Source organism: Actinomyces wuliandei, assembly GCF_004010955.1.
Taxonomy (GTDB): Bacteria; Actinomycetota; Actinomycetes; order Actinomycetales; family Actinomycetaceae; genus Actinomyces; species Actinomyces wuliandei.
This window is the reverse complement of sequence record NZ_CP025227.1, coordinates 979,994-1,095,336: the sequence shown is the minus strand read 5'-3', so window position 1 is coordinate 1,095,336 and position 115,343 is coordinate 979,994. Positions and strand designations below refer to the sequence as shown.

At 68.8% G+C, this 115,343-nt stretch carries 93 protein-coding genes and 1 pseudogene (2 of these 94 running past the window's edge); 45 read left to right on the top strand and 49 right to left on the bottom strand.

The features are described from left to right. On the top strand, positions 1-736 hold the end of the coding sequence (locus CWS50_RS04490) for a hypothetical protein (protein ID WP_127841820.1). It extends 968 nt beyond the left edge of the window; only the last 736 of its 1,704 coding nucleotides appear in the window; its start codon lies beyond the left edge, outside the window; it ends in the stop codon at positions 734-736. A 237-nt stretch (positions 737-973) separates the two neighbouring features. On the opposite strand, the gene CWS50_RS04485 is transcribed toward CWS50_RS04490, so the two are convergent. The 3 genes from CWS50_RS04485 to CWS50_RS04475 all read right to left on the bottom strand — a co-directional run bounded on the left by CWS50_RS04485 (position 974) and on the right by CWS50_RS04475 (position 7,485). Beyond that, entirely contained in the window at positions 974-5,170 is a 4,197-nt protein-coding gene (locus CWS50_RS04485) for a DUF5979 domain-containing protein (RefSeq protein ID WP_127841819.1), read from the bottom strand. A 441-nt stretch (positions 5,171-5,611) separates the two neighbouring features. Further along, positions 5,612-6,148, bottom strand: coding sequence for a hypothetical protein (locus CWS50_RS04480; protein WP_127841818.1), 537 nt, complete (start codon positions 6,146-6,148; stop codon positions 5,612-5,614). A gap of 32 nt (positions 6,149-6,180) precedes the next feature. After that, entirely contained in the window at positions 6,181-7,485 is a 1,305-nt protein-coding gene (locus CWS50_RS04475) for a glutamate-5-semialdehyde dehydrogenase (RefSeq protein ID WP_127841817.1), read from the bottom strand. 490 nt (positions 7,486-7,975) lie between these two features. Here CWS50_RS04475 and CWS50_RS13780 point away from each other — a divergent pair, with 490 nt between their 5' ends. Both CWS50_RS13780 and CWS50_RS04470 read left to right on the top strand, forming a co-directional pair. Then, positions 7,976-8,335, top strand: a complete 360-nt coding sequence (locus CWS50_RS13780; protein ID WP_257493081.1) for an AAA family ATPase — start codon at positions 7,976-7,978, stop codon at positions 8,333-8,335. Then, positions 8,223-9,140 (top strand): AAA family ATPase, encoded by a 918-nt coding sequence (locus CWS50_RS04470; RefSeq protein WP_279221965.1) that lies wholly within the window; start codon positions 8,223-8,225, stop codon positions 9,138-9,140. The genes CWS50_RS13780 and CWS50_RS04470 overlap by 113 nt, the downstream gene beginning before the upstream one ends. 87 nt (positions 9,141-9,227) lie before the next feature. On the opposite strand, the gene CWS50_RS04465 is transcribed toward CWS50_RS04470, so the two are convergent. Continuing rightward, positions 9,228-10,295 (bottom strand): LacI family DNA-binding transcriptional regulator, encoded by a 1,068-nt coding sequence (locus CWS50_RS04465; protein ID WP_206610470.1) that lies wholly within the window; start codon positions 10,293-10,295, stop codon positions 9,228-9,230. A 248-nt stretch (positions 10,296-10,543) separates the two neighbouring features. Between CWS50_RS04465 and CWS50_RS04460 the strand changes: the two genes are divergently transcribed. Genes CWS50_RS04460 through CWS50_RS04450 form a run of 3 tightly spaced genes read left to right on the top strand, consistent with a single transcriptional unit; the run spans position 10,544 to position 14,252 of the window. Continuing rightward, positions 10,544-12,073, top strand: a complete 1,530-nt coding sequence (locus CWS50_RS04460) for a sugar ABC transporter ATP-binding protein (protein WP_127841816.1) — start codon at positions 10,544-10,546, stop codon at positions 12,071-12,073. Next, positions 12,070-13,053, top strand: a complete 984-nt coding sequence (locus tag CWS50_RS04455) for an ABC transporter permease (RefSeq protein WP_127841815.1) — start codon at positions 12,070-12,072, stop codon at positions 13,051-13,053. Before CWS50_RS04460 ends, CWS50_RS04455 begins: the two co-directional genes overlap by 4 nt. A 29-nt stretch (positions 13,054-13,082) precedes the next feature. Next, on the top strand, positions 13,083-14,252 hold the full coding sequence (locus tag CWS50_RS04450; RefSeq protein WP_127841814.1) for a substrate-binding domain-containing protein: 1,170 nt from the start codon (positions 13,083-13,085) through the stop codon (positions 14,250-14,252). A 62-nt stretch (positions 14,253-14,314) separates the two neighbouring features. Here the strand turns inward: CWS50_RS04450 and proB are convergent, their stop codons facing one another. The 5 genes from proB to CWS50_RS04425 all read right to left on the bottom strand — a co-directional run bounded on the left by proB (position 14,315) and on the right by CWS50_RS04425 (position 19,024). Next, positions 14,315-15,469, bottom strand: a complete 1,155-nt coding sequence (gene proB, locus CWS50_RS04445; protein WP_479722557.1) for a glutamate 5-kinase — start codon at positions 15,467-15,469, stop codon at positions 14,315-14,317. Then, on the bottom strand, positions 15,466-17,058 hold the full coding sequence (gene obgE, locus CWS50_RS04440; RefSeq protein ID WP_127841813.1) for a GTPase ObgE: 1,593 nt from the start codon (positions 17,056-17,058) through the stop codon (positions 15,466-15,468). The genes proB and obgE overlap by 4 nt, the downstream gene beginning before the upstream one ends. 131 nt (positions 17,059-17,189) lie before the next feature. Next, a complete protein-coding gene (gene rpmA, locus CWS50_RS04435; RefSeq protein WP_119836055.1) occupies positions 17,190-17,447 on the bottom strand; it encodes a 50S ribosomal protein L27 in 258 nt (85 codons plus the stop codon). Positions 17,448-17,509: 62 nt separating this feature from the next. Further along, positions 17,510-17,818, bottom strand: a complete 309-nt coding sequence (gene rplU / locus CWS50_RS04430; protein WP_127841812.1) for a 50S ribosomal protein L21 — start codon at positions 17,816-17,818, stop codon at positions 17,510-17,512. 264 nt (positions 17,819-18,082) lie between these two features. Further along, a complete protein-coding gene (locus tag CWS50_RS04425) occupies positions 18,083-19,024 on the bottom strand; it encodes a sugar-binding transcriptional regulator (RefSeq protein WP_127841811.1) in 942 nt (313 codons plus the stop codon). Between the two features lie 322 nt (positions 19,025-19,346). Here CWS50_RS04425 and CWS50_RS04420 point away from each other — a divergent pair, with 322 nt between their 5' ends. The 5 genes from CWS50_RS04420 (at position 19,347) to CWS50_RS04400 (ending at position 24,618) form a co-directional block, all read left to right on the top strand. Next, the gene (locus CWS50_RS04420; RefSeq protein WP_127841810.1) at positions 19,347-20,357 is read left to right on the top strand and encodes a phosphotriesterase family protein; all 1,011 of its coding nucleotides are present in this window, start codon (positions 19,347-19,349) and stop codon (positions 20,355-20,357) included. Continuing rightward, positions 20,354-21,010 carry an orotidine 5'-phosphate decarboxylase / HUMPS family protein gene (locus tag CWS50_RS04415; protein ID WP_127841809.1) on the top strand — a complete coding sequence of 219 codons (657 nt, stop codon included), beginning with the start codon at positions 20,354-20,356 and terminating at the stop codon, positions 21,008-21,010. The genes CWS50_RS04420 and CWS50_RS04415 overlap by 4 nt, the downstream gene beginning before the upstream one ends. Continuing rightward, positions 21,007-21,969 (top strand): L-ribulose-5-phosphate 3-epimerase, encoded by a 963-nt coding sequence (locus tag CWS50_RS04410; protein WP_206610469.1) that lies wholly within the window; start codon positions 21,007-21,009, stop codon positions 21,967-21,969. The genes CWS50_RS04415 and CWS50_RS04410 overlap by 4 nt, the downstream gene beginning before the upstream one ends. Positions 21,970-22,007: 38 nt before the next feature. Next, positions 22,008-23,117, top strand: coding sequence for a sugar kinase (locus CWS50_RS04405; RefSeq protein WP_180342323.1), 1,110 nt, complete (start codon positions 22,008-22,010; stop codon positions 23,115-23,117). A 112-nt stretch (positions 23,118-23,229) separates the two neighbouring features. Continuing rightward, complete coding sequence (locus CWS50_RS04400; protein WP_127841808.1) at positions 23,230-24,618, top strand: MFS transporter; 1,389 nt, start codon at positions 23,230-23,232, stop codon at positions 24,616-24,618. Positions 24,619-24,796: 178 nt separating this feature from the next. Here CWS50_RS04400 and CWS50_RS13430 read toward each other — a convergent pair whose 3' ends face one another. After that, positions 24,797-27,595: an Rne/Rng family ribonuclease gene (locus tag CWS50_RS13430; protein ID WP_243118462.1), complete on the bottom strand. Its 2,799-nt coding sequence runs from the start codon at positions 27,593-27,595 to the stop codon at positions 24,797-24,799. 481 nt (positions 27,596-28,076) lie between these two features. On the opposite strand from CWS50_RS13430, the gene CWS50_RS04390 reads away from it, so the two are divergent. The 5 genes from CWS50_RS04390 (at position 28,077) to CWS50_RS04370 (ending at position 36,734) form a co-directional block, all read left to right on the top strand. Next, positions 28,077-29,582 (top strand): cytochrome ubiquinol oxidase subunit I, encoded by a 1,506-nt coding sequence (locus tag CWS50_RS04390; protein ID WP_127841807.1) that lies wholly within the window; start codon positions 28,077-28,079, stop codon positions 29,580-29,582. Between the two features lie 18 nt (positions 29,583-29,600). Continuing rightward, the gene (gene cydB / locus CWS50_RS04385) at positions 29,601-30,734 is read left to right on the top strand and encodes a cytochrome d ubiquinol oxidase subunit II (RefSeq protein WP_127841806.1); all 1,134 of its coding nucleotides are present in this window, start codon (positions 29,601-29,603) and stop codon (positions 30,732-30,734) included. A 52-nt stretch (positions 30,735-30,786) separates the two neighbouring features. Next, positions 30,787-32,568 carry a thiol reductant ABC exporter subunit CydD gene (cydD, locus tag CWS50_RS04380; RefSeq protein WP_127841805.1) on the top strand — a complete coding sequence of 594 codons (1,782 nt, stop codon included), beginning with the start codon at positions 30,787-30,789 and terminating at the stop codon, positions 32,566-32,568. Beyond that, positions 32,565-34,487: a thiol reductant ABC exporter subunit CydC gene (gene cydC, locus CWS50_RS04375; RefSeq protein ID WP_127841804.1), complete on the top strand. Its 1,923-nt coding sequence runs from the start codon at positions 32,565-32,567 to the stop codon at positions 34,485-34,487. Before cydD ends, cydC begins: the two co-directional genes overlap by 4 nt. Positions 34,488-34,643: 156 nt before the next feature. Beyond that, positions 34,644-36,734, top strand: a complete 2,091-nt coding sequence (locus CWS50_RS04370) for a GAF domain-containing sensor histidine kinase (protein ID WP_127841803.1) — start codon at positions 34,644-34,646, stop codon at positions 36,732-36,734. 62 nt (positions 36,735-36,796) lie between these two features. Here CWS50_RS04370 and CWS50_RS04365 read toward each other — a convergent pair whose 3' ends face one another. The 6 genes from CWS50_RS04365 to coaD all read right to left on the bottom strand — a co-directional run bounded on the left by CWS50_RS04365 (position 36,797) and on the right by coaD (position 41,341). After that, on the bottom strand, positions 36,797-37,450 hold the full coding sequence (locus CWS50_RS04365; RefSeq protein WP_119836065.1) for a response regulator: 654 nt from the start codon (positions 37,448-37,450) through the stop codon (positions 36,797-36,799). 160 nt (positions 37,451-37,610) lie between these two features. Next, a complete protein-coding gene (mutM, locus tag CWS50_RS04360; protein WP_127841802.1) occupies positions 37,611-38,573 on the bottom strand; it encodes a bifunctional DNA-formamidopyrimidine glycosylase/DNA-(apurinic or apyrimidinic site) lyase in 963 nt (320 codons plus the stop codon). Then, positions 38,566-39,459: a ribonuclease III gene (rnc, locus tag CWS50_RS04355; protein WP_127841801.1), complete on the bottom strand. Its 894-nt coding sequence runs from the start codon at positions 39,457-39,459 to the stop codon at positions 38,566-38,568. The genes mutM and rnc overlap by 8 nt, the downstream gene beginning before the upstream one ends. Continuing rightward, the gene (locus CWS50_RS04350) at positions 39,452-40,081 is read right to left on the bottom strand and encodes a YceD family protein (protein ID WP_127843241.1); all 630 of its coding nucleotides are present in this window, start codon (positions 40,079-40,081) and stop codon (positions 39,452-39,454) included. The genes rnc and CWS50_RS04350 overlap by 8 nt, the downstream gene beginning before the upstream one ends. Positions 40,082-40,280: 199 nt before the next feature. Then, positions 40,281-40,853 carry an ATP synthase subunit B family protein gene (locus tag CWS50_RS04345; protein WP_127841800.1) on the bottom strand — a complete coding sequence of 191 codons (573 nt, stop codon included), beginning with the start codon at positions 40,851-40,853 and terminating at the stop codon, positions 40,281-40,283. Continuing rightward, a complete protein-coding gene (gene coaD, locus CWS50_RS04340) occupies positions 40,850-41,341 on the bottom strand; it encodes a pantetheine-phosphate adenylyltransferase (protein WP_180342325.1) in 492 nt (163 codons plus the stop codon). The genes CWS50_RS04345 and coaD overlap by 4 nt, the downstream gene beginning before the upstream one ends. A gap of 121 nt (positions 41,342-41,462) precedes the next feature. Between coaD and rsmD the strand changes: the two genes are divergently transcribed. Beyond that, positions 41,463-42,059 (top strand): 16S rRNA (guanine(966)-N(2))-methyltransferase RsmD, encoded by a 597-nt coding sequence (gene rsmD, locus CWS50_RS04335; protein WP_127841799.1) that lies wholly within the window; start codon positions 41,463-41,465, stop codon positions 42,057-42,059. 87 nt (positions 42,060-42,146) lie between these two features. On the opposite strand, the gene CWS50_RS04330 is transcribed toward rsmD, so the two are convergent. Both CWS50_RS04330 and CWS50_RS04325 read right to left on the bottom strand, forming a co-directional pair. Beyond that, positions 42,147-44,426 (bottom strand): ATP-dependent DNA helicase RecG, encoded by a 2,280-nt coding sequence (locus CWS50_RS04330; RefSeq protein WP_127843239.1) that lies wholly within the window; start codon positions 44,424-44,426, stop codon positions 42,147-42,149. 82 nt (positions 44,427-44,508) lie between these two features. Next, positions 44,509-46,551: a DAK2 domain-containing protein gene (locus CWS50_RS04325; RefSeq protein ID WP_127841798.1), complete on the bottom strand. Its 2,043-nt coding sequence runs from the start codon at positions 46,549-46,551 to the stop codon at positions 44,509-44,511. A 345-nt stretch (positions 46,552-46,896) separates the two neighbouring features. On the opposite strand from CWS50_RS04325, the gene rpmB reads away from it, so the two are divergent. Then, positions 46,897-47,088 carry a 50S ribosomal protein L28 gene (gene rpmB / locus CWS50_RS04320; RefSeq protein WP_127841797.1) on the top strand — a complete coding sequence of 64 codons (192 nt, stop codon included), beginning with the start codon at positions 46,897-46,899 and terminating at the stop codon, positions 47,086-47,088. A 218-nt stretch (positions 47,089-47,306) separates the two neighbouring features. Here the strand turns inward: rpmB and thiL are convergent, their stop codons facing one another. Next, positions 47,307-48,623, bottom strand: a complete 1,317-nt coding sequence (gene thiL / locus CWS50_RS04315) for a thiamine-phosphate kinase (RefSeq protein WP_127841796.1) — start codon at positions 48,621-48,623, stop codon at positions 47,307-47,309. Beyond that, positions 48,610-49,776 carry a D-alanine--D-alanine ligase family protein gene (locus CWS50_RS04310; protein WP_127841795.1) on the bottom strand — a complete coding sequence of 389 codons (1,167 nt, stop codon included), beginning with the start codon at positions 49,774-49,776 and terminating at the stop codon, positions 48,610-48,612. The genes thiL and CWS50_RS04310 overlap by 14 nt, the downstream gene beginning before the upstream one ends. Positions 49,777-49,955: 179 nt before the next feature. Here CWS50_RS04310 and CWS50_RS04305 point away from each other — a divergent pair, with 179 nt between their 5' ends. After that, positions 49,956-50,690, top strand: coding sequence for an AMIN-like domain-containing (lipo)protein (locus CWS50_RS04305; RefSeq protein ID WP_243118461.1), 735 nt, complete (start codon positions 49,956-49,958; stop codon positions 50,688-50,690). Between the two features lie 113 nt (positions 50,691-50,803). On the opposite strand, the gene CWS50_RS04300 is transcribed toward CWS50_RS04305, so the two are convergent. The 5 genes from CWS50_RS04300 to leuC all read right to left on the bottom strand — a co-directional run bounded on the left by CWS50_RS04300 (position 50,804) and on the right by leuC (position 56,457). After that, positions 50,804-51,817 (bottom strand): NAD(P)H-dependent glycerol-3-phosphate dehydrogenase, encoded by a 1,014-nt coding sequence (locus CWS50_RS04300; RefSeq protein ID WP_127841794.1) that lies wholly within the window; start codon positions 51,815-51,817, stop codon positions 50,804-50,806. After that, on the bottom strand, positions 51,814-52,551 hold the full coding sequence (locus CWS50_RS04295) for a lysophospholipid acyltransferase family protein (protein WP_127843237.1): 738 nt from the start codon (positions 52,549-52,551) through the stop codon (positions 51,814-51,816). Before CWS50_RS04295 ends, CWS50_RS04300 begins: the two co-directional genes overlap by 4 nt. Before the next feature lie 151 nt (positions 52,552-52,702). Next, positions 52,703-54,025 (bottom strand): UDP-N-acetylglucosamine 1-carboxyvinyltransferase, encoded by a 1,323-nt coding sequence (gene murA / locus CWS50_RS04290; protein WP_127841793.1) that lies wholly within the window; start codon positions 54,023-54,025, stop codon positions 52,703-52,705. Between the two features lie 219 nt (positions 54,026-54,244). Continuing rightward, on the bottom strand, positions 54,245-54,892 hold the full coding sequence (gene leuD, locus CWS50_RS04285; protein WP_127841792.1) for a 3-isopropylmalate dehydratase small subunit: 648 nt from the start codon (positions 54,890-54,892) through the stop codon (positions 54,245-54,247). Between the two features lie 107 nt (positions 54,893-54,999). Continuing rightward, complete coding sequence (gene leuC / locus CWS50_RS04280; protein ID WP_127841791.1) at positions 55,000-56,457, bottom strand: 3-isopropylmalate dehydratase large subunit; 1,458 nt, start codon at positions 56,455-56,457, stop codon at positions 55,000-55,002. A 170-nt stretch (positions 56,458-56,627) separates the two neighbouring features. On the opposite strand from leuC, the gene CWS50_RS04275 reads away from it, so the two are divergent. After that, a complete protein-coding gene (locus CWS50_RS04275) occupies positions 56,628-57,362 on the top strand; it encodes an IclR family transcriptional regulator (RefSeq protein ID WP_127841790.1) in 735 nt (244 codons plus the stop codon). Between the two features lie 84 nt (positions 57,363-57,446). Here CWS50_RS04275 and CWS50_RS04270 read toward each other — a convergent pair whose 3' ends face one another. From CWS50_RS04270 to CWS50_RS13185, 3 genes are all read right to left on the bottom strand, one after another. Beyond that, positions 57,447-58,580 (bottom strand): glycosyltransferase family 4 protein, encoded by a 1,134-nt coding sequence (locus CWS50_RS04270; RefSeq protein WP_127841789.1) that lies wholly within the window; start codon positions 58,578-58,580, stop codon positions 57,447-57,449. Positions 58,581-58,669: 89 nt separating this feature from the next. Next, the gene (gene nrdR, locus CWS50_RS04265) at positions 58,670-59,125 is read right to left on the bottom strand and encodes a transcriptional regulator NrdR (RefSeq protein WP_127841788.1); all 456 of its coding nucleotides are present in this window, start codon (positions 59,123-59,125) and stop codon (positions 58,670-58,672) included. Between the two features lie 99 nt (positions 59,126-59,224). Next, entirely contained in the window at positions 59,225-59,767 is a 543-nt protein-coding gene (locus tag CWS50_RS13185) for a LysM peptidoglycan-binding domain-containing protein (RefSeq protein WP_206610468.1), read from the bottom strand. A gap of 419 nt (positions 59,768-60,186) precedes the next feature. Here CWS50_RS13185 and lexA point away from each other — a divergent pair, with 419 nt between their 5' ends. Further along, positions 60,187-61,014, top strand: a complete 828-nt coding sequence (lexA, locus tag CWS50_RS04255) for a transcriptional repressor LexA (protein WP_127841787.1) — start codon at positions 60,187-60,189, stop codon at positions 61,012-61,014. 225 nt (positions 61,015-61,239) lie between these two features. Here lexA and CWS50_RS04250 read toward each other — a convergent pair whose 3' ends face one another. The 3 genes from CWS50_RS04250 to hflX form a co-directional block, all read right to left on the bottom strand. Then, entirely contained in the window at positions 61,240-62,244 is a 1,005-nt protein-coding gene (locus tag CWS50_RS04250) for an L-lactate dehydrogenase (RefSeq protein ID WP_127841786.1), read from the bottom strand. Positions 62,245-62,354: 110 nt separating this feature from the next. Continuing rightward, positions 62,355-64,382 carry an ATP-dependent DNA helicase gene (locus tag CWS50_RS04245; protein WP_243118460.1) on the bottom strand — a complete coding sequence of 676 codons (2,028 nt, stop codon included), beginning with the start codon at positions 64,380-64,382 and terminating at the stop codon, positions 62,355-62,357. Next, the gene (gene hflX, locus CWS50_RS04240) at positions 64,360-66,030 is read right to left on the bottom strand and encodes a GTPase HflX (protein ID WP_243118508.1); all 1,671 of its coding nucleotides are present in this window, start codon (positions 66,028-66,030) and stop codon (positions 64,360-64,362) included. Before hflX ends, CWS50_RS04245 begins: the two co-directional genes overlap by 23 nt. Positions 66,031-66,848: 818 nt before the next feature. On the opposite strand from hflX, the gene CWS50_RS04235 reads away from it, so the two are divergent. From CWS50_RS04235 to CWS50_RS04225, 3 genes are all read left to right on the top strand, one after another. Beyond that, complete coding sequence (locus tag CWS50_RS04235) at positions 66,849-67,349, top strand: hypothetical protein (protein WP_127841784.1); 501 nt, start codon at positions 66,849-66,851, stop codon at positions 67,347-67,349. Further along, positions 67,346-68,704: an MFS transporter gene (locus CWS50_RS04230; protein ID WP_243118459.1), complete on the top strand. Its 1,359-nt coding sequence runs from the start codon at positions 67,346-67,348 to the stop codon at positions 68,702-68,704. Before CWS50_RS04235 ends, CWS50_RS04230 begins: the two co-directional genes overlap by 4 nt. An 87-nt stretch (positions 68,705-68,791) precedes the next feature. Next, on the top strand, positions 68,792-69,403 hold the full coding sequence (locus CWS50_RS04225) for a class I SAM-dependent methyltransferase (protein WP_127841783.1): 612 nt from the start codon (positions 68,792-68,794) through the stop codon (positions 69,401-69,403). A gap of 111 nt (positions 69,404-69,514) precedes the next feature. Here the strand turns inward: CWS50_RS04225 and CWS50_RS04220 are convergent, their stop codons facing one another. From CWS50_RS04220 to CWS50_RS13425, 3 genes are all read right to left on the bottom strand, one after another. Next, a complete protein-coding gene (locus tag CWS50_RS04220) occupies positions 69,515-70,561 on the bottom strand; it encodes an LppM family (lipo)protein (protein ID WP_127841782.1) in 1,047 nt (348 codons plus the stop codon). A gap of 10 nt (positions 70,562-70,571) precedes the next feature. After that, a complete protein-coding gene (locus tag CWS50_RS04215; RefSeq protein ID WP_243118458.1) occupies positions 70,572-73,913 on the bottom strand; it encodes an Lhr family ATP-dependent helicase in 3,342 nt (1,113 codons plus the stop codon). 147 nt (positions 73,914-74,060) lie between these two features. Further along, positions 74,061-74,357 (bottom strand): DEAD/DEAH box helicase, encoded by a 297-nt coding sequence (locus tag CWS50_RS13425; RefSeq protein WP_243118457.1) that lies wholly within the window; start codon positions 74,355-74,357, stop codon positions 74,061-74,063. A 442-nt stretch (positions 74,358-74,799) separates the two neighbouring features. Here CWS50_RS13425 and CWS50_RS04205 point away from each other — a divergent pair, with 442 nt between their 5' ends. The 3 genes from CWS50_RS04205 to CWS50_RS04195 all read left to right on the top strand — a co-directional run bounded on the left by CWS50_RS04205 (position 74,800) and on the right by CWS50_RS04195 (position 76,808). Next, positions 74,800-75,102, top strand: a complete 303-nt coding sequence (locus tag CWS50_RS04205) for a hypothetical protein (protein WP_206610467.1) — start codon at positions 74,800-74,802, stop codon at positions 75,100-75,102. Between the two features lie 99 nt (positions 75,103-75,201). Then, entirely contained in the window at positions 75,202-76,239 is a 1,038-nt protein-coding gene (locus CWS50_RS04200; RefSeq protein WP_127841781.1) for an NADP-dependent oxidoreductase, read from the top strand. A gap of 149 nt (positions 76,240-76,388) precedes the next feature. Next, the gene (locus CWS50_RS04195) at positions 76,389-76,808 is read left to right on the top strand and encodes an organic hydroperoxide resistance protein (RefSeq protein WP_127841780.1); all 420 of its coding nucleotides are present in this window, start codon (positions 76,389-76,391) and stop codon (positions 76,806-76,808) included. Between the two features lie 120 nt (positions 76,809-76,928). Here CWS50_RS04195 and CWS50_RS04190 read toward each other — a convergent pair whose 3' ends face one another. From CWS50_RS04190 to CWS50_RS04140, 11 genes are all read right to left on the bottom strand, one after another. Next, positions 76,929-77,915, bottom strand: a complete 987-nt coding sequence (locus CWS50_RS04190) for a diaminopimelate epimerase (protein ID WP_243118456.1) — start codon at positions 77,913-77,915, stop codon at positions 76,929-76,931. Between the two features lie 152 nt (positions 77,916-78,067). After that, positions 78,068-79,150: a tRNA (adenosine(37)-N6)-dimethylallyltransferase MiaA gene (gene miaA, locus CWS50_RS04185; protein ID WP_127841778.1), complete on the bottom strand. Its 1,083-nt coding sequence runs from the start codon at positions 79,148-79,150 to the stop codon at positions 78,068-78,070. A gap of 8 nt (positions 79,151-79,158) precedes the next feature. Next, the gene (locus CWS50_RS04180; protein ID WP_127843232.1) at positions 79,159-80,037 is read right to left on the bottom strand and encodes a type III secretion system chaperone family protein; all 879 of its coding nucleotides are present in this window, start codon (positions 80,035-80,037) and stop codon (positions 79,159-79,161) included. Next, complete coding sequence (locus CWS50_RS04175; RefSeq protein ID WP_127841777.1) at positions 80,037-80,483, bottom strand: YbjN domain-containing protein; 447 nt, start codon at positions 80,481-80,483, stop codon at positions 80,037-80,039. The genes CWS50_RS04180 and CWS50_RS04175 overlap by 1 nt, the downstream gene beginning before the upstream one ends. A gap of 81 nt (positions 80,484-80,564) precedes the next feature. Then, the gene (locus tag CWS50_RS04170) at positions 80,565-81,194 is read right to left on the bottom strand and encodes an FMN-binding protein (protein WP_243118455.1); all 630 of its coding nucleotides are present in this window, start codon (positions 81,192-81,194) and stop codon (positions 80,565-80,567) included. After that, positions 81,191-81,931 (bottom strand): ABC transporter ATP-binding protein, encoded by a 741-nt coding sequence (locus CWS50_RS04165; protein ID WP_127841776.1) that lies wholly within the window; start codon positions 81,929-81,931, stop codon positions 81,191-81,193. Before CWS50_RS04165 ends, CWS50_RS04170 begins: the two co-directional genes overlap by 4 nt. A 1-nt stretch (position 81,932) precedes the next feature. Further along, positions 81,933-83,381: an ABC transporter permease gene (locus tag CWS50_RS04160; protein WP_243118454.1), complete on the bottom strand. Its 1,449-nt coding sequence runs from the start codon at positions 83,379-83,381 to the stop codon at positions 81,933-81,935. A 98-nt stretch (positions 83,382-83,479) separates the two neighbouring features. Beyond that, positions 83,480-84,790 carry an ABC transporter permease gene (locus tag CWS50_RS04155; protein WP_127841775.1) on the bottom strand — a complete coding sequence of 437 codons (1,311 nt, stop codon included), beginning with the start codon at positions 84,788-84,790 and terminating at the stop codon, positions 83,480-83,482. Between the two features lies 1 nt (position 84,791). Continuing rightward, the gene (locus tag CWS50_RS04150) at positions 84,792-86,129 is read right to left on the bottom strand and encodes a DUF2318 domain-containing protein (protein WP_243118453.1); all 1,338 of its coding nucleotides are present in this window, start codon (positions 86,127-86,129) and stop codon (positions 84,792-84,794) included. Positions 86,130-86,224: 95 nt separating this feature from the next. Further along, on the bottom strand, positions 86,225-86,851 hold the full coding sequence (locus CWS50_RS04145) for an iron transporter (RefSeq protein WP_127841774.1): 627 nt from the start codon (positions 86,849-86,851) through the stop codon (positions 86,225-86,227). 119 nt (positions 86,852-86,970) lie between these two features. Continuing rightward, entirely contained in the window at positions 86,971-88,809 is a 1,839-nt protein-coding gene (locus CWS50_RS04140; RefSeq protein WP_127841773.1) for an FTR1 family iron permease, read from the bottom strand. 183 nt (positions 88,810-88,992) lie between these two features. On the opposite strand from CWS50_RS04140, the gene CWS50_RS04135 reads away from it, so the two are divergent. Further along, on the top strand, positions 88,993-90,015 hold the full coding sequence (locus tag CWS50_RS04135; protein ID WP_243118452.1) for an FAD:protein FMN transferase: 1,023 nt from the start codon (positions 88,993-88,995) through the stop codon (positions 90,013-90,015). 42 nt (positions 90,016-90,057) lie between these two features. Here CWS50_RS04135 and miaB read toward each other — a convergent pair whose 3' ends face one another. After that, positions 90,058-91,803, bottom strand: coding sequence for a tRNA (N6-isopentenyl adenosine(37)-C2)-methylthiotransferase MiaB (gene miaB / locus CWS50_RS04130; RefSeq protein ID WP_127841772.1), 1,746 nt, complete (start codon positions 91,801-91,803; stop codon positions 90,058-90,060). Between the two features lie 279 nt (positions 91,804-92,082). Between miaB and CWS50_RS04125 the strand changes: the two genes are divergently transcribed. The 9 genes from CWS50_RS04125 to CWS50_RS04085 all read left to right on the top strand — a co-directional run bounded on the left by CWS50_RS04125 (position 92,083) and on the right by CWS50_RS04085 (position 104,496). Further along, complete coding sequence (locus CWS50_RS04125) at positions 92,083-92,988, top strand: aminomethyltransferase family protein (RefSeq protein WP_127841771.1); 906 nt, start codon at positions 92,083-92,085, stop codon at positions 92,986-92,988. 155 nt (positions 92,989-93,143) lie between these two features. Continuing rightward, the gene (locus CWS50_RS04120; protein ID WP_127841770.1) at positions 93,144-93,485 is read left to right on the top strand and encodes a hypothetical protein; all 342 of its coding nucleotides are present in this window, start codon (positions 93,144-93,146) and stop codon (positions 93,483-93,485) included. A gap of 14 nt (positions 93,486-93,499) precedes the next feature. Further along, positions 93,500-94,894, top strand: coding sequence for a hypothetical protein (locus tag CWS50_RS04115; RefSeq protein WP_127841769.1), 1,395 nt, complete (start codon positions 93,500-93,502; stop codon positions 94,892-94,894). Next, positions 94,891-95,511: an ABC transporter ATP-binding protein gene (locus tag CWS50_RS04110; protein WP_127841768.1), complete on the top strand. Its 621-nt coding sequence runs from the start codon at positions 94,891-94,893 to the stop codon at positions 95,509-95,511. The genes CWS50_RS04115 and CWS50_RS04110 overlap by 4 nt, the downstream gene beginning before the upstream one ends. A gap of 717 nt (positions 95,512-96,228) precedes the next feature. Then, the gene (locus CWS50_RS04105) at positions 96,229-98,898 is read left to right on the top strand and encodes a type 2 lanthipeptide synthetase LanM family protein (protein WP_164860074.1); all 2,670 of its coding nucleotides are present in this window, start codon (positions 96,229-96,231) and stop codon (positions 98,896-98,898) included. Continuing rightward, complete coding sequence (locus tag CWS50_RS04100) at positions 98,895-100,124, top strand: cysteine peptidase family C39 domain-containing protein (RefSeq protein WP_127841766.1); 1,230 nt, start codon at positions 98,895-98,897, stop codon at positions 100,122-100,124. The genes CWS50_RS04105 and CWS50_RS04100 overlap by 4 nt, the downstream gene beginning before the upstream one ends. After that, positions 100,096-101,097 (top strand): ATP-binding cassette domain-containing protein, encoded by a 1,002-nt coding sequence (locus tag CWS50_RS04095; protein WP_243118507.1) that lies wholly within the window; start codon positions 100,096-100,098, stop codon positions 101,095-101,097. Before CWS50_RS04100 ends, CWS50_RS04095 begins: the two co-directional genes overlap by 29 nt. Before the next feature lie 145 nt (positions 101,098-101,242). After that, entirely contained in the window at positions 101,243-101,998 is a 756-nt protein-coding gene (locus CWS50_RS04090; protein ID WP_127841764.1) for an ABC transporter ATP-binding protein, read from the top strand. Then, entirely contained in the window at positions 101,995-104,496 is a 2,502-nt protein-coding gene (locus CWS50_RS04085; RefSeq protein WP_127841763.1) for an ABC transporter permease, read from the top strand. Before CWS50_RS04090 ends, CWS50_RS04085 begins: the two co-directional genes overlap by 4 nt. A gap of 73 nt (positions 104,497-104,569) precedes the next feature. Here the strand turns inward: CWS50_RS04085 and CWS50_RS04080 are convergent, their stop codons facing one another. Then, a complete protein-coding gene (locus CWS50_RS04080; RefSeq protein ID WP_243118450.1) occupies positions 104,570-104,971 on the bottom strand; it encodes a hypothetical protein in 402 nt (133 codons plus the stop codon). Between the two features lie 542 nt (positions 104,972-105,513). On the opposite strand from CWS50_RS04080, the gene CWS50_RS04075 reads away from it, so the two are divergent. From CWS50_RS04075 to CWS50_RS04050, 8 genes and pseudogenes are all read left to right on the top strand, one after another. Continuing rightward, positions 105,514-105,837, top strand: coding sequence for a Dabb family protein (locus tag CWS50_RS04075; RefSeq protein ID WP_164860072.1), 324 nt, complete (start codon positions 105,514-105,516; stop codon positions 105,835-105,837). After that, a pseudogene (locus CWS50_RS14040) lies at positions 105,834-106,244 on the top strand (DMT family transporter); the annotation flags it as partial. The gene CWS50_RS04075 and the pseudogene CWS50_RS14040, both read left to right, overlap by 4 nt. Before the next feature lie 175 nt (positions 106,245-106,419). Continuing rightward, positions 106,420-106,797: a DMT family transporter gene (locus CWS50_RS13420; protein WP_341472744.1), complete on the top strand. Its 378-nt coding sequence runs from the start codon at positions 106,420-106,422 to the stop codon at positions 106,795-106,797. Beyond that, positions 106,794-107,234, top strand: a complete 441-nt coding sequence (locus CWS50_RS13415; protein WP_139738299.1) for a DUF2000 domain-containing protein — start codon at positions 106,794-106,796, stop codon at positions 107,232-107,234. Before CWS50_RS13420 ends, CWS50_RS13415 begins: the two co-directional genes overlap by 4 nt. A 429-nt stretch (positions 107,235-107,663) precedes the next feature. Next, positions 107,664-108,347 (top strand): phenylacetate--CoA ligase family protein, encoded by a 684-nt coding sequence (locus CWS50_RS04065; protein ID WP_127841761.1) that lies wholly within the window; start codon positions 107,664-107,666, stop codon positions 108,345-108,347. A gap of 288 nt (positions 108,348-108,635) precedes the next feature. Next, entirely contained in the window at positions 108,636-109,520 is an 885-nt protein-coding gene (locus CWS50_RS04060) for an aminotransferase class IV (RefSeq protein WP_127841760.1), read from the top strand. Positions 109,521-109,598: 78 nt separating this feature from the next. Beyond that, positions 109,599-110,192 (top strand): prephenate dehydratase domain-containing protein, encoded by a 594-nt coding sequence (locus CWS50_RS04055; protein WP_127841759.1) that lies wholly within the window; start codon positions 109,599-109,601, stop codon positions 110,190-110,192. Then, positions 110,189-111,142: an ornithine cyclodeaminase family protein gene (locus CWS50_RS04050; RefSeq protein ID WP_164860071.1), complete on the top strand. Its 954-nt coding sequence runs from the start codon at positions 110,189-110,191 to the stop codon at positions 111,140-111,142. Before CWS50_RS04055 ends, CWS50_RS04050 begins: the two co-directional genes overlap by 4 nt. A 1,418-nt stretch (positions 111,143-112,560) precedes the next feature. Here CWS50_RS04050 and CWS50_RS04045 read toward each other — a convergent pair. Both CWS50_RS04045 and CWS50_RS04040 read right to left on the bottom strand, forming a co-directional pair. After that, complete coding sequence (locus tag CWS50_RS04045; RefSeq protein WP_127841757.1) at positions 112,561-114,078, bottom strand: NAD(P)/FAD-dependent oxidoreductase; 1,518 nt, start codon at positions 114,076-114,078, stop codon at positions 112,561-112,563. 220 nt (positions 114,079-114,298) lie between these two features. Further along, on the bottom strand, positions 114,299-115,343 hold the 3' portion of the coding sequence (locus CWS50_RS04040; RefSeq protein ID WP_127841756.1) for an ROK family transcriptional regulator. It continues 101 nt past the right edge of the window; only the last 1,045 of its 1,146 coding nucleotides appear in the window; its start codon lies beyond the right edge, outside the window; it ends in the stop codon at positions 114,299-114,301.

Here is a 115,343-nt window from a genome sequence, read left to right as displayed (position 1 = left end):
TGCCCTCGCCCTGGCGGCCTCGGTGGCAGCCGTCCTGGCACTACGCGCCGCCATGCCCGGCACGGCAGCCCTCCTTGCCGTCACGTCCCTGGTCCTGGTCTCCCTGGCACTGGCCCGGTGGCGACTGGTGGCGGCCCTGTCACGGTGGCGCAGCCTGTGGCACTGGGACGAGCGGCGACGCTGCGTGGTCATGACACCCCCGCGTGAGATGGCCTGGTGGGAGGCCTGCCTGCCCGCAACCATCACCGTGCTGGCACTGCTCATGAGCGTCCTCATGCGCACTGTCCAGGAACCGGGGGCGTCCCTCGTCGTGAACGCGCTGGGCGCCCTGAGCCTGTACACCGGTGCCGAGACACTCGCGCGCCTGGGTCCCGGCCTGCCCCGCCCCCAGGAGGTCGCCCTGACCCGCAAGGGCATGGAGCTGACCCACGTCAACGGCCAGACCCACCTCCTGCCCTGGGACCACGAGCCCCAGCTTGTCGGCGTACGCCTGGGCCTGGCACTCCTGGCCACACGCGGCCAGGAGCACGGTCTGCCCGTCAGCCACCTCCCCCTCAGCATGCGCCAGCTCGACCGCCTGATCACCACCTACCGGCGCCCCCGCAACCGCGCCCCCCTGGACCAGCCCCGGGAGGCGCTGACCCACGTCCTGGCCACCCTGGAACCCACCCCCGACGAGCTCTCCGACACCCCCTGGATGTGGCGCAACAACTGCACCGCACCTTCCGCGACATGACGGCGCGACACCCACCCACGGCAGGGCAGCCAGACACGAGAGGTGCGGCCGGGCGCTCAGTCACACCAACTGCTAGCCCATGCCCCGCTGGTGGTACGGGGATGGGGAGGGGGGCCGCTCACCGGTGGGTGGTGGGCGGCCCCCTCCTTGGTGTGGGGCTCAGTACCGTTGCCAGGGTGTCTGGGTCACGGTCCTGGGCCCGCAGGTGGTCGCGCGGTCGTCCTCACAGGGCGGGCGTCACGACCGGCGGCGGCGCAGGAGCGCGACCCCTCCGGCAATTGCTGCCAGGGCGACGGCGACCGGGAGCAGGACCGTGGCACCAGTCCTGGCCAGGGACCCCGTGGGACGGGCCGGTGAGGTCGTCCGGGGCTCATCCGAGCCGGTGGCTGGGCCACCCGCCGCTGCTGAGGGGGCCGGGCTGGGTGAGGCCGACGAGCCGTCCCGACCATTCTGCCCGTCCCGACCATTCTGGCCGTCCTGGCCGTCCCGGCCGTCCTGACCATTCTGGCCGCCCTGACCATTCTGGCCGTCCTGACCATTCTGGCCATTCTGGTCGTCCTGGCCGTCCTGGCCGTCCTGACCGTCCTGGCCGTCCTGACCATTCTGGCCGTCCTGACCGTCCTGGCCGGTTGGCTGTGTGGTCGGCTCGCTGGTGGGCTCCTGCGAGGGGGGAGTCGTCTCGTCACCCGGGCTGGGCTCCGGGTCTGCCTGCTTGGTGTAGGTGTTGGTCATGTTGACCACGCCGGGGGTGTCGGTGGAGTCCACGGTGACCTTCTGGTCCTGTGGGGCCTGCAGGTCGTAGCCCTCGATGGCCGCGGCGTCGGTGTCCTCCCAGACCGTGCACTGGCTGCCCAGGGCGATGCTGGCCCCGGCGTCCACGGCCTGTCCGTCGGCCCTGGCCACCAGGCTGCCCTGGGAGCCGTCGTCACAGGTGTAGGAGAAGGAGAACTCCTTGCCCTCGACCTCCTCGTCGGCCCCGGTGGCGGCCTTGGTGACCGTGAGGCTGCCGGTGTCAGGGGTGTAGGTGTTGGTGAAGGAGGTGGCCGCCACCTGACCCTGCTCCGAGATCGAGACCGTCTGGGGCCCGGGCGCGGCCAGGTCGTAGCCCTCGACCTGGGCCGAGCCCTCGACCTCGGTGACGGTGCACTCAGTACCCACCGCGAAGCTCTGCCCGGCCTGGACGGCCTGGCCACCAGCCCTGACACCCAGGCTGCCCTGGGAGCCGTCGGTGCAGGTGTAGGAGAAGGAGACCTCCCGCTCACCCAGCCCGTCACCCTCGGCCAGCCCCTCGGTGGTCTTGGCCACCGAGAAGGTGCCCCGGTGGGCGGTGTAGGTGTTGGTGACCTCCACCGCCACAGCAGCCCCCTCGGTCACGGTCACCGTGGCCTGGTCAGCCTCCCCCTGGGTGGCCTGGCCGTCCACGGTGACCGTGGTGGCCAGGTCGGCCCCGCCCACCGAGGCGTCACGCTCGGTGACCACGCACTCACCCACGGGCACCTCCACGCCCACGACCTCCCCGCCCCTGAGGGCCACCTCACCAGAAGGGTTGGTACCGTCATCGGTGGTGCAGGCGTAGTCAAAGACGAACTCCTCCGGCGCAGCGGCGGAGGCGTCACCCTCCACCGTCTTGGCCACCTGGAAGCCGCCCCTCTGCTGGGCGTAGGTGTTGGTCACCACCACCTCGGAGACAGCGTCCTTGGCGATGACGAAGGAGGAGCCCACCTGGCCGTCCACGCTCGTGCTGGCCGCCAGGGCGTAGCCAGCCCGGGAGGCGTCCTCCTCGCTCACCACGCACTGGGTGCCCACCGGCAGGACCGGGCCGGCCACGGAGGAGCCGCCAGTGACGCTGAGCGTGTCGGCGCTGGTGGACCCGTCAGGCAGCACGCACTGGTAGGCCACCAAGAACGTGGCGCCCCCGAAGTCACCGTCACCAGCCACAGACTTGGCCACCGAGAAGGTCCCCGTGTCCTGGGAGTAGGTGTTGGTGGCGGTCACGGGCGTGTCCTCGCCCTTGACGACAGTCACCTGGCCGCTGGACAGCCCCGACTCCACGGAGTAGCCCTGCCTGGCGGCGGAGTCAGCCTGCTCGCTCACCTCGCACTGGGCGCCTGCGGGCAGCTCAGGCGATGTCACCGCGGTCCCGTCGGCCGGGACCTGGAGGGTGCCGCTCTCACCCGTGGAGCAGGTGTAGTCGAAGGCGAAGGTGTCACCGGAGAAGTCACCGTCACCAGCCACGGACTTGGCCACCGAGAAGGTGCCCTCCTCCCTGGTGTAGGTGTTGACCGCAGTCACAGCCACAGGAGCGTCCTGGGAGATGGTCACCGTCGAGGCCGACAGCTCGCTCTCCAGGGAGTAGCCCTGCCTGGCAGCAGAGTCCGCGTCCTCACTGATCTCACAGACAGCACCCTCAGCAACCTCAGGACTGCTCACCGCACGACCAGTGCCATAGACCTCCAGCCTGCCCTCACTACCATCAGAGCAGACATAGTCAAAAGCAAACTTCTCCAGGGCGAAGTCACCCTCACCAGCCACCGTCTTAGCCACCGTGAAAGTACCCGTGCGGGGCGTGTAGGTGTTGGTGAACTCAGCCCGGGCCACGCTGGTGGTCCCAGCAGTGACACGCACACGCTGGGACAGGGGGGCCTCCAGGTCGTAGCCACTGACCTCAGCACCCTCAGTGGACTCCGCGATGGTGCAGGTGGTGCCGACCTCGAAGGAGTCGGTGGCGCGCACCGGGGTGCCGTCACCCTTGGCTGTCAGGGCACCCTCGGTGCCGTCGGAGCAGGTGTAGGTGAAGGAGTAGTCCTTGGACTCCGCGCCCGGGGCACCGTCAACGGTCTTGACGACCTCGAAGGTGGACGGCTCGGCCCTGACCTGGTTGGTCAGCGAGGCACCCACGACCTGCTGGTCAGCGATCGTCAAGGTGGTGGTGGGCACACCACCCACCACGAACAGGCCCTCACCCCAGCTGTAGCCCTCAGGCAGGACCACCGACGGGGCGGCCTCGCTCAAGGTGACCACAGTCCCCGCCGGGAAGGTCACCGACGGGTTCGGCCCCACGAAGACGTTCTTACGCCCCATGACCACCTCAAAGGAGGCAGTCCCCCCGGTCTGGTCCGCGTTGAGGGTCCCCGGCGGCTCCCACTCCGGGTAGGTCGACCGCGTCGCGCCCTCAGGCAGCTGGTAGCTCAGGTTGACCGTGAAGGTGGAGCCCGCAGGCACCTGGTCAGAAGCCGGACCGGTCACGTACTTGTCCAGGGAGAAGGTCCCATAGCCCGCCTGCATATTGACCGTCAGGGAGAAGGAGTCCAGGAAGGACTTGGTCGCGTCACGCTCAAAGCTGGTGCCGTCAATAGACGCGTAGTTCTCATAGACGAACCCGGGCACAGCCTTGCCGTCCTCAGTCGTGGCCCTGGACTCGTAGATCACCCGGTAGTTAGTCTGGGGAGCGAACGGGCCGGTCAGCACAATCCGGGCGCTCTGGCCGGAGTCCGCCTCCTCACTGTAGGTCACCTTGATGCTGAACTCACCCATGTCAGTGACCCGCGAGCCCTCCGCAGCACTGGCCAGGACCACCTCGGCTGTCTGCGGGTTCGGCTCGTCGGCAGAGTTGTGCCGGGTGAGGCGCCACCGACTCAGGTCCTCAGGGTAGGTCTGTCCTGGCCCTATGACGTCAGTGAGCTCGATCTCGTGAACGGTCCGGCCGTCAAAGGTCACGTCCACCCCGTTCCTGGCGTACTCTGGCTGGAGCCTGTCAGTGCTGAAGATAATGCTCCAGGTCACCCCCGTCGACTGCTCAGACATAGCGTTGGCACCCTTGAGCAGGGTCTCAGGCGTGTACCTCCGCCCCCGAACCCCAATACCACCCTCACCAGGCAGGTCCACCATGACGGTCTCGGAGCCGTTGACAGTGAAGGACAGCTCCTCCTGCGTGGTCGCCTTGGCCGCGTACACCTGGATCTTGCCAGACCCCGACGGCTGTTTGTACCCCTGCCCGATAAGCCTGGGCAGCACCTCGTTAAAGGTACAGACCATGCTGGCCTGACCAATGACACAAGTGCCGACCTCCGTCTCCACCCCATCAACAAAGTGGGTGAAGGCACGCGTCTGGGGAACCCGGAACCTGAGCTCCTCAGGCAGGTCGATGGAGAATGAGTCCCCGTCCTTGAGATCAGCGCCACCAGCGTCCCAGTCAAAGGTCAGCAGCGCGATGGACTCAGTCTCCATCCTTCCAGACAGCGGGTTCTCCGCAGAGTCCGTCTTGACCAGCGCCAGGTTAGTGACCTTGATACCTGTGTTGACATCAGCATGCGCAGGCGCAGGCGCCAGGACCGGCACCACCACGGCCACCACCATGACCAGCAGGACCAAACAGGCACCAGCACGGACGGCCCCCCCACAGGACACAGCCGCACGGACGGCAATAGACTTCATAGACAAGACCTTTTCGAGACCAAGCACGCCCGCGACGCCGCAGGCACCGGACAACCAACAGTATTGACGCCCCAGCAAAGACCGCAACCACTCAACACCAAAAAGAAGACACTTTTACAGAACCGATACACAGCCAGTGGTCGGCGCCACCAGAACCCGTTTACAGGGCCACCAGCAGAATTCTCCCCGCATCAGTGAACCTACCTATAGTCCTGCACCCCGGAGCACCGCGAGAAACGTCTGGAGCCTCCGGGGAGGGCACCGACACCACTGTCAGCAGCGGGCACACAGGACAGGACCGGGAGCAGGAGGAAACGGGGCCAGATCGGCGGGCGCTTCCCGCACCCGCCACGAGGCACACCGCACAGGGTCAGGCCGGCACTTCGCTTCCTGGCTACGCCACCGCAGGGACGCCTCAGGACTCGTCCCCGTCTGCCGCCGTCAGTCGTCATCACTGTCACCTTCCCCGTCGTCATCGCTGTCACTGTCTCCCTCACTGTCCACGTCGTTGTCACTGTCAGTGTCCCCGCCGTCGCTGACACCCCCACCTGGGGCCTGCTGCTGGGAGCCCGATCCGTTCTGGGCACCACCCGCACCACCCTGGCCGCCCGAGCCCGCCTGGCCTCCAGTACCTGCCTGGCCACCCGCACCACCCTGACTACCCGAGCCCGCCTGGCCGCCGCCAGCGTCCTGGCCCGGGTCAACCTCCACCGGCTGCGCGGGCTCCACCGGCTGGGGACTGGTGTGTGTGCCCTCGGCCTGAGAAGTCGGCGTCGGGGAAGGAGACGGCGAGGCAGTCGGGCTGCCAGTGGCCAGCGGCGTCGGGGTCGCGGTCAGGACAAGCCCGGGCTCGCTGGTCGAGGCAGCCGGACCGTTGAGCGCCAGCCAGACCATCCAGGTCAGGAGCATCCCGGTCACGGCGACGATAGCGGCAGCGACCCGGGTGCCCCGGCTCGTCATGGCGATCATGGTACGCATACGGTGTCCTCCTCAGGTACAGGAGACAGGGGTCAGACGCGGACGTGGCCGTCTCCCTCGACGATCCACGTCGTCGTGGTCAGCTCGGCCAGCCCCATCGGCCCACGCGCGTGCAGCTTCTGGGTGGAAATACCCAGCTCGGCCCCCAGCCCCAGCTGGCCGCCGTCAGTGAAGCGGGTGGAGGCGTTGACCATGACAGCTGCGGAGTCCATCCCGGCGACAAAGGCGTTGATGACGGCAACGTCCTGGGCCACGACAGCCTCAGTGTGTCCCGTGGTATAGGTACGGATGTGCTTGATGGCACGGTCCAGGTCCTCCACCACCGCGACCGCCAGGTCTAGGGAGCCGTACTCAGTGCCCCAGTCCTCCTCAGTGGCCTCCACCAGCAGGTGCCCGTGGCCAGAGGCACCAGCAGGCCCGGCCAGGAGGCGGTGGGCCGCAGGGTCGACGTGCAGGGTGGTCCCGACCTCCCACAGGGCTGCCGCCGCCCGGGGCAGGTAGGTGTCGGCGACCGTGGCGTGGACCAGGAGGGTCTCGGCAGCGTTGCACACGCCCACACGCTGCGTCTTGGCGTTGACGATGATCTCCACCGCCGCCTCCAGGTCGGCGGAGGCATCCACGTAGACGTGGCAGTTGCCCGAGCCGGTCTCGATGACCGGCACCGTGGACTCCTCCACGACGGTGCGGATGAGCCCCGCCCCGCCCCTGGGCACCAGCACGTCGACCAGACCACGGGCATGCATGAGGGCGCGCGCTCCCTCCCGCCCGGCAGCATCGACACTGGCCACCAGGTCGGCAGGCAGGCCCTGGGACTCAAGCGCCCGTCGCAGGCTGGCAACGATCGCGGCGTTGGACTCCTGGGCAGCGCTTCCTCCCCGCAGGAGGACGGCGTTACCGGACTTGACCGCAAGGGCGGCTACATCCACAGTCACGTTGGGCCGGGCCTCATAGATCATGCCGACCACGCCCATGGGCACCCGCACTCGACGTACCCGCAGCCCGTTGGGCATGACTGACCCATCCACGACCTCCCCGACTGGGTCCGGCAGCGCGGCGACGTCACGCAGCGATCCGGCGATCCCTGCCAGGCGGGGCTCGTCCAGCGTCAGGCGGTCCAGGAGCCCCGGGCTCATGCCCGCAGCCCGCTCCCGCTCGGTGTCACGGGTGTTGGCCTCCAGGATCGTCGCGCTGTCAGTCAGCAGACCCGTGGCCATGGCCTCCAGGGCGGCGTCCTTGACCCCCCGTGGCGCGGCAGCAAGCACACGCTGCGCCTCCCGGGCAGCGCGAGCGGCCACCTGAACCAGCCCGGCGGCCTGCGGAACGAAATCGTTACTCATGTAACTACCATACGAGGGACCCAGGGGCCTACGGAACTTTCTTCGACACCTGTGTCCGGGACATCCACCTGGGCGCCACGTCCCACCGCTCAGGTCCCGCAACGTGCACCCAACCGCGTCCCCCTGCCCAGGCCAAGCTGGGGAGCAGTCCTAGCCCCTCGCCCCTCCTGCTGCACATCTTCAGACAGGTCTGGGAGGAGGAAGCAGCGACTTGGCGCGGGGAACCATCTTCCAGGCATCCAGTCCATACCCAAAGATGTGCAGTAGCAACTCCGTTGCACATCTTCAGCCCCCTGATCCAGGTGTCCTGGCCACGAACCCGCACCATTCCAGCGTCCTGTCTTCTGCCGACCCGTTGAAGATGTGCAGCCCCACCCGTGCAGTCAACGCGGTGCCACCTCCTGCAGCCACGCGCAGCACAGCCAGTAACATTGACGCGGGACACAGCACCGCAGCCAGCAGACCGGTCTGAGGCAGGACGGAGGTACACATGAGGATCACCCAGGTATCCGCCAGCAACTGGAGGAACTTCAAGTCCCTCGACCTTCGGCTTGACCGGCGGCTGTTTGTCGTCGGCCCCAACGCGGCGGGAAAGTCGAACCTGCTGGACCTGTTCCGCTTCCTCGGTGACATCGCCAGACCCGGAGGCGGCCTGACCAGCGCAATCAGCTCGCGCGGCGGGCTCAGTCGGGTCCGCAGCCTGTTCGCGCGCAGCTACCCACAGAGGTCGGCTCATTGTGGACGTCCACCTGGAGGAGGGTGGTACCACCTGGCGCTACCGGCTGTCCATCAAGGGGGAGTCGGGGGGCCTCAACCGTCCGGTCGTGGACGAGGAGCGCGTCGAGCGTGACGGTACCCTGCTGCTCCACCGCCCCGCCCCCGAGGACCAGGCCGACCCGGAGCGGCTGACCCAGACCCACCTGGAGCAGATCGGGGCCAACCAGAGCTTCAGGAGCGTCGCGGATCACTTTGGCAAGGTCCAGTACTTCCACCTGGTCCCCCAGGTCATCCGCGACCCCTCCAGGAGCGGCCTGACTAGCAACGACCCCTTCGGCGGTGACTTCATCGCCCAGATGAACGCGACGCCCCCACGGACCCGCGACGCCTGGATGCGGCGGATGCAGAGCGCGCTCCAGGCCGCCGTCCCAGAGTTTGAGTCCCTGGCGATCGAGGTGGATTCAGCCGGCAGGCCCCACCTGCGGGCCGGCTACCGCAACTGGCGCTCCACGCCGTCAGCCCAGTACGAGACCGAGTTCTCCGACGGCACCCTGCGGCTCATCGGCCTGCTGTGGACCGTCATCAAGGCGCCCGCCGGCGCTGGGACCCTTCTCCTGGAGGAGCCTGAGCCCTCCCTTAACTCCGCCATCGTCCGCCTGCTCCCCTCCGTGCTGGCCTCAGCGCAGCGCTCCAGCGACCTTCAAGTAGTCCTGTCCACCCACGCCCCCGAGATACTTGACGACGAAGGCGTCCTCCCCGAGGAAGTCCTCGTGCTCAGGGTGACCGACGACGGGACACGGGCAGACCTCCTCTCCTCGCTTCCCGAGGCAGTGGACGACATCAGCCTGGGGCTGCCCCTGTCCGACATCGTCAGTGGCCTGACCGAGCCGCAGGATCTTGACAGCCTGCTGCAGGCGGCACGGGGCAGGCGCTCGTGACAGATCCACCGCCTGCCCGAGATACGCAACCACCTCCTGCAGGTCCAAGGAGGCTGAGACCCCGACACATCACCGAGGCCACGACCCTCAGGTACCAGGAGGCGGGATCTCCCCGCTGCCTCGGCAGACCAGCTCGGTAGGCACAAGAAGGCGCTCTGGTGCACCACGGTCCCCGTCCAGCCGGGAGAACAGGCGCCGAGCGGCAAGGCCACCCATGGTCCTGGGGTCCTGACGCACCACCGTCAGGGCGGGCTCCAGCATGTCGGCCAGGGGAAGGTCGTCAAAGCCGATGTGCGCCACGGCCCCACGCAGCCCGAGGCGCCCAAGGGCGTGCAGCGCACCCTCTGTGAGGAGGTTCTGCCCGCTGAACACTGCCGTAGGCGGGTCCGGCGAGGTCATGGTGTCCGTGAGCGCCCGGTCAGCCGCCTCGGCACCAACTAGCCCTGACACGACCAGCGCCCCGGACTCCTCAGTGCGTGTCCCTCGGAACGCCTCAAGGAACCCCTGACGCCGTTCAAGAGCGGTAGCGACGTTGAGCCGCTCCGTCAGCAGCACGATCCGGCGGTGCCCCTGGTCCAGAAGGTGCCGGGTGGCGCGCTCAGCAGCGGCAACGGTGTCACTGGTGACGCAGTCCGCCGTGACTGTCTGGGGCGCCCTGTCCACGAACACGATGGGCACCCCCAGGTGCAGCACGCGCTCCAGGGCGGCTCCGTCCACAGTCGTGGTATTGACGATGATCCCGTCCACATGCCGTCGGATCGAGTCCTCGACGGCGGCGACCTCGCGCTGGGGCTCCTCGTCGAGGCTGGAGGCCAGGACAGCCACGTCGCGCTCGCGGGCGACGTCCTCCACGCCGCGGTGGAGCTCGCCCGCGAACGGGTTGTCCACGCTGGCCACAAGCAGGGCTATGGTCCTTGTCGCCCCGCCCGGGCGACGGAGGCTGCCGGCCCGGACGTCCACGTGGTAGTCGAGCTCCTGCACTGCGTCCCACACCCGGCGCGCGGTGTCCTCGGCCACGTTCGGCTCCCCGTTGACCACCCGGGAGACGGTCTTGACGCCAACTCCCGCCAGCCTGGCAACCTGTTTCATGGTGGGACGGCTCCGATGCCCACCTGCTGCGGCCGCCGACCGCAGCAGCACAGAGTCCTCACTCACTCCCCCAGCCTACTTGACCGCTCACGACAGTTGGCATAGTGTAGTGGCTACCTGGTTGACATCGTTGTCAACCAGACGGGGCGCTGATCCAACACACCCCGTCCTGTCACCACGCAGCCCGCACACCTCTTCTCACCGGCGTCAGCCCTCCTCGGACGGGCCGTCGGCTGTCACCCACCCTGTCCACCCGCCCGGTCCCGGTCCCCACCGTCCGGTGCCTCCGGGCACAGCCAAGCAACGGAGCACGCATGCCACCTCAAGCGCCCCATCCCCGCCTCCGACTCCGTGGCGTCTCCAAGTCGTTCCCAGGGGTCCAGGCCCTGAGTGGGATCACCTTCGACCTTCTTCCTGGTGAGGTCCACGCCCTGGTCGGCGAGAACGGTGCGGGCAAGTCCACCCTCGTCAAGGTTCTCACCGGGATCCACCCCGACTTCGAGGGACGCTACGACTACGACGGCGCACCCGCCCGCTTCCGCTCCGTCCGGGACGCGCAGCACGCCGGGATCTCGATCGTCCACCAGGAGCTCAACATGATGCCTGACCTCACCGTGGCCCAGAACATCTTCATCGGGCGGGAGTCCTCCTCGCTACTGGTGTCAGACCGTCACCTCAACCGCAGGGCGCAGTCCCTCATTGAGGAGTACGACATCGGAGTCTCACCTTCCACCCTCCTGCGCGACCTGACGGTCTCCAAGGCCCAGCTCGTCGAGATCGCGCGCGCCCTGTCCTTCCCGACGACGAAGGTCCTCATCCTCGACGAGCCGACCGCCGCCCTGACGCGCAGTGAGAGCACCGACCTTCTCCAGCGCATCGGCCGACTGCGCGAGCAGGGGGTGTCAGTCATCTACATCTCCCACCGCATGCACGAAGTCATGACGGTTGCCGACCGCGTCACCGTGCTGCGCGACGGCGCCAATGTCGGGACGCTTCCGGCCTCCGGCTCCTCCCAGGAGGAGATCATCGAGCTCATGGTCGGGCGCCAGGTGGTCAACGCCCCCAAGGAGCGCTCCACGCTGGCCCAGGACGCGGCGGTCGTCCTCGAGGCCAGGAACCTCACCTCGCAGGCCGTCCACGGCGTCTCCTTCACCCTGCACGCCGGCGAGATACTCGGCTTCGCGGGCCTGGTCGGCGCCGGACGTACCGAGACCATGCGCATCGTGGCCGGTGCCGACCGGGCATCCTCCGGCAGCATACGGGTACACGACCACGACGTGTCCTTCCGGCACCCCAGGGACGCCATCAGGGCCGGCATTGCCTACCTCTCCGAGGACCGCAAGCGCTACGGCCTCGCGACCCGCCTGTCTGTCGCACACAACATCGCCCTGGCCTCCTACGACGCTCTGTGCACCGGCCCCCTCCTCCACGAGCGGGCCGTCCAGGCCTGCGCACGCAGGTACATCGACACGCTACGGATCAAGACACCCTCGCACCGGCAGCTGGTCCGCAACCTCTCAGGCGGCAACCAGCAGAAGGTGGTGCTGGCCAAGTGGGTCCTGCGCGACGTCGAGATCCTCATCTTCGACGAGCCGACCCGCGGCATCGACATCGGAGCCCGCGCTGAGATCTACCAGCTGATGCGCGACCTCGTCGAGGAGGGCAAGTCCATTCTCCTGGTCTCCTCCGACCTCGACGAGATCCTCCACCTGTCTGACCGCGTCGTCGTCATGCGCGAAGGACACAAGACCGGAGAGCTCGACATATCCGAGGCGACCCCCGTCTCAGTCATGGAGCTGGCGACCAGGCAGACAGCCGGGCAGAAGGAAGGACACCCAGCATGACCACCGGCACCACCACCCGAGGAGCCTCCAGGACCCTGCCGATGCAGCAGGTCATGGCACTGGTGGCCCTCGCCGTCCTCTACGCGTTCTTCGCCGTCTTCGGCAACCACTTCCTGTCACCCAGCACCCTGGTCTCGATCCTCGACTCCTCCTACTACATCGGCTTCCTGGCCATCGGCATGACCTTTGTCATTATCACTGCGGGCATTGACCTGTCCTCGGGGACAGTGATGGTGGGCGCCGCGCTGGTAGGAGGAGTGGCGTACAACGTGTGGGGGCTGCCGATCCTGGTCTCGCTCCTGGTCGTCCTGGCCACCGGCGTCGCCTTCGGCGTCGCCAACGGTGTCCTTGTCGGCTTCCTGCGCCTGCCCCCGTTCATCGCCACCCTGGGGATGCAGTTTGCCTCGCTGGGCCTGTGCGCCGTCATCGCCCAGGTCCAGACCCAGACCTACCCGAGCCTGTCCTCCGAGGACGGCTGGTTCAAGACGGTCCTGTACAGGACAGGCGACCTCCCGGTCGGCGTCCTGTGGCTGGCCGCCTTCTTCGCCATGGCCTGGTTCGTCCTCACCCGCACCAAGCTGGGCCGCTACACCTACGCCATCGGGTCCAACGAGGAGGCTGCCGAGCTCTCCGGTGTCATCGTGCCACGGTGGAAGTTCTGGGTCTACGTCTTCAACGGGTTCTTCTGCGGCCTGGCCGGAGTCATCTACGCGGCGACCTTCTCCTCCATCACCCCACAGACCGGCAACGGCCAGGAGATGTACGCCATCGCCGCCTGCGTGATCGGCGGCACCTCCCTGGCCGGAGGAGTCGGCTCCCTGTGGGGCACGATCATCGGCGTCTTCGTCATCAGCGTCCTCAAAACCGGCCTGCTGTCCATGGGGCTGCCGGTGCAGTGGCAGCAGGTGCTCATCGGCGTCGTGGTGGTGCTCGCTGTCCTGCTCGACGTCGTGCGCAGCAGACGCGCCCGACGCTCCTGACCCGCCTCCGCAACCGTGAAAGGACCATCATGAACCCCGCCGCAACCCCCACCACCCTCGCGACCCGCACGACACCCACTGGTCCCGTGCCAGACGCGGCTCCTGCGCCCGCACGCCGGACCGTGCTGGCAGCCACCCTGGCAGCCGCCGGCGCCCTGACGCTGTCCGCCTGCTCCCAAGGATCCGGCTCGAACGGGGCGACGAAGGTCATCATCATCGCCAAGAGCTACCAGAACCAGTTCTACCAGGCTGCCTTCAGGGGAGCCCAGGACGCTGCGGACGAGCTCAACGTACAGCTGGAGACCAACGGCCCCGACGCAGAGTCCAACGTCTCCCAGCAGGTCGAGCAGCTCTCGGCCGCTGTCAACCAGGGACCTGCCGCTATCGCCTTGGCGGCCTGCCAGCCCGACGCTGTCCAGGACGCCCTGGTCAGCGCCAGGAGCCGGGACATACCGGTCATCGGCTTTGACTCCGGCGTCCCCGACGACGCCTCCGGGGCAGTCCTGGCCACAGCCACCACTGACAACACCGTGGCGGGCGGCAACGTGGCCACCAACCTGGCCCAGGACAAGAGCCTGGTCTCCGCAGTGACCTCCGCGACCGCAGACTCGCCCGCCGTCATCGGCGTCCTCGCCCAGGACTCGACCTCGGGGTCGATCGTCCAACGGGTGGACGGCTTCGTGGACACGCTTGTCGCCGAGCTGGAGGAGCTGGACGGCCTGGCCGGGGCGGTGGACGTCTCCGGCCAGCAGCGGTGGACCCAGGCGTCCCCCGACCCCGCCAGGGTGAGGATCGTGGTCACGGTCCCGCCGACCACCAGCCAGGCGGACATCCAGTCCGCCGCGACCTCCGTCCTGTCCACCACCGGGCTCGTCGCCCTGTTCGCCGCCAACCAGGACGCGGTCAACGGCGTCATCTCAGCGACCGGCGACGCCACCTCCCTCGACCGCTCCAGCGGCACCTACAAGGACCTGCTCGTCGTGGGCTTCGACGCGGGGAGGTCCCAGAAGGACGCTGTCAGCTCCGGGGCCTTCCTGGGGTCAGTCACCCAGGACCCCTACCAGATGGGCTACCAGGCCGTCACCTTGGCGGTCCGGGCGGCCAACGGCGAGACAGTCGAGGACGTGGACACCGGCTCCCACTGGTACAACGCCTCGAACATCGACGACGCGCAGATCTCAGAGCTGCTCTATGACTGAGACTGAGCCCCAGCGCCTCACCGCCCCAGGGCTGAGGGGCGGCAGAGGTGGGGAGAAAGGGCTCACTCCCCCGCCGTGCGCGGCAGCTCGGCCAGGTCGTCGCGGTGGACCACCGGGGCCACGTGATCAGGTGCGGGCACACCCTGCGCCCGGGCACAGAGGACCTCCGCCAGCTCGGCGGAGGTGTAGCGGCAGATCCCCCGGGCAAGCGTGCGCTCAGGCCCGACCACCTCCACCACGGCTCCAGACTCGAACTCCCCGTCAACCCCGGTGACCCCCGGCAGCAGGAGGGACTTCTTGCCGGAGGTGATGGCCCGCGCCGCGCCGTCGTCGATGAGGAGCCGCCCCTCCGGCTGGGAGGCGTGGGCCATCCACAGGCGGCGGCTGGGGCGTCGCGGGCCGGTGGGGGCGAACCAGGTGCCCACGTCCGCAGGGATGCCCTGCCCTCCCAGGAAGAGGGGGGCGTCATCAGCACCGGCGATGAGGACCGCTGTCCCCGAGGCGCAGGAAATCGTCGCCGCCTGGACCTTGGTCACCATGCCCCCTGTGCCCACGGTCGAGCCCCGACCGGACACGTTGAGGCCCACCAGGTCGGCGGCAGAGCCCACGTAGCGCACCGGGACCGCGCCAGGAGAACCCGGAGGCGCCGTCCACAAGCCGTCCACGTCGGTGAGCAGGACCAGCACGTCCGCGCTGACCAGGTGGGCCACCAGCGCGGCCAGGTGGTCGTTGTCGCCGAGGCTGAACTCCGTGGTGGCCACGGCGTCGTTCTCGTTGACCACAGGTACGGCCCCCAGGGACAGCAGCGCGTCAAACGTCGCCCGCACGGTGCGGTAGTGGCTGCGTACCGCGACGTCCTGGGCGGTCAGCAGCACCTGGGCGGTCACCACCCCGTAGGCGCTCATGGCGGTCTGCCACCGCGCCACGAGGTTGCCCTGCCCCACCGATGCCGCCGCCTGGAGCAGGCGCAGCTCGCCGGGCCGCCTCTCCAGCCCCAGGGGGACAAGGCCTGCGGCAACCGCGCCGGAGGACACCAGGACGACGTCGTGCCCACGGCCGCGCAGCCTGGCGATCAGCCCGGCGATGATGTCGATGCGGTTGAGGTCCAGCCCGCCGTCGGCCCGCGTCAGGGAGGAGGAGCCGACCTTGAGGACGATCCGTGCCCCGGGGGGCAGCGCGGCAGGCCGTCGCCCCGGCACCGGAACCCCACGGCTCACTGCGTCTCCTCCCAGACCGAGGCATCCGTCCACAGTCCCTCAGCCGCCTCCTGGCGCAGCTCGGCACGGGCTGCCTCCTTGGCGTCCATCATCTCGTGGTACTGACGGCGACGCTCCGCGTTGGTACGCCGGTGCCCCTCCTGAAGGCGCGCATCGGTGCCGCGTGCGCCCAGCAGCTCGGGTCCTGTGGTCAGGGCCGGCTCCCAGGTGAAGAGCACACCTCGCTCCACGTCACCGATAAGGACCGTGTCACCGGCGTGCGCCCCCGCCCTGACCAGCTCGTCCTCGACGCCGGCGGCCGCCAGGCGGTCAGCCAGGTAGCCCACCGCCTCGTCGTTAGTGAAGTCGGTCTGGAGGACCCACCTCTCTGGCTTGTCCCCCCGCACCTGGTAGACCTGCCCCTCCGATGGGTGGTGGAGGGCGGAGACCACCGCCACTGGCTCCCGGCCCCGCCTGCCGACCCCGGCGGGCCGGATGACCGGACGCTGGGCAGGCTGGCCGTCATGGCCCACCCTGCCCGCCCTCCGGGAGGGAGCCTGGCCGCGCGCCTGCTCCACCAGGTCCGCCAAGGCGAAGGACAGGGGCCTCAGTCCGCGGCGCACGACGGCTGAGACCTCGAAGACCGGCACCCCCCGGGCCTCGACGTCGCTACGGACGAAGTCAGCCAGCTCTTCGGCCTCAGGAACATCGACCTTGTTGAGGACGACGACACGGGGACGCTGCGGCAGCGGCGGGAGCCCCGTCAGGGACGGGTCCGACTCCTGGCTGCCCAGCCGGTCCGCGTAGGCCGCCAGCTCGGCCTCGATCGTGTCCATGTCGCTGAGCGGGTCACGACCCGGCTCCAGGGTGGCGCAGTCCAGGACGTGGACGATGACGGCGCAGCGCTCGATGTGGCGCAGGAAGTCCAGGCCCAGGCCCCTGCCCTGGGAGGCCCCGGGGATGAGGCCCGGGACGTCTGCGACCGTGTAGCGGGTGGAGCCCGCCTCGACCACCCCGAGGTTGGGCACCAGGGTGGTAAAGGGGTAGTCGGCAATCTTGGGGCGGGCAGCGCTCATCGCGGCGACGAGGGAGGACTTGCCCGCGCTCGGGTAGCCCACCAGCGCCACGTCGGCGACGGTCTTGAGCTCCAGGACCACGTCGCGGGCCTGGCCCGGCTCACCCAGGAGGTGGAAGCCGGGGGCCTTCCTCCTCTTCGAGGCCAGGGAGAAGTTGCCACGCCCGCCTGTCCCCCCACGGGCGACCACCACCGAGGCCGGGTGGCCCACCAGGTCCGCCAGGACCTCCCCGTTGACATCCTTGACGACCGTGCCCTCCGGGACGGGCAGGACCAGGTCCTGCCCGTCAACCCCCCGACGCCAGTCCCCCATCCCCGGGGTCCCGCTGGAGGCACGTCGGTGGGGTCGGCGGTGGTAGGCCAGCAGGGTTGACACCGAGGGGTCCGTGGTGATGACGACGTCGCCTCCGTGCCCTCCGTCACCGCCATCGGGGCCGGCCAGGGGCTTGAACTTCTCACGGTGCACCGAGGTACAGCCGTGACCACCGTCCCCGCCGGCTACGTGAAGAACCACTCGGTCGATGAAGCTGGGCATGGAACCTCCCCAGAGGCGACAGGTGCGGCGGACAGGTGGCAGGTACCCGTACGGGTCTGCCCAGACAGCACGGGGGCAAACGGTGTGAACCGTTCGCCCCCGTGCCCGCGTAAGACGATATACCGCGCGGCTCAGGCCTCAGGAAGAACGACGTTCACGACGCGGCGACCCCGGAAGGTACCGAACTCGACACTGCCAGCTGCGGTGGCGAACAGCGTGTCGTCGTTACCGCGACCCACGTTGCGACCGGGGTGGAAGTGGGTGCCACGCTGGCGGACGAGGATCTCCCCCGCCTTGACGACCTGGCCTCCGAACCGCTTGACGCCCAGTCGCTGGGCGTTGGAGTCGCGGCCGTTGCGGGAGGAGCCAAGACCCTTCTTGTGTGCCATGTCAGGATTCTCTCTCTCGATCGTGTGCGTCCAGGCGCCCCTTGCAGGGCACCACAGGAGAGTCAGTCGATAGACGTGACCTTGACCGCCGTCAACTTGGCCCGGTGGCCCTGGCGCCTGCGGTAGCCGGTCTTGTTCTTGAACTTGAGGATGTTGATCTTGGGACCCTTCTGCTCACCGAGGATCTCAGCGGTGACAGAGCTGTGGGCCAGGTCAGCGGCGCCAGTCGTCACCTTGTCACCATCCACCACCATCAGCGGGGTGAGGGTGACCTGGTCGCCCACCTCGCCAGCGAGCCTGTCAACAACCACGACGTCGCCGACGGAGACCTTCTCCTGACGGCCACCAGCCTTGACGATCGCGTAGACCACTTGTTTGCTCTTCCTGTCGCGTCTTGAGGCACCCACCGGCACGGACCGCACTGGTAGCAGCCGTCACGGCCGGTCTCCCGGGTATGGTGCACGATGCACCGGCGAACAACTTTAGGTGATCCGTCTTCCAGGACCAACCTCGCCAGGACCGTCAAGCCTGTGTTCTTGGGCACGAAGCCGGAGGCGCTCCCGGGCGGTGGGCTGCGGGGTGCCCCCGCGACACGTCCCGCACCTATCTTCCGCAGCCAGGTTCCCGGCGTCGCCCTACCGGTCGCCAAGGACGGCTGCGGCGGTGGCCTCGTCGGTGACGAGGCCAGAGAGGTAGCCTCCCCGCAGCACCGCACGAATCGCCTCCACCTTGTGCCAGCCATGCGCCACCCCGATGACCAGCGGCACCTCCCGCAACCGGTCCGGCTCCAGGCAGACGGTACGTCGGCACAGGGGGGTAGGCACGTGCGCCCCGCGGGCGTCGATGTGGTGCCCGCAGATGTGGGCCACCGCTCCCGCCCGCGCGCACTGCTCAAGGAGCTCAGGGGTCATCCACCTGCGCAGGATCGGGCTGACCGCCCCCCTCTCCACAGCGCCTACCCCGGTCAGGGCCACGTCGCTGCGGGCCGCCAGCTCCAGGGTGATGACCACCTGCTCCTCCCGGCGCATCGCGTCCGCGGCCTGGACGGTGTCGAAGACGAGCGGGACCGGTAGCGCCTGGTGGCTGCCGCCCAGCCGCATCGCCATGTCCCGGCAGATGTCGGGTCCGTCCTCCAGCCCGCTGGACTGCCCGACCAGTCCCAGCATCTGCACGACCAGGCTGCGCGGCCAGGAGCGCTGGGGGAGCGATCGCACCACTGACCCGACCTCACGGCCGTTGGAGACCGCGATGACCGAGGTAGGCCGGCAGTGCTCCAGGAGCAGCTCTGCCGCCTGGGCGCCCAGCTGATCCCCTGCCTGCTCCGTCACCCGCACGGCGCGCAGGCCGTAGGCGGACACCAGCCGGTCCTCGATCTCAGTGAGCCGCTCGACCGGGTGGGACACCCGCACCGTCACCACCCCTGTCCGGCGCGCCTGGGCCAGGAGCCGGGAGACCGTGGAGCGCGAGTAGCCGGTACGCCTGGCCACCTCCTCCTGGTCCACCCCCTCCTCCCAGTACATCCGCGACACCTCCAGGAGCAGCCGGATCCGGTTCCGGTCAACACCTGCCGCGCACATATTCCCATGTTATCCCACGGCAACAGTCTGACGCGCCCCGTCACGAGCCACGTCCGCCCCCGGCGAGACCAGGCGGCGCCCTCGGCGAGACCAAGCCACGACCCGGCGAGACCAAACGAGGAAGTGAGAAACGGTTTCGGGACCAAGCCACCGGGCACCGGCTCGCCCTCGTCCAGCCCGCCACCACTGACGCACATACGTGCACTTTCCCCCACACCTGCGGGCCGATGCCCTTCTAGGGTGGCCGTATCGGCACCCCGGCACCGCGCCCGGGCCGCCGCAGCGGCAAAGAAGCAGCACAGAGGTAGCAAGGAGGCCCTCCATGGCGCACACAGCGCTCGCACGAACCATTGCTGGAGACGTGGACCCCGCCACCCTGGGGGTGGTCAACGCCCACGACCACCTCATCCGCAACGGTGCAGGCGAGGTCTACATCGACCCCGACCACCAGCTGGACGACGTCGACAAGGCGGTAGAGGAGGCCGCCCACTTCGTGGCGGCGTCACGGCGCTGGGCCCAGGCCGGCACTGTCGTCGACATGTGCCCGGCCAACTCCGGCCGCGACCTGGAGCGCCTGGCCGAGGTGGGTCGGCGCGTACCCGACCTGCACATCATCGCCTCCACAGGCTTCCACCGGGAGAAGGTCTACCTGGAGACCCGCAGCCACTGGGTGAGCCGCTACAGCGTGGACCAGATCGCCGACCTGCTTATCGCCGACATCCGCGAGGGCATCGACCGCCACGACTACTCCGGCCCGATCGTGGAGCGCACACCCTACAAGGCTGGAGTCATCAAGGTCGCCACCTCCTACGGCATGATCACCAACTTTGAGCGCACGTGCATGCGGGCGGCCGCGCTCGCCTCAATCGAGACGGGTGCCCCGATCAACACCCACACCACCTTCGGCACCTGCGGCCTGGAGCAGGCCCGCGAGCTCATCGGCATGGGCGTCCCGGCTGACCAGATCGCTATCGGCCACATCCAGCGCAACGCCGACGTCTACTACCTGCGCCAGATCCTGGACACCGGGGCGTGGCTGGAGATCGACGGGACCTACCGCATCAAGTACCAGCCCGACGCCAACCGGATCATGGAGCTGCGCGAGCTGGGCGAGCTGGGCTACGGCAGGCGCATCCTCCTGGGCACCGACTCCGGCAAGCGCTCCTACCAGAAGGCCTACGGCTCCGTGACCGGGGTGGACTTCAACCCCGCCGTGGACGGCCCCCGCATGCTGGACGAGGGCTTCGACCCCTCCTACGTCGAGGACCTGCTGGTGGGCAACGGCCAGCGCTTCTTCACGATGAGGAAGGACGTGAGGGGTGACCAGTCATGACTCTCCCCCGGCTCCAGGTCGCCCTGGACACTACCGACCTGGTCACCGCGCTGCGTGCCCTGGGACGGTGCCAGCCTGCGGTCGACGTCATCGAGGTGGGCACCGTGCTCCTGCTGGCCGAGGGGCTGCGCTGCGTGCGCGAGATCCGCGCGCTCTACCCGGAGGCCACCATCCTCGCCGACGCACGTATTGCCGAGGCGGGCTCGATCCTGTCGCGCCAGTGCTTCGAGGCCGGCGCCGACTGGGTGTCCTGCGTGGCGGGTGCCTCCCTGACCACCGTGGAGCAGGTGGTCAGTGTCGCCTCCGACCACGGCGGCGAGGTCCAGGTCGAGCTGGGTGGGCACTACGACCACGACCAGGCCGTCGCCTGGCGCCAGCGCGGGGTCGAGCACGTCATCGTCCACCGCTCCCGCGACGCCGAGGCTGCCGGCCCCCTGTCCTGGGGGCCGGGGGACCTGGAGACTGTGGACGACCTGGCCGCGACGGGTTTCACCGTGACGGTCACCGGCGGGGTGACGCCCCGCGGGCTCGACGTCTTCTCAGGGCACCCGGTCGGCGTGGTCATCGCGGGCCGGGCGATCGTGGGTGCACAGGACCCGCTGGAGGCTGCCCGTGCGATGCGCGAGGCCATGGAGAGGGTGTGGGGCCGGTGACTACCGGGAGCATCAGCAGCACCGGGGCCGCCAGCGGGGTGACGTCCGCTGGCACCCGCACCTCCCGTCCAACCAGCACAGCCAGTGCAGCCAGTGAGGTGACTCTTGGTATCTACGAGAAGGCCCTGGTCGGCACCACCGACTGGGACGAGCTGTTCACCCAGGTACGCACGGCGGGGTTCAGCTTCACCGACCTCTCCGTGGACGAGTCCGACGAGCGCCTGGCGCGCCTGGGCTGGTCCTCCCCACGGCGTCGCCGGGTGGCACAGGCCGCCGCTGACACGGGGGTGCGCATCGGCGGTGTGTGCCTGAGCGCGCACCGGCGCTTCGGCCCCGGCTCGGCCGACCCTGCGGTACGGGACCAGGCCCGCAGCATCTACCACCAGGGCATCGACCTGTGCGTGGACCTGGGGGCACCGGTGCTCCAGGTAGCCGGGTACTTCGCCCACGGCGAGCCCCGGAACCCACAGGCGCGCAGCCGCTACGTCGAGATGCTGGGCGAGGTGCTGCCCCACGCGGCGGAGGCGGGTGTCATCCTCGGGATCGAGAACGTCGACGGCCACGACATCGCCGCCGTCCAGGACGTCGTCGCTGTCCTCGACGAGCTGCCCTCCCCCTGGCTCCAGGCCTACGCCGACATCGGCAACATCGCGGAGCACGGCGGCGACGCCGCCACCGAGCTGGCCTCCGGGCTGGCACGCATTGTCGCCCTGCACCTCAAGGACGTCCGCCCTGGGCAGCCGCGGCGCGTCCCCATGGGCCAGGGCGTCACCGACTTCGACGGTGCCTTCGCCACCCTGGCCGCCGCCCGCTGGAGCGGACGCATGATGATCGAGATGTGGAACGACGACGCCAAGGACTCCCTGGAGCGCTGCGTGGCGGCCCGGCACTTCATTGAGGACCGGCTTGACCGCGCAGGAATCTCGGTGCGTACGCCCCGGTGGGAGGCAGCCGCATGACCCTCACGACAGCCCCTCGACACGCTCAGGAAGCAACCATGACAGACACCGCAACCGCCACCACAACCACCACGACCGACACCGCAGCCACCACCAGCACTGACACGACGACCACAGCGGCCGCAGCCACAGCGGCCGCAGCCACGGCAGCCACGGCAGCCACGGCAGCACGGTACGGATCTCGTGACGGCACCCAGGCCGCCTTTGACCTGACCACGATCGGCGAGGGCCAGATCCGGCTCACGTGCGAGCACGGGGACCGTCTCGCCTCCGCCCGGCACCTGAGGATGAGCGCAGCAGGATCGGAGGCCAACGTCGCCGGCCTGCTCAGTCAGCTGGGGCGACGTACCTCGTGGGCCACCAAGCTGCCGCAGGGTGAGCTGACCCACAGGATCCTCAGCGAGTACCGCTCGGTGGGCGTGGACCTGTCCCACGTGGTCCTGACCCAGCACGGACGCGTCGCCCAGTACTTCCTGGAACCGGGCGAGTACCCGCTGCCGGGCAGGGTCACCTACGACCGCCTGTACACCCCGTTCCGCGATATCGAGCCAGCCGACTTCAGGTGGGACAGCCTCCTGGACACCCGCGTGGTGTTCCTGACCGGCATCACGGCCGCCCTGACCCAGCGCACGGCCGAGGTGGTGCGCTACTTCGCCGACGCCGCCCGGGAGCGAGGCATCGCCATCGCCCTCGACATCAACTTCCGCTCCCTGCTGTGGGACGGAGACCAGGCCCGTTCCGTGCTGGAGCCCATCGCCCGGTCCGCCTCCATCCTGTTCTGCTCACGGGCAGACGCTCAGGTGGTCTTCGGCCTCACCCACAGCGAGGGGGTGCAGGTCTGTCGCTCCGTGCGCGAGATGCTGGGCCCGCCCGTCGTCGTGTCCACCGACGCCGCACGCGGGACTTACCTGTCTACCGCTGAGGGTGACCAGGTGTTCGAGATCGAGCAGGTTCCCATTGTGGACCGCCCCGGCGCCGGCGACTCCTTCGTGGCCGGGACCCTCCACGGGTGGCTCGACGACGACGTCATCCGAGGTATTGCAACCGGCCTGCGCACGGCCTCGCTGGCCCTGACTCACCACGGCGACCTGACCCGCGTGGCTCCCGGCGAGCTGGACCTGACCCTCAGCGGGGACATCGTGCGCTGACGGCAGCAGCCTCTCTGCACGCGCCGCCCACGCGGCGCCCGCCCGGCCCCACAGCCAGGCGCTGACCACGCGCCCGGCACGCCTTCTGCACCCACCAACGATTGGTTCAACGATGAGCACTCTCGTCTCCACAAGCCCTCCCCGGGGGCGTACCGCCCCTGAGCAGATAGACAACCACCCTCTCACCAGGCACCAGCGGTCCCTCATCGGTATGGCTATCGTCGGCAACGTGTCGGAGTTCTTCGACATGTTCCTCATCGGCTTCATCGTCAACATGCTGATCGAGTCCCCCGGCTGGAACCTGACAGGCTTCCACTCCGGGGTCATCCTGGCAGGCGCAGGCCTGGGCACCGTCATCGGCTCCGTGATGTGGGGCCGCCTGGCCGACAGCCTGGGCCGCAGGACCGCCTTCATCGCCTGCATCATCGTCCTGGTGCTCTTCACCGCCGCCTCCGCCCTGACCCCGGTCAACGGCTGGGTGCTGCTGGCCGTCCTGCGCACTGGCGTCGGCATCGGGGTAGGCGGCCTCAACATCACCTCCGTGCCCTACGTCCAGGAGTTCGTCCCGGCCAGGCAGCGGGGCCTGCTGGCGGGGCTGACCAGTGTCTTCATCCCGGCCGGCATCTTCCTCGGAGGCCTGGTCACCAGGTACTTCGGTGACACCCTGGGCTGGCGGGGCCTGATCGCGGTGGGCTGTGTCCCCATCGTGCTGCTCGCCTGGACCCGGGTCGTCCCCGAGTCCCCCCGGTTCCTGCAGTCGCGGGGCCGGGAGCAGGAGGCGCGGCAGGCCTACGCCTGGGCCATGGAGATCCCCGTGGAGCACGTGGCCGGGCTTCCGGAGATCAAGCAGGCCGCCTCGACCTCCTACTCGGCGATCTTCACCAGGTACCCGCGCCAGCTCCTGGTGGTGGCCGTGGGGTCTTTCTCCTTTATCCTGGGCTCCTTCACCGTCCAGTCCTGGGGGCAGAGCCTGCTGGGGCAGTCCTTCGGCTTCAGCGTCTCCGCCGTGGCCACGCTGTTCATGCTGGTCTCCCTGGGTGACCTCCTGGGGCGCCTGGGGTCGGCGTGGATCTCCGACCGTATCGGACGGCGCTACACCATGCTGGGCTGTGGCCTGATCGGCGGGACCGGGGCGCTCATCGCCGCCTGGTCCACCACGATGGTTGACAGCAGCGGGACCACCACGGCCGGGTACGTCTTCTTCGTCGGCATCTTCATCATCATGACCTTCGGGGACGGCGCCTTCGGCATCCTCAACGCCTTCGGGGGCGAGCAGTTCCCCACCCAGGCCCGTTCAACGGGCCTGGGCCTGGGCTACGGCATTGGGTCGGTGGCCAAGGTTGTCGGCCCCTACTTCATGGGAGCCCTCATGGGCAGCGACGAGCCTACGGTCGAGGTCGTCATGGTCCCCTTCCTCATCTTCGCGGTCATGCTGTTCGCCGGGGGTATCACCTACATGTTCGCCCGGGAGACCAAGGGCACCTCCCTGGAGGACATCTGAGCCCGGAGGAAGACCCGGGGCACACACGCACCAGACCCACTACCGCCGGGCCGGGCAGGAGCACACGGAGCGCACCTTCCCGGCCCGACGTGGGTACCCCACAGCACTACCAGACAACTACCAGGTACGTAGAGCCGGTGGAGTCGACAGGAGGCAGCCGCACGGGCCGGGGCCCGCTCTAGGCAGTGCTGTCGCCGACGGTGCTGGCAGCGCTGTCGCCGTCAGCCTGCGTGCCGGCCGCCCGCGCGCCAGCAGACGCAGTCGTGGGTGCGACAGCCGGTGACGGGGCCGCCGGCTGCGGTGCGGTCACCTCGGTGGTCACGACCCGACGCCGTCGGGGCCTCCTGGCCTGGGTCCCAGTCCCAGCGCCAGTCCTGCTCCCGCTGCTCCCACCATCCCCACTGCTGCTCGCACTGTTCCCACTGTCTCCGTGGGCCTGGTGGGCCTGCTCGGTGGCGGCGGCGATCTGGGCCAGGGCACCGCGGACCGTGGAGCGCGCCTCCTCCTGGGAGGTCACGGAGACCACCGGGGAGACCTCTGACACAGCCTGCCCCGGGTCCTTGGCCTGGTCCTGGTCAGAGGGACCGGCCTGTCTCGCCTCCTTGGCGGACCTGTCCGCAGCCTTGGACCCGGAGGTGGACGCACGTGCCGCGTCCCGACCGGACCCGGTCTCCCTGCTCCTGCGTCCGCGCCCCTTGCCCGCTCCCCGCGAGGCGGAGGCGGACATGTCCACCTGCTGGTTCTCCACCGGCTCGTCGTGCACGATGAAGCCTCGGCCTCTGCAGGTCTCGCAGGTGGTGGAGAAGGCCTCGACCAGACCCTGTCCCACGCGCTTGCGGGTCATCTGCACCAGACCGAGCGAGGTGACCTCAGTGACCTGGTGCCGGGTACGGTCCCGGCCCAGGCACTCGACAAGACGTCGCAGCACCAGGTCGCGGTTGGACTCCAGGACCATGTCGACAAAGTCGATGACGATCATGCCGCCGATGTCGCGCAGCCGCAGCTGCCGCACGATCTCCTCGGCCGCCTCAAGGTTGTTGCGGGTGACCGTCTCCTCCAAGGTACCGCCCGCCCCGGTGAACCGACCGGTGTTGACGTCGATGACGGTCATCGCCTCGGTGCGGTCAATGACCAGGGTCCCGCCAGAGGGAAGCCAGACCTTGCGGTCGAAGCCCTTGGCCAGCTGCTCGTCCACACGGTGGGCGCTAAAGACGTCCTCCGGGCTCGTCCAGTGCTCGAGGCGGTCAGCCAGGTCGGGGCTGAGGTCGTTGACGTAGCCGGAGATCGTCTTCCAGGCGGTGGACCCGGAGACCACCAGCCTGCGGAAGTCCTCGTTGAAGACGTCCCGCACGACCCGCACCGCCAGCTCTGGCTCCCCTTTGAGGAGCACCGGGACCTTGGTGCTGCCCTTACGCACTGAGGCCGCCTTCTTGTCGATCGCCTCCCACTGGGAGACCAGCCGGGCCACGTCGGCGGCCAGCTGGTCCTCCGAGGCGCCCTCGGCGGCGGTACGCACGATCACGCCTGCGGACTCGGGGACCACGCGCTGAAGGATCTTGCGCAGCCGGGACCGCTCGGTATCGGGGAGCTTGCGCGAGATCCCAGTCATGCTGCCCCCAGGGACAAGGACCAGGTAGCGCCCGGCCAGGGTGACCTGGCTGGTCAGCCGCGCCCCCTTGTGCCCGATGGGGTCCTTGGTGACCTGGACCAGGACCGTGTCCCCGCTGGACAGGGCGTCCTCGATACGGCGAGGCCGACCAGCGGCGTCGGCCGCCTCCCAGTCAACCTCGCCGGCGTAGAGGACGGCGTTGCGCCCCTTGCCCAGGTCGATGAACGCAGCCTCCATTGAGGGCAGCACGTTCTGGACCCGGCCCATGTAGACGTTGCCGACCATGGAGGTCTGGGTGTGCCGAGCAACGTAGTGCTCTACCAGCAGCCCGTCCTCCAGGACGGCGATCTGGTTGAGGCCGTCCGCCTCGCGCACGATCATCTGCCGGTCCACGCTCTCACGGCGGGCCAGGAACTCGGCCTCGGTGACGACGCTGCGGCGGCGGCCAGCAGCCCGTCCCTCGCGACGGCGCTGACGCTTGGCCTCCAGTCGGGTCGAGCCCTTGAGCGCAGTCACCTCGTCACGGGCCTCCCGACCTGGCTCCGTGCGCGTGCGCGAACGACGGCGGCGGCGTGGGACCGAGGAGGTCGAGGAGTCCTCCGAGGCGTCAGGGACGTCCTCGGCAGCCTCCCGCCCGGTGTCACCAGGTTCCCGCGACGACGTGCCGCCCCTGTCCTGGCTTCTGCCCTGACTGTCCTGGCTGCTTGAGTCCACTGCCTCTGCGTCGGCACCGGTACGTGAGCGGGAGCGGCGCCCCCGGCTGCCGCGGCGACGCCTGCGGCTCCCACTGGACTCGGCCTGCTCGGTCTGCTCAGGCTGCTCGCCTTCGTCAGCACGGGCAGCGTCTGCGCGTGTGCCGCTGCCCGTGCTGTCGTCCATCTCCTCCTCGCCCTGCGGGGACCACTCCTCCGCGGCTGCGCGACGGCGGCCCCGCCTGGGTCCAGACGAGGAGCCCGGTCCCGAGAAGCTCCCACCCACCGAGCCTCCGGTCCCGCCAGCACCATCTGCGGCGGGGTCCTGACTGTCTCTGTCCTGTGTCGGCTCCTGCTGCTGAGCACCAGAGCCTCCGCGCAGCGCGGTCGCGGCACGCCGGGAGGCGGCAGGGGCCGGGTCTGGTGCCACAGACTGCTGTGTGACCCGCCTGCGGCGACGCGCCCGGCTGGGGTCAGGAGCCTGGAAGAGCAGCGAGGCCGCCGGAAGACGCGGGGGCTCCTCGTTGCCCTTGTCCTGGGGCCCCGCAGCGGGAGCCTCCTGGGGTGCCGCAGCTGACACCGTGTGGTGGTCGGCCGACTGCGTCGCCGACCCCTGGGAGACCTCCTGCGGCCTGTGGTCGCCGTGGTCTTCTTCTGTTGCTGTACGTCGTGCCATATCGAGGTTGTCCGGGTGCCGTCGCCGCCGTCGTACCCCCGGCGGTCCGGCACGGTCACGCTCCTGTCGGTAAGGAGCACCCACAAAGTCTGTCGCGTACGCCGCTAGTGGGCGCTGACACCCCTGACGCCTGCACAGGCCGGGCTCGCGGCGGCGCCTGCAGCGGCGCGAGGCTCCCGGAAGAGGTCGTCCCAGGGTGCCTGCCCCAGACATCGGTACGGGACGCCCGGGACCTGCGCAAGTATTCCACACCCGCCCCTCTCCCCAGGGCAGTAGCGCGCCCTACGTCCCCGACCCGCACCCCCCACGTCCCTGACCCGCACCCACAGCCGGCACAGGTCTTGCGGTAACAGCACAGCTGTACTTCGCTCCGTTTGTGACAAACCGTCAGTGAGCCGCTACACTTTGGGACCAGAGTCCCCCGCGGCTCGTGTCGCGACGCTCCTGCTAACTCCATTGTCATCTTTGAAAGGTGGCGCTGATGGTCATCGCACCGCTGGCGCTGGACTCCCTCGACCTGGCTCGCTGGCAGTTCGGCATCACGACCGTCTACCACTTCATCCTCGTGCCTCTCACCATCGGCCTGTCCCCGATGGTCGCCCTCATGGAGGCGCTGTGGCTGCGCACGCGCAACGAGCAGTGGCTTGTCGCCGCGAAGTTCTTCGGGAAGATCCTTCTCATCAACTTCGCCCTGGGAGTTGCCACCGGTCTTGTCCAGGAGTTCCAGTTCGGCATGAACTGGTCGGAGTACTCTCGCTTCGTCGGGAACATCTTCGGTGCCCCTCTGGCCTTCGAGGCCCTGCTCGCCTTCTTCATGGAGTCCACCTTCCTGGGGCTGTGGATCTTCGGCTGGGACCGCCTCTCCCCCAGGCTCCACAACCTGTGCATGTGGGCCGTTGCCGCAGGGACCAACTTCTCGGCCTTCTTCATCCTGGCGGCCAACTCCTGGATGCAGCACCCCGTGGGGGCCGTCATCAACCCGGACACCGGCCGCGCCGAGCTTGACGGCTTCTCCGGCTTCGTCGCCGTGCTGTCCAACCCCATCCTGTGGACCACGGCCACCCACGTCCTCACCTCGGCCCTCCTCGTGGCCGGCACGGTGGTCCTGGGGGTGTCCGTGTGGTGGATGACCCGGGCCGCGCGCGCCGACCAGGACTACGAGGCCCGCCACCTGTGGCGGCGCACCACCCGGCTGGGCGCCACCGTCATGCTTGCCGCCGGGCTGGCCACGGCGGTGTCAGGACACTTCCAGGGCCACCTGGTGACCGAGGAGCAGCCCGCCAAGATGGCAGCAGCAGAGGGACTGTGCCACACCGAGTCCCGGGCGCCGTTCACCGCTGTCGCCTTCGGCGACTGCGACACCGGGATGACACGGTTCATCTCGGTTCCCGGGGTCTACTCCTTCATGGCCACCAACGACGTCAACGCTGAGCTCACCGGCCTGGACGACGCCCAGCAGATGTACAGCGACTACATCCAGGCGCACGAGCCCGGCGCGGCGGAGGCCGACTACACCCCCAACGTCATGATCACCTTCTGGTCCTTCCGCCTCATGATCGGGCTGGGCATGGCCTCAGTCGGCATCGGCGCGCTCGCCCTGTGGCTGCTACGGTCCGACAGGCTGATCACCCGCCCGTGGCTGGGCAGGGCGGCGTTGTGGACGATGTGGCTCCCCTTCGTCGCCTGCTCCTTCGGCTGGATCTTCACCGAGATGGGGCGCCAGCCCTGGGTCGTCGTGCCCAACCTGGCAGACCCGGTCTCCCAGGTGTACATGCGCACCGCTGACGGGGTCTCCACCGCCGCCTCGGCAGGTACCGTCCTGGCCTCAGTAACCATCTTCACCCTCCTGTACGCAGCACTGGGCATGGTGTGGTTCATGCTGCTACGACGCTACGTCCGTGAGGGCGTACGCACCCAGAGACCTCCGAGGGACCAGGACCCCAGCAACGACGCGGCCGCGCCGGCGCTCCTGTCCTTCGACTACTGAGCACAAGGCAGGCACATCATGACTCTGGCAGTCCTGTGGTTCGTCATCATCTCCGTCCTGTGGGTCGGCTACCTCACCCTGGAGGGCTTCGACTTCGGAGTGGGGATGCTCCTGAAAGTCCTGGGCCGTGACGAGCGGGAGCGCCGTGCCATGATCACGGCGATCGGCCCCCACTGGGACGGTAACGAGGTCTGGCTGGTTACAGCCGGTGCCACTATCTTCGCCGCCTTCCCCGAGTGGTACGGCACCCTGTTCTCCGGCGCCTACATCCCCCTGCTCCTCATCCTCCTGTGCCTCATCGTCCGGGTGTGCGCCATCGAGTGGCGTCCCAAGATCAACTCCCAGTCATGGCGCGACCGCTGGGACTGGGTCCACACTGTGGCCGCCTGGGTGCCCTCTGTGCTGTGGGGCGTGACCTTCGCCAACCTGGTCCAGGGCATGCACGTCGAGGTCGTCGAGACCGCCTCGGGCGCTGTGGTCCCCGCCAGCGAGGTCCCGGCGGACAGCCTGGTCAGCGGGGCAGCGCACCAGGTCACCAGCGGCTTCTGGTCCATGCTCACCCCTTTCACCCTCCTGGGTGGTGCCGTCACCTGCCTGCTCTTCCTCAGCCACGGTGCCCTCTTCCTCAGGATCAAGACGGATGGAGAGCTCTCCCGGCGGGCCAAGGACGCCTCGCAGCGGCTCGGGGTGGCCTCGACAGCCGTGACCGCGGTGTGGGCGCTGTGGGCCCAGCTGGTCTACTCCGCCAGCATGCTCTCCTGGGTCCCGCTGGCCCTGGCTGCGCTGGGGCTGACCATGTCCCTGGCCGCCAACCGGGCCGACCGAGGCACCCAGGCCTTTGCCTTCCACTTCGCGGGCATCGCCTTCGCCGTCATTTTCATCTTCGTCGCCATGGCGCCTGACGTGATGCGCTCCTCCGTGGACCCCGCCTACTCCCTGACCCTCACACAGGCCGCCAGCGCGGACACGACGCTGATGATCATGCTGGCTGCCATGGTGGTCTTTATGCCCGGGGTCCTGGCCTACACGATCTGGAGCTACAAGGTCTTCTCAGGCAGGATCAGCGCCAGCCAGGTCAACCCGGACGAGGGGGGCCTCCACCCCACCCGGGTCCGCGACTCTGCCCAGCCGGAGGCGCACATCGGCCACTGACCGGCCTGACAGAGCAGCCAGGGACTCGGGCCAGGCCACTATCCTTGTCCTGATGAAGCCTCTTGACCCACGTCTCCTGCGTCACGCTCGGGCGGCACGCAGGTACATCGCCATGACCACGCTCAGCGGCGTCGTCGTGGCTGGACTGGTCATCGCCCAGGCCGTGCTGGTCTCACAGGTGGTGGCTCCGACAGTGGTCGGCTCGGGCAGCACTCACAGCGTTCCCGTCCTGCTGCTGGCCCTGGGGCTGGTCGTGGTCATGCGCCCCCTGGTGCTCTACCTCCAGGAGTCCCTTGCCCACAGGGCAGCCACCCGCACTGTCATTGACCTGCGTCGGCAGGTCCTCCAGCACGCGGTCGCCCTGGGGCCTCGCTGGCTGGCCCTCCACGGTGCCGACACCGCCACCCTGCTGACCCGGGCGCTGGAGGACCTGGAGCCCTACTTCGTCCGGTACCTGCCCCAGCTGCTGCTGGCAGCCACCGTGACCCCGGCGACCACGGTGGTGCTCCTGACCCAGGACCTGCCCTCCACCGTCGTCGTCATCTGCACCATCCCCCTGATCCCGGTGTTCATGGTCCTCATCGGCAGGATGACCCAGGCCTACTCCCAGGAGAGGCTGGAAGCCATGGAGCGTCTGGGAGGACAGGTTCTCGACCTGCTCGCCGGGCTGCCCACGCTCAAGGCCCTCGGTCGTGAGAAGGGGCCGGCCGCACGGGTGCGGGCACTGGGCCGCGCCTACAACCGCACCACGATGTCCACGCTGCGGGTGGCCTTCCTCTCAGGAGCCGTCCTGGAGTTCATCACCACCCTGTCCGTGGCCATCGTCGCCGTCCAGGTCGGCTTTCGCCTGCTCTACGGCAGCCTGGACCTGTCCACCGGCCTCCTGGTGCTCATGATCGCCCCTGAGGTCTACCAGCCGATCCGCCAGGTCGGCTTCCAGTTCCACGCCTCCGCCAACGGGGTGGCCGCTGCCGACGCCGTCTTCGAGGTACTGGAGACTCCCGTGCAACCTCGAGGGCAGCAGGCCTGCCCGGACCTGGCCTCCAGCACCATCAGCATCACGGGACTGTGCGTGTCGGCCCGGGGCCGCTGGGCACCCCACAACCTGTCCGCACAGATCCGCCCCGGACGCCTGGTCGTCCTGACCGGCGCCTCCGGGGCTGGCAAGACCACGACCACCCAGGTCCTCCTCGGCCTGCTTCCCGCTGACAAGGGCGAGGTCACGGTCCTCCCCCAGGGGGAGACCTCCCGCACAGTCCGCCTGGAGGACATCGACCCCGCAACCTGGTGGCGGCAGGTCTCCTGGGTCCCTCAGCGCCCTGTCATCGTGCCCGGAACCGTGCTGGACAACGTCCTGCGTGACACCGGCCTGCGCGACACCGCCACCTCGTCACCCCTTGCAGAGGGCTCGACGCGCCTGGCCAGCGTGCCCGCCGCCCTGGCTGAGGCGGCCCGGACCACCGGCCTGGACGAGGTCGTGTCCGCCCTGCCCCAGGGCTGGTCCACACCACTGGGACAGGGGGGCGTGGGGCTCAGCGTGGGACAGCGCCAGCGCCTGGCCCTGACCCGTGCCCTGCTCGCACCCGCCGCACTGGTCGTCATGGACGAGCCTACCGCGCACCTGGACGCGGCCAGCGAGGCCCACGTGCTCGACGGGGTACGTGCGCTGCACGCCTCCGGACGCACCGTGGTCGTCATCGCGCACCGTCCTGCCCTGGCCGCCCTGGCCCAGGACACCGTAACTGTCACCTCCAGCACCTCCGACTCCCCTGGCACCGCCGACTTCAGCACGGGCACCGAGGAGGCACACGCACCAGGCCAGGAGGCTCCATGACGCCCACGGACACAGCCGCCACCGCCGGGACCCTGCGGGGAGTCCTGTCGTCCCAGGAACGTCACGCCCTGCGCCGGGCCACCGCTCTGACCGACCTGGACTGCCGCCGCTTCGCGGGCGCCGTCCTGGCCGGGGCCGCTGGCACAGCCTCAGCGGTCGCGCTGTCGGCCGTGGCGGCCTGGCTCATCGCCCAGGCCTCCCTGGCCACCGACATCGCCGCCCTGGGTGTCGCACCGGTGGCGGTGCGGCTGCTGGGGATCTCCCGCTCCGTCCTGCGCTACTGCGAGCGGCTCATCTCCCACGACACGGCCCTGCGGGGCATGAGCGCGCTGCGGACCCACCTCTACGAGATCCTCGCCTCGGCACGCACCGACGCAGTCGTCAGCCTCAGGCGTGGTGACGTGCTGGCCCGGGTGGGTGCTGACGTCGACGCCGTCGGCGACCTCGTGGTGCGCGCCTACCTGCCGATGGCCGTGACGGCCACGGTGGGAGCCGCCACCTGTCTGGGGCTGGCAGCCGTCTACTGGCCCTCGGCTGTGGTCGTGTCCGTCTGCCTGCTGGCAACGGGCATCATCGGCCCCCTGGCGACAGCCCGCTCTTCCCGCCTGGCCGAGCTGGCCCGCCAGGAGCAGGCCACCGACCTGTCCTCCACCGTGATGACAGTCCTGGAGTCCGGACCCGAGCTCGCCGTGTCGTCACGCCTGGCAGACGTCATGGACGACCTCGCCCGTACCGAGGACAGGCTGGCAGGTGCACGCGACCGCGCCGCCCGCCCCGCTGCTGCCGCGACTGCGGTCGACTCCCTGGCCATGGGTGCTGCTGTGCTGGGTAACCTGCTGGTCGGCCTGCCCGCGGTGCAGTCAGGGCGGCTGGGGGAGGTCTGGCTGGCTGTCATCGTGCTGGTCCCCCTGGCGGCCTTCGAGACCACCTCCTCCTTGGCGCCAGCCACTGTCCAGCTGGTCCGCTCCGCCGGGGCCGCCAGGCGAGTAGTCGCCATGATCGAGGCCGCCGAGGCAGGCACGGCACTGCCCTCGGCTGCACCCGGGACGGCGCCCAGGACCACGCCGTCCTCGCGCGACCACCGCGCGCCCGCCCGCCCGGGCAGGACGCCCCGGAGGCTCCCGCGCGCGCACCTGCACGCCCAGGACCTGGCCGTCGGCTGGCCCGGGGGGCCGGCAGTCGCCGAGGGGATCAGCCTGGACCTGGCTCCGGGCAGGCGGATCGCCCTCGTCGGCCCCTCCGGGATCGGCAAGACCACGCTGGTCCTCACCCTTGCCGGGATGCTGGAGCCCAGGGGCGGGACACTGGCCCTCAACGGCACCGCCCCGTGGCTGCGCCCCCGCCAGGAGGTGGCCGCCAGCCTCACCGTCACCGCCGAGGACGCCCACGTCTTCGACACTACGGTCCTGGAGAACCTCCGGGTGGCTCACGGGGACCTCAGCCCTGAGCAGGCACGGCTCCTGCTGCGGCAGGCGGGCCTGGGAGACTGGCTTGACAGTCTGCCCGAGGGCCTGGACACCGTCGTGGGTGCCAACGCGACCACCGTGTCGGGAGGCGAGAGGCGCCGCCTCCTGCTGGCGCGCGCCCTGGCCGCGCCAGCACCGCTCATGGTCCTGGACGAGCCCGGTGAGCACCTGGACCCCGCCACGGCCGACAGGCTCGTGGCCGACCTCCTGCAGGCAGGCGGCCGGGAGCGCGGGGTCCTGCTGGTCACCCACCGTCTCAGCGCGCTGGCAGCGGCTGACGAGGTCATCATCATGGGACGGCCCCAGGGCGAGCCTCACGACGGACAGGGACCCGCCACCGTCATCGGCCGCGGCAGCCACGAGCAGCTGGTGGCGACGCACCAGGAGTACCGGTGGTCCCTGGCCCAGGAAAGCCCCCTCCCGCAGCCAGCACAGCGACCACGACGACCATGACGACCACGACGACAGGGCCGGACCGCCGCAGGACCCGCCGAGGCCAGGTCCACGCCACGGACCAGGCAGTGGGCCACAGCAGCGAGCCGGTTGAGGCGCACGACCCGCACGGCAGGAGAAACAACAGGAGACACGGGAGGAAGGATGTGTGACAGGATGCACGAGCCGTCCCGGGAGCACTCCCGGGACGGCTCAGCCGACGCCCCAGGTCAGGGCGGTGTGCTGCCTGGCGCCTCTGGTGGAGACTCCTCCTGGGCGGGGAGCGTGCCCGGCGGCGACGCCCTCGCCGGCGTAGGCCACCTGGCCTACGCCGTCCACGCGGACCAGCTGGCCTCCACCCGCAGCAGGCAGGTACCAGCGCAGTCGCCCCGTCTCGACGCCGCCACCGTCGACCTCATCCAGGCTGCCCTGAGACTGACCAGCTCCCTGAGGGTCCCTGACGCCCTGCAGCGCCTGGTGGAGTCGGCCTGCTCCATGACAGGGGCCTCATGGGGGACGATCGCTGTGCTCAGCCAAGCCGACGTGCCGGGGACCGCCTTTCCCTCCGTCCCGGGCGCCTCAGGTCCCACAGTCAGCACCGGGCACCCCACCGCCTCCCCGGACGAGCTCGCCCACCTGGCCGGCAGGGCGCCCCTGGCTGGACCGGAGGGAACCGGCGTCGTCATCGACAACGACCTGTGCGGCGCATCGGCCTTCACCGGTGCTATCGAGGGCGAGACGGCGGGCAACCTGCTGTCAGCCCCCCTGCGCCTGCACGGGCAGGACTACGGGTGCCTCTACCTGTGTGACAAGCCGTCCGGGTTCAGTGAGGCTGATGTCGCCACGGTCCTGACCCTGGCAGAGGCTGCTGCCGTCGCCGTGGAGAACGCCCGCCTCTACCGGGAGGCGCGTGACCGGGAGCAGTGGATGTCGGTCTCCCAGGAGCTGACCACCCTCCTCCTGTCCGGGGCGGAGGAGGACGACGCCCTGAGCCTCATCGCGCGCCGGGTCCGCCAGGTGGCCCACGCCGACACCGCCGCCCTCATCCTGCCCAGCGTGGGCGAGGCGTGGATCTGCGAGATCGCCGACGGACGCCACGCTGAGGAGCTGATCGGCACCTTCTTCTCCCCCGAGGGCCGGGCACTGACCACGCTGGCCCGCCGCACAGGACTGACGGTGCGCTCCCTGGCCGAGGCCTGGGACCGCGACGACCTGAGGCTGCCCGAGCTGGCGGGGTTCGGTCCCGCCCTCTACGCCCCCATGATCCACCGCGGCCGGGGGGTGGGGGTCATGCTCCTGCTGCGGGACCGCGACGCGCCTCCCTTCACCGACAAGGACCTGGAGATCGCCGAGCTGGTCGCGGGCCAGGCCACGATGGCCTTCGAGCTGGCCGACGCCCAGCACGCCGAGGAGATGGCCACCCTCCTGGACGAGCGGGCCAGGATCGGGCGCGACCTGCACGACCTGGCGATCCAGCAGCTCTTTGCCACCGGGATGCAGATCTCCGCCGCACACGCCCGCCTGCGCCCGGCCGACGACACCGCGCAGGCCTCTGCCACCGACAGCACAGCGGGCACGGACATGCTGGACAAGGATGCGGTGGAGGAGGTCCTCACCTCCGCGCTGGAGGCCGTGGACGACTCGGTGCGCCAGATCCGCTCCATCGTGCGCTCCCTGCGGGACCGTGACGAGGACGTCAGCGTGGTGGAGCGGCTGCGGCGCGAGGCCTCCCTGGCCCGCACCTCCCTGGGCTACGCCCCCTCCCTGCTGCTCAGCGTGGACGGGCGGGGCATGGCCCAGGTACCCCGGGAGCAGGAGGACGAGCTGATCGCGGCGGTCGACGCCGCCATCGACTCCGATGTCGCTGACGACATGGTGGCGGTGGTCCGCGAGGGACTGAGCAACGTCGCCCGCCACGCCCACGCCTCCTCGGTCACCGTGGACGTGAGGGTCCAGGGCGTGCTGCCTGCCAGCCGGTCCCCGCATGCAGGGCCGGAGGATTGCCAGCCAGGCACACGATCGGCAGGTGAGCAGGAGGCGAGGTCGGCTGCCTGGCCGTACGACGGTGTGCCATCAGTGGAGATCGTCTGCCGGGACGACGGCGTGGGCGTGGACCCGAGGGTGACGCGCCGCTCCGGGACCGCCAACATGGCCGAGCGGGCTCGCAGGCACTCGGGCAGCTTTGTCATCGGCCCGAGGGCCTGGTCCGACGGTGGGCATCGCGGCACCTGCCTCACCTGGCGGGTGCCGCTGGGGCGCGGCGGCTAGGAGCCCTCCCTGCGGCCCTGCCACCGCGCACAGCTCCCCGAGCACCCCACCCCGGCCCTGGCTCAGCCCCGGCGCCAGCCGGAGGCCCGCTGCCCGGCCACCCACGCGGCCACCTGGGTGCGGCGCTGCAGCCCCATCTTGGCCAGCAGCGAGGTGATGTGGTTCTTCACCGTCTTCTCCGCCACGCCCAGGCGCTCACCGATCTCCCGGTTGGACAGCCCGTCCCCGATGAGGTCGAGCACCTTGCGCTCGGCGTTGGTCAGCTCTGCGGTGGGGTCGTCGTGGTCGGCACGGCGGCGCGTGACGGTGCGCTCGTCCAGCAGGACCCTGCCGGATGCCACAGCCCGCACGACATCACTGATCTCGGCGCCGTGCACCGTCTTGAGCAGGTAGGCCCGGGCCCCGGCCTCCAGGGCCTCTGCCAGCGCCTTGTCGTCGTCGAAGGAGGTCAGGACGATCGGCAGGGTCTCCGGGACCAGCTCCCTGAGCTCGTGCATGAGCTCGATCCCGGTACCGTCGGGGAGCTGGAGGTCCACGAGGATGACGTCGGGGCGGACCAGCTGGGCACGGCGCAGGGCCTCCGCGCGCGAGCCCGCCTCGGCGACCACGTCCAGCCCGTCCGCCCGGTCAATGATCTCGGCGATCCCACGACGCACGATCTCGTGGTCGTCCACGATCATGACCCGGTCCGTCTCCGGGGAGGGCGCAGCTGGCATGCCAACGACCCTACCAGCCCTGGGGACCTACGTCACAAACGGTAGCGCCGGGGTCCGCCCCGGGCAGGGCACCTCACCCGACAGGAGCGCGACGTCTGTCAGGGGACGTCTGTCAGGGGACATCTGCCACGGCAGGAAGGTGGTGCCCGGCCCGGGCGGGTCACCTCTGGCAGCACGGGCAGTAGGTGTGGGAGCGCCCACCGATCCTCTCCACCTGCATCAGTGCCCGGCACCGGTGGCAGGGCTGGCCGACCCGGCCGTAGGCCTCCAGGGCGCGGGCAAAGTACCCAGGGCTGCCCTCGGCGTCGACGTAGAGCTCGTCAAAGCTGGTCCCGCCCGCCTCCAGCGCCCGGTCCATCACCTGGGCGACAGCCTCCAGGAGGCCGGTGACCGCGTGCTCCCCCAGCGAGGTCCCGGGCCGGGCACCGTGGAGGCCCGCGTGCCACAGCCCCTCGTCCGCGTAGATGTTACCCACCCCGGAGACGATCCCCTGGTCGAGCAGCAGGGTCTTGACCGCGCGACGTGAGGCCCGCACGCGCTCCACCACGCGGGACCGGTCCAGGTCGGGGTCAAGCAGGTCCCTGGCCACGTGGGTGGTGTCGGCCGGGAGCAGGGCGGCGCTGGTGCCCCGCCCGCCCGGGGCGCCGTCGCAGGTGGGCACCAGTGCCGCGACGTGCATCCCGCCCAGCATGCGCTGGTCCACCAGGTCCAGGCGGGCAGCTGTCTGCGGTCCCCGGGGCTGCGGCCCCAGGTGCAGGCGCAGGCGCAGGTGGCGGTGTCCCTGGGGCACCTGAGTCAACGGCCTGCCAGACGAGGGAGCCTGCCCGGCACTACCAGGCTCGCACCGCCGTGGGTCCTCACCGTCGCGCACCAGGAGCTGTCCGCTCATGCCCAGGTGGACCGACAGCGCCCGGTCGCGCCCCAGGGGTGCCCAGAGGAACTTGCCTCGTCGCACCACGGCCTCCAGGGTCCGGCCGACCAGCTGGGAGCGCAAGCCCTCCACCCCGCCCGCCTGACGTCGCAGCGGGCGAGGGTCGAGGACCTCCACAGCCGTGACCCTACGGCCCCTGAGGTGGCGTTCCAGGCCCGCACGCACCACCTCGACCTCGGGGAGCTCAGGCACGTGCGCAGCGACCTGGTCCGCCCCGCAGGTCGGCACCCTCCTGGGCAACAGGCTGGTCGCTGGAGGGTGCCGGGGCGCCGGGGAGGTGCTCGGTGCCGTCCTCGGTGTCTCGGCCTGCCAGGAGGTCGGCCCTCAGCGCGTCGTGGACACCGGGCAGATCCAGGCCGCCGTCACCCCTGGAGGCCAGGATCGTGGCGTAGGCTGCCTCAGCGGCCTCGTGCTCAGCGGCCTTCTTCGAGGTGCCGCTGCCCCGCCCCGCCTGCTGGCCGTCCACGACAGCGTGGGCCGTGAAGGAGCGCTCGTGGTCGGGTCCGTGGCTGGTGACCTCGTAGGAGGGGCTGCCCAGCCCGTGGGCGGCGCACAGCTCCTGCAGGCTCGTCTTCCAGTCCAGGCCAGCACCCCGGGTGCGGGCGGTGTCCAGGAACCGGGAGACCAGGCGGGTGACCACGGTCCGGGTCGGCTCCAGGCCGTGGGTCAGGTAGGTGGCGCCGATGAGGGCCTCCAGGGTGTCAGCGAGGATCGAGTCCTTGTCCCGGCCCCCCGACAGTGTCTCTCCCTTGCCCAGCCTGATGAAGTCCCCCAGCCCCAGGTCGCGGGCCGCTGCGGCCAGGGCGGGCTCAGAGACGGTCGCCGCCCGCATCTTGGCCAGCTGTCCCTCGGGGACGTCGGGGTGGGAGCGGAAGAGGTGCTCGGTGACCACGACGCCCAGGACGGAGTCCCCCAGGAACTCCAACCGCTCGTTGGTAGGCAGCCCGCCGTTCTCATGGGCGTAGGAGCGGTGGGTCAGGGCCAGGCCGAGCAGGTCAGGCTCAATACTGGGCCCCCACCGGTAGACCAGGGCCTCGACGTCAGTGCGGGCGGGCGGGACGGTACGACGCCTAGCCATCACTCGCCCCTGCCTGACCACCGTCCCGGCGCCCACCGGGAGCCTCCCCGTCCCCCTCGCCGACCAGCTCCTCCAGGAGGCCGGCCAGCCCGGCCCAGCGCGGGTCGGCAGCGTCGTGCCCGTGGTCTGCGGGCAGGTCCTCCAGGCGCTCTCCGCACTGCGGGCACAGCCCGGGGCAGTCGGGGCGGCACAGCGGCCGGAAGGGAAGCTCCAGGGCCAGGGCGTCGCGCAGCGCAGGCTCCAGGTCCAGGGAGGCCCCCTCCACGGTCAGCATCTCCTCAGCCTCCTGGTCGCCCTGGGCGCTCCGGGACAGGACCGCCTCCGGGGTGAGGTAGAGCTCGTCAAAGGTGATCGTGCGGTCCTCGTCGAGGTCCGCCAGGCAGCGCACGCACTGGCCGTGGACGTGGAGGTCGGCGCTGGCCCTGGCCAGGACGCCCTCGTCCACCGAGGTCAGAGCCACCTCCAGGCTGAGGCTGCTTCCCCGGGGGACACCGATGATGTCGGTCCCCAGGTCAGCCGGGGCCGTCGTGCGCACCTGCAGTGTCCTGACCGAGCCAGAGGCCTGCGGCAGGTCGGTGATGTCCACGACGAGCCCGTCGGGTCCGGGCGTAGTACCGGGCATGGTCTTCCTCGTCTCCTCCGCTGTGTCCTCCACGTGGGCCTCCACGTGCACCCTGGGTCTATTGTGCACACCGCGCGCACGGCGCCGCTGCCACGCCCCGTCGTCCTGGCGTGGTGCGGTACCGGACAGGAGGGTACCTGTCCTGAGGGTCCTGCGGCCTGCGCCAGCGCACGGCACCAACCTGGCCGGTACCGACCGGTCAGCGGCGCGCCGCCTCCGGGTCCACGGCCCAGCCCGCCCGGCGGCGCACCGGCTCCTGGACCTCCCCGACCGCTGCCTGGCCGGAGGCACCGTCCCGGGACCCCAGCCGTGCGGACAGGACCTCCCTGCCTGCGCGAACCTGCTCGGTGATGCGTGCGACCTCCGTCTCCAGCGCCGCCAGGGCCTGGTCGGAGTACTCATCGGCACCGTGGCGCAGGGAGGCGGCCTTCTCCTCGGCGGCAGCGACGATCGCGTCGGCCCTGTCGTGGGCCATGCGCACCACGTTCTCGCTGGAGACCAGGCGCTCGGCCTCCTCCTGGGCGTGGCGGACCAGGCGCTCAGCCTCCTGCCTGCCCTGCGACAGCACGGAGTCCGCGTCGGTGATAATCTCCTCGGCCTGGCGCACCGCGGCAGGTACGGCGTCACGCGCTCGCTGGACCAGGTCACGAGCAGCCTCACGGTTGACGATGGCCGAGGCACTCATAGGCATGGAGCGGGCAGAGGTGATAAGCTCGTCAAGCTCGGCCAGGATACGCAGCAGGCTGTCTCCGGCGTCGTGGCTGGTCGTCACAGCGGGCTCCTCTCGGTGGTTGCCTTCAGCACCCCGGCGACCCCCTCGGGGACCAGGGAGCTGACGTCCCCCCCGTGGGTGGCGACCTCCTTGACCAGGGAGGAGGAGACGTGGGAGTAGGCGGGCGCAGCCACCAGGAACACGGTCTCAGGGGCTCCCAGCTCCCGGTTGAGCAGGGCCATCGGCAGCTCAGCGTCCAGATCGGTGCCGCTACGCAGCCCCTTGACCACGGCGTCTGCCCTGCGGGCGCGGCAGTAGTCTGCCAGGAGACCGGGCACGACGTCGACCTCGGTCCTGGGCAGGCCAGCCACCGCCTGGCGGACCAGGCCCACCCGGGTGTCCAGGTCAAGCAGGTAGCGCCCAGCCTTGGAGGTGTTGTGGGCCACGGCGACGACTACCGTGTCGAACAGGCTCGCAGCGCGGACGGCCAGGTCGACGTGCCCCAGGGTCGGGGGGTCAAAGCTACCAGGGTAGACAGCCAGGCTCATGGTCCCACGCTATCGGCCCGGCCTCCGCGCTCCCAGGAACCGCGCCGTGGAGGCTGTGCCAGTATCCGCTGCCGGCACCTGCTGGCACGAGTACGGCCTCAGGGACCGGTAGGGTCTGGCCATGGCTCGGATCGTGGCGGGACAGGCAGGGGGCAGACGCATCGCCGTGCCCACGTCAGGCACACGCCCCACCTCGGAGCGGGTACGCGAGGCCGTCTTCTCCCGCCTGGAGCACGACGGGACGGTGGAGGGCTCGCGGGTCCTGGACCTGTACGCGGGCTCGGGCGCGCTAGGGCTGGAGGCGGCCAGCCGTGGGGCAGCCGAGGTGGTCCTGGTCGACGCCGCGCGCCCAGCCACCCGGGCCTGCCAGGCCAACGCCCGCTCCCTGGGGCTGCCAGGCGTGCGTGCCGTGACCGCCAGGGTCTCGGCCTTCCTGGCTGGCCCCGCTGGTCGGCCTGCGGACCTGGTGCTCCTTGACCCGCCCTACGACACCGACGAGGTCTCCCTGGCGGGCGTCCTGACTGCCCTTGCCCGCCAGCAGGACCCGTGGCTGGCACCCAGGTCGGTGGTCGTCGTGGAGCGCTCCTCGCGGTCGCCGGAACCTGACTGGCCCGTCGGCCTGGAGCGCCACCTCCTCAGGAGCTACGGACAGACCACCGTCTGGTTCGCCGGGCCAGCCGACCAGGCGGCTCCTCCCGCGCAGGTCCGGCAGACGTGACGGGGGCCAGCCCCCGTGCAGACCTGGCAGGCGTGAGCTCGTGAGCTGCTGTGCCTGCCTGCCGCGCCTGTTCGCCTGGGGCGGGCACTACCCCCGCTCAAGAAAGGCCTGGGAGCGCGCGTCCAGGCGCTCGGCGATCGCCTGCGCGAGCGCCCGGTGGTCCTCCAGCCGCGGGTCCCGCGACACGATGGCCTCCGCCTGCTGGCGCGCCCGGGCTATGAGGTCCACGTCGCGGGTGACACGCAGGAGGTCCAGCCCCGAGGAGCGGCCCGACTGGGAGGCGCCCAGCACGTCCCCCTCACTGCGTAGGCCCAGGTCAGCCTCAGCCAGGGCGAAGCCGTCAGTGGTGGAGGCGAAGGCCTTGAGGCGGTGGAACGCGGGCGAGCCCACCTGCGCCCCGGTGACCGCCATGCACACCGACTCCCTGCTGCCACGCCCGACCCGGCCACGCAGCTGGTGGAGCTGGGACAGGCCGAAGCGGTCAGCGTCCAGGATCACCATCATGGAGGCCTCGGGCACGTCCACACCCACCTCGACCACCGTCGTGGCCACCAGCACCGGAGTGGCACCAGAGGCAAAGGCCTCCATGGCAGCGTCCTTGTCAGCACCGCTCATCTGGCCGGTCAGGGTGCCGATGCCCACGCCCTCCAGGGCCGGCTCGCACGACAGGGCACGCACCCACTGCTCCACCGACGCGAGAGCCCCCGGCGCGCTGCCCGCCGCGCCCCCTGCCACCGCCTGGCCCCCTCCAGGGTCGGCAGCCGCGCCGTCAGCACTGACACCGGGCACGCCGCCACCAGCGAGCGCCAGAGCATCGTCCTCCGCCTCCTCCTCGGCGCTGATGCGGGGGCACACCACATAGACCCTGCCCCCGTCGGCCACCTCACGGGCGGCACGTCGCCACAGGCCCTCCACCCAGGTCCGGCGCTCCCAGGGGACCAGGTGGGTGGTCACGGGGCTGCGACCTGCGGGGACCTCGTCCAGGACGGAGGTGACAAGGTCACCAAACACCGTCATGGCGATCGTGCGGGGGATGGGCGTGGCCGTCATGACCAGGAGGTGAGGGGTGCGGCGCTGGCCCGTGGCCGGGTCGGTGGAGCCCCCGCGCTCACGAAGGGTGTCACGTTGGGCAACGCCGAAGCGGTGCTGCTCGTCGACGACGACCAGTCCCAGGAAAGGGATCTGGACCGAGTCGGACAGCAGGGCGTGGGTCCCCACGACGATCGCGTCCGCCCCGCCCGCCAGCTCTGCCAGGACCTGACGACGCCGGACCGCAGGGGTGGCGCGGGTCAGCAGGTGGACCCTGGTGGCACGCCGGGCCGCCCCCAGCGTCCCGGCCCCCGCCAGGTCCCCCAGAAGAGCCTCCAGGGAGGCGTGGTGCTGGGCGGCGAGGACCTCGGTGGGGGCCAGGAGGGCTGCCTGCCCCCCCGCCCCGACGACCTGCAGCATGGCGCGAAGTGCCACCAGCGTCTTGCCGGAGCCGACGTCGCCCTGGAGGAGACGCTGCATCGGCACCGTACCAGCCAGGTCGGCGGCTATCTCCTCCCCCACCCGCGCCTGCCCCGCAGTCAGCCGGTAGGGCAGGTAGGAGTCCAGGTCGGCACGCAGCGAGCCCTGCGCCTCGGGGACCGGCCATGCCACGGCGGTCCGAGTGGCCCGGTGCTCAGCACGCCGCTGCGCCAGGGCGGCCTGGAGGACCAGGGCCTCCTCGTGGCGCAGGCGCCTACGGGCCGCCTTCCACTGGCTGGCGTCCTGGGGCGCGTGCGCCCACCGGTAGGCGGTCAGGACGTCCACCAGGCCCTCCTGGCGTCGGATCCCCTCGGGAAGAGGGTCGGCCAGGTCGGCCGGGCCCACCTGGTCCAGCACGGTACGCACCGCCTTGGCGACCCTCCACGACGGGAGCGCCTCCGTGGCGGGGTAGATAGGCACGGGCCGCTCCAGCAGCGCCTGCCGCTCAGTGTCGTCCAGGTCGTCAAGGACCTGGAAGCGCGGGGAGGCGAGCTGCCGACGACCACGGTGCGAGCCCACCCTGCCGCTGAGGAGCACCGTCGTACCCGGGCTGAGGCGGTCGGCCAGCCCCTTCATCTGGCGGGCGGGCCCGAACATCACCACGTCCATCCTGGAGGTGCCGTCAGTGACGGCTGCCTCCAGGACGGCGGGAGGGTGCCCCGAGCGAGTCCGCCGGGAGGCCGAGCGCACCACCTGCGCCTGGATCGTGGCCTGCTCCCCCTCCACAAGGGTGCTCAGGTCCGTCAGCTCCCCCCAGGTGTCGTAGCGGCGTGGCAGGTGCCTCAGCAGGTCCCCGCCTGTGACCAGGCCCTGCCTGGACAGCTGGGAGGCAGTCGCCGCGCCCACGAGACGCTCCAGGGGACGCGCCAGAAGGGGCACGGCACCGGCAGCGGCGGGAGCACCCGCCGCACCGGGGCTGGGCGACCTGCTCGACAACGACCTACTCGATGGCGACGAGGACATCAGGCTCCTCCTGGCCCCCCGCGTGGACAGCGACCTCGACCCCGGGAGAGACCCCGGGAGAGACCCCGGGGATGACGCCGGGGACGTCATCGTCGGGGGGCTCCACGCCGGTGACCTGACCGCGCTGCGCGAGGGCGCCGACAACCAGGACCGCGACGTCCCTGCTGGCGTGTCGTCCGGTGACGACGGTGAGCAGCTCGTCGTCCGGCCTCAGGGCAGCGTGAATAGCCCGTACCACGGCCTCCGGTTCCGCCTCGGCCCCGCCCAGGCAGAGGGTGCGTATCCTGGCCCCAGCCTGAGAGGCGCGCTGGGCCAGGTCGGCCAGCGGGACGCCCTGCCCCTGGCCCGCCACGGCCACGGCCGCAGCCAGGACACGGGCCTCGTTGTCGGTGTCGCACACCAGTAGCTGGGGTCCCCCGGGCTCAGGCACAGCTGACGCACCGAGGTGCCGGGCGGCGCCCCCGCCCTCCAGGTCACGGCGGCCCCCCTCAGGCGCCGAGGACGCGGCCAGCGTCACAGACACGGCTGAGCGAGCCGCCAGGAACCGGGCAGCCTCGTGGGCGACCTGGGTACTGGCGGCATCGCAGGGAAGGACGACGACCTGGGCCACCCCCAGGTCACCAGCGGCCCGCACCACGGCATCACGGTCGGGATCCAGCACGACGACAGCCCCGGTGCGCGCCAGCTGCTCCACCAGTCCCGGGGCCCGGGTGCAGGCGATGACACCGACCCTGCGACTGCGCGCCCCTGGCCGCGGAAGCGGGCCTGGACTGTCGACAGGACCGGCGGAGAGGGCATCGGCGGCAGTGTCCAGCCCGGGGTGGGGGACCGCCTGGGAGGGGTGCATGCGCACGGACTGTGCCCGACGCTCGGCACGTCGTGCCGCCAGCCGCTCGAAGGAGACCACGTGGCCTGCCGAGTCCGTGGCCGACCACGGGGAGGGGGGCTCCTCAGCCGGGGCGACCAGGGCGGTGGGATGGAGGTGGTGGATGCAGGTCTGGCGCGCCCGCCCCTGACGCGGCAGGGCCGCACGGGGGGTGTCGGTGTGGACGTGGACCTGGTAGAGCCCCACACCAAGAGCGTCAGGGGTTCCCACCACCCCCACCGAGTCCCCGACCCGCTCCAGGTCCTCACGCAGCCGGGCGGCCTGGTCGGCCGTCGCCTCCAGCAGGTACATGACCTCGAACTCGCCCGAGGACGCCCCAGCGGCACCGGGGGCAGCCCCGCCTGCCCCGTGGGAGAGTCCCCCGGCCGCGAGCTCGCGCAGCATCTGGTAGGCCACTGCGGTGTAGGGTGCCCGGTCCTGCCAGGCGCCGCCGTCCCTGCCCACGTCGGCAGCCCCTGTGGCACCGGTAGCGTCGATGCTGTCAGACAGGCCGGTAAGCAGCAGCATGACAGCGGCTGCCCCTGCGTCAACCGGTCCGTGCCCCAGTCCGACGGTCTCCACGACGGACTCCTGCGCACCAAAGGCAGCCGCAGCGGCGACAGCACTCAGGGAGGCCGGAGCCTGGGGCGTGGACTCGTCCAGGGCGCGACGGGCAGCCGTCGCGGCATCGCGGACCACCGTCAGCAGGGTCCCGGTCACAGGGCGGGAGACAGCCGCCCACGTCGTCGAGGCCATCCGCTCCACGGCGTGCACCAGATCCACAGCCCGCAGCCCCGAGGGGTCGGTGGCCTGTGCGCACACGTCCGCCAGCGCAGACAGCGCCTGGGAGACCAGCAGGCCCGAGTTCCCCCGAGCCCCCCGTACAGTGCTGTCGGCCACGGCCCGCGACACCTGGACAGCGTCTGCCGAGGACGGCACGCGTTCCAGCCCCTCGGTGGCCGAGCGCAGCGTGAGCAGGACGTTTGTCCCCGTGTCGGCGTCCGGGACCGGGAAGACGTTGAGCGCGTCCACCAGGTCCCTCACGTCCACGGCAACCGCCTCGGCCAGGAGGATCCAGTGACGTATCGTGGCACCCCCCAGGACGACAGCGGGCGCACCCTGCCCTGCCCGGGCGTGTTCCTGCCGACGCGCCATGCTGCCTCCTGCTGCCAGAGATCTGCTGGGACCGTGCGTGGGACTGCTAGTTGGGACTGTGCTGCCGCACCGGGGCACCGTTCCCCGGCCAGGGAGCACGGGGCCAGCAGGGCATCAGGCTACCTGGTCGCGCCCGGGCTGTCCTTCCCGGCCACGACCCGGCCCGTCGGCCCGGACTCGGCCCGGGCGCAGTGTGCCTGAGCCCACGCCGCTCCCGCTTGGGTATCTCTGGCGCGTCCGCTATGGTATCGGGGCTGCCCGGCTGCGTAGCCTCCGGGTGGCTGACCCAGCGATGAGCCGGTCGGGCTCACTCGCCCCTCACACGGAAGAATCAGGAGTGAGACCGTGGCTGCTGTGTGCGACGTCTGCGGCAAGGGCCCCATGTTCGGCAAGAACGTCTCGCACTCCCACGTGCGGACGAACCGTCGGTGGAACCCGAACATCCAACGTGTCCGCGCGCTTGTGAACGGCGTTCCCAAGCGCCTCAAGGTGTGCACGTCCTGCCTCAAGGCAGGTAAGGTCACACGCAACATCTGAGCGCCTCCGCCGGACCGTCCCCGGTCTGTCGGGCCTGCCGGACCTCCCGGCACCAGGGCCGTCACCCCAGGGTGGCGGCTTTTACGTTACCGGTGCACCAGGACCCCCTGCGCCTCCCAGCCATACCTCCCATACCCCCAAGGCCTGCCGCACCCTCCTGCCCACCCTCGGGCACCAGCGGGCAGCACCGGCAGGCGGGCACTCGGCTACGGACCGTCTCAGCCCCGGGTCCCGAAGTGGTCCCATCCCAGGCCGGTGCCGCCAGCCTCGTCACGATCAGGGACGAGGGCAGGAGAACGCCCGTCCACGAGCACCCCCGGATCCTGGTGCGGCCCGGGACGTCGCACGCGGCCCACGACCCGGCTGCCCGGTGGCAGCCGCCTCAGTGCCCGTGGCGCGACGGCGGCCAGCACACCGTGGTCCTCTCCCCCGGTCAGCACCCACTGACGTGCCCGGGCGCGGGCGGTGGCCGGGTCCTCGCCGTCGAGCAGCGCAGCCACGGGCGTCAGGAGGGACGTCTCGGCCGCCACGGCACCGACCAGGTGCCGACCTCCCTGCGGGACTGCCGCCGTGCCACCACCACCGTCACCCGCCTCACCAGCGGTAGGGAGACCACCAGCCTTACCAGCACTACCGCCGTGCTCGCACGTACCAGCAGGGCCCTCGCCCAGGGCCTCGGTGGTCAGGACGTCAGCGGTCAGGACATCAATGACGACGCCGCTGGCCCTGGCCATCCTGTCGGCGTCACGCAGCAGGGAGTCGGAGACGTCCATCATGGCAGTGGCACCCAGGTCAGCCAGGGCGGGACCCGCCTCCAGCGGCGGCCGCGGGACACGGAAGAGGCTCAGGCAGCGCAGGGCCTGGGGCAACGCGCGCACCCGCCGGTCCTCTTCCATCCCGGCCTCCAGGAGACGCAGCCCTGCGGCGCTGCAGCCCAGGCTGCCAACGTGGACCACGACGTCCCCGGGCCTGGCGCCGCTGCGCAGCACGGGCTGCCTGCCCTCAAGGCTGCCCAGGGCAGTCACTGCTACCACAGTGCTGTCTCCCGAGCTCAGGTCACCCCCCACGACACCGGCCCCGCTCGCCTCGCACACCCGGGCCATCCCCCGGGCCAGGTCCAGCACCCACGACACCGGCGTGTCCGCAGGCAGGACAAGACCGACCACTACAGCAGCCGCCCGGGCACCCATAGCAGCCAGGTCAGCCAGGTTCTGGGCGACGGCCCGCGCCCCGACGTCGTGCCCACCGGACCACTCCCGCCGAAAGTGCCGCCCCTCAACCAGGACGTCGGTCCCCACCACGGCACGCGCGTCAGGAAGACCCAGGACGGCGCAGTCGTCACCGTTGCCGACGAGCGCGGCACCGGCAGGTGGCAGCAGCGGGGCGACCAGCCTCAGCAGCGCCTCCTCGCTCAGCCCGGACACAACCTGGTCCCGGAACTGGGCGGAGGCGTCAGGGACGCCGGAGCTGACCCCGGCAGACCCGCCCCCTCCCAGGAGGCTCCCGCTGCCGCCTCCCGCCTCAGCGGTTGACATCCGTGGAGCGCTCCAGGGCCAGCTCGATCAGCTCGGTCACCAGGGAGGTGTAGTCCGTGCCCGAGACCTGCCACATGTAGGGGTACATGGAGTAGGGCGTGAACCCCGGCATGGTGTTGACCTCGTTGACAAGCGCCTGCCCCTGCGCAGTCAGGAAGAAGTCCACCCTCATCAGCCCCTCGCCCCCCAGGGCGTCAAAGGCCTGTGCAGCGGTGTCCCGGAGAAGCTGCCGCTCCTCGGGGCGCAGGGGGGCAGGACAGACCATGGAGACGGCGTCATGGGCCAGGTACTTGGTCTGGTAGTCGTAGAAGTCCCCGGCGCCCTGCTCAGGATCCATGAGGACCTCCCCGGGCTCAGCCACCCTGGGAGCCTGCCCGTCACGTCCTCCCAGGACAGCCACCTCGATCTCACGGGCCTGGACGCCGGACTCCACCAGCACCTTGGGGTCCACGGCGCTGGCAGTCGTGATGGCCGCAGGCAGGTCCTGGGCACGGTCCACCTTGGTGATGCCCAGGGAGGAGCCGGCCCGGCACGGCTTGACGAACAGGGGGTAGTCCAGCGCCTCGCACGCGTCCAGGACCAGCTCAGGGTCGCGGCGCCAGGTGCGGGGACTGACGACGACGTGAGGCACGGTGGGGATCCCGGCCGCACCTAGCAGGACCTTGGTGACCTGCTTGTCCATACCTGCCGCGCTAGCCAGCACCCCACACCCCACGTAGCGCAGGCCCGCCGTCTCCAGCAGGCCCTGGACCGTCCCGTCCTCACCGTAGGGACCGTGCAGCAGGGGCAGGACCACGTCCACAACCACCTCACGCGGCGGCTGCCCGGGCGTGGCGACGAGGACGGTGCCCCGCCCTCCCTGCGGGACGGTCACAGCCCCCCGCCCCGCGCCCTCCCCGGTGATCTCCACCGGCGGGCGGCCCTCGACCAGCTCCAGGGCTGCCGGGTCGTCGTCGACCAGGACCCACTGACCGCTCCTGGTGATACCCACCGGCACCACCTCGTAGCGCTGCCGGTCGATGGCTGACAGGACACCCGCTGCCGTGGCACAGGACACCGAGTGCTCGCCACTGCGCCCGCCGAAGAGGACGACGACACGCGGCCTGCGCGAGCCGGAGGACGGTGGGGACACAGGTTCCTGCTGGTCAGACATGGGTGCCATCGTAGCGCGGTCCCCGCCCTCACCGAACCGGCCCCCGCTCTGCGGGCTATACTTATGCGTACCAGGCAGGTCCGCGCCTGCCCCCTGGTCCGCAGGCACGTCCAGGGGCAGCACGGCACCAGGGGCACCGGTACCTGCCGCCAGGCTCTTGCGCTGATTCAGGAGGACCCATGGGCCACCGCGTGTCGCACCCGGCTGCTGTCCCCGCTGCCATCATGCTCACCGTATCCTTCCTGTCCCTCCTGGGCCTTGGCGCCTGCTCCACCCGGACACCGGGCAGTGCCGCAGGCCTCCAGGGCGCCGCGACCGCCAGTGCCTCCGCCTCTCCCACGACGTCACCTACGCCGTCGTCCCCGGCCGCTGCTGCCTCCCAGGTGCCCACGACTACCGGGACGCTGACCCAGGAGGAGCGGGGCGGTCAGGGCGCCCCCGCCTGGGGCAGCGGCAGCCAGGGACAGGACGCCGCTGAGGGCTCCGCCCTGGTCATCACCGATGTACGCGTGGGCTCCCACGACGACGAGGGCTACGACCGAATCGTCGTCGAGCTGGCTGGTGAGGGTGCCCCCGGGTGGTCACCTCTGTGGACCGACCAGGCCTACTCCCTGGGCAAGGGGGAGCCCATCGCCGTCGGCGGCGACTACACCCTGCTGGTCACCGGGACCGGCGCCACCATGCCAACAAGTCCTGAGCAGCAGGAGCTGGCCTACACCGGGACCACACACTTCGACATGGACGCCCAGGGGATCGAGCAGGCCCACGTGGACCTGGCTGTGGAGGACCAGTTCCAGGTGGTACTGGGCACTGACTCCCAGACCTACCGCGTCTTCACCCTCTCCAGCCCCACCCGCCTAGTTATTGACGTGGCAGACGACGACGCCGGGGAGCTCGGAGACAGCGAGAACTAGAGACCCGCCCTCGCCTCCCGTTCTCAGGAGTGCTCCTTGGAGTCCTGAGTCCTTATAACTCAGCGACCCCTGGCAGCCTGCCTTGTAAACCCTCTCAGTGCCCTCAAGTGCCCTCAGCCGTGGGGCGGCGCGTAGACCCCCTCCGCCTTTCGAGGACGCGCCAGCAGGACGTCAGTGACCTCGGCGACGGTAGCCGTGCCCTCCACAACTGCCACCACCCCAGAGGTGATCGGCATCTCCACCCCGTGAGCCAGCGCCAGGTCCAGGACCGCCCGCGCCGACCTGGCCCCCTCCGCCACTCCCCGTGAGGCCGCCACCGCCTGGTCCACGCTCATCCCCTCCCCCAGGTGGCGCCCGAAGGCCTGGTTGCGGCTCAGGGGCGAGGAGCAGGTGGCGACCAGGTCACCCATGCCGGCCAGGCCCGCGAAGGTCTCCGGCCTGGCGCCCAGCGCCAGGCCCAGGCGGGTGATCTCCACCAGGCCGCGGGTGATGATCGTGGCCCGCGAGTTGTCCCCCATACCGCGCCCGGTGGCAGCGCCCACGGCCAGGGCGATGACGTTCTTGACGGCCCCGCACAGCTCGACCCCCAGGACGTCGGTGTTGGTGTAGGGGCGGAAGGTGGTAGTGGCGCAGGAGGAAGCCACCAGACGAGCCACTGCCTCGTCGCGGGCGGCCACGACCGTGGCCGTGGGCTGCCCGGCAGCGATCTCGTCGGCCAGGTTCGGCCCCGACACCACGGCCACCCTGCCGGGGGGCACCCTGAGGACCTGGGTGAGAAGCTCGCTCATACGCAGCCCCGTCCCCAACTCGACCCCCTTCATGAGCGACACGACCACTGTCTCCTCCCCCAGGGTCCCCCCCAGCGGCTCCAGGACACCGCGCGCCTCCTGGGAGGGCAGGGCTACCGCGACCAGCTGGGCGCCGTGGACCGCCTGCGACCTGCTGGTGGTGGCCTGCACGGTCGACGGCAGGCGGTGGCCCGGCACGTAGCGCTCGTTGGTACCCGCGTTGATCTCCTCGGCCACCTCACGGCGCCGCGCCCACACGGTCGCGGGGGTACCCGCCTGGGCCAGGAGGGAGGCAAAGGTAGTGCCCCAGGACCCCGAGCCGATGACCGCCGCCCTCACGCCTGCTCCTCACCCAGGTGCGGCCGTGACTCAGGGCTGGCCGCCCCAGGCCCCACAGGGTCGGGGCGTCGCACCCCCACCCTCCTTCGTCCCGGGTCCCCGTCATACTTCAGGTCAAAGGGACGCGGGGCCTTCAGCCCCCGCAGCTCCTCCACCAGGCTGGTGATGGCACGCATGATCTCCGCGGTGCACTCACGCACGGCCTCGCGGTCGGTGACGTCGCTGCCAAAACGTGACAGGTCCAGGGGCTCGCCGATCCTGACTCTGACGTCCTTGCGCGGAAGGGGGCGCAGCCTCACGGAGTAGGTGTCCAGGATCATGTGGGCGCCCCACTGGCCCATGGGCAGGACCGGTACCCCCGTGGCCATGGCCAGCCGAGCAGCACCTGTCTTCCCTGTCATGGGCCACTTCAGCGGGTCACGTGACAGGGTTCCCTCTGGGAAGACCATGACGGCCTCCCCGGCACGCAGCACCCTCTCCGCCTCGGCCAGGGAGCCGGACGCCGCCGAGCTCGAGCGCTGCACCGGGATCTGACCTCCCGCGCGCAGGACCGACCCCAGGACAGGTACCCGGAACAGCGACGACTTGGTCAGGGAGTAGATCGGGACACCGGCGTCCACGATGCTGCGCATCGCGGTCAGGGAGTCCAGGTCGCTCAGGTGGTTGGCCACCGCGACGAAGCCACCGTCGGCGGGAATGTTCTCCACCCCGCTCACCTGCTGGCGGGAGACCATCCGCAGGAAGGGGATGATCACGCCTTGGGCGGCGAAACGGTAGAACGGGGTGAACTGTCGGGTCTGCTGAGGGTGGGCCACGACAGGACTCTAGCCGTTCTCCGTCCGCCAGGTGGCGCCTGGAGGCCGAGGCCACCCCTCTCCTGCGCCCTCAGGCCAGACGAGTCACGTCCGCGTCCAGAGCCGCCAGCTTGGACATGAAGCTCTCGTAGCCGCGGTCAATGAGGTTGACGCCCTCGACGCGGCTGGTTCCCTCTGCCGCCAGGGCGGCGATGAGGTGCGAGAAGCCCCCGCGCAGGTCCGGTACCACGATGTCGGCACCCCGCAGTGGTGCGGGTCCTGAGATGACGGCCGAGTGGTAGAAGTTGCGCTGACCGAAGCGGCAGGCGGTGCCCCCCAGGCACTCGCGGTAGACCTGGATCGTGGCGCCCATCTTGCGCAGGGCGCCGGTGAAGCCGAAGCGGTTCTCGTAGACGGTCTCGTGGACGATGGACAGCCCCTCGGCCTGGGTCAGTGCCACGACCAGGGGCTGCTGCCAGTCTGTCATGAAGCCGGGATGGACGTTGGTCTCCACCACGCTGGAGCGCAGGTCGCCCCCAGGATGGTAGAAGCGGATACCGTCGTCACGCACGTCGAAGGCACCGCCCACCTTGCGGAAGGTGTTGAGGAAGGTGGTCATGTGGCTCTGGCGAGCCCCGCGCACGAAGACGTCGCCCCGGGTGGCCAGGGCCGCCGAGGCCCAGGACGCCGCCTCGATACGGTCCGGCAGGGCGGCGTGGTTGTAGCCGCCGAGCTCCTCGACACCCTCGACGTGGATGGTGCGGTCGGTGTCCACCGAGATGATGGCCCCCATCTTCTGCAGCACGTCCACCAGGTCCATGATCTCAGGCTCGACAGCCGCCCCCCGCAGCTCAGTCAGCCCGTGGGCGCGCACAGCGGTGAGGAGGGTCTGCTCGGTGGCGCCCACAGAGGGGTAGGGCAGGTCGATGACGGTGCCGTTGAGGCCGTGGGGCGCAGTCAGCCGGATACCCTGGGCCTGCTTGTCCACGTCCGCCCCGAACTGCCGCAGGATCTCCAGGTGGAAGTCTATGGGACGGTCACCGATGCGGCACCCGCCAAGGTCAGGAATAAACGCCTCTCCGAGCCGGTGCAGCAGCGGGCCGCAGAAGAGGATCGGGATACGTGAGGAGCCCGCGTGGGCGTCAATGTCTGCCACGTGGGCCGCCTCAACCTTGGAGGGGTCCAGGCGCAGCACGCCCTCACGCTGGTCGTAGTCGATAGACACCCCGTGCAGGCTCAGCAGCCCGGAGACGACGTCGACGTCACGGATGAGGGGGACGTTACGCAGCACTGACGGAGTGGTGCCCAGCAACGCAGCCACCATGGCCTTGGGGGCCAGGTTCTTGGCACCGCGCACAGTGATCTCACCGTTGAGCGGACGACCGCCCTCCACCTGGAGCAGACCATCGACCATGTGTTCCTCCATCACGTGCAGACCGTGCGCGACGCGGTGACGACCGCCCCGGCCCCGGAACGGGTCACAGCCGGGGCTGTCCCAGCATAGGCGTGCGCACCCGGCCAGGCTGGCCGGAGAACGGTCCGACCGGGGTGTCCTTGGACTCAGGGAAGGACTCGGGGGAGGGACTCAGGGGAAGGACCCAGGACTAGTGGAAGGTCCAGTGGCCTGGCGGCCTCAGGGCGCCTGTGTCGAGCGAGCGGAGACGACCTGCTCCTTGGGCAGGTGCCTGGCGGGCAGGGTTCGTGGCTTGTAGGCGGGGCGAGCCTGCTCGTAGGCCTCGATCTTCTCCTCGTGCTGCAGGGTCAGGGATATGTCGTCCAGACCCTCCATGAGGGTCCAGCGCACGTAGTCGTCGATCTGGAAGGAGCAGCGCAAGCCCGCCGCCTCCACGCTGCGGTGCTCCAGGTCCACCGTCACCTCGGTGCCCGGCTCCGCCTCCAGGACCTTCCACAGCTGCTCGCAGTCCTCCTGGGTCACCACCCCGGTCACCAGCCCCTGCTTGCCGGAGTTGCCCCGGAAAATATCGGCAAAGCGAGGGGCCAGAACCACCCTGAACCCGTAGTCCTTGAGCGCCCACACCGCGTGCTCGCGCGAGGACCCTGTTCCGAAGTCCGGTCCCGCTACGAGCACGGAGGCCCGCCTGTAGGCCTCCTGGTTGAGGACGAAGTCGGGATCACCCGCACGCCACGAGGCGAACAGGGCGTCGTCAAACCCGGTGCGCGTGATGCGCTTGAGGTAGACAGCAGGAATGATCTGGTCGGTGTCCACGGCGCTGCGCCGCAGCGGAGCACCGACCCCCGTGTGGCGGACAAACTTCTCCATGTCTGATCCGGCTCCTTTGTCCTGGTGTGCGTCCTGGTGCATGCCCTGGAGCACGTCCTGTCATGTCGTGCGTGGCCTGAGCCCGTCGTCCGGACGGGCGACGGGCCTCAGCCACGCCTGTCGGCCCTGGGCTCCAGGTCCTCCAGGACCTCAGGCGGGAGGTCCGGCAGGTCGGCGGGCGTGGACAGGCGACCCCGCACCGCTGTGGCAGCCGCCACCACCGGGGACACTAGGTGAGTGCGCCCGCCCTTGCCCTGACGTCCCTCGAAGTTGCGGTTGGAGGTGGAGGCGGCGCGCTCGCCCGGGCTGAGCTGGTCCGGGTTCATGCCCAGGCACATGGAGCACCCCGCGTTGCGCCACTCCGCGCCAAAGCCCGTGAACACCCGGTCCAGGCCCTCGGCCTCAGCCTGGAGCCGTACCCGCGCGGAGGCCGGGACCACCAGCATGCGCAGGCCCTTGGCCTTCTCCCTGCCTCGGATCACCTCAGCGGCGGCGCGCAGGTCCTCGATCCGCCCGTTGGTGCACGAGCCGAGGAAGACGGTGTCCACCTTGATGTCACGCAGGGGCGTGCCTGGGACCAGGTCCATGTACTCCAGGGCACGCTGGGCGGCCAGTCGCTCGGTCTCGTCGGCGATCTCCTCCGGGACCGGGACCCTGCCCGAGATCGGCAGCCCCTGGCCCGGGTTCGTGCCCCAGGTGACAAAGGGCTCGATGTCATTGGCCTCCAGGACCACCTCGGTGTCGAAGACGGCATCCGGGTCGGTGCGCAGGGAGGACCAGTACTCCACCGCCGCGTCCCAGTCCTCCCCCTGGGGGGCGTGGGGACGGTCGCGGATGTAGTCAAAAGTAGTCTGGTCGGGGGCTATCATGCCCGCACGGGCACCGCCCTCGATACTCATGTTGCAGATGGTCATGCGGGCCTCCATGGACAGCTGCTCAATGGCGCGGCCACGGTACTCAATGACGTGCCCCTGACCCCCGTTGGTGCCGATCTTGGCGATGATGGCCAGGATGATGTCCTTGGCACCACTGCCCGGGGGCAGGTCCCCGTCAATGGTGACGCTCATGGTCCTGAACGGTGCGATGGGCAGGGTCTGGGTGGCCAGGACATGCTCCACCTGCGAGGTGCCGATACCGAAGGCCAGCGCCCCGAAGGCACCGTGGGTCGAGGTGTGGGAGTCGCCGCAGACGACGGTCATCCCTGGCTGGGTCAGCCCCAGCTGGGGACCGACGGCGTGGACGATGCCCTGGTCGGCGTCGCCCAGGGAGTGCAGACGCACCCCGAACTCGGCGCAGTTGGCCCGCAGCGTCTCGATCTGGGCACGGCTGGTGACGTCGGCGATGGGCAGGTCGATGTCGAGGGTCGGGGTGTTGTGGTCCTCGGTGGCCAGTGTCAGGTCAGTGCGGCGGACCCGGCGGCCCGCCAGGCGCAGGCCCTCGAAGGCCTGGGGACTGGTGACCTCGTGGACCAGGTGCAGGTCGATGTAGAGCAGGTCGGGCGCCCCGTCAGCACCCTGGGACACGATGTGGTCGCGCCAGACCTTCTCAGCGAGAGTCATTCCCATCGCGCAGCCGTCCTTTCCTTGAGGCACGAGCACGAGCCCGGTAACGTGCGGCCCGGCCCGAGGGACGCCGCCGCTTCCACGTCCCGCTGAGGACGTTATGCTGACACCACGCCACTTCTTGTAGGCCAGCATACTTGAAGTCTCATACCTTGAAATGGCAGTATCAGAGTATGGACAACCCCACTGAGAGCAGCAGCGGCGTCGGTGTCATCGACAAGGCCGCACTGGTGCTCAACGCCCTGGAGTCCGGCCCCGCCACCCTGGCGCACCTAGTTGCCTCCACCCACCTGGCCCGCCCCACCGCACACCGTATCGCGGTGGCCCTGGAGTACCACCGCCTGGTCACCCGCGACTCCCAGGGCAGGTTCGTCCTGGGCCCCCGGCTCGCCGAGCTGGCCAGGGCTGCGGGCGAGGACCACCTCCTGGTGGCTGCGGGCCCGGTCCTGGCCGCCCTGCGCGACAAGACCCACGAGTCCGCCCAGCTCTACCGGCGTCAGGGAGACGTGCGCGTGTGTGTCGCCAACGCCGAGCGCCCGATCGGGCTGCGCGACTCGATCCCTGTGGGTGCCACCATGTCCATGCAGGGAGGGTCCGCGGCCCAGGTCCTGCTGGCCTGGGAGGAGCCGGACCGTCTTCACCGCGGCCTGGTCGGCTCCCGGTTCAACGCCACGATGCTGTCCGCGGTACGACGGCGCGGGTGGTCCCAGTCGGTGGGAGAGCGGGAACCCGGGGTCGCCTCCGTGTCCGCGCCGGTGCGCGGCAGCAGCGGGAAGGTGATCGCCGCCATCTCCATCTCCGGACCGATCGACCGCATGGGCCGCCAGCCCGGACGGACCCACGGCGCCGTCGTCGTAGCCGCAGCACGCCGCCTGTCAGAGGCCCTGCGCCACGACGAGGACCGCTGACAGGCTGGCACCCGGTCAGCTCACCCTCTCGCTCTAAGGCTCTGACCTACCGACTCCCGCCGACTCACTCTGGCTCACACTCACTCAGCCCCTCGCCTGTGCCCGCCGGTAGGCCAGCACGTTCATACCCGTGACGCTGTCCCACTCCGGGGCAGGGGGGACAGTCCTGTTGTGGTGCTTGATGCGCTCCAGGCGCCGGGGGTCCGCCATGAGCCCGGCCAGGGCCTCGGCCAGGCCTGCGTCGTCCTCCGCCAGGAGCCCGTCCACACCGTGGTCGATGAAGTCCCCGACCCCCGAGGACCCCAGCGCCACCACGGCCAGCCCGGCGGTGCGGGCCTCCAGGACGCTGATCCCGAAGGAGTCGGCCGGGGAGGTCTGCAGGTAGACATCCGCCTGGGCAAAAGCACGCGCCAGCTCGGGGCGGTCCACGCGCCCCACGAGGGTGATGCGCTCGGCCATGCCGCTGCGGGCCACCTCCTGCTCCAGACGATGCCGCAGGGGGCCGTCACCGTAGACATCCAGGACCGCGTCGCGGCGCCCCGAGCGCCGCACCGCCTCAGCGAAGGCCCGCACCACCTGCAGCGGGCGCTTGCGCCCGATCCAGCGCAGCGAGGCCACGACCCGCAACGGCGCCCCGGGCGGTCGCCCCTCCCCTGACGGACCTGGGTGCCAGTCGGCCAGGCTGATGCCGTTGGGCAGCACCGTGACCGGCTCACAGGCACCTGCCCGCAGCACCTGCTGCGCCAGCATGGAGGACACCGCCGTGAGGTCGGCTCCCGCCTCCTGCCACAGCCGGACCGGGCTGAGGCCCCCTAGCTGTCCGACAGCCCGTGACCAGCCTCCGAGCACGCAGTGGAAGGTGATCACCGTCGGCACGCCACAACGGCGCGCGGCCGCGACACCCGGCCAGGCGAAAGGCGAGACCACGCCGACGTGGACGTGGACGACGTCGGGACACAGGTGCTCCATCAGCCACGTCAGCTCGCCGCGCGCCCGGGGGTGGACAGGCAGCTCGGCAGGAAGGGGCACGGTGGTACGGAATACAGGGAAGCCGTCGGGTCGTTCCACGTCCCGCCCCCGGCGAGTGCCCGCTGGCGTCGCGGTGACGACAGCGGGCTCGTGCCCGTGTCGCAGGAGGTTCCTGGCCAGGTCCCGCACCTGGGTCTCGATCCCGCCCAGGCGGGGGGCGTAGCAGTCAGACACGATGAGCACGCGCATAGTGCCCAGTGTGCCACCGCCCGCCCCCGGTCACCGGGTGCAGGAGCCCGTCCAGGCCTCACGCCCCCGAGCCACCCCCAGGTCGCCCCTCAGCCCTGGGAGCCGACCTGCCGCAGCTCGGCGATAGCAGCCTCGAAGTCCTCCAGCGACTCGAAGGAGGAGTAGACGGAGGCAAACCGGAGGTAGGCGATCTGGTCCAGCTCGCGCAGCGGGCCGAGGATGGCCAGACCGACCTCGTGGGAGTCCACGAGAGCCTGACCGGTGGCCCGCACCTCCTCCTCGACCTTGTGGGCCAGGAGAGCCAGGTCGTCGTCGGAGACTGGACGCCCCTGGCAGGCTCGGCGGACACCGACTATAACCTTGTCCCTGCTGAACGGCTCCACCACCCCCGACCGCTTGCGTACCGAGAGGCTGGCAGTCTCCAGGGTGGTGAAGCGCCGACCGCACTGCTGGCACTGACGTCGTCGACGTATCGAGGTCCCGTCCTCAGCGGTTCGTGAGTCCACGACCCGGGAGCCGTCATGGCGGCAGAAGGGACAGTGCACGGGACGACCTCCAGGTGATCGCTTGACCGACACCTTGGAGACTAAACGCCAGCCGCGTCACACCGCAAGCCTCAGGCACCCCGGCTCCACGTCAGGCCCTCAGGGGACCGGAACGACAAGACGCTGACCAGCACGCACCGACGAGGTCTCCAGGCTGTTGAGCTCGACGATGACGGCCACCGTCTCGGCAACGTCGGGGGCCCCGGTCGAGGAGGCCAGGTCCCACAGGGACTGCCCGGGCTGGACAACCGCCGTGGAGGTGCCGGTGTAGCCCAGCTGGCCCAGCGTCGACAGCACGATGCCCCCGGCGGCCAGCACCGCCACCACGAGGCCAACCACCAGGCCTGCGGCCAGGTACCGTATCGCAGCAGGCACAGAGGCGGCAGGAGCAGACGAGGCCCACGCCCTGTCGGCTCCCGGGGAGCCGGGCGACGCACCGCCGGGCGCCACCTCACCCCCGTAGCGGAGCCGATGCCGTGCGGCACGGGCCGCCGGGCGAGCGGACGGCACCTGAGGGGGACGCACAGCGGGAGCACGCACAGTACGCACAGCCAGGGGAGCACCCGGCCGTCGAGGGGGAGCCTGGGGCAGCCGGGAGGCCGTCCGGCTGCCGCCCCCGTCAGGACGCGCAGGGACGGTCATGTCAGGCACCAGTCGCAGGTGGGTCGAGCCTCCGGCCCCGCGGCGAGTACCCGTGCGGCGCGGGCGCTGCCGCCCCCCGCCTCCGGACGCGGGAGGAACCAGGCTCAGGCACCGATGAGGAACCCGGGAGGCAGGACCCGAGCCGCGCGCCTTCTGGGCGGGGCGGGACGACGGGGGGACGGCAGCAGCACTCACGAGCTCCTCCAGAACACACGTTCGACGAACACCTGTTCGACAGGCTAGCGCCCCAGAGCCGACACGTCCAGCATTCTTCGAACACATGTTTGATGGCGTGTCTGATCGACTCTAGGATTGACGCATCAAGACCACCACAGGCCTACGACACGAACGCTCGACCGGCCCCGCCTCTGTCGGGCAGGGCGGCGGCAGGCAGCATCGAGCTCAGGGAAGGCACGGCAATGAGCACGACCACCAGCCACGGCAGGCACGCCGCCGTAGGCACCAGGACGCGCGGCACCGGCGCCCCTGCGACCAGCAGGCTCCTGGCGGACCTGGACGTCCGCGCCCGGGCCGTCTACGAGGCAGTGCGCGAGGCCGTCGAGTCCCGCGGCTACCCGCCGTCACTGCGGGAGATCGGCACCACCGTGGGCCTGACCAGCCCCTCCTCCGTCAAGCACCAGCTGGACAAGCTGGAGCGGCTGGGGCTGCTGCGTCGCGACCCCCGACGCCCCCGTGCCATGGAAGTAGTGACCCCCGGCAACGCGCGCACCGACCAGGAAGCCCGGAGGTGCCCGGTCGGCTCGGCAGGGGCGGCGGGCCAGGCCCCGGCACCGTCGCGCGCAGAGGACGTGCCCCGCGCGCCTCGCGGCCTGCTGTCCGCCGGGGAGCCGCAGACGGAGGAGACAGTGCCGGTCCCTCTCGTCGGCCACATCGCCGCAGGGGCACCGATCCTGGCTGAGCAGCAGTGGGAGGAGGTCATGCCCCTGCCCCGCCGTCTGACGGGGGGCGGTGACCTGTTCATGCTCAGGGTCCAGGGCGACTCCATGACCGAGGCAGCCATCTGCGACGGCGACTGGGTCGTGGTACGCGCCCAGCCTGACGCCCAGGCCGGTGAGGTCGTGGCCGCCATGATTGAGGAGCCGGACGGCGCCAGCGCGACGGTCAAGGTGCTCTCACGGCGTGACGGGCACCAGTGGCTGCTGCCCCGCAACCCCGCCTACGCCCCTATCGACGGCGACAAGGCCACGATCATGGGCAAGGTGGTCGCCGTCCTGCGCTCCCTGTGACCGGCCCCTGCAGCACTTCCACAGTATCCCCGCAGTACCTCTGAAATACCCCCGCACCACCCCGGGGCAGCACCCGAGCAGACCTTCCCCCTCAGACGCCCGGAGGGGTGCCTGAGGGGGAACGGCTCTGGGACCCGGCTGGCCACTGGGTCCCGCAGCAGGACGACCGGAGCCGCCCGGTCAAGGCCGTCAGCCGGGACTGTCGGCAGAGGTGACCGGCCGGGGTCAGTAGCCCAGCCCGCGCGCCACCTCGCGCAGGTGGTCGGCCGAGGCCGTGAGAGCCTCCTTCTCGCCAGGGGTCAGCGGGAGCTCGAGACGCCGCCCGGCACCCTCACGTCCCACGATAGTGGGGACCGCCATGCACACGTCAGAGATCCCGTGCCAGTCGGTGAGCAGCGGGGAGATGGTCAGCACCCGCTGCTCGTCGTTGAGGACCGCGGAGATGATCCGCTGGACCGCCAGGCCCACGGCGTAGTTCGTAGCACCCTTGCCCTCAATGATGCGGTAGGCGGAGCGGACGACGTCGTGGGCGATGCGGTCACGCTTGGCCTCGTCAAAGACGCCCCCGTCAAGAGTCCGGCCCCACTGGGTGACCGGCACCCCGCCGATCTCCGTGGACGACCACAGCGGGACCTCGGAGTCCCCGTGCTCACCAGCGATGTAGCCGTGGATGTTCTGCGTGGCGGTTCCGGTCTCCAGGGAGACCAGGTAACGCATACGGGCGGTGTCCAGGACGGTGCCGGACCCGAAGACCTGGTTCTCTGGGAGGCCCGTGATCTTCTTGGCACAGTAGGTGACCACGTCCACCGGGTTGGCCACGAGCACGAAGATGGCGTGAGGAGCGACCTCCACCAGCCGTGGCAGGATCTTCTCCATGATGCCCACCGTGGCGCCCGCCAGCTCCAGGCGGGACTGGCCGGGCTTCTGCTTGGCACCGGCAGTGATGGCAATCACGTCTGCGTCGCGGCAGATCTCTGGGTCGTCGGAGCCGGAGACTGCACCGGCCGAGGTGAACTGGATGCCCTGGGCGATGTCCAGGGCCTCCGCCTCCACCTTCTCCTTGGCGATGTCCTGGAGCACCACCTCGCGGGCCACGCCCTTGGTGACGCAGGCGTAGGCAAGCGTGGACCCGACAGCACCTGCACCGATGACAGCGACCTTGGACGGGCGCCCTGAGCGGGCAGTGGGGTAGGAGCCTTGAGCAGTATTGGTGATGGTGGCTTCGGACACGGTGTCTCCTCCGACTCGATTAGCGGTACGGGGAGCGGCCTCCCCGGTCCCAACCCTACGTGGTCCCGTCGGCCAGGCTGCGGGACTCTTGGTACGCGAGCCGCAGCGGCTCAGTCCTGGGCGGCCAGACGGGTGAGCGCACCCTGGACGACCTGCGGGTCCGAGGTCGGCCACAACGGAGGCAGGGAGCGGGACAGGAAGCCCCCGTAGCGGGCTGTGCGCAACCGGGGGTCCAGGACGGCCACCACCCCCCGGTCCTGCTGGCTGCGGATGAGGCGCCCCGCGCCCTGGGCCAGCAGCAGGCCCGCCTGCGTCGCCGCCACACTCATGAAGCCGTTGCCGCCCGCAGCGGTCACGGCCTGGGTGCGCGCCTGGACCACGGGGTCGTCGGGCCGTGGAAAGGGGATACGGTCGATGACGACCAGGCGGCAGGTACGTCCGGGCACGTCCACCCCCTGCCACAGGCTGAGGCTGCCTACCAGGCAGGCGGCGTCATCGGCGGCAAAGGCCTCCACGAGCGCGGGCAACGGGTCCTCCCCCTGGGCGTAGACGGGCAGGCTGGTGGCTGAGCGCAAGAGCTCGGCCGCCTCCTGCGCTGCCAGACGCGAGGAGAACAGGCCGAGCATCCCTCCCCCGGAGGCCTCCGCCAGAGCCAGCATCTCCTCCAGCGCGGCCTGCGAGACACCGGAGCCAGGACGAGGAAGGTGCGTCGGCGTGTACAGGATGCCCTGACGCGGGTAGTCGAAGGGCGACCCCACGTCAAGGCCCCGCCAGGACTCCTCCCCCAGGGTCAGTCCCAGGGTGCGGGCCATCGGCTCAAAACCTCCGCCCACCGCCAGGGTCGCGGAGGTCAGCACCGTGCTCCTGCCCGCCAGCAGGGTGGTCGCCACCCGCGCCGCGACGTCAACGGGTGCCAGCATGAGCCGTGGTGGCTCCGCCCCGGCCCGAGGTCTCTCCACCCAGGCCACCTCCCGCCCCTGGTCCACCGCGTCCGAGGTCAGGCGATCCACGGTGTCCACCAGGTCGGTGAGGGCCTGCCGGGCCATGCTGACGCCCCCGGCCTCCTGGGCACGGGCAGCGGTACCACGGGCCCTCTCACGCACGTCGGCAGCAACCTGGCGGGTCGCGTCGTCCAGGACGACCAGGGCACTGCGCAGGGTCGGCGGCAGCCCCTGCCCCAGTCGGCCGTCAGGCAGGTCGTCCAGCACCCCTGCCAGCCCCTGACCTGCTGCCTCCAGGTCGGAGACCAGCACCGAGGCGTGCCTGCGGGCGATCGTGGCGGCCCGGGCCACTGCGGCACCGGACAGCGAGACAGTCCCCTGGGAGCGCACCCGCTCGGCCAGCTCGTGGGCCTCGTCCACCACCAGGACCTGGTGGTCAGGCAGAATCCCGGGGCTGCCTGCGGCCACGACACCCAGCACGGCGTGGTTGGTGACGACGACGTCAGCCTGTGCGGCCTGTGAGCGGGCCGCACGGGGGAAGCACTCCTGCCTGACCGGGCAGGACGACCCCAGACACTCGGCCCGGGAGACGCTGACCTGCCGCCAGGCCCGGTCAGACACGCCCGGTACGAGGTCGTCACGGTCGCCGCTGTCAGTAGTCCGGGCCCACTCCCGCAGCCTGACCACCTGCTCCCCCAGCCCCAGGGCGGCCGCCTGGCCGACTCCCGGCCGCGACCGCACCTCCCCGGCGCCGAAGAGCGCGTCGTCGGCACCGGTGTCCTCGGCGGGGTAGCCCCCGTCCAGCCGGTAGCGGCACAGATAGTTGTGCCAGCCCTTGAGCAGCGCCACCCGGGGCCTCGACCCGGTGGCACGCTCTACCTCCTGCGCCGCCACAGGAGCGTCCTTGGTCAGGACCTGGCGCTGTAGCGCCAGGGTGGCCGTGGACACCACGACCCGGTGGTCGGCAGCGACCGAGTCGAGCATGACCGGCACCAGGTAGGCCAGGGACTTGCCGGTGCCTGTTCCCGCCTGGACCAGAAGGTGGCCCCTGTCCTGGAGCGTCTCCGCCACCGCTGCCGCCATCGTGGCCTGCCCCTGGCGCGGGCTGCCTCCCGCCTCGCTGACTGCGGACTGCAGGACAGCCAGGATGCTGTCCCGTTCCCGGCCCGTCGGCTCAGCTCCGGCTGACTCGGCCATCAGCCGCCCCGGGCGCCTCGCCTGTTTTCTCCACGGCCTCGTCCTCCACGGCCTCGTCGGCACCAGCGCCCTCGGCACAGGCGGCCCTCAGCTCTGCGGCCAGCGCCGGCCCCACCCGGGCGACCAGGTGGGTCCCGGCCTCCGTGTAGCTGGCGGACTCGACCTCTCCGTCGGCATAGGCACGGGAGACCAGGTCACCGCGCGAGTAGGGGACGACGACGTCCACGACGACGTCAGGACGAGGCAGCATCTCCTCCACACGCTCACGCAGTCCGGCCAGCCCCTGCCCGGTGCGTGCCGAGACGATGACGGCACCGGGCAGGGCGGTACGCAGGGCCACCAGGGTGACGGGGTCAGCCAGGTCCGCCTTGTTGAGCACCACCAGCTCAGGCACCTCCAGGGCACCAGGTACTCCCGACAGGACGTGACGCACCGCTGCGACCTGGCCCAGAGGGTCCGGGTGGGCGGCGTCAACCACGTGGAGGAGGAGGTCCGCCTCAGCTACTTCCTCCAGGGTGGAGCGGAACGCCTCAATGAGCTCGTGGGGCAGGTTGCGCACGAAGCCGACCGTGTCCGTCAGGGTGTAGGTGCGCCCCTCAGCGGTCTCAGCCCGGCGCACAGTGGGGTCCAGCGTGGCGAACAGCGCGTCCTGGACCATGGCACCCGCATCGGTGAGGCGGTTCATGAGGGAGGACTTGCCCGCGTTGGTGTACCCGGCGATCGCTACCGAGGGGATGGCGCCGCGCCGTCGTGAGCCGCGTCTGGCCTGGCGGGAGGGGGTCATCTCCTTGATCTCGCGCCGCAGCCTGGCCATGCGGGTGTGGATGCGTCGGCGGTCGAGCTCGATCTTGGTCTCTCCGGGGCCGCGTGAGCCAATCCCCTGGCCTCCGGCCACGCGTCCGCCGGCCTGCCGGGACATGGACTCACCCCAGCCACGCAAGCGCGGCAGCAGGTACTCCAGCTGGGCGAGCTCGACCTGCGCCTTGCCCTCGCGCGACTTGGCGTGCTGGGCGAAGATGTCGAGTATGAGGGCGGTACGGTCCACTACCTTGACTCCGACGACGTCCTCCAAAGCGCGACGCTGGGAGGGCGCGAGCTCGTCATCGACGATGACCGTGTCCGCCCCCGAGGCGGCCACGGTCTCCGCCAGCTCGCGCGCCTTGCCGCTGCCCAGGTAGGTGGCAGGGTCGGGGTGGTCACGCCTCTGGATCACCGCGTCCAGGACCTGGGAGCCGGCGGTCTGCGCCAGGGCGGCCAGCTCGCGCAGGGAGGTCTCGACGTCCTGGGACCCGACGGCCTCCCCCTGGTGCTGGGGCTCCGCCTGACCGGTGTCGGTGGCATCGGCCCGGCCCACGCCGGTGGCACCGGACACACCGTGACCGCTCCTCCTCCCGGTCCGGGAGCGGGAGAGGTCCAGGCCCACAAGAACCACCTTCTCCAGCCGGACCTGGCGGTACTCGACCTCAGAGACGTCCTGGAGCTCGGTGGACAGGCTGGCCACACGTCGCAGGCCGGCACGGGCCTCACGTTCCAGCGAGCCGTCGTCATGCTCCTCGTCAAGGTCAGCGAGGCTGCCCAGGCCGTCACGGGAGGAGTGCCCCGACGTTGAGGCCAGGGCGGTTCCGGCCCGGGACAGGACACGTGCCACGACGTCCTCGGCAGCGGGCGGGACCTGCGGGGGCCGACCGTCGGCGTCGTCAGGGACGCCAGAGGGCTCGTGGGCACTCCCCCAGGCGACGGGGGACTCGGTGTGGACGTTGCGCCGAGACTCGGCACGTGCAGCAGGAACAGTGGATCGAGAACGGGTCACCTTGAGACTCCTTGCAGTATGCGTAGGCACGGTCCGGAGCACAGGCTCAACAGACCTTCCCGGTGCGTCCGGGCCCGGTTCGGTGCAGGACGGAGCCGGGGCGAGGCCGCGACCGCCAGCAAGGCCGCGTCCCCGGCTCAGCGCATACGCAGAATCCACATGGGATCAGCATAGCTGCCTGCCCTGATCCGCACAACCCTGAGACGAGACTCATCACATGCGCCCGCGAGAGGAGCCCGGTACCTCACATAGCTGCACATCTTCGGCTGGTTGTCCGCAGCACCGCTGGGACCACGATGCGGCGAATCCCCGCAGTTCTGCGGAAGGCAGGCCAGCCACCGCACGGACCACACACCACCAGCAACTCCATGATGTGCACTGGGCACGCCGCTGCACATCATGGAGCCCGCACCACGAGGGACCTGGGAGGGGCGGCCCCGCTCCCCACGCGCCGATCCCCGGCACAACCCGCAGAAGCACGCGGATCCCCGAACTACCCCAGCCCCGAGCAGACAACCCCTCCCCCCATCCCGCGCAACCACCAAGCACCTGAAGATGTGCAACCTACTCGGCCCCGTAGCCGTCCACACACGGATCGTGTACAGCACCTCGGTGTTCCCACCACCCTGACCGTCTGTGTCGCCTAGGCTCACCGTATGAACTGCCTACACCATCCTGAGACCCTGGCCACGCTCGTCTGCGAGTGCGGGACCGCCCTGTGCCATGAGTGCGCCACCCGTCGTCCCGCAGTCGGCTGCCCCACCTGCGTCGCGACGAAGCTGTCCCACGAAGGAGGCAAGACCACCACCGACGCTGTCCTGGCTGTCGTCGGTGCGGTCGCGGGCGCTGCGGCCTTCTACGCCCTCACGCGCTCCTGGTCCGAGGTCGGCGGCTGGCTCACCTTCGCTGCCGTCGGTGCCGGATGGCCCTTCGGGTGGCGGGCGCTACGGTTCTGGTCCGCGCTGGGTACCAGCTACAGCGCCTGGGGGAGCAACCTCGTCCTGGTCATCCTCATCTGGATGACCCCTCTCCTCGTGCTGGTCCTGAAGATGTGGGTCGCCATGCTGATCGGCGTGCCCGCCCTGGTCGTGACCGCGCTCAGGCAGGCCGTGGTTCTCCTGCGCCTGCACACCGCCCGGTTGCGACAGCCGGTGTGAGCACGGCCCCCGCCCCCACACCCCGGACCCTGCTGCTCACTCGGCTGGGTCACCTGGTGCTGGCCATGCTCGTGGTCGAGCTGCTGGCCGGGATGCAGGTCTACATCAACCAGACGGTCCTGCCCCTGCTGGCCACCGACCTGCACGCCCGCGACCACTACGGCCTGGTGACGGCCGCCGCCCAGGTCCCGGCCTTCCTCACCATGCCCCTGGGCGGGGCGATGCTGTCCCGGTGGCGGGCGGACCGGCTCATGACCGTCCTGACCGCCGTCCTGGTGGCCGGGGCGGTCTCGGGTGCCCTGGCCCCGGGTATCGAGGTCTACGTGGCGGCCGAGGTCCTGCGGGGCCTGGCTGCCGGGGCGCTGGCCACCGTCACCATGGGGGTGCTCGTGGCGGGGCTGCCCGAGGCCTGGAAACGCCTCTTCCTGGCAGCCAGCTCAGCGACGTGGGTGGTCTCCTCCCTCCTGGGACCTGCCTACGCCGCCGGGATGAGCACGCTGTGGGGGTGGAGGTGGGCGCTGGTGGGCTACGTCCCCCTGCTGGTAGCGGCACGGCTGGTCATGTCCCGGGAGATCCGGGGTCTGCGCGTCAAGGACGACGGGGCCGCCGCACCGTGGACGGCGGCGCTGGCCCTGGCTGCGGGAGTGGGGATGATCGGACTGGCTCCGGCAGGGCGCTGGTGGTTCTGGCCTGGCTGCCTCCTTGGTGCCGCCACAGTGGTCTGGGCCTGCGCCCGGGTGTTTCCGGCGGGAACCATGCGTCTGGCCCCGGGGCGCCGGGCGGCGGTAGCCACGCTGGCCTGGGTGTGTGCGGCCTACTTCTCCCTGGACTTCCTGGTCTCTCCCGGCGCCCACGACGTCCTGGGACTCGGCGCGGGACCGATCGGCTGGGCGCTGACCTGTGCAGGAGTGCTGTGGTCCGTCACAGCCATGTGGTGCGGGGCGCGACCGGCGCGGGCTGCGCACCACTACAGAGCACGCGGCACGACCGGGGCGGTGTGCCTCACCGGTGGTGCCGCACTGATGGCTCTCGCCTTCACCGGGGCACCACCCTGGTGGTGGCTGCACGTGGGCTTCGGACTGGCGGGCACGGGGATGGGCCTCACCCACCAGGACACGCTCATCCGGTGCGTGAGCCAGCCACCCGAGGGCCAGGACGACGGGATCTCCGAGGCCGGTGCGGCGACCTCAGTGACGGTGGCGACCACTGCCGGGGGCGCAGCGCTGGGGACCTTCGCCACGGCACTCGTCGCTCCCACGACAGCCGGGGTCGACGGCGCCCGTCTGGTGGCTGTCGTCATCGTGCTCGCGCTCCTGCTGGCCTGCACCCCGGTCCTGGCTCGTCGAGCGGCCTGAGCCGCCTGGCACACGGACACCCGGCCCAGGAAGCGCACGGCCCTCGGAAGAGGGGGGAGCAGGCGCCCTGCCCGGTAGCCTTGAGCCGTGAACGAGCACTACTTCACCGCCTCGCCCAGCGGGTCTGCGCAGGAGCGCACCCGGCGGGTCGTCGTGCGCGGCACCGACTACGAGGTGGTCACCACCTCAGGGGTCTTCTCCGCAGACCGCCTGGACCGGGGGACCCGGGTCCTGCTCCACCACGTGCCACAGCCTCCGACGCACGGCACCTTCTTGGACCTGGGCTGCGGGTGGGGGCCAATCGCCCTGGCCCTGGCCCGGGCCTCACCGCAGGCGCTCGTCCTGGCTACAGACGTCAACGAGCGCGCGGTGGAGCTGACGCGACGCAACGCCGCAGGCGCAGGGCTGACCAACATCAGCCCTTGCCTGGCCGACGACCTTAGGCGCAGACTGACGCAGTCCGGACAGAGGCTGGACCTCATATGGTCCAACCCCCCGGTGAGGATCGGCAAGAGGGCTCTCCACGACCTGCTCACCACGTGGCTGTCCCTGCTGTCTGAGCACGGTGAGGCCTGGCTGGTGGTGAGCAGGAACCTGGGGGCGGACTCCCTGACCAGGTGGCTTGTCGAGGAGGGCTGGCAGGCAGGGAGAACCGCCTCGGCCAAGGGCTTCCGGGTGCTGCGGGTCGCGCGCTCCTGACCCGGGAGCACGGGCAGGGCCACCGGGGCCACTCCGGCGGGCTGGCACCGGTACCCGGACCCTGCCCGCCAGGGGCCGCCGCAGCCTTGTCCGGCCCTGCCTTGTCTCAACTTACTGCGGGACACCCGGGTCCTGGGGCGGGTGGGTGCCCTGCCCTGGAGCCTGGCCAGGCTGCGCTGGGGGCTGCGGACCAACGGGAGCCTGCCCCTGGCCGGGAGCGTAGCCGACCGGCGGCACCTGCCCTGACGCCTGGCCCTGCTCTGGCGCATAAGGCATCTGGGGAGCCTGAGGCCCCTGGGGGTAGGAGGCCTGGGGCTGGGCAGCATAGCCGCCCTGTGGCTGTGTGGGCGCCTGGAGCTGGCCCGGAACCGGGTAGGTGGAAGCACCAGGAGCACCTGGTGCCGGCACGCCGTAGCCCGCTGCGGGCTGCGTCGGTGCTGCGGTGCGACGACGGCGCACCACCAGGAAGACGACGACTCCCGCCACAGCTGCCAGGAGAACCCCGCCGCCGACCAGCGCGGGCAGGAGCCAGGGCAGCCCCTCCGAGTCCCCACCGGTTACCCGGATCCTGTCCTCAGAGGTGGCGTCGGCCCACGTCGCCGTCGAGCCGTCGATCTCACCGGCCCCGGAGGCGGAGTCCACACCGCCGGGGAAACGGACGGTCAGCCGCGCCTGGTCAGCGCTGGAGAAGAAGCCCTCGTCCAGAACGACCTCGTAGACGCTGTCGGCATGGCGCACGGTGATGCTGTCGTTGAAGAGGTCCTCCACATCCCGCAGGCGCAGGCCCGTGAAACGCACGGAGCAGGCAGGCATGCCGTCGAGCTCAGCAACCTCGACACTCATCGTGCCACTGACCTCCTCGCTTTCCTCCTCGAAGTCCGCCGGGTCGCAGCCGTCCTCCGTCTCTGAGGTGGTCGCTCCCTCACGGGCAAAGAGCAGGGCGATGTCAACGGCCTCCTCCTCGTGCAGGGTCACAGTCATGTCGACGTGGGTGTCGTCCTCGGCCCCGGCCGCCGGAGGGGACAGGAGCCACGAGCCCACCAGCGCCAGGAGGCCGACCAGGAGAGCGGCCATCGGCACGAGCCCCGGAGCCCGCGAGCCACCAGGGGAACGACCAGAGGAACGGGGAGACAGGGACGGGACTGCTGAGCGGTTCACCCGCGTGATGCTATCGCAACTGCTCGGCACAGGACACGCGCAAAGGGTGCGGGCGGGGAGCGGCTGGACGAAGCCGCATCCCCCGGGGGTCCTGGACCAGCCCAGCCTCGCGCAGCAGCTGGCTCACAGCCGGGTCCCGTGCCGTGATCCCGTTGACCTGCTCGACAACCACCCGGCGCCGTGCTGAGGTGGGGCCGGGCAGCCTGGAGGCCAGGTCCCGCTCCCACGTCACCAGGGCGTGGACGGCCGACCCCAGGGTCTGGCTGCTGGCGGTGTAGCACACCAGGGTCCGCAGGTTCTGCGGGGCGCTCAGCACCGGCTCTCCCTCCAGGAGGACGACCCGCGCTCCCTGCCTGCGGGGGGGAGTCACCTGGAGACGAGCGCGAGTCTCCTGTGTCTCCTGCTCGGCCAGCCCTGGTGGCAGCACCGGCTGCTGCCCGGACAGCCCCGCCTCCAGGGGCGGGCCTGGAACCGGCGCCAGGGGCGAGTCGGTGGGAAAGAAGGCGACCTCGACCGCGCCCGCAGCGGCCCCGCCCTCCTGCCCGCCTCGCGCCTGCCAGACGACGTCGCCGCTGGCGACCAGCTCGTCGAGCATGGCGGGCCTGTAGCCGCTGACGCGGGAGGGCAGGACCACAGACTCCCACAAGGAGGCTGACAGCCACATCCCCTCCAGGGCGGGCAGAACCTCGGCGAGGGCATCGACGCCTCTGGCCAGCGCCCCAGCGAGGCTCATGTCCAGACCGTCGTCACGGTCGTTGTCACGGTCGTCATCCAGACTGCCACTGCGCCGCTGCGCGACGAGGAGACCGGCCCGGTCGGCGACCAGCCTCTGGAGTGCCTGCGGGGGGACCGGAGCGACGCCAGCCCGCGCCCGGGCCAGTGAGCGTCTGCGCCCACGGTCGAGCACACCGGTAGCCATCCAGGTCGTCCCACCGGAATCAGGCAGGCGCACGAGCAGCCCCTCCTCCTCCAGGTGCTCCAGGGCACGGGCGGCCCTGTCGTGTCCTGGCTGCCCCTCCAGGCCCAGGTACTGCGCGCAGTCCCGTGCGCCTGTGCGGCAGCGGGTGCGCGCCCGGCGCAGGACCAGGTCCTCTAGCGCCGTCCGCGCCCTGCGGTCCCCGTCGGTGGCTGCCTCTGTTGCCAGGACCAGCTCTCCTGCCTGCCCGGGAGCCTGGAGCCCCGGGTCGCCCGGGACACCGGGAAGACCGGACCTGCATTGGAGCGCCCAGCCGGGAACGTCTGTCCCCAGCGCCTCGTGGAGGACAGGGACGTCCTCAGCTCGCGCCCACACCTCACGGCCTCCCAGGAGGAGCGGCACCGCCCGTCGCGCCTCAGGCAGGGCCGTCACGACACGGCGCACGCCACCGACGGGGGCGGCCTCCGAGGCAAGCCCGTCCTGCCCACTGTCACCGCTGTCACGACTGCCGTCCCCGGAGGCGTCCCGGCTGCGCGCAGGCACGCAGCGCTGAGCGATCTCCTCGGTGCTCAGCGGCCCCAGCTCACGCAGGAGGTCAGCCACCCCCTCGGTGTCGGCCCGTACCCGGTGGGAGGGGGTCAGCCGCTGCAGCTCGGAGTCCACCTCCGCCACGACGGCGTCGTCAAGGATGTCGGCAAGGCCCTCGTCCCCGACCAGGGAGGCGAGCGCCCTGGGGTCGAGGGAGAGCAGGCGGGTCCGGCGCTCGGTCAGGGGAAGGTCGTCCTGGTAGAGGAAGGCAGCCTCGTAGCCGAGCAGGAGCGGGCAGGCAAAGGGCGAGGGAGCACGGGTGGGCGCCTCCACCACGCGCACCTCTCCTGTAGCCAGGCAACTCATGAGGTCGTGGAGGGCAGGCAGGTCGTAGACGTCCTGGAGGCACTCCCGAGCGGCCTCGGTGACCACGGGAAGGCCGCTCAGGTGCTGGGAGGCCTCCAGGAGCTGGCTGGCCCGCAGCCGCTGGAGCCACAGGGGAGCACGCTCCCGCACCCCGACGGCCCAGGGCTCGTGGACACGGCTGCCGTAGGGGCTGTGGAGGACCAGCCTCCAGCTGCCGTCCGCCTCCTGGTACCTCTCCAGGACGAGGGTGGTGTCACAGGGCAGGACGCCGGTGGCGGCGCGCTGCTCGCGCAGGAGGGAGACGAGGCTGTCACGTGCGGCCGAGTCCAGACCGGCCTCGGCGAGCCGGGCCAGCAGACGCTGCATGCCACCGTCAGCCCTACCGGTCCGGGCGCCAGCACCTCCGCCGGTACCATCGCTGACACCACCGTCAGCCCTGCGACCGGCCTTGCCAGGGCCGTCAGGGTCCTCAGAGTCACCGGGGCCGTCTGGGTCGTCGGGGTCCTCCAGGGCCTGGGCGGCCTCACGCAGGAAGGCCCCCTTGGCGGCACCGGTGGCGGCCGGGCGCCCGGGACCCTCACCGCGCCAGAAGGGCAGGCGGGCGCTCCTGCCCGGCGCCGGGTCGACGACGACCCGGTCCCTGGTGATCTCCCGGACCCGCCAGGAGGAGGTCCCCAGCGTGATGACGTCACCGGGGCGGGACTCGTTGACCATCTCCTCGTCCAGCTCGCCGACGCGACGCCGCCCGGCACCCTGGGCACCCTCAGGAAGGACCACGGGGAAGACTCCCCGGTCGGGGATCGTTCCGGGTGCCGCGACGGCCAGCCGTTGCGCCCCGGGACGGGCCGTGAGCCGCTCCGTGCGCCGGTCGTGGACCAGGAGCGGGGAGAGGCTGGTCAGGTCCGCGGAGGCGTACCCCCCGGAGACCATGGTCACGACGGAGTCGAAGGCACTGCGCGGCAGGTCGGCGTAGGGGGCGGCCCGGCGCACGGTGGCGTACCAGTCGTCGGCCTCCAGGTCCTCCACACAGGCCGCAGCCACCGTGTGCTGGGCGAGGACGTCCAGCGCGTCAGTGACCAGGCTGGTGCGCTCTACCGCTCCCGAGAGCATGCCCTCGGCCATGACGACGGCGTCAACGAGCTGGGTCCGCTCCACCGGGTAGATGACGCCCCGGGGCCGTCCTCCGACCCTGTGGTCCGCGCGGCCCACGCGCTGCAGGCCGCTGGCCACCGACGGCGGCGGGGACACCTGGAGGACCAGGTCGATGGAGCCCATGTCGATGCCGAGCTCCAAGGAGGAGGTGGCAACGACGCAGCGCAGCCGCCCGGCCTTGAGGTCGCGCTCGACGCCTAGGCGCTGCTCCTTGGAGACCGAGCCGTGGTGCGCCCGGGCGATGACAGGGGTGCCTGGCTCCAGGGGCAGCGCCCGCTGGGTGGTGCCCGCCTCCTGGGGCTCCTGGTGGACCACGGGCTCGGCCTGGACAGCACCGCCTGGCACCCGGACCTGTCCCCTGCCCGCCGTGGGCGCGCCGAGGCCGCTCACGGCGGTCGGGTGTGGCGGGCACACGGGCCATGTCCACCACGGGGACGGACACGGTGACGTCAGGGACCGCAGGCTCGTCGTCACGGATGACGCTCACCGGCTGGCAGCCGCCCAGGAACCGGGCGACCTCCTCGGGCAGGGCCACCGTCACCGCACTCGCCTGCTTGCCTGCCGGGTCCGTGCCCGGCTGCGCCAGCCGTGCGGCCTCAGCCTGGATACCAGCCAGGGGACGCGCAGGTTGCGCTCCACGTCGGCGCCCAGCACCTTGAGCGGGGAGACGTAGAGGACGCGCACGCCCCTGCCCTCCTTGTCCGGGCGGCCTGGGGCGCGCCCGACGTCGTTGCCCCCGGTGAGGCCGCGTCTGGTGAGACGATCAATGGCACACAGGAAGGCAGCCAGGGTCTTGCCCGATCCGGTGGGGGGCGACGGCCAGAACGCTGTCACCACGGCCGATCGTGCCCCAGGTGCGCTGCTGGAGGCGGGTCGGCCCGCCGGGGAAGGTCGCGGTGAACCAGGCCCGGGTCGCCGGAGAGAAGGCGCTCAGGGCGTCACCGGAATCACTGGCGTCATCGGCACTGCTGAGATCGCGCGCCACGTAGGCCGCTCCCAGCCGAGGTCCCCCGCCTCACCCGTTTTCACGGACCTACCCCCTGGTCAGGGGCTGAGGAGCCCCTGACCCACCTTGAGCCCGCCCTGCCCTTGGTCTCAGCGGGACCTGTCGGACACGCTGGTCCTCAAGGCCCTGGCGCTCCGGCTGAGGGCCGCAGCAGGACCGCCGGGCCACGACCGGCGACCACCGACGTCGCCCTCGAGCGCCCCCTGCGCTGCACCACGTGCGGCACTCAGTGCCTCCCTGGCGGAAGACGAGCCGCTGCCCCGTCCAGCCATGAGCATCGAGACCAGAGGAACGCGCCGCGTCGTGGTGGTGGACTCCACACCGATCGGCGCCAACGTGCGCGTGCTGCTGGGGGTGCTGGACAGGCTCATCAAGCAGGGGGCGAGCGTCGTTGTCATTGAGCACGACCTGGACATGGTCGCCAACGTCGACTGGGTCATCGACATGGGGCCGGGAGGCGGTCACGACGGTGGCCGCGTGGTCGCCACGGGTACCTCCGCCCAGGTCGCCGACGACCCGGCTGCGGTGACAGGTCGCTACCTGGGCAGGCACCTGGGGAGACGGGGCACGTAGCCCGCAGGTGTGCCCAGCCGCCCGGGCACGCCGCCACCACGGCGGTGCAGAATATAACCAACACGTCACCACCGACCCTGCCCACCACGAGGAGGACACGTGCACGCACTGATGCTGGACAGGTACGGCGCCCCGCTGAGGCCCGCCACCATCCCCACCCCCTCCCCCGCACCGCACGAGGTCCTCGTGCGTATGGTGGCCAGCGGCGTCAACCACGTTGACGAGCGCACCCGGGCAGGGGAGTTCAAGAACATCTTCCGTCTCAGCCTGCCCAAGGTCGTGGGAAGCGAGCTGGCCGGGGAGGTCGTGGAGGTCGGCTCCGCCGTCACCGACTTCGCGACAGGCGACCGCGTCTACGGCTACACCGGGATGACCGCCATGGGCTCCTTCGCGGAGACCGTGGCCATCGACTCCGCCGCGCTCGCCCCGGCACCGTCCTCGGTCTCCCTGGTCGAGGCGGCCTCCCTGCCCCTGTCCTGCCTGACTGTCTGGCGAGCCTTCACCGACCTGTGGCACCTGGGTCCCGGCCAGGTGGTCCTCATCCACGGCGGTACTGGCAGCGTCGGAGTGGTCGCTATCCAGCTGGCCAAGTACCTGGGGGCCACCGTGGTCACGACCACCTCAGCCGCCAACGCCGACTACGCCCGAGCGCTGGGAGCCGACCTTGTCATCGACTACCGCAACGAGGACTTCGTCGCACGGCTGTCGGACGCACCGGTTGACCTGGTCCTGGACACCCAGGGCGGGGACGTCATCTACCGGTCCCTGGACGTCGTGCGCCCCGACGGGATGGTCATCGGTCTCGCCAGCGTCCCCGACCCTGCCGTCGCTGACCAGATCGGTGCCGGTCCGGTGCTCAGGCTCGCCGTGACCGTGCTCAGCCACCGGCTGCGTCGGCGCGCCCGGTCGCGAGGAGTCACCTACCGCTTCCTCTTCTTCCACCCCGACGGGGCGGTGCTGCGTACCGTCGCCGAGATCGTCGACAGGGGCTCCCTGCGCCCCCAGGTCGCCCGGGTGCTGCCCTTTGAGAGGACCCGCGAGGCCCTCGCCCGGCTCCAGGCGGGCGGTACCCGGGGCAAGGTCGTCGTCACCACGCAGCCGGAGGAGGTCACCGAGGACGGCACTGCGCAGGGATAGGATGCCACAGGCCGCGCGGTAGGCGGCAGTGAGCAGCGGCCCAGCCGTGCAGGACAGCAGCACTGCCCCGCCGCCAGGCACGCGGCACACGCAGAGGGTCCTGCGGAGGAGCACGACGCAGGCCCCACAGCCCCGAGAGAGGAACCACTATGGAAGCCATCTACACCGCTGAGGCCCTGAGCACCGGCGCCGCCCGCGACGGCCACGTCCGCACCGCCGACGGCCTGGTGGACCTGGACCTGGCCATCCCTGTGGAAATGGGAGGCAAGGGCGGGGCACCCAATCCCGAGCTGCTCTTTGCCTCCGGGTACGCGGCCTGCTTCCACTCCGCCCTGCAGGCCGTGGCCCGCACCGCCGGCAAGCAGCTGGGGGACAGCTCTGTAGGTGCCCGCGTGTCCGTGGTCAAGGAGGGGCAGGGCTTCAGCCTGGCCGTCGAGCTCGAGGTCGTCGTCCCTGACCTCCCTCATGACGAGGCCCAGGCGCTGGCCGACCAGGCCCACCAGGTCTGCCCCTACTCCAACGCAACCCGGGGCAACATTGAGGTCACCGTCACCGTCAGTGACGACTGACTGTCTGGACGTGGTGACGACTGACCGTCTGGCCGACTGACGCGACGGGTACCGTTGGTCGGCCAGACGGCGCCACGGTGCCGCTGCCGGGTACCAGGATCCTGCGGGCGGCACCCCGCGTCAGATCACCTGCACCCGCCCGGTGAGGACAGCAGGTCCCGTGAGCAGGATGCTTGCGTCCTCAGCCAGCGGGTCAGCCTCCACGTGGACCCCGAGCTGTCCGCCACGGGTCCGGATCTGGTAGTCGCGAGCGGCTGCCTCACCCGCCCACTGGTGCAGTGCGACAGCTGCGGCGCAGCAGCCTGTGCCGCTGGAGAGGACCTCTCCCACCCCCCGTCCCAGCACACGTACCTGTGCGCAGCTCACCACCTGGCCTGTAGCGGGGTCAGTCTCCTCACCCAGGGGGACGACAAGCTCCAGGCTCGCGTCCGGGACAGGCTCAGGCTCGTAGCGGACCGGCGCCGCCGAGCCTCTCAGGTCCAGCTCTGCAGCCTCCAGCTCAGACTCCTCCCCCAGGGCGACCACGATGTGGGGGGGGCTCGACACGGTCACGCTCAGGCCCGCACGTGCGCCCTCAAGCCCCGGGACAACCACTGCCGTGTCCCAGCCCTCGGCCTGGGCCTCCTGGGCACGGGCGAGCCCGGTCGGCCCCATGTCCACAGTCCACAGGTCTCCCAGGCGAGTGACCGTACGTGCTCCCGCCCTGGTACCGACTGTCACCGAGTCCCCGTCCTCCAGCTGCTCCAGTCCCTCCGCCTCCAGGACACGGGCGAACAGGCGCGCGGCGTTACCACACGCACCGACCACCGAGCCGTCGGCACCGTAGCAGTCCATGAACCAGCGCGCCTCGGGCGCGGCCGAGGCCAGCCGCTGCGCACCGGGCAGGGCCGAGGTCCGCACCACCCGGATGAACCCGTCCGCACCAATGCCGCCACGGCGGTCGCACACCGCCACGACGTCCGTCACGCTCAGCCCAACCTCGCAGTCCGGGTCGATGAGGATGAGGAAGTCGTTGAGGGTCGCGTGCCCCTTGACCAGCTCGCGTCCCGTCAGACCCGCTGCGCCTGCCGTGGTGCCCGCCAAGCTGCCTGTCGAGGTTCCTGTCATACCTCCAAGCCTAGGCGACACCAGAGCCGCAGCCATGACGGGCGCCTGCTTCTCAGCGCCCCTGTCGGCTCCCCTGTCAGCACCACTGTCAGCACAGCTGTGGTAGCGCAGCCGCCAAGACACGCTCCCCCCGAATCCCGGCTGGCTCCCGGCTACTGCTCGGGCGGCAGCCGGGAGTCAGCCTCCTGGACGAGCTCCAACGCACGGTCCACGACCCGCTGCCACTGGGCCTGGACAGGCTCGCCATCGGGGGTCAGCTTCACGTCGAGCCAGTGCACGCGCGGGTCACGACGGAACCACTTGAGCTGACGGGAGGCTAGCTGACGAGTGGCCTGGGCCGTGTCAGCCACAGCCTCCTCCACGCTGCACCGCCCGTCCAGCACGGACAGTGCCTGGACATAGCCGATGGCGCGTGAGGCTGTCGGCCCCTCACGCAGCCCCTGACGTACCAACGTCTGAGTCTCCTCCACCAGTCCGGAGGCGAACATCGCCTCAGCCCGGGCCGTGATACACGTACTAAGGGCCTCCCGCTGGGGTCTCAGCGCCAGGTGCACAGTGGGAGTGACGTCCTCATAGCGGGGCAGGGAGGCGGAGAAGGGCCTGCCAGTGACCTCCAGGACCTCCAGCGCCCTCACGATCCGGCGGCTGTCGCCAGGGCTGACACGCGCAGCCGCCTGTGGGTCACGCTCCTCCAGCTCGGCGTGCAGGCGCGCTGTCCCCTCCTCCTGGACACGCTCCTCCAGCCGGGCACGTACCAGCGGGTCAGTCCCGGGAAAGTCGAGAGTGTCGGTGAGAGCGCGCAGGTAAAGCCCGGAGCCACCCACCACCAGCGGCCTGCTGCCGCGCGACTCGATGGCCTCCATGTCGCCACGGGCGTGACGCTGGTAGGCGGCGACACTGGCCTCCTGGGTCACGTGGAGCACGTCGATCTGGTGGTGGGGGTAGCCACGGCGCTGGTCAGCAGGGAGCTTCGCGGTACCGATGTCCATCCCCCGGTAGAGCTGGGAGGCGTCGGCACTGACCACCTCCACCTGGCCAGGACCGACAGCGTCGCAGGTACGGCCAGGCGTGCCGGACCCGCCAGGACCACAGCGGCCACCGACAGGCCCGTCCCAGGGCCTGACTCTGCCTGGGAGCCCTCCCCGGGTCAGGCGGTCAGCCAGGTCCAGGGCGAGGACGGACTTTCCTGAGGCGGTAGGACCCGCTACGACGACGCGTACTCCACGAGGACCCATCGTGTCCTTCACAGCTCAGGAAGGAGCGGCCCCACCTGGGTCAGCGCCTGCGTGCAGGCCGACAGCGCGGTACCAAGGTGGATACGCAGCTGGTTGTCACTCACCCCGGATCCCAGGTCCATCAGGTAGGTGGCGCGCACCAGCGGACCGGTGGGACTGTCAACCACACCGACGGTGGGGAAGAACTTGTCACGGTTCCAGTCGTTGACGGAGGCGGCGATCTCGTCCCGCTGAGAGAGGGGACCTGCCTCCTCCCAGTCTCCCGACACCAGCAGCCAGCCGTCGTGCCCCTCCGGGATCTCGATGACAAAGGGGAAGGAGTCCCACACCCCCAGCAGGTGGGGCTGGCTGCGGTCGCTGCGGTCCTGGACACGGTACCCCATGGGGCCGGTAAGCATGTTCCTGACCCGGCTCAGGGTGATCTCCTGGACCGTGTCCTCAGAGGGACGCGGCTCCCAGACCCCCGTGGACCACGTCAGCGGGCCCATGATGTCGTCACCGGTGCTGGTAGCCGCACCGGTAGCGGGTGCGTGCCCGGCCTGAGACGCGGGCCTGTCGGCGCGCTTCCGGCCCTGCGGGACCTGTCTGGCGGCAGTTCCCTCCCCGTCGTCCCACTGGCCCGCACGGCCGGGACTCTGCGCGTCCTGGCCAGAGCCGACTGCGGCGGTCGCAGGGTCGTGGCCAGTCCCGGGGGCCGCCCGACGGCCCTGGGGGTCATCCTGCTGCACGCTGCTGCCGGGGCGAGCCACAGCGCCCTGCGTCCTGGCAGCCTGGCCCCAGGGCGCAGGATCAGACACGTCCCGGGCGCGCAGGTCCCACTCCTTGCCCAGCAGCCGGGCCACGAAACCACTGACCAGACCACCCAGGCGGTGCTTGCGCCGTACCATCAAGGCTCCAGCCTACCCCGCAGGGGGTCAGGAAACAGGTTCTCCGCCTCCCGCATAAGAGTCACGATCAGCCGACAGCCGTTGAAGACGAAGTCGGAGAGCTGCCGGTCAGTCATCTTGGCCTTGAGCGGGTAGGTCACCTCCCCGTGGAGACGTACCACGCCGCCGTCGGCAACAGTCACGTAGGCCTTGGGGCCGATACGGGTGACGTTCCACTCCTCCACCAGCGCCCGCATCTGCTCCAGGTGCTCGGTGTCCGCGATACGGTGCCAGACTCCCCGGAGCTGGACGGCACGGGTGTCCTGGAAGATGACGTGGACCGTCACGTAGCGCCAGGGGATACCGACATCGCCCTCGTCATCGACGAAGTAGCGCAGACCCAGGGCCTGGACACACGCCCGCACTCGCTCGGCGTCCACCGGCGTGGGCGTGGTCGAGGATGGCATGGCACAACCCTAGTAGGACGCCTGCGCTCAGCCCACGGCCGCAGCCGGGACTCCACCGTCAGCGCAACCGTCCCGGCTGGCTCAGGAGGCCTGTGCGGCAGCCTGGCGAGCCTGCTCGGCGATCGCGTCCACAGCCTTGTTGAAGGCCTCCGAGGTCTTGGAGGCGCCCGCCAGCGCGTGGACGTGGGCGTCCTCGACACTGCGCCCCACGACGGCCTCGTCAATGGCCTCCGAGAAGCTGTCCACGTGCTCCTGGGAGGTTGACGTCATGACGTTCCCAACGACCTCTACCTGAGTGACAAGACCGTCGGACATGGTGAGCGTGACGTCGATGGAGTCCTCCTCCACCAGGTCGTCCACAGCGCCATAGGCCTGGCTGACACTGTAGGAGCCGTCCGCGTAAGGGCCAGCCGTCGGTGAGGCGGCGGGCGCGGCAGGGTCCCCGGAGACCTCCGTGCTCGGGGCTCCCGTCCCGGGCACGGACGCGGTACCGCCGTCCTGGGGCCGTCCGGCATACTCGTCCTGGGAGGGCGCAGCCTCCTGGCCGCACCCCGCCAGGCCCGCAGCAGCCAGGAGCGCCGTGCCCAGCGCGACCGCCGTGCGGGCACCACGGTAGGCAGGCGGGCGGCAGGCACTCGGCTCACGGGAGGGAGCACACGGAGTACAGGAGGTGCCCTGCAGGTCCTGGACGTCGTGGCACGGGCTGGTCATGTCTCCTCCTGGCTGGCAGTGCTGCTCGCGCAGAGACCCAGCATATCCGCCTCCTCCCGCCCGACCGCGCCACCGGGGCCGGTCCCCTGCTTCTCCCCCACCAGCCTGCCATGGTCCAGGAGGATCTGCCGCTGGGCGCAGGAGGCCACGAAGGCGTCGTGAGTCACCACGATGAGAGTCCTCCCCTGCTCGTGGAGCCGACGGAAGATGTCCAGCACCAGCCGCCCGTTGGCCTCGTCAAGGTTGCCGGTGGGCTCGTCGGCCAGGACCAGCTCGGGGTGGTTGATCAGTGCACGGGCGAGGCACACACGCTGCTGCTCGCCGCCGGAGAGCTGGGAGGGCAGATGGTGGGCACGGTCGGCCAGGCCCACGTCCTCCAGCGCCGTCATCGCCTCGTCCCGGTCGGTCATCGAGTGGTAGTACTGGGCCACCATGACGTTCTCCACGGCAGTCAGGTGCCTGATGAGGTGGAACTGCTGAAAGACCAGACCGATGACGTTCTTGCGAATCTCGGTCAGCTGGGCGGCACTGAGGGCACCCAGCTCACGGCCCTCCAGCCGGACTGAGCCCGTCGTCGGGGTGTCCATGCAGCCGATAATATTCATTAGCGTGGTCTTACCACTCCCGGAGGAACCCACCACCGAGAGCCACTGCCCCCTGGGTACCTGGAGGCTGAGGTCGTCCACGGCGTGCAGGTCGCCGTAGGTCTTGGAGACGTGGGACAGCTCGAGCAGCATGTCATTCCTCCCTGAGGACAAGCGCGGGATCAATGCGTGAGGCACGGCGTACCGGAGAGCAGGAGGCAACCACAGCCACCAGGGCGGACAGGAGCACACAGGCCAGCGCCAGCGGCCAGCTAAAGGCGATGGCAGTGTCGAACACGGCCAGGCACACGGCTACCGCCAGGGCGTAGCCCAGTCCCGCGCCTACCACGCCCCCCAGCGCCCCCAGCAGGGCGACCTCGGAGTAGAACTCCGCAGCGATGGACCTCCCAGAGGCCCCCAGGGCCTTGCGCAGGCCGATCTCCTTGCGCCGCTGTGAGACCACCATGGTCATGGTGGTCGACACCCCCACCAGCGTCAGCCCGAGCACCACCACGGACACCACCCAGAACAAGGTGTTGAGCATGGTGACGATACGTGTGTCTCCCGAGGTGATCTTAGAGACCGGCTCACCACGGACGCCCTGGCTGACACCGTCGACGGCCTCCACAACAGCGTCCATGGAGGTCGAGGAGACGTCTACGGAGACCTCGATGATGTCGTAGCCAACGTCCCTGGTGCCGGTGAGCCCCTCCACCTGGGCAGTCGGGGCGTAGACGATGTCGTCCTCCTCGCCGCCGGTGTCCACGACTCCCGAGACCCGCCACGAGGCTTGGCCTGCAGCCGCCTCATCCGCCTTGGTGACCTCGGAGCCAGCGCCGTCCCCAGAGTGACCGGAGTGGCCTGAGTGGTCGGAGCCCTCGTCCTGTGAACCGCTGGCACTGGAAGTGGCGACAGCACCTGTCGGAGCCTGGTCACCGGGCTGCTGGCCGGAGCCGTGACTGTGCCCGTCGTGCTCAGACTGCGCGGCAAGGTCTGTAGCGGGGTCCGTCGCCTCCTGGGTGTGCTGGTGGGATCCGTCACGCTCGAGGTTGTCGCTGGAGAGGTACTCCAGGGTCACCGTGGAGCCGATACCCAGGTCTACCGCCTCGGCCACGTCCTTGCCCACAAGGACCTCCCCCTCACCGGGCCAGGCCCCCTCCAGGGACCAGTGCCCGTTGAGACCGCGCACCGCCTCCACGTCAACGCCCGCCAGCAGGTAGGGGGAACGGTTGATGCGCACGGTCTCGTAGCGGTAGGCGGCCAGCGGCAGCTCCTCCGCCTGCCGCCCCGTGGCAGCCGCGACCGTCTGGGCCACCTCCTGCTTGTCGGCGAGGGTGATACGGGAGGACTCAGCGCCGACGGACAGGGGCACCACGATAAAGTTCGCGCCGAACTGCCGCATCTGGGCGCTCATCTGCGCAGGCACGGCCAGGCACACCGCAGCCAGGCTGAACAGTGTCACCGCGCCTACGGCCGAGGAGAGCAGCGCACTCAGGACCCGGGAACGGCGCCGGAAGACGGCCCCGGCAAGCATGGTGACGAACATACGTCGGTTGGTCATCGTGCGTGAGCGGCCCTGGGGCCGCGGCACCGTGCTACTCACCGCCAGTCATATCCTTTCCCGTCCGTCCTTCCCGTCCGTGCGCCTGCGGACGCAACTGCCTGGCGCGCGCTGGCCCTAAGGCACCAGCGGACCCGACCTCACCGTCCGTGCAGCGCCGTCGCAGGCTGGATACGCAGGATCGAGCGCATTGAGGAGGCTGTCGCCGCCAGGAGCACCAGGGCCATCAGGGCAGTCACGACGACGTACACCATAGGCCGCATCGTGATGGTGGACTCGAAGACCGCTGCACCGATCACCTGGGCCAGGCCCGATCCGACCACAGCCCCGACTACCAGACCCACCGCTCCGAGAACTGCGGTCTCAGCCAGGATGAGCCGGCTGATGGAGGCGGAGGAGGCCCCCACCGCCTTGAGCAGGGCGAACTCGCTGGTGCGCTCCACCAGGGAGGCGCTGGTCAGCGAGGCGACCGCCAGCGCAGCCGCCACCAGGCTCAAGGCCGTCATGAGAACCATGAGCGCCTGGGTTCTTGACAGCACGTTGCCCTCCACGGCCGCCACCTGACGGACCTGCTTGGCCACCGCGCCGTCCATGACCTCCTCGATCTGGTAGGAGATAGAGGAGGCGTAGGCGGTGCAGTACCAGGTCTCCCACTCCGAGCTGGACAGCACGGCAGGGTTGGTGGCCGCCTTGCGTGACAGATCGTTCTCCGGGGTCGTCAGTGCCTTGACCTCGACCTCCTCGACCTGGCCCGCGTGGTCGGCCAGGTCCTGGATAACCGCCAGGGGAGCGTAGAGAGTCTCGTCGTCGTCGTCGCCGGCGGTGTAGACGCCCACCACGAGCAGCTCGCGCTGCCCCTGCAAGCCGGTCAGGGTGACGGTGTCACCGGTACCTACCCCCAGGTCCTCGGCCAAAGTCGTGCCTACGACAGCCTCCTCAGCATCGTCGCTGGGCCAGGTGCCCTCCATCTCCCACCACGAGCGCAGGGTCGTCACCCCCAAGGTGGTGGTCTCCCCGGTTGACAGGCTCAGCTCCTTGTCGAACCAGGTCCCAGTGGCCAGCACCGTGCGTCCGGGGCCCTCCTGGTCGGCACTGTCAGCGGGACCGGCGCTAACCCGGACCTCTCCGGCGAGGGTCGGAGCCAGGTCGACGATGTTGTAGGCCCAGAAGATCGTCTTGATCCCGGCGACCTCGTCCTCCCTCAGGAAGGAAGTGGCCTCGGAGTCCTGGCTGGTCTCGTAAAGGTTGTCCACGACCGCCTCGGAGCGGGGCTGGACCACGATGTTGGACCCGTAGGTGGTCAGCTCCGCGTTGATCTTGTCGCCCACGTCCAGGACGACCCCGAGCATGGCCACCGACACCGCCGCGCTGAGACCCACGGTGACCGCGACCAGCGAGCGGCGTCCAGGCTGGCGGGTGAAGGAGCGGTGGAGCAGACGTAGAAGAAACATCTCAGGCAAAGACCTCCGCGTTGTCCTCCAGCACGGAGGTGGCGATTGTCAGGTCCCCGCCGTCCACGGCGAAGTCGAGGGGGATCGGGTTGCACCCTCCCTGGAACCCGATGGTGGCGGGGTTGATGGCGACGTCGCAGCGCAGGCATATGACCTTGCCGTCAGCCTCGTAGTACCCGGAGGGGCCGCAGTTCTCGCAGGCGTCCAGGCCGACTCCGTAGGCCCCGCCGTTCTTGAGGATGGCGATGAAGCGCACCTCGGTGGTGCCGGTGGTGTAGGCGTAGCGGTGCAGGTGCCCGTCAGCCAGGGCGGAGGTCGGCAGGCGCACCAGGCCTGCGGCCTCGTCCAGGGTGTACTGCTCGGGCTCGGAGAGGGTGGGGACCTCGTTGACCCTGGCCACCGCCACGGTGCGCGTCAGCGCCAGGGCGGAGAACCCCAGGGCGGAGGCCATGACCCAGCGCCGCGAGCGCCGCCGTCCCGAGCGCTCCGCGCGCACCCGTGCCGGGTTGGGCAGCTCGGGCAGGGAGCGCAGGGTGGAGGCGAACAGGGCCACCATGGGGACCAGGAGCAGGGCAGCCGCGACTATGAGGACTGCTCCCTGCGCGTTGTTGGTGGCCCATGTCAGCGCCCGGAAGCCGGACCCGTGCAGCACGATGCGGTGGGTGGCGTGCAGGAGGCGGAGAAGGTCCACGGTGCTGACGAGCGCCACCGCCGCCCCGAAGGCCAGGACGGTGAGGTGGGCGGCCCGCCTGGGGACACGTCGCAGTGCCCGGGCGTTGACAAAGGCGAGCAGCGCCACCGCCACCCAGCCTCCCAGGAAGCCCAGGACGCGTAGCAGCGTCTCCGTTGACAGGACTGCCTCCCCCGGCTCAATAAACGCTGTCAGCCGGAGGATGACCTCCTGGGCGGCACGGAAGAAGGACAGCGCCAGGGCTGCGCAGGCCACCGTGCTGGCAGCCACGGAGAACCTCCCCTCGTAGCCCCAGGTGGTCCGTGCCGTCAGCACCACCAGGACGACCAGAAGAGCCAGGTCTGCTACCACCAGCAGGGAGGCGGTCGGCAGGTTGACGGCGGTGCGCGACTGCAGGACGGCCGCAGCCCGCAGGAGGGCGAAGACGGTGGCAGCAGCCAGGCCCGCCCCGGCAGCAGCCATCCTGGCCCGGCTGGCCCGGGGCCAGCCGCTGACGACCGGCGGCGTCAGCACCACGGTGACAGCCGCCAGCAGCAGGAACGGGAGAGTCATCCCGCCCACGACGGAGACAAAGTGCTCCAGCATGCCGCTCAGGGTCCCTTCTCTCGCGCAGTCCACCAGCCTGCCGGGCCAGTGGGGTGACGTCACGTCAGCATCGTGTCTGGGCGGGCCGCCCGAGGCCGCTCAGAGCGTACCTGTGAGGACGTCCTGAGCGGCCTCGCCCCGGCCCTGCCCGGAGGAGGTCACCACTCCTGAGGCGTGTAGTCCCAGTCCCAGGTGAGCTCGATGGGCTCGGTCCAGAAGCGGCCCTCCACGCCCGTCTCGTCGTCAACGTGCAGGACCCATCCCTGACCCTCGGGGCTGTCGATAGTAAGCGTCAGCTCATACTCCCCGGCATCAGGAAGAGCGATGTTGCCTCCGTAGTGAGGGCCGTCCGAGGCGTTCATCGCCATGAAGGTCCCGCTGGTGGCCTCCTCGCCGCTGGCCTTGTCCGTGATGGCGTACTCGACGGTGAGGCCGGGGATGAAGTCGCCGGCACCGTAGCCCAAGGTGTTGCCGTCCAGGGCGGAGATATCGGCCTCCAGGTGGAGGTCGGCGTCGCTGGCGGCCAGGCCGGAGTCAGCCGGCTCCATGTCGATGGGCTGGAAGTAGACGACCGCCACGTTGATCTGGTCCTCAGCCTCCTGGTCCTCCCCGACCGGGAACTCCTCGAAGCCGGCACCCGAGTCGCCGCCGGAGTCAGCTGCGGAGTCGGAGGCGGCGGTCCCGGAGGAGGCGTCGTCTGAGCCGCCGGAGGAGCAGGCGGCCAGGCCGAGAGCACCGGCGAGGACGAGGGCGCTGACGGCGGAGGTGATCGTGAGTGAGCGCATGTGGGCTCCTTTGCTCGGTTGTGGGTAAGTTGACAGCCGTGCTCCCCGGTCCTCCCGGGGCGGCGGGGTCCTAGGTCAGTAGCCGGTCAGTAGTCAGAGTCAGGCTCACAGAGTCAGGCTTACGGGCTACCGGTGCCCTCCTCCGCGTCCTCCACGGCCTCTGCCTCCTGCGGGGCCTTGCTGTCGCGGCTGTCGTGCGCACCGTCCTGCTCGACCTCCTCGGCCTCCTGTCGTGAGGACTCGGGCTCCCCGGGTGCCGCCACGGCCTCACGGCGACGACGCACCGCAGAGACCAGGGCCAGGCCGATGACGACGACCGCCATGACCGCCTGGGCAGCCAGCGTCTCCACGTAGGGGTAGACGCCCAGGTAGTCGTAGGTGGGCCACCCCACGACATAGGTGGCCGGGACAACGTCGCCCTCCAGGAGGGCGTGGACCCCGCCGCCAGCGAAGACGACGACGAGGACCGCCATCATGGCTGAGGTCACCAGGAAGAAGGGGCGCAGGGGGATGCGCACCGAGGTGAAGCGGATGAGGAGGAAGACTGCCACCAGCACTGCGGCCCCTGCGGCGAATCCCTGCCAGACGCTGGCACTGCCACCGGGGTCGAGGGCCAGGAGCGCCTGGTAGAACATGACCGTCTCCGCCCCCTCGCGGAAGACGGCCAGGAAGCTCAGGGACGCCAGCGCCCACACGCCCCCCTGGGAGACTGACGCCTCAGTGCGGTCCCTGATGTACCTGTTCCACGACTCCACCGAGGACTTCGACAGCATCCAGCTGGAGGTGAACAGGAGCATGACCATGGCGACCAGGGCCACCACGCCCTCCAGGACCTCCTGGTGGGCAGAGGCGGAACTGAACAGGACCGAGAAGAGCACCGCGACCACGCCCGAGGCGGCCAGCCCCAGGGCCACCCCCAGGTAGATGTAGCGCACACGGTTCCTCATCCCGACCTTGACCAGGTAGGCGATAACCGCCGCGACCACGAGGATCGCCTCCAGGCCCTCACGCAGCAGGATGAGGAAGGCCTGGCCGAAGGACCCACTGAGGAAGGCCCGCACGGGGCTGATCTCGCCCGCGCCGCCGTCCAGGGCGGCGGCGTCCTCGGCGAGCATGGTGGTCAGCAGCTGCGCCTGGGCAGCGACGTCCCCGGTCGAGTCCTGGGCCACCATGGCCTTGCGAACCACCTTGAACTGGTTCTCCACCTCGGAGACGCGGCTGCCTGAGATCGCCGCCATGACGGTCTTCTCAAAGCCGAGCTTCTCGTAGTAGCCGTAGTAGGCGTCGTTGACCAGGGCGGCCCCCGCCTCACCGTCCCCGGCCTGGGCCTCCTCCACGCCCTGGTTGATCAGCCCGGTCATCTCCTCAGCCACCTCGGTCCAGGTGCGGTCCCCACGGCCCTCGTTGACGCTGGTCCTGCTGGCCTGGATCTCGGCACGCTGGGAGGCGATCGCGGCAGCCTGCTCCTCGGCGTAGTCGCGGGGACCCGCCAGGTCGGTGGTGGCGTCGAGCTGGGTGGCGGCCTCGGTGACCTCCTGGCTCAGCCCGGTGACGCCGTCGCTGAGGGCCTGGTCGTTGCCCAGGGAGTAGGCCGCGGTGCGCAGCGCCTCAAACTTCTCCCTGTGGTCCTCGGCCACGTCCTCCCCGAGGGTCTCGGAGACGGCCGCCGACATGTTGGAGGCCTTGTAGGAGGAGTGGTAGGCGCGCTGGAAGCCGGAGGCGGCCCCGGCGGTGTCGCCGTCCTCGTACTTGGTCAGCGCCGAGTGCAGGCGCTCGTCCACGACGGCCGCGGCCTCGCTCCAGGTGTCGTGGTCGGTGTCGGAGTCCGAGGCGCGGGCCGGGGAGAGCGCGCCCGTCACAAGAACCACCGGGGACAGCACGAGGACCACCAGGAGCAGCAGAGCCGCGACAACCGGGCCGGGAACCGGGCCGGTACGGGCTGTGGGGGCTGAGAACATGCTGGAGGGGTCCTTCATGTGGCAGGGTCGTGTGGCAGGGTCAGGGTGTCACCGTCGTGGTGAGGTCATGAGCGAGGTTGTTGTGGGTTCATCACCAAAAGCATAGGTGAGGCTTTCCTTTATGGCGAAGACTATGCTGAGGTAATAGCTCTCGTCAAAGGCTGGCAGGAGGAGGCGGCAGCCGTGGTAGCGACCAGCGCCGGGCAGGCCCGGGCCCAGTACCTGGACCACAACGGCAGCGCCCTCAACGCCCCGGGCGCCCCCGGCCCAGGCGACCACCTGAGGTACTCGTGGTCCCTGCCCGCCACGGGGACCACCTGGCAGGTCCGTACCAGGCATCCGCTGGGAGAGCGGCCCCGTGAGGCGGTAACCGCTCTCGTGGAGCAGTTTGAGCAGACCTGGTCGCGGTTCCTCCCCTCCTCCCTGGTCCGGCAGGCGGCGGACGGCCGCCTGGGGCAGGGACCGCTCGTGCTAGCGCTGCCCGCAGGCAGCTCCACGATGCTTGATCTCTACGACCACCTGTACCGGCTGACGAACGGGCGCCTCGACCCGCTGGCTGGCGCCGACCTGGTCGAGCTGGGGTACGGCCCCGGCCTCGACTTCCGGGTGCGTGACGGTGCCGCGCACCGCCTGGGAGCCGTTCACGGCCGACCGACCTGGGGTACCACCGTGAGCCACACCGGCGACAGGCTCAGACTCGAGGCACCGGTCCTCGTCGACGTCGGCGCGGTGGGCAAGGGGTTCCTGGCGGACCTGGTAGGCGCCCTTCTCGCCGACCACGGCGTGGAGGAGCTCCTGGTAGACGCCTCGGGCGACCTGCTGGTGCGCTCGTCGCGGCCCGTGAGGGTGGGGCTGGAGCAGCCGGGCAGGCCGGGGCACGTCGTGGGTACCGTGGAGACCTGCCGGGGCGCGGTGTGCGGCTCGGGCACGGACCGCCGCACCTGGGGCCACGGGCTCCACCACCTGCTCGACGCCGTGACCGGCCTGCCCGTTCAGCAGGTGGCGGCCGCGTGGGTGGTGGCCAGCTCCTGCGCCGTGGCCGACGGCCTGGCTACGGCACTGTTCACCACCGCGCCCCAGGACCTGGCTCGGGGCGTCCAGGGCGCCCCGGGGTTTGACTACGACTTCGCGCTGCTGCGCACCGACGGGTCGGCGTCGGTCTCACGCGGCTTCCGCGACCTGCCCGCAGAGATCTTTACCGCGTGACCTCTGTGACTCCTGTGTGACTCCTGTGGCTCCTACGAGTCCTCAGGACGTCGGGGCGCCGACGCGGATCCTCGGCATGCCGATGGGCACCGGGGCGGAGTCCGGCTCCGGGACCGCGCGGGCCTCGGTCTGGCGCCGCTGCCAGGCGTCCCCCGCCCGGGTACGGCGGACCTCGAAGAGAGCCGGGGCGTCGTCGAGCCAGAAGCGGCCCCCTGAGCCGCCAGCACCACCGGCACCACCACCACCAGCAGCACCGGCGCTGCCACCTGCTACCGCGCCCGGCGTCCCCGGCCCACCCGCGCTGCCTGGTCCCGCGCACCGGGCGGAGTCGGCGATGAGGTGGTGGGGGGCGCCGTGGGTGACGCGCACGCTCACCATGTCACCGGGTCGCGGCGCGCCACCGGCGTAGTCACCTGCGTCCAGGCCCTCGGGCAGCGCCAGGTGCACCAGCCGGTTGTCCACCGCACGCCCTGAGACCCGGGCGGTCGCGGCGTCACGGCGCCCCTCCCCCTCGGCGACGAGCACCTCCACAACGCGCCCCTCCTGGGCGGTGTTCTCCTCGTGGGTGATGCGGCGCACCAGGGCGTCCAGGCGCTGGTAGCGCTCCTTGACCACCTCGGTGGGCACCTGGTCCTCACGGTCCGCTGCGGGCGTGCCCGGGCGGGGGGAGTACTCAAAGGTGAAGGCGGAGGCGAATCTGGCGGCCTCGACCACCTCCAGGGTGGCCTGGAAGTCCTCCTCAGTCTCCCCGGGGAAGCCCACGATGATGTCGGTGGTGATGGCAGCCTGCGGCATACGGGCGCGCACCTTCTCCAGGAGGGCCAGGAAGCGCCGGGAGCGGTAGGAGCGCCGCATGGCGCGCAGCACCGTGTCCGAGCCGGACTGCAGCGGCATGTGCAGGCTGGGCATGACGGTGGGGGTGGAGGCCATGGCGTCGATGACGTCGTCGGTGAAGGCCGCCGGGTGGGGGCTGGTGAAGCGCACCCGCTCAATGCCCTCGACCTGGCCCACAGCCCGCAGCAGCCTGGCGAAGGCGCCCCGCTCCCCGAAGCCCACCCCGTAGGAGTTGACGTTCTGCCCCAGGAGGGTCACCTCGATGGCGCCCTGGGCGGCCACGGCCTCGACCTCGGCCAGGACGTCACCGGGGCGGCGGTCACGCTGCCTGCCCCGCAGGGAGGGCACGATGCAGAAGGTGCAGGTGTTGTTGCAGCCCACGGCGACCGACACCCAGGCCGCGTAGGGTGACTCCCTGCGGGTGGGCAGGGTGGAGGGGAAGACCTTGAGGGACTCCTCCAGCTCCACGGCGGCGGCGCGGTTGTGCCGGGCGCGCTCCAGCAGGGCGGGCAGCACGTCCAGGTTGTGGGTGCCGAAGACGACGTCCACCCACGGCGCCCGCTCGACGATCCTCTCCCCCATCTGCTGGGCCAGGCACCCGGCGACAGCGATCTGCATGCCGGGGCGCTGGCGCTTGACCTCCGCCAGCTGGCCGAGGTTGCCGAACAGGCGGTTCGCGGCGTTCTCCCGCACCGAGCAGGTGTTGAGGATGACGACGTCGGCCCCGCCGTCACCGGCCGGGGTGGCCCGGGCCGCAGCCTGCGGCACGTCCTGGGCACGCCGGTAGCCGGCCCCCTCCAGGAGGCCGGCCATGTGCTCGGAGTCGTGGACGTTCATCTGGCAGCCCAGCGTGCGCACGTGGTAGGTGCGCGGCACGGTGCTGGCGCCCCGGGCGTCCAGGGCCGGGGCGGACGGGGCGGGGGCAACGGAGGTCGAGGTGTCTGCCGTGGTCATCGGCAGTGATTCTACGGCGGACAGACGGTGGATAGACAGCGGGTCGGCAGCAGACGGGAGGCGTCGTGCTGCTGCGGCGCCCCTACAGGGCAGGGCACGAGTCTCAGCCAGAAGCGAGGTATCGTAGGCAGAGCAGGCAGGGGCGACCGCGACTCGCCAGGCTGCACCAGATCAGGACACCAGGAAGACACTGAGAGAAGACACCGAGACAGGCCAGGACCAGACCAGTACGGGGTCGGCAAGGCCCCGGGAAGGACCAGGAGGACCCAGGGAGAGCCCATGAGCACCATGATCGCGCCGTCGAGCACCTCAGTGTGCCACACGCCGCTGCGCCGCACCCACGACCGCCTGGGAGCCCGTCTGCGCACTGTCAGCGGCTGGGCCATGCCCTGGTCCTACGTCGGCGAGCAGGCAGAGCACCGGGCGGCCCGTCACTCGGCCGGGATCCTGGACCTGTCCCACACGGGGGAGGTCAGGGTGGAGGGACCAGGAGCGGCAGCAGCGCTGGACGGGGTCCTGGCCGACCGCGTCTCCACCCTGGCAGTGGGCAGATCGGGCTGCTCGGCGATCGCGGGTCCTGATGGCGGTGTCATCGACGGCGTTCTGGACGAGGTCGTGGTCCACCACGTCGGCGAGGAGGAGTTCCTCCTGGTCACTAGTGCCGCCAGCCGCGAGCGCGTGGCGGCGGAACTGGTCCTGCGCTGCGCGGGCACTGGGGCCCGTGTCACCGACCTGTCCCTAGACACCGCTCTTATCGCGGTCTTGGGGCCACGCGCACCGGAGGTGCTGTGCCACGTCGTGGGCTCCGGCCCGGGCATCCCTGCGGCCCTGGGTCCAGCACCCGGCCAGACCGAGCCGGGCGGGGACGTCCCCGACGTCCTGTGCGGGACGGGCATCGTGGCGCGCCTGCGCTGCTGCGCCATCGTGCGCGCCACGGCCGCGGGGCACTCGGTGCTCCTGGCCCGCACCAGGCGCCACGGCCAGGACGGCTTCGAGCTGTTCTGCGGCTGGGAGGACGCTGAGGACCTATGGCACACGATCACCGGCGCCGCTGCCGCGCTGCCCGCCAACCATGGCGATGCGGCCGACCTGGCGGTGCTCACCCCCTGCGGCCTGGGCGCCCACGGCCTGCTGCGCCGGGAGGCGGGAGTGGCTGGAGTGACTAAGGGACCGGAGTCGTCCTAGACAACCAGGCCTCCCAGAAGCGGCTAGTCGCATCCTCGACCCGAGGGACACGTGTCTGTTACGGTGCTCATGACGTTGTCTCCGGTCGCACTCTAGAAGGCACCATGGCACGACGCACGACAGGACCTACAGCTGGACGCCCACTACGCCGCCTCATGCTCGTACTGACTGCCGTCAGTGCCGTCTGCGGCTGCGGCACGGCGCTCCTGGGCTCAACAGGGGGAATACCCCTGGCTGTCGCGGGAGTCGGTGCCTCACTGGTCCTGGTGTCGCTGCTCACCAGGCTCCACGAGCGCGCGGTGGGTGCGTGGCTGATCTTTATCGGTGCCGTCATGCTTGCCGTCACCGGGACGCTGCGCCACACGCACACCCTTGAGACGGTCCCACCCACCCTGAGCGCCTGGGTGGGCATCATCGCCTCCGGCCTGCTGGCTGTCCTCGCCGTCATGACCTGGACCGAGCGGGCTGAGGCGAGCCGCCCCAGCAGGAACTTCTGATCAGGCAGACTGCCATGACGGCCACCCCCGTGACAGCGGCGGCGCTCCTGTGGGCCTATGACGCGGCCACACGCTTCGGCCTGAGATGGAGGCCCAGGACGCTCCTCGCCGTCGTCACCGGGCTGACCGTGCTGGCAGTGGTGCCGGTGCTTGCGCTGGCACTGCTGGTCGGTCGGCTCGGCGCCGCCACTGACGTCACCCCGCCCTGGCCTGCCCTGGGAGCCGCCTGGGCTGTCTGGCAGCTGGCACACACAGCAGTCTCCCAGAAGCGGGAGGAGCTGACGGCACCGGTGCTGGCACCACTCATGCGGGCGGTGGACCTGGGAATGCCTCAGTGGTTCCTGGTCCGGTTCGCGGTACCGGCGGTGGTCAAGGGCCTCTTCACCGGCCTGGCGGCCAGCGGCCTGCTTGTGGGCAACGGGGCGGACAGCACCTGGGCCGCCCCGACCCTTCTCGTCATCGCTGCGGGCACGGCTGCCGAGCTCGCTCTCATGGCCCAGCTCATGACGCACCAGCGCGGCCCCCGCCAGCTGCTCACTGCCGTGCTGCTCTGCCTTGTGGGTGCCCTCGCCCTTGCCCTTGTCTCGACGAGCACGCTTCCCCGCCAGCTCGGGCTTGTCGGCGCCTGTGCCGCACTCACTGGCCTAGCCGCCGCAGAGCTGCGGACGGTAGCGGGCGCAGCCTGGGTGCCAGCCCGTACACGGCGGCACCGCCACCGTACCGCCCTGCCCCTGTGGGTGCCTGTGGCGGTACGGACGCTGGTGGTGCTGCGGCTGGGGTGCTGGGTGCCACCGGTGCGGGCGCTGCTGCTTCGGTTTCTGACGCTCGCTGTGCTCCTGTGCGTGGCCCTGGTCGCTGCCAGGACGAGCATCCCTGAGATCGGCACGGTGGTGGCACGCAACGGTGAGTCTGCGGCTCGTGTCGTCACGCTCGGGGCGCTGCTGCCCGCCCTGGCGATCACGGACACAGGGGTCAGCTGGTACGGCGTGCGCAGCCGGTGCTACCAGCTGCGGGCCGCCTGGGAGGCGGGTGCCTGTGGCTACGGGCTGGCCGTCGGCAGCACCCTGGCCCACCTTCTTGACGGTCTCCTGGTCTCCGGCGCCGTCAGTCTGGTCTGCCTCGCCCTGGCAGCCCCTCCCACGGCGGCAGGGCTCCTGTTGCCGGTGGGGGCCTCGCTGGCCGGCCCCCTGGGCAGCGCGCTCGTACCCGCGCCGCAGCTGCCAGACGGACGCTGCCGGTCCTCCCTGGCAGGGGCGCTGGCAGGCATGGCCCTGCTGGGACCCCACCTCTACGCGGTCCTGACCCCCTCAGCCGCCGCACTGCCCGTCACCGCTACCGTCGTCCTGCTTGGAGGTCTGCCGTGGGTGTCCCTCATGGTCATCCGGAACGCGTCGTTCTCGATCGTGTGACTTTTGCCTACTCGGAGGACGACCCACCGGTCTTCACCGACCTCTCCATGAGGTTCCCGCGCGAGGGGCTCGTAGCCTTGCAGTCCCCCAACGGCTCCGGCAAGTCGACACTTGTCGAGCTGGTCAGCGGCTACCTCAGGCCGGGGGCCGGACGAGTCCTGGTGTGCGGGCACGACGCCGCCAGCCCCAGTGCCCGCCCCTGGCGCAGGGTGGTGCGGACCAGGCCCGCCCTCTACCCGGCGATGAGTCTCTACGACCACCTCGCCTTCTCCAGCCACCTGGCGGGCTCCCAGTTCCACGACGTGCTGGAGCGCGCTGGCCGCTACCGGCTTGAGGACTGGCTGGACACGCGCGCCGACGAGCTCTCCTCGGGTACTGAGCGCAAGCTGTGGCTCATCATGTGCACCCTGGGGGACTTCGACGTCGTCATGCTGGACGAGCCCTTTATCGCCCTGGACGACCAGGCCCGCGCGGAGCTCAACCGGGAGATGTGCCGGTGGCGCGAGGAGGGCAGGCTGGTCGTCGTCGCCGCCCACGGCAGCCCCGAGGGGTTCCAGCCGACCGCGACGCTTCGGCTGCCCCCGCCAAGGACGACGGGGAAGGAAGAGAAGGAGTAAACCAGTGGGTGCGACCGTCCGCGCACACAGGCTGGGAGCCGTCTACGGCTCCCAGCAGCGTCACCTACTTGCATCCTGGTGTCAAAGCCTTGGTCTGCCACGAAGGCGCGTTGACGAGCTGCTGAAGACCGTCGGCCTGAGCACGCTGAAAGGGCGACGGCTGGGCCAGCTGTCGCTAAGCATGCAGCAGCGGCTCACTCTCGCCCCACAGCCGCGACTGTTGGTCCTTGACGAGTCAGACACGGAACTAAACGGGTACATTAGATTCGCCACCGGCGAACAGAGTAGCGAGGAGAGCAGGAAAAACACCTGGTCGAAATTATTTATGTGCCTACGCCACTGACAACAGTTTTGCCGCGAAGGCGACGGGGTTGCTTATGCAAGCCAGGCGGATTACGGTCAAACTACCTGTCACCGTGGCAGGGGATCGACAAGAGAAAAGATAAATCATGCGCGAGAATGCGTTTGATGCCGCTGGCAGCGTGGCGAAGGAACTGTCGCTGCAGGAAATCGACGAGAGGGCGGCCCAGACCGCTGGTGGTCTGTGGACAGTGCCGACGACCAGCACTATCGGCCTTGTCTGCACGCTATCATGGGAGTGCACACGGCCGCCTCGCCTTTGCGGCTCCTGAACTGTCCTTAGCAATCTGCTGATCTGTGCCGGAGCAGCAGCGTCGCTGCTGCTCCGGCACAGACATGACTATGAGCGGAAAACTTATGACCTACTATGAGCCTGAGCGTGTACGTGACCTCTTTCCCGAACTGCCAGACATCGAGGCAGTTAACCTCCTCCTGGCCGAGGTCTCCAGTATGGACCCCGCAATGGTCCCCAGTCCTGCGCACAATGTTTTAAAGCTCAGCAGTGTGGCCCCCGTGCGACCGACAGAAAGTTCGCAGGAATATCTCGGATTCGACGGTTTTGCCCGACGCGTATGCCATGCTGATCGGGTCGTTCTCCAGAAAATTTTTGAGGGCGCAGAGGTTTCAATCAAGCACGCGCTAGACCTGGCAGAATCAGCTTGGTTGGTTCTAGTCGATCGAGTTCAGCAGGTGTCATCCCGTACCCTCATCGCAGCGATGCACGTTCTGCGCGACAACGGACAACTACAAGGCAACTCCAGCGAGGAGCGCTACGAGTACTTCTGCAGGTTAAGTGCAAGCGAGGAATTTGAAAGAGGATTATTGCGGGTGTTTCCTGAGTTAAGTAATCAAATTTCCTATCTCAGGGCCGAAGCCGCCAAGACGTTGCGCACCTTCCTCGTCAGACTGGAGCGCATCAAGAAGGACGACCAGTTCCAGGCAATCGTGGGCTCCAACCCAGCACTCCTCTCCCTGACCTCAGCCGGAAGCGACCCGCATGCCGGCGGCCAATCTGTTCTCATTGCCGAGTTCGAGAATAATAATAACCGCATCGTGTATAAACCGCGACAGATGGGCGCCGAACTCGGTTTCGGGCGACTCGTGGAACGGTTCAACCAAAGCGCCGCCACCAATCTCCCGACGCTCCGAATAATCGACTCAGATGATCACGGATGGCAAGAATACGCGAACATGAAAGACGGGGGCTGCGCTGACGAATACTTTCGGAAATGCGGCCATCTCCTTGCGATCCTGCACATTACTGGCGCGTCGGACATGCACTACGAGAATGTGATCAATCATAACGGCGGACCAGTGGTGGTCGACGCGGAGACCCTATTTTCGGTCAATATGCGGCGCAACGAGGGAGGTAAAGAGGCCGACGACGCAATGGTTGCGCTCGCTGAGTCTGTGTTCTCAACAGGATTTCTTCCGTCCAGAATAGATACAGTCGACGGCTCATCGGAGTCGGTTGACGTCGGGTTTCTCGGTTATGAACCCGGACAGACCGCAATCACGGCAAGTACCATATTCCGCGACATCGGAACAGACAGGATGTCCGTCGATTTCGGGTTCGGAGAGATCAGCGAACCATCAGTCGTGCCACCAACTGCAACGTCACCAGACGCTCCTGGAACTGTAGCGAGTGCATTTGGGCAACTTTATGATTGGATCAGTGCTCACAAGCGAGAAGTGTCGAACTGGATCGACGAGTTGTTCTCAGGTGTTCACGTCCGTGCAGTGTTGGACAATACCAGAAAATACTATCAGCTATTGAGCCTAGCAACACACCCTGAGTTTCAGATGTCACCGGAACTGACAACAGTTCTCTTCCACCGGTGCGGCATCGGACGGATGGAACACGTCACCCCGGCCGTCATCCGGGCAGAGATCCGCGACCTCAAGCAACGAGACATACCGTACTTCACCCTGCGCTCGGACGAAACTGGGGTCTACGACTCCCAGTACAAGGCTGTCGCGGACCCACTGGCAATGCCTCCCTTGACGAGGGCGCGTCAGTCCCTTGAGAGAATGTCAGAACACAAACGTGAATTCAACATTCGGACGATCCACTCAAGTTTCGTCAACAAGACCAGCGCAGACTTGGACCGCCCTGGTTGGGGAAACAGGTCGGAGCGACGCAACCGTCCAGCATGGAACTCTAGTGTGCTCTCCTCGAACGGCCTTGATGACTTAGTTAGGATCATCGCTGAGCAGTACGCCCGGTTCGCTATTCGACCACGGAATGGGGACCCGGTTGAATGGTTGGGCGCAACGTTATCGAACACGACCCAGGTGCACCCATGGCGATTTCGGCAACTCAGCGACGGCCTCTACGCCGGTCGTTCAGGTCTCTCACTATTCCTAACTGCCGCGTCAGAACATTTAGGCGATTCCAAATACGCAGATCTGGCGGAAGACTATCTCCTACCCCGGGCAAACGAGCGTATCTACAGTGGGTACGCTCATGGCTTAGCAGGATTGATGGCGGCGCTCTCGACATATGGAGTCCACAGCCCCTGTGCGTCGGCGCTTCTTGATGACTTGGAGCAGAAGTTTGTCTCCTTGTTCGAGGAGGTGGAGATGCCGTGGTCGATTAGTAGCGACGCAGCAGACCGGCGTGCGCACGGATGGTGCCATGGAGCACCTGGAATTCTCGTGAGTGAGCTTGTTCGGTTCAGGAACGGGTCAGACTCCCGGGGTCAGCAGATTGAGGAGCTGACGGAGTTAGTTGCCGACGAATGCTTTGACCTCAACTTTTCTCTCTGCCATGGGGATATCGGCAACCTCGTCATTCTCCAGCAAGCTGCCGATCTGCAAGACAGAGCAGATCTTCTTGTTAAAGTCAATCAGAGGGCCAACGCCCTTGCTGCCGAGATAGTTCCTCGTGCGATGGCGCGTTACAACGCGAAGACCCTCCTGAACGACGCCTTCATGGTCAGTCTCCCTGGTGTGGCTTACGGATTAGTGCAACTCCAGGGAGGCGGTTGGCTCCCGGATATCTTCACTTGCGGCGTGGTTCAATGAGCCGAGTCCGTGCCCGTCGTCGGCCAAAACTTGTGCGCCAACTGAACCAGACGGAGTGCGCTCTGTGCTGCTGCGCGATTCTATTACGGTCACAAGGTTCTTCGGTTACCATGAACGACCTTCGGTTAAGATACACCGTTGGCAGGGATGGATTGAACATTGCGCATATTGCGGAGATCCTGCGTCAAGAAGGAGCGACTCCGCACGTGTTCGCAGTTACTGCTGATGAGGTAATAGGGTTACGAGAGCCTGCGATCTGCCACTGGAATAGCAACCACTACGTAGTGGTCGACCCCAGAAATAATGTCAGAATTCGCATAGTTGATCCGGGTGCTGGAGTCATCCGCTTAGGCTTCCAGGAATTCAGCGACAAGTTCGGCGGATACGCGATCACTATCGACCCTCATCCCGAACCAGTACGACGAAACGTGCCTACCGCGTTTTCGGTACTTTGGCGGCTTGCGAGATCACACGTCCTTCTGCTCTTGATTACGCTCGCCGTAGCACTTGGATCGGCCCTTGCGACACTGTGGCTACCTCAACTTCTGTCGGCGACATTCTCAATGGATATAGCAGGGTCGAGCAGTTTACTGTGGCCGCTTTCCGTGCTTGCTGGTATTGCGTTGGGATACGCCCTTTTGACACTTACCCGCTCGATCGTCTCGCTCATCGCGGCTACAGCAGTCGGTAAGTCGATGTCGCAAACTGTGTTTAGTCGCATGATGAGGCTTCCTTATGGTGACCTGGCTCATAGAGGTGTCGGCGACCTTCTCTTCACTTTAGACTCGGTTCAGCGACTTCGCATGCTCATCACCACCGACTTTATCGTCGTAGTCGTTGGGGCGATCATGGTGACAACCCTGATCATCTGGTTGACCGTCGTGTCTCCATTAGCCGGTATCGTGGCTGTTGGTTTGATCGTCCTTCTCGTAGTACTCGCGCTAGCGTCTGGACGAGGGGTTCGACGGTTCTCTCTCGAAGAGACCCGGCGCCGGGCAGAGTTGCAATCGATCCAGGTCTCTGCAGTCTCGGGGCTGGAGTCCATCAGAACCAACGCGATGGAGGACGCCTACATTCAAAGGTGGCGAACCTCGAATAATAGCGTCCAACGCTATTCGGTTGGCCTCCAAAGTATACAGGGCGTCTTTACTGCGCTGAGTGCTAGTATGCAGCTCGTCGATCCTCATCGTCTTGATCGTGACTGCAGGTGCGTCAGGTGCTGTTGACGCGGCTCTGATCGTCTCTGTGCAGGCTCTTGCAGGCTTCTTGCTTGGCCAGGTCTCTCAGGTGACGGGCTCTTTCTCCCAGGTCGCCCAAGGGTGGACGTTACTTGAGCGGGTCACGGACATACTTATCCGGCCGGAAGACTCGACGTTTCGCGGCCACGAAACTCCCGCGCCGGGTGCCGCTGTTGTGGTCGACAACGTCACGTTCTCATATGATTCTTTCACTAATCCAGTGCTGTCCGATGTCACTCTTAGTATTCCCTCTGGAGCGACGGTCGCGCTGGTTGGTCGCTCGGGTTCAGGAAAAAGTACCCTTGGTCGCCTCATCGTAGGGCTCCATGAACCATCCGTGGGTCGTACCGAGATCGACGGACGTGCTGTATCGGAATTTGACAGACATCAATTCTACGCCAATGTCGCATATGTCCCTCAGAACGTTGTCCTTGACACCGGAACTTTAAGAGACAACCTTATAATGGGGGCAGGCAAGGTCACCGACACGGATATCATGGAAGCCGCCAGAAATGTAGGGTTCGAAGATGACATATGTTCACTGCCATTGGGGTTGGACACTCCGGTGGCACAAATGGGGCAGAATTTCTCGGGTGGCCAGCGCCAGAGAATCGCGCTCACACGGGCCGCATTGAAGAAGGCGCGTATCGTCGTCCTCGACGAAGCCACTAGCTCATTGGACAACACGGCAGAGGCTCGGGTCACCAAGTTTTTTAGTGGACTTTCTGCGACTCGCGTGGTGATCGCCCATCGGCTGTCAACGGTGATTGACGCTGACATCATTTTTGTTATAGACAACGGGAAAGTAGTGGAACGGGGCCGCCATCAGGAACTGATCGAAAGGGGCGGCGCCTACAGTGAGTTGTACCTGCGGTCGAGAAGTGAGGACTCGTTGTGGGACGGATCGCGACCAGACGACGGTGCCGGGAGCGACCCCTCGACGGCTCGCCCTGGAGGATGACCGTCAGCTCCTCCGGGAGGATGATCCTGAAAGTGGGACATGGCACCCAAGTTCGATGATGCATAAGTTCTATTTGGAGTACCCTAGATGCTGAACACAGGCAATCGACTTCCAGCATCGATCGCAAAAACAAGAGAGGACTAGTATGCAATCAAGCAAGGCGGCAGTACGAGCGGTCAACCTTCGGAAGACGTATGGTTCGGGCGAGGCGGCAGTGACGGCTTTAGGAGGGGTAGACCTCGAGGTCGCTCAAGGAAGTTTTCTGGCGGTGATGGGGCCATCTGGTTCCGGAAAGTCCACGCTCATGCAGACCATGGCCGGGCTGGACTCGCTTGACGCGGGCGAGGTCTGGATCGAGGGAACCAATATCACGCGACTGCGCGACCGTCAGCTGACGAGGATGCGCCGGGACCGCATTGGTTTCATCTTCCAGTCATTCAATCTTGTCCCCACACTCACCGCCGAGCAGAACATCCTCCTCCCACTCAAGATCGCGCGCAAGAAGCAGGACAAGGAGTGGGTGTCGCTGGTTGTCAAGGAGCTCGGTATCGGGGACCGCCTGAGCCACAGGCCGCACGAGCTCTCCGGCGGGCAGCAGCAGCGCGTCGCCATCGCACGGGCGGTCATGACGCAGCCAGCCGTTGTCTTTGCCGACGAGCCCACGGGAAACCTGGACTCCAGCTCTGGCACACGGATCCTGTACCTGCTGAGGGACATGGTCTCCGAACTCGGCCAGACAGTGATCATGGTGACGCATGACCCGAAAGCCGCCTCATACGCGGATGAGGTCCTCATTCTTGCAGACGGCAAGGCGCGCGAGACCATACAGGAGCCGACGCAGCGCGCCGTGCTTGAGGCGCTCAGCAGGCTGGAGTCTGACGACGAGGAGCCCACCTCATGAACCAGGTACTGCTCTCCTCCGTCCGGGCACACGTCGGTCGGCTGATTGCGACTGGTCTGGCGGTCACGCTGTCTGTTGCCTTCGTCGTGACGACCTTGCTGCTGTCCTCGTCCTACAGGCAGACAATGGTTGACGGCCTCACAGCCCAGATGGACCAGGCCGACCTTCAGGTCGCGGTCACCGACAACGACGCTGAGACTGCTGATATCGACGAGCAGGTCGCAACCGCTCTTGAGGGCCTGCACAGACTTGAGGAGGTTGCGGCAGCAGACGCGCAACGGTCGTCCTACGTGCAGGTCGCCTTCGGCGCGCGACGCGCCAATGCAAGTGTGGAGCCCCTGCTGTCACCGCAGAACCGGTGGCAGGAGCTGTCGTCAGGAGACTGGCCGAGCGCCCCTGGTGAGGTGGCGATAGATGACGGCAACGCTGAGGCACTGGGGGTGACAGTCGGTGATACTCTCAGGGTGACGAACGCAGTTGGTCACGGTGGGTCTTCTGACCTCACCGTCGTCGGGCTCACCTCAGCTGCCAACGCTGGTTTCAGCCAGGGAACCCCTGTACTGATCACGACTGAGGCGACGTTTGAGGCACTTGGGCCGTCGGCTGTGACCACGGGAATACTTGTGAGCGCCTCCGAGGGGGTCTCGCCTGGGGCGCTGTCGGCCCGTGTCGCCGAGCATGTCGTTGTCGGCTCATCCCTGTCAGTCCTCACGCGTGAGGAGGCTGTCGAGCACCAGCTTGCCGAGCTGTCGGGCAGCAGCACGCTGCTGACCAACATGATGCTCGTGTTCGGGGCGGTGTCACTGCTCGTGTCCGGGTTCGTCATCGCCAACACGTTCCGTGTGCTTGTCGCCCAGCGGACCGCAGAGCTGGCCCTCCTGCGGTGCATCGGGGCAGGCGTTGCCCAGGTGTACCGCCTGATCCTGCTGGAGGCAGGCATTGTGGGGCTGGTCTTCTCTGCCGCTGGTGCCGCCATCGGTACTGGTGTCGCAGCTGCACTCGTGTCAGCAAGCGCCTCGGGCGGCACCGGACTACCGCTGTCGGCCTTCTCCATACCCCCGCTGATGGTGGCCGGGGCGACTGCGTGCGGCACCGTCGTGACCACGGTGTCCGCGCTGGGGCCGGCTCGCAACGCTACCAAGGTGCGCCCCATTGCCGCCCTGCGGCCTCTTGAGGCTGTCTCCACGAGACGGGTACCGGTTGCGGCGGCCGTCATCGGACCAGGGCTGACAGTTCTTGGCGCAGTCGCAATGGTGCACGCGGCAGGACGGGGATCAATTGCTGTGGCCGTTGCTGGTGGCCTCGTCGCCAGCCTTGGAGTTCTCGTGGTATCGTCGGTCCTGCTCCCATTAACCGTGAGGCTCCTGGGGATGCTCATCTCGCCCGTGTCCGCACCCACACAGTTGGCCGCAGCAAACGTCAATCGCAACAGACGACGCACCGCTGCAACCGGGGCCGCCCTCCTTATTGGCAGCATTCTGCTCGCGATGCTGACAACGGGCGTCAGCTCTGCACGTGAGTCCGTGGTTGCTCAGATCGACGACCGGCGCCCGATTGACCTCATCGCTGAGACAGCGCCCGGCCAGGCGATTGACACGGAAACGATCGCAGCTATCACGAACGTGCCGGATGTTGTCGCCAGCGCGGAGATCCTCACAGGAGCCGTGGACCTGGAGAGCGCCTCGACCACTGTGCAGCAGGCCGTCGCAGAAGGCGTGGACCAGCAGGCGACGAGCAGTGTCGCCCGCTCAGAGGTCTCCGTCCCGCAGGCAGGCAGCGTCCACGTGAGCCCGGATGACCCGGCCGCTCGGTATGGCGGCCAGCACATCACCGCACGTGGCGCTGACGGTGAGACGACGCTGGTGGTCGTCGTGGACGAGGACGTGCCCGAAGGCATCGTGCAAGTCGCGTCGTCTGAACTCGTCGACATCGACTCCAGCCCAGATGTCACTCGGCTGCAGCTCCGGCTGGAGGACGGGATGAGCCCCACCGACATTCAGTCGGTCATGACTGACATCTCGGCCCTCGACGAGGACATCAACGTCTCCGGAGGCGCCCAGGAGCGTGCCTACTACAACCAGATCCTCGACACCATGCTCATGGTGGTGCTCGCCCTGCTGGCTGTCGCGGTCGTCATCGCCTTCGTCGGTATCGGCAACACGGCCGCGCTGTCGGTGGTCGAACGGCGTCGGGAGTCCGCGCTCCTTCGCACAGTAGGCCTGGGACGAGGACAGCTCATGGCCATGATCTGCACCGAGGCCGGGCTGACGGCCATCGTGTCGACCGCGCTCGGCCTGGTAGCCGGGGTCCTCCTGGGGTGGGCTGGCGTCACCACACTCGGGCAGTCAGCATCGGAAGTCGAGATGACCCTGCACGTACCGTGGGGACAGCTGGCCGCCATCCTGGCTGGGGCCGCCGTCGCCGGCACGCTCGCTGCCCTCCTGCCCGCGTACGCAGCGTCACGCAGGCGTCCTGTCGAGGACCTGGCAGCCGCATGAGCCTCCCGTGCCCGAGTCCCGGTCCCCTCAGCAGCAGGACCGGAACCCGCCCTGCCGCCGCCTCCCTCCGGCCTCAGCCCGGCTGGTGGTGCCGGGAGGCGATCCGGGCGTCGTTGGCGGTGGCCCGGGCGAAGGCCACCCCCGGTGCCGCCACGGACCCGAAGGAGGCCAGGTCCCTGCGGAACACCACGGCGGCGAACCAGTCCATCATGATGCGCACCTTGCGGTTGAGGGTGGGCACGGCGTAGACGTGGTAGCCACGGTGCGCCGTCCAGGCCACGAACCCGCGCAGGCTGTGCCCGAGGATACGGGCCACCCCCTTGCCGATGCCCAGGGAGGCCACAGTGCCCAGGTTCTCGTGGGCGTAGGACTCCAGGAGGGGCTCCTGGCCGGGCGCGGCGGTGAGCACGGCCACCAGATTGTCAGCCAGGACAGGAGCAGCCTTGGCACTAGCAGTCCACACAACAGCGCGCATATCAACCGCAGGGACGGTGGCCAACCGGAAGGACTGCGCCCGCCAGGTCACCACCGTTTGGCACGAAACCCCCCACACGCCAGACCGGTCTCGATGTGTAGCACGTTCTGGGCCGCCAGCAGGACGATCCGCGACCTGGCAACCAGACGAGACCGCACGCTACGCGAACGGGTCCAGGACTCAAAGACCTCGCAGTCCCCCCTCATGCAGCAGCGGGCCAGGAGCAACACAACGTGGCCACACCCCGCCTCTCCCACAACACATCCAACAACTAGCGACACGCAACACTAGACGCAACACGGTGCCCGCACGTTCTGCAGGCAGCACCCCTGGCATCGCTGCGTAGGACCCCACCATACAGAACGTGCGGGACCTGACTGACAGCCAGTCAGAAGGCGTTGCACGTCACACTCGCCCGCACTTGGCTAACATCCGGATGTAATATATACTCTTAACCGCAGGAATCTAGTTGCCCAGAGAGTTGCGATCCCCTCACCCTGAGCGAGGCGCGCCCCACCTCCGATAAGCGAAGGAAAGCCATATTGAACGGGACTCATCTAATACACGTCGTCGCGTTCACATTGAAGCCAGGAATCTCCCGCGAGGACCCCCGGGTTCAGGCCGCCGCCACGATCACCGGCGGCCACCCTGCAACCATCCCGGAGATCGCCACCTGGGCTTGCGGGTGGGACACCAGCCGCAGGCCCGACTCTGCCGACTTCCTCGTCGTTGGCACATTTGATACTGCCGTTGACTATGACACCTTCCAGACTCACCCCGACCACCAACGGGGCAAGGAAGCATGGAAGCAGATCGCGACTTGGAGCGTGGCAGATATTCTCGCAGTTAACAGCGAACAACCATGAGACGCGACTCGGCACTGCCCCACATCAGCGCCGTCGTGGGCGCCGCCCTACTGTGGAGTACCTCGTTTGCGGTAACGAAAGTCGTGCTCCCTTACGTGGGAGAACTGGCCCTCGGGGCGATCAGGTTCCTGGTCGCAGCCATACTGCTGATAATCGTCTGCGCCCTCACCCGAACAAACCTGCGCGCACCTTGGCGAGCCCACGCGTCCGTCGCGGGCGCGGGGCTAGTCGGCATCACGATTTATTTTACCCTCGAGAACTATGGAGTTGCCCTGGCTACCGCCACCGATGCCGCCCTGATCGTGGCTTCCTATCCGGTTATAGCAATGCTTGCTGAAGTAGCATTTCACCGTCGTCGGCCAGCCCTGATCAACGTCGTTGGAGTTCTGACCGCTTTCATCGGCGTAGCGTTCGTTACCATCGACGCGCCCGCCCAGGAAGCAATCCACCGACCTTGGGGGATTCTCTTCCTCTTCCTTGGCGGAGTTGCGTGGACCGCCTACAACATGATTTCAACCCGGAAGCCTACTAACGTGGCGTCACGCCAACACCTCGACGTACTTCCCACGACAGGCTTGCAGAATCTCTGGGGGGGGGATCGGATTTTGCCTGCTCATACATCTTCTTCCGGAGGGGACGACCATCAACCTCAGTTCGCCTGCGATCTGGTTGATTGTCTATCTCGCCGTCGGCTGCTCCGCTCTGGCGTTCCTTCTCTACACGTTCGGGCTCACCGTGCTGAAACCAAGCCAGGCTGTCGCAATCCTGAACCTTGTGCCCGTGTTCGGAGTCGTGTGGGCGGTCGTAATCGCCGGAGAAGAGGTCACCATCCTCAAGTTAGTCGGCGCAATCACGGTCATCATCGGTGTCGTCATGAGCTCGCGCAGCACTCTTCCCCCTTCAAGAAAACAAAGAACTCTGGACAGTATCCCTCAGTTCCAAAAGGAGTCCCGCTTATGAATACAGAACACCAGAAAAGGGGCCACAAGACCGTAATCGTCGTCGACCGTCATCTCCCTACGGGCCTTGCCGTCAATGCCGCCTCGATTGTCGCGGCAATGATCGCAGTCAAGTTCCCCGAACTCATGGGTCCTCCTGCAAAAACGGCTGACTCCGAGTTGCCTGGGGTCATCTTAGCCCCGCTTCCCGTCCTGGCCGGCAGTGCAAAATTGCTCACATCCGCGTGGAGCCACGCCGATCAGGATGATTCTGGGATTGACGCTTTCCCCTTCACTCGCCTGGCGCAGGGATGCAAGACCTATGATGAGTACATCGCCAAACTGGGGTCGACGATCTCTCGCGACCTCGAACTCGCTGCGATTGGTCTCTGTGGCCCCAAGAAGGCCATTAACTCCCTCACCGGCGATCTTCCGCTCTATCCCGTCAAGGAGAAGTAGCCATGATTCCACTCGGAGACGCAGACCTGTGGGAGACTGCGAAGGAATTTACCGTCGCCCAGAAACGCCAATGGACTGGTGAGATGAGTGCGGATGCGCTAGATACATGGCAGTCCACGAACTTACGGCAAACTATAGAATATTGCCAGAGCAACTCTCCTTTCTACCAGAATCGCCTTGCGGGCCTGAAATCGACGACACCTATTCAATGCACTGCCGTTCACTACCAAAGATGATCTCCGGCGTCATCTTGATGAAGTACCAAGCCTGAGCCTTAATCGCACATGGGTCTACTACGAGACTACAGGCACCACGGGTGCCTCCACCCCGTGCCCACGCACCGCCGAGGATTCCATTCGCACTGGGGTCGCTCTTTATGAAGGCTATCGAGACCTCTTAACCAACTATGGTGCGCACCTATCGATCGCTGTGATGGGGCCGACGGAACTGCACTCGACCGGCGACACCTTCGGTGACGTATTTCGAAGTCTCGGCCACAGCAGCATCAAAATGTGGCCACATTCCCCTGTCGTCGGCTTCGACCGCGCCTCACACCTACTTCAACGGCTGCCAATCACTGGTCTGACCTGCACACCCGGAATGACCATTCTCCTGGCCCGGCATCTCCTCGCCTCGGGAGTCGATCCCTCTGCTCTAGGCATCCGAGTGATCCTCACTGTTGGCGAGATGGCGACTCCGCAGTTGTTGAAGCAGATCGGCCAACTCTGGGATGCCGACATCTACAGTTGTATGTATGCCTCGCAGGAAGCATCTATCCTGGCCGTATGTCAAAGTGACGGCCGCCTGCGGACGACGCCTTTGAACTACTACTATGAGATCATCGAACCCAATACTGGGATGGTGCTGAACCCCAAGTCAGATGAGCGGGAGGGAGAACTCGTCATCACCCACCTGTACCGCGGTGCCAAGCCCCTCATCCGATACCGCACCGGTGATCTCGTCCGCACCCGTGGTGCAGGTCAGGACTTCACCATAACCCCGATCGGTCGTGTTCTCGATGAACTGCACATCGGTAACACCATCTATGCCGCATATGACTTTGAGGCTGTCGTGCTCCAGGATTGCCCCAATTTCCTCGACTATCAGGTTTGACATCCACCGACGTGATGACGGCCTGGACGAAGTAGATCTGCTTCTTGAATCCTCGCACGCACCCTCTGCAGAAGACCATATGTCGGCAGAACGGCATGCTAGAGTTCTCGCACACAACCTTGGCGTTCCTGTTCGTGTACTGTGGGGCAAAACGGACGCGCGGACCTCTACAGGAGCCATGGTCAGCTGGAAGGCTGCTCGGATTCGAGACCACCGCAACAACCTGCAGGAAGTTGAGGTAGGTTCCGCTGACAGAATCGCTATCCAGCGGGAACGCAGAACAACGTCATGACAGCATTTGCTTACCTCGATGGTCAGTGGGTTGACGCGACCTTGCCCCATCTCGGCCTTTCTACTCAAGGCCTCCAATACGGCACCGCAGTATTCGAAGGTATCCGCGCCTACCGTAGCCAGGGTGAAACTCATATCCGAATATTCAAAGCCAGGGAACATTTTAAGCCAATGCACGCCTCGTGCCGCGCTCTTCGGATTGAACTCCGTGAAGGCGTTGACGAGCTCATCGGAATCGCAGAGGAACTCATTATTCGGAACGATCATGATAACGACTGCTACATCCGACCGGTTGCGCGCAAGACAACCTTCCTCCCGGGGACACCGTTCGGGGTCAGGCTCTCGGGCGTTAACCATAGTCTTATGCTGACTTCCTTCCCGATGCCTTCCCGGTTGGGTCACCCTAGCCGTCTCGGAATTGCGTCCACCCGCAAGGTGCCCGATACCTCGATACCCTCCCGGGCGAAGATCAGCGGCGCGTACGTGTCCAGCGCTCTCGCAGTCGACGAATGTACTGCCCGCGGCTACGACGACGCCTTACTGCTGACAGATGAAGGCCGCGTTGCCGAGGCATCGACCAGTAACATCCTTCTCAGGCGAGATGAGGCTGTCATTAGTCCTTCACTCGATCAGGGAATACTTCCCGACGTCACCCGCTCCCTAGTGCTCGACATCGCGAGGCACGAAGGATACGAAGTCATCGAGCGCCCCGTCGAACTCGCTGAACTTTTCTCCAGCGACGAACTTCTCCTGACGGGCACAGGGGTCGAAATCTCTCCGGTGACTTCCGTCGAAGGCCGGGAAATTCGGGATGGATTACCCGGTAGTTTCACACGTCTCGTCTGCGAACAGTACCAGGAAATAACCCGAGCAGTCCGTTGAGGATACCGCAATACCTCGAAAGAGGCGCTACTATGTTGTACTTTACCGTCAACGACTACATACCTTCATCGTCAATTCGTGTCTCAACACTCGGTCTGTCAGGAACGAGCGCCGCAGGCGGCCGCGTCCACGAGGCAGGCCATCTCAACACTCGGTCCGTCAGGAACGAGCAGTGAGCAAGCAGCGAAGCACTTCCTCGAACACCTTGGTGCCGATAACGGCCAGATCCTACTTCATTTATCATATCACGACGCCGCCATATCTGTCCCTAACGGAGAAGCTGATTACCTCGTAGTCGCCAACGCTTTCCATGGAATCAACGACTTCTACATGGATCCCACCACGGATGTACACAGCGTTTTTCACATGCTGACCCCTATGTATGGACTAGCGAAGCGCCCGAACATCTCCCTTCCGACGCAACTCGAAGTCATCAGCCATCCAGCACCAGTGGCCCTCATAACGGAACTCATGCCGCAGGGGTACGAATGCACCCGAATCATCCCCGCGAATTCAACAGCCTCAGCAGCGAAAGCGGTCAATAGAGGCGACTATGACGTCGCTCTGACCACTCATCCTGCAGCAGAGCAGAACAACCTGCGATTCTTCTCGAATCAACGCCCCATTGAGATGGTATGGACCGTCTTCACCCAGCACCAAGAACGGATATGATCCAACTTAACGCCGAGTCGCTATGGACAGCCGCCGATAACCAGGAGTTCTGGATACGTTTAGCCGACAGGATGGCTGTAGCCCTTAGGGAACAGGCCGCCGATCTAGCGGCATCCTCACCGCGGCATATCATACGAACAAGTATCGGTAACGGACTCGGGATCATGGCAGCAGTCGCCGAGCGCCCGAATACAGCGATCATGGGTGCCAAAATCGTTTCATTAACTTATCACACCTCGCAGGAAAGACCTTCCCACCCCGGTACAGTCATTCTCCTCGATCCAGCTTCGGGGGAACTACAGGCGGCTCTTGACGCAAATGCGATCACCGCGATGCGAACGGCCGCGACGACTTGTGCAGTTACCCGGCATATGCGACCTGAGGCTGCGCGTTTTACTATCATAGGTACCGGCACTGAGGTTCGCTCACATCTCCTCGCGCTATCAGCCGCATATCCGAATGCACGGTTCACGATATGGGGAAGACGACGCGAGGCGGCTTCCAAAATTGCGACCAAATACAGGCTCGAAGGCATCTCTGTCTCCACGGAGCCGAACTTGACGAAGGCTCTCAGAGATGCCGACGTAGTCACCAGCCTAACAGCGGCTAAGTCACCGTTCCTCGACATACGCCATGTCGGGGAATCAGCCCATGTCAGCGCAATAGGGGCGTCAACTCCGGGCCTTGCGGAATGGACCCCAAGATCATTCGGTTCCGTGGACGTTCTTGCCTGTGACACTGTCGAAGAATGCCGACGACAGTCAACAGAAATCCCCGCAGCTTTTCTCGACTCCGCAGTTAACGCATCCACTGTCCTTGAATACCCACCCTGGAAGAGTACTAGTCAAGGCAGTAAGCGGTCACTTTACAAATCCGTAGGATCTGCTGTCCTTGATATCGTCGCTAGCACGTTCCTTGTCGAACTAGTCTACTTTTCACGAAACATGTGATGGGTGGATAAGGTTATTGGCACTAGGACCTGTACACGGCTTTTTATGAGTAGATATAGGTGAGACTGTGACATGGGTTGCCAAGATTACGGCAACTGCGAGGAACTCCGCTCGTAGTGGTGTGAAGTCGTTTGTGGGAGGACCGCACGATGGCCGCAATAATAGTGACCTGCCTGAGATGTCCTGCCTTAGGTGGTGGGGTGCTGAGTAGCTGGGTACAGGAAACAGTGCAGGCAGGATGAGGGCGAGGTAGAAGCAACGTAGGAGACTGCGGAGACACACCTCCTTCGAGCGCAACTACACAAGGCCAGGGAGGGATAATGACTCCGGCGAGAAGCCGTCACCTTTGTCGCTGAGGAGCAGGAGCAAGGCAAAAGCCGTCTCTCATCTTCAGTGAGAAATATATCTGCCTGTGTCTACGACTGCTGGTGGCCCCAGGGGACATCAAGGACTGGCACAACCGGTCTGAGTCCCAGACGACCATAAGGCGAAGGGATTTCTAGACGGCGGTCGGAGCCCGAACTCTGGGACCGTAAGGCTCCACCTACGGTCGCCGAAATATTTGCCCGCCAACCGGGCCTGGGTAGAGATGGCGGTGGAACCGGGCACCGTCCGGTACAAGCCCGTGTGCGCGCTGGGATTCGTAATTTTACAGGTACTCCGAAAGGTGAGGACTACCCTCCCTGCGGTCTATTTGACGGAGCACCCCGCGCCGGTAGGTCGTGATTTTTGTCGCCACGGGTAAAGGGGCAGCAGTGGCGTGGTATGTCTGCCTGGGAGGACTTGTCTGTCTCGAGACTGTTCTCGACTGTTGCACCGCGAACGTGATTGGCTGGGTGACGGGTTGGCTCACGTGCGCACCAGTTGGTGCGAGATTCTGCCCTCATGGCGGCAGGCGCGCCGCCTGCCCGAGAAAGGGCAGACCATTACTTCACTCAGACCAAGGCTCGCAGCAGCACCCTTTCCGGGAGCTCTCCACCCACTTGGAGGCCTATGGCAGTCGCTTGTTTGCGGTCATACCGGGGCGTGACCGGGCGGGCGCCTGGGCGCAGTCCAGACCGCCATACTCAAGAACAATCAGGTCCACACAGTCGGTGTACCCGACAAGGAGGAAACGGTCACAACGGCACTGTCTCGTGGAACAGGGTTGAGGCATTAGCCAAATACGGTTCCATTTGACATCAAGATACCAGCCCCTGAACGAAGCCCGGGACTCAGCCGCTGACACAGGACAAGCCGGAATGCAATATGCTACACTCTATATCGATATGCGGTTTGCATGAAACCTTGTCTCACGCAAACCATACTCACCTCCAATTTCCTCAGCTGCATAAGCGCAGCCACCGACGAGACCCTGTGGGCACTGGGCGAGCCATCGTCATCTGGTCAGGCGACAGGTTATGGCCCTCCCTCCGGCCTCAGCCCGGCTGGTGGTGCCGGGAGGCGATCCGGGCGTCGTTGGCGGTGGCCTGGGCAAAGGCCGCCCCCGGTGCCGCCACGGACCCGAAGGAGGCCAGGTCCCTGCGGAACACCACGGCGGCGAACCAGTCCATCATGATGCGCACCTTGCGGTTGAGGGTGGGCACGGCGTAGACGTGGTAGCCACGGTGCGCCGTCCAGGCCACGAACCCGCGCAGGCTGTGGCCCAGGATGCGCGCCACCCCCTTGCCGATGCCCAGGGAGGCCACAGTGCCCAGGTTCTCGTGGGCGTAGGACTCCAGGAGGGGCTCCTGGCCGGGCGCGGCGGTGAGCAGCGCCACCAGATTGTCAGCCAGGAGTCGGGCCTGGCGCACGGCGTGCTGCGCGGTGGGCGCGCAGGTCGCCTCCGGGTCCTCGCTGGTCACGTCGGGCACGGCCGCGCAGTCGCCCGCCGCCCAGGCCCCGGGCACCACACCACCCTCACCTGCCACCTGGAGCGTGGGCAGGGTGGTGACACGCCCGCGGGCGTCCACCGGCAGGTCGGAGTCGGCCAGAACAGGTGAGGGCTTGACCCCGGCCGTCCACACGACGGTGTCCGCGTCAAGCTCGGTGCCATCGGACAGGACCACGTGCCCGTCCACGCAGGAGGACAGGAAGGTGTTGAGGCGCACGTCGATGTCGCGCTCCCGCAGCTGCTCCAGCCCGTATCCGGAGAGCTCCTCGGTCAGCTCGGGCAGGATGCGGCGCGACCCCTCCACCAGGACGAAGCGGACGTCCTCCTGCTCGATGGAGTCGATGGTGCGCACGAGGGCGCGCGCCATGTCCTCCAGCTCGGCGATGGCCTCCACCCCGGCAAAGCCCCCGCCCACGAACACGAAGGTGAGCAGGCGCCTGCGGCGCTGGGCGTCCCAGGTGGAGGCGGCGTCCTCGATGCGCGACAGCACGCGGTTGCGCAGGGCCAGGGCCTCCTCGACCTGCTTGAAGCCCAGCGCCTGCTCGGCCAGGCCGGGGATGGGCAGGGTGCGCGCCTCGGCCCCCAGCGCCAGGACAAGGTGGTCGTAGCCGATCTCGTAGGGCTGGGGCACCTCCTGGGAGGACTCCGGGACCGGCGGGGTGACGGTGAGCCTGCGGGAGGCGTGGTCGATGGCCGTGACCGACCCGGTGAGGATGGTGCACCCGGACAGGGAACGGCGGTGCGCGGCGATGACGTGGCGGGGCTGGATGGACCCGGCGGCGACCTCCGGGAGGAAGGGCTGGTAGGTCATGTAGGGCCGGGGGTCCACCACGGCGATCTCCACCTGGTCGGTGCCCAGGCGGGCGCGCAGCGCCCGGGCGGTACAGAAGCCGACGTACCCGCCCCCGGCGATGACGACCCGGGGAGGACGGTGCCCGCCCCGGGGCGCGGGCGCACCCGCCACCACCGGGCGGCTGGGACGCAGGGCCAGGGCGAGCGCGGTGCCAGCAGCAAGCAGGCCAGCAGCGGACAGCACGAGGGTGGTACGAGTGGTACGGCTCATGCCCCGACAATAAGGGCAGCCTTACTTCCTGACGAGGCGAGCCCACCCTCCCCTGCCGTGGTTCCTGCCACAGAAGCGGATGCAGCCGCCCCCGACCATGACGACCCGGGGAGGACGGCGGCCTCCCCGGGGCGCGGGCGCACCCGCCACCACCGGGCGGCTGGGACGCCGGACCAGGACGAGCGCGGCACCGAGCGCGAGAGCACCGGTCCCGGCCCCGTCACCGGGCACCTGCCAGGTCGGCCCACCGGTCCACGGCCAGCGCGGCCGCTCCCCGCGCCCACTCCTCGAACTCAAAGGGCCGCAGCTGCACCGCCGCCGGGGAGGCCGACCAGTGCCGCAGCCGGGCAACCTCCGCCTCAAAGACGTCCCGGTGGGCCTGGAGCACCGCGACTCCCTCCCCCGACACCACCGTGAGAGCAGGGTCGGCAAAAGCGACCAGGGTCCCCACCAGACGGCCTGCGGCGCGGGAGGCCTGGTGCAGGACCTCACGGACCTCCGGGTGGCTACGCAGCCCGGGCTCCATCACCTCCTCCATGGTGACAGCACGGCCGAGCCTGCGCGCCACCGAGGCGGTGATACCAGCCGTGGAGGCCAGCGCCCTGACGCAGCCCGCGTGCCCCATCTCGCACCGCGGCCCGTCCTCGGCCAGGGGCAGGTGGCCCACGCTCCCGGCCGCCCCACGGGCGCCAGAGACCACCTCACCGCCGACCACCAGGCCGCAGCCGATCCCCTCACCAAGCGTGACCAGGGCAAAGGGGTCGGCACCGCGACCGACACCGAACCAGGCCTCGGCACAGGCAAAGGCCCGCACGTCGTTGGCGACCGTGCAGGCCACCCCGGTGGCCGAGGAGACCAGCCCTGCCAGCGGGACCTCACGCCACCCCAGGAAGGCCGCCACCTTGACGACGCTGTCACCCGCGACCGCGGCACCCAGCGATATCCCGATGGCGTCGGGCACCCGCCCCCGTCTGGCCCCCAGGCCCGCAGCCACCGAGGCCACCCTCGCCACCACGGCCTCGGGGTCCGTGTGCTCCAGGGGGACAGCCTCCTGCTCCAGGACAGTCCCTACCGGCGAGGTCAGCACCGCGTAGAGCCGGTCGGCCGTGAGCTTGACCCCCAGGAAGGTGGCGCAGTCCTCCACCACAGCCAGGGTCCGGGTCGGCCGTCCCGGCCCCGCCTGCTCCTCGGGAGGCTGCTCGACCACCTTCCCGGACTCCAGCAGCGGACGCACCGTGCGGGTCGTCGTGGCTGCGGACAGCCCC

Coding starts and splice junctions, on each gene's coding strand:
- CWS50_RS04485 (WP_127841819.1), bottom strand. CDS start 5,170: ATGAAGTCTATTGCCGTCCGTGCGGCTGTGTCCTGTGGGGGGGCCGTC.
- CWS50_RS04480 (WP_127841818.1), bottom strand. CDS start 6,148: ATGCGTACCATGATCGCCATGACGAGCCGGGGCACCCGGGTCGCTGCC.
- CWS50_RS04475 (WP_127841817.1), bottom strand. CDS start 7,485: ATGAGTAACGATTTCGTTCCGCAGGCCGCCGGGCTGGTTCAGGTGGCC.
- CWS50_RS13780 (WP_257493081.1), top strand. CDS start 7,976: ATGAGGATCACCCAGGTATCCGCCAGCAACTGGAGGAACTTCAAGTCC.
- CWS50_RS04460 (WP_127841816.1), top strand. CDS start 10,544: ATGCCACCTCAAGCGCCCCATCCCCGCCTCCGACTCCGTGGCGTCTCC.
- CWS50_RS04455 (WP_127841815.1), top strand. CDS start 12,070: ATGACCACCGGCACCACCACCCGAGGAGCCTCCAGGACCCTGCCGATG.
- CWS50_RS04450 (WP_127841814.1), top strand. CDS start 13,083: ATGAACCCCGCCGCAACCCCCACCACCCTCGCGACCCGCACGACACCC.
- obgE (WP_127841813.1), bottom strand. CDS start 17,058: ATGCCCAGCTTCATCGACCGAGTGGTTCTTCACGTAGCCGGCGGGGAC.
- rpmA (WP_119836055.1), bottom strand. CDS start 17,447: ATGGCACACAAGAAGGGTCTTGGCTCCTCCCGCAACGGCCGCGACTCC.
- CWS50_RS04425 (WP_127841811.1), bottom strand. CDS start 19,024: ATGTGCGCGGCAGGTGTTGACCGGAACCGGATCCGGCTGCTCCTGGAG.
- CWS50_RS04420 (WP_127841810.1), top strand. CDS start 19,347: ATGGCGCACACAGCGCTCGCACGAACCATTGCTGGAGACGTGGACCCC.
- CWS50_RS04415 (WP_127841809.1), top strand. CDS start 20,354: ATGACTCTCCCCCGGCTCCAGGTCGCCCTGGACACTACCGACCTGGTC.
- CWS50_RS04405 (WP_180342323.1), top strand. CDS start 22,008: ATGACAGACACCGCAACCGCCACCACAACCACCACGACCGACACCGCA.
- CWS50_RS04400 (WP_127841808.1), top strand. CDS start 23,230: ATGAGCACTCTCGTCTCCACAAGCCCTCCCCGGGGGCGTACCGCCCCT.
- CWS50_RS13430 (WP_243118462.1), bottom strand. CDS start 27,595: ATGGCACGACGTACAGCAACAGAAGAAGACCACGGCGACCACAGGCCG.
- CWS50_RS04390 (WP_127841807.1), top strand. CDS start 28,077: ATGGTCATCGCACCGCTGGCGCTGGACTCCCTCGACCTGGCTCGCTGG.
- cydB (WP_127841806.1), top strand. CDS start 29,601: ATGACTCTGGCAGTCCTGTGGTTCGTCATCATCTCCGTCCTGTGGGTC.
- cydD (WP_127841805.1), top strand. CDS start 30,787: ATGAAGCCTCTTGACCCACGTCTCCTGCGTCACGCTCGGGCGGCACGC.
- cydC (WP_127841804.1), top strand. CDS start 32,565: ATGACGCCCACGGACACAGCCGCCACCGCCGGGACCCTGCGGGGAGTC.
- CWS50_RS04370 (WP_127841803.1), top strand. CDS start 34,644: ATGCACGAGCCGTCCCGGGAGCACTCCCGGGACGGCTCAGCCGACGCC.
- CWS50_RS04365 (WP_119836065.1), bottom strand. CDS start 37,450: ATGCCAGCTGCGCCCTCCCCGGAGACGGACCGGGTCATGATCGTGGAC.
- rnc (WP_127841801.1), bottom strand. CDS start 39,459: ATGGCTAGGCGTCGTACCGTCCCGCCCGCCCGCACTGACGTCGAGGCC.
- CWS50_RS04350 (WP_127843241.1), bottom strand. CDS start 40,081: ATGCCCGGTACTACGCCCGGACCCGACGGGCTCGTCGTGGACATCACC.
- coaD (WP_180342325.1), bottom strand. CDS start 41,341: ATGAGCCTGGCTGTCTACCCTGGTAGCTTTGACCCCCCGACCCTGGGG.
- rsmD (WP_127841799.1), top strand. CDS start 41,463: ATGGCTCGGATCGTGGCGGGACAGGCAGGGGGCAGACGCATCGCCGTG.
- CWS50_RS04325 (WP_127841798.1), bottom strand. CDS start 46,551: ATGGCGCGTCGGCAGGAACACGCCCGGGCAGGGCAGGGTGCGCCCGCT.
- thiL (WP_127841796.1), bottom strand. CDS start 48,623: ATGTCAACCGCTGAGGCGGGAGGCGGCAGCGGGAGCCTCCTGGGAGGG.
- CWS50_RS04310 (WP_127841795.1), bottom strand. CDS start 49,776: ATGTCTGACCAGCAGGAACCTGTGTCCCCACCGTCCTCCGGCTCGCGC.
- CWS50_RS04305 (WP_243118461.1), top strand. CDS start 49,956: ATGGGCCACCGCGTGTCGCACCCGGCTGCTGTCCCCGCTGCCATCATG.
- CWS50_RS04295 (WP_127843237.1), bottom strand. CDS start 52,551: ATGGTCTCCCGCCAGCAGGTGAGCGGGGTGGAGAACATTCCCGCCGAC.
- murA (WP_127841793.1), bottom strand. CDS start 54,025: ATGGTCGATGGTCTGCTCCAGGTGGAGGGCGGTCGTCCGCTCAACGGT.
- leuD (WP_127841792.1), bottom strand. CDS start 54,892: ATGGAGAAGTTTGTCCGCCACACGGGGGTCGGTGCTCCGCTGCGGCGC.
- leuC (WP_127841791.1), bottom strand. CDS start 56,457: ATGGGAATGACTCTCGCTGAGAAGGTCTGGCGCGACCACATCGTGTCC.
- CWS50_RS04275 (WP_127841790.1), top strand. CDS start 56,628: ATGGACAACCCCACTGAGAGCAGCAGCGGCGTCGGTGTCATCGACAAG.
- CWS50_RS04270 (WP_127841789.1), bottom strand. CDS start 58,580: ATGCGCGTGCTCATCGTGTCTGACTGCTACGCCCCCCGCCTGGGCGGG.
- CWS50_RS13185 (WP_206610468.1), bottom strand. CDS start 59,767: ATGACCGTCCCTGCGCGTCCTGACGGGGGCGGCAGCCGGACGGCCTCC.
- lexA (WP_127841787.1), top strand. CDS start 60,187: ATGAGCACGACCACCAGCCACGGCAGGCACGCCGCCGTAGGCACCAGG.
- CWS50_RS04245 (WP_243118460.1), bottom strand. CDS start 64,382: ATGGCCGAGTCAGCCGGAGCTGAGCCGACGGGCCGGGAACGGGACAGC.
- CWS50_RS04235 (WP_127841784.1), top strand. CDS start 66,849: ATGAACTGCCTACACCATCCTGAGACCCTGGCCACGCTCGTCTGCGAG.
- CWS50_RS04205 (WP_206610467.1), top strand. CDS start 74,800: ATGAGCATCGAGACCAGAGGAACGCGCCGCGTCGTGGTGGTGGACTCC.
- CWS50_RS04195 (WP_127841780.1), top strand. CDS start 76,389: ATGGAAGCCATCTACACCGCTGAGGCCCTGAGCACCGGCGCCGCCCGC.
- CWS50_RS04190 (WP_243118456.1), bottom strand. CDS start 77,915: ATGACAGGAACCTCGACAGGCAGCTTGGCGGGCACCACGGCAGGCGCA.
- miaA (WP_127841778.1), bottom strand. CDS start 79,150: ATGGGTCCTCGTGGAGTACGCGTCGTCGTAGCGGGTCCTACCGCCTCA.
- CWS50_RS04180 (WP_127843232.1), bottom strand. CDS start 80,037: ATGGTACGGCGCAAGCACCGCCTGGGTGGTCTGGTCAGTGGTTTCGTG.
- CWS50_RS04175 (WP_127841777.1), bottom strand. CDS start 80,483: ATGCCATCCTCGACCACGCCCACGCCGGTGGACGCCGAGCGAGTGCGG.
- CWS50_RS04170 (WP_243118455.1), bottom strand. CDS start 81,194: ATGACCAGCCCGTGCCACGACGTCCAGGACCTGCAGGGCACCTCCTGT.
- CWS50_RS04165 (WP_127841776.1), bottom strand. CDS start 81,931: ATGCTGCTCGAGCTGTCCCACGTCTCCAAGACCTACGGCGACCTGCAC.
- CWS50_RS04155 (WP_127841775.1), bottom strand. CDS start 84,790: ATGTTTCTTCTACGTCTGCTCCACCGCTCCTTCACCCGCCAGCCTGGA.
- CWS50_RS04145 (WP_127841774.1), bottom strand. CDS start 86,851: ATGCGCTCACTCACGATCACCTCCGCCGTCAGCGCCCTCGTCCTCGCC.
- CWS50_RS04140 (WP_127841773.1), bottom strand. CDS start 88,809: ATGTTCTCAGCCCCCACAGCCCGTACCGGCCCGGTTCCCGGCCCGGTT.
- miaB (WP_127841772.1), bottom strand. CDS start 91,803: ATGACCACGGCAGACACCTCGACCTCCGTTGCCCCCGCCCCGTCCGCC.
- CWS50_RS04125 (WP_127841771.1), top strand. CDS start 92,083: ATGAGCACCATGATCGCGCCGTCGAGCACCTCAGTGTGCCACACGCCG.
- CWS50_RS04120 (WP_127841770.1), top strand. CDS start 93,144: ATGCTCGTACTGACTGCCGTCAGTGCCGTCTGCGGCTGCGGCACGGCG.
- CWS50_RS04115 (WP_127841769.1), top strand. CDS start 93,500: ATGACGGCCACCCCCGTGACAGCGGCGGCGCTCCTGTGGGCCTATGAC.
- CWS50_RS04105 (WP_164860074.1), top strand. CDS start 96,229: ATGACCTACTATGAGCCTGAGCGTGTACGTGACCTCTTTCCCGAACTG.
- CWS50_RS04100 (WP_127841766.1), top strand. CDS start 98,895: ATGAGCCGAGTCCGTGCCCGTCGTCGGCCAAAACTTGTGCGCCAACTG.
- CWS50_RS04090 (WP_127841764.1), top strand. CDS start 101,243: ATGCAATCAAGCAAGGCGGCAGTACGAGCGGTCAACCTTCGGAAGACG.
- CWS50_RS04085 (WP_127841763.1), top strand. CDS start 101,995: ATGAACCAGGTACTGCTCTCCTCCGTCCGGGCACACGTCGGTCGGCTG.
- CWS50_RS04080 (WP_243118450.1), bottom strand. CDS start 104,971: ATGCGCGCTGTTGTGTGGACTGCTAGTGCCAAGGCTGCTCCTGTCCTG.
- CWS50_RS13415 (WP_139738299.1), top strand. CDS start 106,794: ATGAATACAGAACACCAGAAAAGGGGCCACAAGACCGTAATCGTCGTC.
- CWS50_RS04060 (WP_127841760.1), top strand. CDS start 108,636: ATGACAGCATTTGCTTACCTCGATGGTCAGTGGGTTGACGCGACCTTG.
- CWS50_RS04050 (WP_164860071.1), top strand. CDS start 110,189: ATGATCCAACTTAACGCCGAGTCGCTATGGACAGCCGCCGATAACCAG.
- CWS50_RS04045 (WP_127841757.1), bottom strand. CDS start 114,078: ATGAGCCGTACCACTCGTACCACCCTCGTGCTGTCCGCTGCTGGCCTG.